Genomic DNA, 109,192 nt, shown 5'->3' with positions numbered 1-109,192 from the left:
GGTTACATTCCGAACCCGGAAGCTAAGCCTTACAGCGCCGATGGTACTGCAGGGGGGACCCTGTGGGAGAGTAGGACGCCGCCGAACAATCATTGTGGGAATGCCCCGTACTACAGTTACTGACTGTGGTACGGGGCATTTCTGCGTTCCAGAGCCGTTCAGGCAGGGAAAACGCGTTGCGGGCGGTGTTGTGTGCGCGGAGGATCGGCGCATGAACCACGTGATACGGGCGGTACGGCCCGACGAATGGGCCAGGGCCAAGGAACTCCGGCTCCTCGCGCTCCAGGATCCGGCCGCGCCGGTGGCCTTTCTGGAGACGTACGCGGAGGCCGTGGCGTACCCGGACAGCGTCTGGCAGGAGCGGGTGTCCGGGTTCTCGGCGCGGCACGGGGCCCGCGCCGCGCAGTTCGTCGCCGAGGCTCCGGACGGGAGTTGGTCGGGGACGGTGGTCCTGCTGATCGAGGAGGCCGGGCGGGAGGACTTCCTCGGGGGGTTCGTCGAGGCGGCGCAGGGGCATCTGGTCGCGGTCTTCGTACGGCCCGAGCACCGGGGCTGCGGGGTGGTGGGTGCGCTGTTCGCGGCGGCGCTCGACTGGGCCTGGGCGCTGGAGGAGCCCCGGCTGGCCCGCGTACGGCTGTATGTGCACGACGGGAACCCGAGGGCCCGGGCCGCTTACCGCAAGCTCGGCTTCGTACCGACCGGGCAGAGTGTTCCGGTGGAGGGTGATCCGGGGGCGCGCGAGCTGGAGTTGGCGGTCACGCGTCCTTGAGGCCCGGGGCGGCGTTCTCCTGGCGGGGCCGGTGTCTCCTCGGCTCCCGCTGGATGGCGGTCAGGACGCGTTCCATGCCGAAGTGCCAGGCCTGTTCGACATCGCCGCCCAGTTGGAAGGCGCCTGCCAGCTCCATGGTGATGAATCCGTTTGCCCAGGCCACCAGCGTGCGCGCGGCCGGGAGCGCGTCGTGCGGGCCTGCTACTTGGGCGACCAGGCGCAGGAGGGTGGCCGAGGCGCGCTCGGCCCGTTCGGTCGCGCCGGCGACCGCCTGCGGGGAGGTCAGCAGCGTATAGGCGACCGGGTTGGTGTGGGCGAAGCCGCGGTAGACGGCCATCAGGGCCCGGAGGTCCGCTGCCGCGCTGTGCGCCGTCGTCTCGTCCGTCGCCTCGTCCGTCGCTCTGACCGCCGCGTCGGTGGCGGCGGTCAGTTCGTCCGTCACGTCCTCCAGGATGAGGCGGACCAGGTCGGAGCGGTTGCGTACGCGCTTGTACAGCGAGGGCGTGCGCACCCCGACGGCGTCGGCCACATCGCGCATGATCAGCGCGTCCGTGCCGCGCTCTTCCAGCAGCCGCCGGCCGGCCGCCACGATGGCGGCGGTCGAGGTCTGTGCGGGGGCGGGCATCCCGGTCTCCTGTCGCCTGTCTCCTGTCGCCTCTCTCCTGGGCGGACCTCATCGTAGGGCGTGATTCCTTTTAAGGCTAATCACTGTAGCCTTCCGAAGGCTAATGTGTGTAGCCTTGGGTTCGCGGCTCCGGACTTCGGGCTCCGGGCCCGAGACCCGGCCTACTCGGCCCCAGGAGGCAGACCATGAAGATCGCGGAGGGGCTGTACCGAATCGGCTCCGACCTCGTCAACAGCTACCTCGTCGTCGACGGGGGCGGTGTGACGGTCGTCGACGCCGGGCTTCCCCGGTACTGGAAGCTGCTCCAGGCCGAGCTGGAGCGGATCGGGCTGACGCTCGACGACATCCGCGCGCTGATCCTGACGCACGGGGACACCGACCACATCGGCTTCGCCGCCCGGCTCTCCCGGGAGAAGGGCGTGCCCGTGCTCCTTCACCCGGCCGACGCGGACCGGGCGCGGCTGGAGGTGAAGAAGCCCGCCGGCGGCTGGGGGCCGATGAAGGCCGGGCCCGTGGCGGGGTTCCTGTGGTACTCGGCGCGGCACGGGGGGCTGCGGATCCGGCCGGCCGGTGCGCTGCTGCCGGTCGAGGACGGTCAGGTCCTCGATGTGCCGGGGGCGCCCAGGATCATCCATGTCCCCGGCCACACCCCGGGGAGTGTGGCGGTGCATGTGCCGGCCGTCGACGCGCTCTTCGTCGGCGATCACATGACGACCCGTAATGTCCTTACGGGGGCTACCGGCCCGGAGCCCGCGCCGTTCACGCTGGCACCCGGACAGGCCCTGGCGTCGATGGAGCGTATCGAGGCCGTGGACGCCACCTGGGTGCTGCCCGGTCACGGCCCCGCGTGGGACGGGGGTGTCCCCGAGGCCGTACGGCTGGTGCGGGAAGCGGCGGAGCATGCGGGGAGTACCGGGAGTACGGGCGGTACGGGGCGTACGGCGGCCTAGCGGGTGCGCTAGAGGGTGTCCGGGAGGCGCTGGTGGGGCCAGCGGTCCTTGCCCTGCTGGCGGGAGCGGAGGAGGGCCAGGGTGGGCATGCCCCGGTCCTGGCCGGTGGTCAGCAGCTCCGGGACGCGGGGGAACGGGGCCACCGCCGCGACATCGTCCAGGACGAGGGACATTGGTGGGTCGAGCCGACCGTCAGATGACCGTGCGGCCATGCGGCGGCCGTGCTCGACCACGCTTGAGGTGAGTGCGGTGAGCAGCGGCATCGCACCCGGGCGGGCGCGCGGATCTTCGATCGGCTCGCCCACCACATAGAGCGTGCCCCCCTCGGTCATAAAAGAATCCAGGGCGAGGGCATCGGTTCTGTTGGGTGTGCACGCGTCCCGGATATGGACCGAGGAGAGCGCCGAGAGCGTACGGGCCGTCAACTGCTGGGCGACCTCGCGCCGTTCGGGGTGGGCGGTGAGCGCGGACTCCAGCAGTCCGGCGAGGCCGGAGGCCGCCTTGGGGTGGGTGCGGAGGATCCGTACCGCCTCCTGCGCGCCGCCGCCCTGCGCCCAGCGCAGCACCTGCTTCACCGGCCGCCCGTCCACCGCCGCCGCATGGAGCCAGCAGCGCAGCAGCGTCTCCGCCGTATCGGCCATGGCGGCGTCGATCAGGGCGTGCGGGCGTACGGGGAAGAGCAGCGTGGCCGCGCGGGTGGCGGCGGTGGCCGGGTCCTCGCACCCGGCGGTGGGCGACCAGTGGAGCCGGTCGGGGGTGTCGCAGAGGTGGCCCGGGTCGTAGACGAGGACGGGGCCGAGCTTGGCCCGGGTGTCCTTGGTCTCGGCCCAGACGGCGGGCGCCGAGGTGACGACGAGGGCGGGTCCCTCGGCCTCCAGGACGGCCTGTACGGCGGTGGGGCGCCGGGCGGCCGGGTCGCCGTAGCGGACCGGGGGGAGGGGGACGGGGAGCGGAGAGGCGGTGGGGGGCGGGAGCGCCGGGGACTCGGGCTCGGCGGGGAGCGGGGGCGCGGCCTGGGGCGCGAGGGGCGCGAGGGGGGCTGGTACGTGCTCTCCGGGCGGTTCGGGGGCCGGGGAGCCCGCTTGGCGGGGGAGGGGCATCGTGGTCGTCGTGGTGTCCTGAGGGGCCGTCAGGGGGGCCGTGTGGGGCTCCTGGGGTGCTTCCTCGGACCGCTGGGGCTGCTGAGGGTATTGGGGGTGCCGGGGTGGGGCGTGGCGGGGTGCCGGGGTCATCGGCGGGTGGCTCTGCTCGTACGGGCGTTCCTGCTGCCCGTACGGTCCGGCCTGGTCCTCCTCCGCCCCGTACCGGCGCTCCCGCTGCTCCTTGCGTCTCGCCCGGACCGCCCGGTACCGCGCCGTCACCCCCAGGACGAAGACCGACAGCACGGTCAGCACCATCAACTGGCCGATCAGCAGGCCCCAGAAGAGCCCGTATCCGGAGAGTTCGCCCGGTGGGGTGTCCGGCCAGGCGGTGGGGAGGTCGTGCGGGGCCGCGGCCAGTTCGCGCATGGCCAGGGGGGTACGGGTGAAGGTGACGCCCTCGGGCCAGTGGCCGTGGGCGAAGAGGCCGGCCAGGCCGGTGGCCGTCCAGACCAGGAGGGTCAGGCCGAAGAGGAAGCCGAGCAGGCCCACCAGGAGGCCGTCGGGGATGCCGCCGGGTCTGCGCTGTTCCTCGGGGTGGCCCGGCATGTCATGCCACCGTCGACTCGGAGGACTCGGGCTCGGACTCGGCCGCCTCGGCGTGCTGGTTGAAGGTCCGTTGCCGTTCGAGGAGTTCCACCCGCTGTTCCGCCTCCCACTCGGCGTCCCGGAGGGCGTCGTTCGGGCCCCGCTCGTGCGGTGGCTCGGTGACGACGGGGGGCCGGGGGCCGGTGCGGCGGGCCCCGGCGGCGTGGGCCGTCTGCGGTGATGCCGAGGCCGACGAGGACTCGGAGGTCTCGGTCATCGCGCGGTCGGTGAAGACGAGCGGCCGTTCCGCCTCGGTGACCAGGTGTTTGACGACCTGCACATTGCCGTTGACGTCCCAGACCGCGATGCCGGGGGTGAGCGTCGGGATGATCTCCACGGCCCAGCGGGGCAGGCCGAGGACCCGGCCGGTGGCCCTCGCCTCGTCGGCTTTCTGGGCGTAGATCGTGCGGGTCGAGGCCATCTTGAGGATGGCCGCGGCCTCCCGGGCCGCCGCCCCGTCGACCACGTCGGAGAGGTGGTGGACCACCGCCACGAAGGAGAGGCCGAGCCGGCGGCCGAACTTCAGCAGCCGCTGGAAGAGCTGGGCGACGAAGGGCGAGTTGATGATGTGCCAGGCTTCCTCGACCAGGAAGATGCGCTTCTTGCGGTCGGGGCGGATCCAGGTGTGCTCCAGCCAGACGCCGACGATCGCCATCAGGATCGGCATCGCGATCGAGTTGCGGTCGATGTGCGAGAGGTCGAAGACGATGAGCGGGGCGTCCAGGTCGATGCCGATGGTCGTCGGGCCGTCGAACATGCCGCGCAGGTCACCGTCGACCAGCCGGTCCAGGACGAGGGCGACGTCCAGGCCCCAGGCCCGTACGTCGTCGAGGTCGACGTTCATCGCCTCGGCCGACTCGGTCTTGGGGTGGCGCAGTTGCTCGACGATGTCCATCAGCACGGGCTGGCGGTCGGTGATCGACTGGTTGACGTAGGCGTGCGCCACCTTGAGCGCGAAGCCGGAGCGTTCGTCCAGGCCATGGCCCATGGCGACTTCGATGATGGTGCGGAGCAGGGCGAGCTGCCCGGTCGTGGTGATCGACGGGTCGAGCGGGTTGAGGCGGATCCCGTCGTCCAGCGCCGCCATCGCGTCCAGCCGGATGGGGGTTATCCCCAGCTCCTGGGCGATGAGGTTCCACTCGCCCGCGCCGTCCTCGCCCTGGGCGTCGAGGACGACGACCTGCCGGTCGCGGAAGCGGAGCTGGCGCAGGACGTACGTCTTCTCCAGCGCCGACTTGCCGTTGCCGGACTCGCCGAGGACCAGCCAGTGCGGGGCGGGGAGCTGCTGACCGTAGAGCTGGAAGGGGTCGTAGATGTAGCCCTTGCCGCTGTAGACCTCCCGGCCGATGATCACACCGGAGTCGCCGAGGCCGGGGGCGGCGGTGGGCAGGTAGACCGCCTGGGCCTGCCCGGTCGACGTGCGGACGGGCAGCCGGGTCGTCTCCACCTTCCCGAAGAGGAAGCTGGTGAAGGCTTCCGTGAGGATGGTCAGCGGATCTCGCACCACAGGCCCCTTTCGACTCTTCGGTTGCGGCGGTAACGGCGGCTACGACGGCTATGACTGCTACGGCGGTGGTGACGGTTGCGGCGGTGGTGGCGGAGGGGGCGGGGGCCGGGCGGGTCAGCGGCGGATGCCGGTGGCGAACGGCAGGGTGTTCACAAAGGCCCGGTGGTGCTCCCGGTCGCACCACTCCAGTTTCAGGTACGACTTGCCGGCCGAGGCTCTGATCGTCCGCTTGTCCCTGGCCAGGGCCTCGGGGGTGCGGGACGACACCGTGATGTACCCGACGAGGTTGACCCCCGCAGCACCGCTGGCGAGATCTTCACCCCGCTGGTCCAGCCGGCCGTGCGCGGCGATGTCGCGGGGGTCGACCGTGCGGTTCATCTTGGCGGCGCGGCTCGCCTCCGCGTCGTCGTTCGTCTTCTCCGTCAGCATCCGCTCGATGGCGATCTCGGTCGGTTCGAGGTCCATGGCGACCGAGACGGTCCGGATGACGTCCGGGGTGTGGACGAGCAGCGGCGCCAGGAAGTTGACGCCGACCGGGGTCATGGGCCACTCCTTGACCCAGGCGGTGGAGTGGCACCAGGGTTCCCGGGTGGCCGACTCGCGCGTCTTGGCCTGGAGGTATGTCGGCTCCATGGCGTCCAGCTCGGCGGGCCAGGCGTTTCGTTTCGTCATGGCCTGGATGTGGTCGATCGGGTGGTCCGGGTCGTACATCGAGTGCACCAGGGAGGCGAGCCGGGCCTGGCCGAGGGGCTGCCGTACCCGGATGTCGGCCTCGGCGAGCCGGGCGCAGATGTCGGTGAGCTCGCGGGCCATGACGACGGCGAGGCCCGCGTCCCGGTCGAGCCGCTTCGTACCGGCGGCCTGGCGGGCGGCGCGGGCCATGGCCTGGCCCTCGGCGGCGAGTTCGCGGGTGTAGTGCATGCAGGCGACGAGGTACGCGCGGTGCTGCTCGCTGGAGGTGGAGACCATCGACTGGAGCTGGTCGTACGAGTCCTGGAGCCAGCCGGGGGACTTGGCGTCGCCGCGCTGGGCGACGTCCTTCTCGTGCGCGTCGGGGTCGGCGGGGAGCGTGCGGGCGAGCATCTGGAGGCGGGTGACGAAGCCGTCGCCGTTGGCCACGTGCTTGAGGAGGGTGCCGAAGCGGTCGACCAGGGCCTCCTGGTCCTCGCTGTCGCGCAGGCCGACGCCGGGGCCCTCGATCTCGATGGCGGCGGTGACGGTGCGGCGGTCGGCGTGGAGGAGGACGGCGATCTCGTCGGGGCCGAAGGGGGCGGCCAGCCAGTTGATCCGGCCGATGCCGGGGGGCGGGCCGACCTCGACCTCGCGGCCGTCGGCGCGGGTGCCGGCCTCCATGGCGGCGGAGCGGTAGACGGTGCCGCTGCGCAGGGTCCGCTTGTAGCTGCGGTTGATCTCGAACCACTTGTAGAAGGTGCGCTGCTTGTACGGCACGTAGACGGCGGCGAGGGCGAGCAGCGGGAAGCCCGCGAGCGTCACGATGCGCACGGGGAGGGAGGGCACCAGGAGGCCGCACATCATGCCGAGGAAGCCGCCGGCGACGATCAGGGCGATCTCGCCGGTCTCCCGGTTCTTGCCGACGATGGCGTTGGGCCTGGCGCGGCCGATGAGATACGTACGGCGGGGCGCGATGGGCTGGGCATGGGTGGTCAACGCCCTCCACCTCCTGTGCTGTTGTTGCCGTTACCGGTGGAGCGGGAGCCGCGGGCGCTGTGCGGGGTGGAGCTGGTGGGGCTGCTGGAGCGGGGTGGGGGCGTGACGGTGGGGAGGGGGGCGCTGATTCCGCCGCCTCCGCCGCCTGAGGAGCCGCCGGAGCTGCCCCGGGAGCTGTGGGCGGCGACGCCGCCGGAGACCGGGTTGGCGGGGCGGGCGCCCCCGCCGCCGCTCGCGCCGTCGCCCTGGCCGCCGCGCCCGCTGTGGGTCTTGATGCCCTGGGAGACGAGGGCGGCGGGGGAGCTGATGAGGGCGGCGGCCTGGGAACCGTCGGTGGCCTGCTTGCGGTTGGTGCGGGCGGCGGCGATCTCGTCGCCGAAGCCGGGCACGAAGCGGTAGATCATCGCCGAGGCGAAGATCGCGAGGATGATGATGGCGAGGCCGGAGACGACGGCGGAGAGCGCGTCGGGGCCGCTGTCGGCGGCGAGCGCGCCGGCCAGCGCGAGGACGATCACGATCACCGGTTTGACCATGATCACGGCGATCATGATCCCGGCCCAGCGGCGGACGTGGCCCCACATGTTCTTGTCGACGAGGCCGGCGTAGACGACGGTGCCGAGGAGCGCGCCGACGTAGAGGAGCGCGGCCCTGATGACCAGTTCGAGCCAGAGGACTCCGGCGGCGAGGATCGACACGAGCGAGACGACGATCAGCATGATCGGGCCGCCGCCCATGCCGTCGCCCTTCTTGAGGGCTTCGGAGAAGCCGCCGAAGAAGACGTCGGTCTGGCCGCCGCTGGAGGAGGAGATGACCTCGGTGACGCCGTCGGTCGCGGAGACGACGGTGTAGAGGACGAGCGGGGTGAAGGCGGAGGCGAGGACGGTCAGCCAGAGGAAGCCGATGGCCTCGGAGAGCGCGGTGGTGAGCGGGACGCCGCGGATGGCGCGCTTGGCGACGGCGAGGAGCCAGAGGACGAGGGTGAGGATGGTGGAGGCGGCGAAGACGATGGCGTACTGGCGGAGGAAGGCGGCGTTGGTGAAGTCGACGTTGGCCGTCTCCTTGACGGCCGCGCTGAGCTTCCCCACGATCCACGCGGCGGCGTCACCGCAGCCGCGGGCGAGGGAGGCTAGGGGGTCGAGGGCGTCGGTGACGCTGGGGGTGCCGCCGAGCCCCGGGGAGTCGGAGTCGCCGTTCTCGCAGTACTGCTTGGAGAGCCCGGTCAGCGCCGAGCAGTCGACCTTGTCGTCGCCCGACGAGCCGGAGGGGGTGGGGGACGGGGTCGGCTCCGCCACGGCACGGGCGGCGAAGAGCAGGAGCGTGGCCTGGAGGCCCGCCAGGACGGTGGCGACGGAGCGGACGCGGCGCGGCGCGCCGTCGCGGGCCCGGGTGGCGTTGGACCGGTCGGCTGTCGACCGGTTGGCTGTCCACCCGTCGGCGGTCGGTCGGCCGGCTGCCGGCCGGTGGCGGGCGGGGGCGACCGGGGCGCGGTCGTGGATCCGGGGGACCCCTGTGCCCGGACGGACCTGAGCGGCTGCGGGGGCACCGCCCCGGGGGGCGGGTGAGCGACCGTGGGCCGGGGCGCCCGTCGGGCCGTCGCCGGCCCGGGCGAGCGGGGAGCTACCTGGCATAGGTGAAGCCTCCGTACTGCTCGACAGCCTTGCTCATCTCGTCGGCCGTGGAGGCCGCGACATCGCCGGGGACCGGCGCCGGGCCGTCCTTCTGCGACTCCGAGACGATCTTCCAGTCGTCATCGAGCCACTTCAGTTCGAAGGTGCCCGTCTGCCAGGTCGTCCGTACCGGATCCGTCGAGTCGGGCCCCGACATCCCGATCAGCCCCGTGTACCAGACCGACACCTTCGCCGTCTCCCCCGACAGGCTCTCCACCTTTGTGCCGACCGGGATCGTCCGGGAGATGAAGTCGCTGCCCTGGGGTGGGGTGCCGTTGGCGTCCAGGCCTAGTTTCTGGAGGAATTCGGGGGAGTACGCCTTGTCCTGGGGGGGCTTCAGGCGGGCGGCGGCCTCGGGGGTGTAGAGGGTGTCGACGATGGTGTGCCGGGTGGACCGCTGGAACATGCCGTCCGAGCCGAGTACGACCGCGTAGTTCGCCGCCGCGCTGGCCGCGCCCTGTTCGTTCTTGGCGAAGCCGGTCGGGATGGTGCCGTTCCTGCCCGTCACCGGCTTCACGCCGGTCGCCGCCGTCGGGTCGGCGCCCGGGCCCGCCGTGCCCTTCGTACCGTCGCCGCCGGACTGGTCGCCGCCGCCCCGGTTCACGAACGCGATGGCGGCGATGAGCAGGACGACCACGCCCACCACGGTGACGAGGGAGCGCGAGGCACGCGGCGGGCGGCGCTGGCCGTCGCCGTACGGGTCGGTGCCTCTGGCCTCCGGCAGCCGGGTACGGGTCTGGCCCGTGCCGCCGAAGCCGTCGCCCTTGCGGCCGGAGTCGCCTCCGTAGCCGTGCTCGTCGCCGAAGCTCATGCCGGGTGCGCTCCCTCAGCCGTGTGCGATTCCGCGTAGTACGACGGTAGCCGTGCTGGTTCCCGCGCGGGCGCGGTGTGGTGACTCGACATCAGGGTGACGCAACCTCGACGGGTGGATGCGACGGACAGGTGGGGTTGAGGGACGGGCAAGGGGGAGGGGGAGGAGGGGGCGTCGGGGGTGCTAGACGGCCATGCCGTACACGATCGTGAAGAGTGTGCCCAGCGAGCCGATGATGAAGACGCCGGTCAGCCCGGCGACGATCAGGCCCTTGCCCTGCTCGGCGCTGAAGGTGTCCCGGAGCGCCGTCGCCCCGATGCGTTGCTTCGCCGCGCCCCAGATGGCGATACCGAGGCAGAGAAGGATGGCCACGGCCATCACGACCTCGATCATGACGCGGGCCTCGTTCCCCAGTGTCCCGAAGGGCCCCCAGTTGGGCGCGATGCCACCGATGATGGTGGTGATGTCGCCCTTTTCGGCCGCCAGGTACATGTAACTCACCGCCCCTGTTGGGTCATTCACGCCCGTACCCCATGGCACGGGTCACGCTCTATCTTCGCTGATGGAACCGGCCACGTACGCCGCTTGGCTGCTCTCTTTACCCGATCCCCGCACAGATGACCGACCCGGGGCGCTGACCTGCCACGGATCGGTGGATGCGGGTACGCGTATGGTTACTCTGTGTATCACGAGGCGTGACTCCGGGCAATGACTGTCGTTGTTACACCTTTATGGTCTCCCTCACTCCTTCTCTCACTCCTTCTCTCACGCCTTCCCTCGCTCCTTCCCTCGGTCTTTCCCTCGCGCGTCCCCCGCGCCTCCCCCGCTCCCTCCCTCGCGCGGAGTCCTCCGGGTGTGCGCCCCCTGTGTTCTCGTGAACTCGAAGTGCACCCCCTGATGCCCCCTGAATCCGGGGCCTCCCGCCTACACTGGCGAGTCGGCGGCGGCCCTGATACGGCCTGAGGCGGAGGGTGGGTGACGGTGCGTAAGGCGTGGCTGGTCGTGGCAGGCGCGGGCGGGCTCTCCCTGGCCTTCGTCGCCCTGCTCGTCGTGGGCACCTACTCCGCCGCCGCCGGGCTCCTCGGGGGCACGGCCGGGGCCGGCGGGGCCGTCGGGCTGGCCAAGGGTGCCGTGCCCGCCGCGTACCAGAACCTCGTCACGACCTGGGGCAACCTCTGTCCCGCGATCAACCCGGCCATCCTCGCCGCGCAGTTGTACCAGGAGAGCGGGTGGAACCCGAACGCGGAGTCCCCGGCCAACGCCAAGGGCATCGCGCAGTTCATCCCCGGTACCTGGGAGGCCCACGGGATCGACGGGAACAAGGACGGTGTCCGGGACATCTGGGACCCGGCCGACGCGATCCCCTCCGCCGCCTCGTACGACTGCGAACTCGCGAAGTACGTCAAGGACGTGCCCGGCGACCAGACCAGCAACATGCTGGCCGCGTACAACGCCGGGGCGTACGCCGTCATCAAGTACCAGGGCGTCCCGCCGTACGCGGAGACCCAGAACTACGTCAAGAACATCCGCACCCTGGAGCAGAGCTTCGCCCGCCCCATCGGGCGCGTGGAGCCCTCGAAGCAGGCCGCAGCGGCCATCTACTTCGCCCAGCAGAAGCTCGGCACGCCGTACCTCTGGGGCGGCAACGGAACGGCCGACCAGGGCGGGCGCTTCGACTGCTCGGGGCTCACCCAGGCCGCGTACCGGACCGTGGGGATCGAGTTGCCCCGGGTCGCCAACGACCAGTACAACGCGGGCAAGCACCCCTCGCGCCAGGAACTGCTGCCCGGGGACCTCGTCTTCTTCTCGGACGATCTCACCGACTCGCGCGCCATCAGACACGTCGGGATCTATGTGGGGGGCGGTTACATGATCAACGCGCCGTACACCGGTGCCGTGATCCGGTTCGACAAGATCGACACCCCGGACTACTTCGGGGCGACCAGAGTCACCGAGGACGGCGCGAAATCGCTGCCCAACGTCGAGGCCGCCGGCGCTTCCTAGCGGCGGGAGCGGGGGCTCGGGAGGGTGTTTCCGGTGCTGTCCTGGCCGGAACTGTCCGGCCCGTAACCCTGCTGAACTGCGACTATGTGTCACTCTTCGATAACGTCATGGTGATCGTTCGGTAGCGGCAGGAACGGGGGCGCGACGGGGGCCGTTCCAGGGGCGAGAGTTGTACACGCGAGTTGTACGGCAGGTTCCGTACCGACCACGGGGGTTGGCGGGAGCGGCGCGCGCGGAGAGGCGCGGGCCGCGGTGGGCTGACAGCAGTGGGCTGACAGAGGCAAGAGGCAAGGGGCCGCGGCAGATGGCTGGACTCGTACTGGACGGGGCGAACCCCGATGTCGGCCTGCTCTACGACATCAACGGGCTGGCCAAGGACGCCCCGTCCTGGTTCGACCGCGCCATGGCGTTCACCGGCGAGTACGGGATCCCCCTGGCGCTCGTCCTCCTCGTGCTCTGCGCCTGGTGGAGCCTGCGCGGGCGCGGCTCCGCCTCCGCCGGGGACGCGGTGGCCGGGGTCGCCGGGGTGGTCTGGGCGCCGCTCGCCGCCGGGATCGCGCTGCTCGTCAACATCCCGATCCGCGGCTTCGTCGAACGCCCCCGCCCCTTCGTCGACCACAAGGACCTCGACGTCCTCCTCCCCGGCAAGACCGACTACTCCTTCGTCAGCGACCACGCCACCCTCGCGATGGCCGTCGCCGTCGGTCTCTTCATCGCCCACCGGAAGTTCGGGCTCCTCGCCATCGGGCTCGCCCTCCTCGGCGGCTTCTCCCGCGTCTACCTGGGCGTTCACTACCCGACCGACGTGATCGGCGGCTTCGCCCTCGGTACGGCCGTCGCGCTGCTCCTCACCCCGCTCGCGCTCGCCCTGCTCACCCCGCTGCTCTCGGCGGTCGCCGGCTCCGCCCGGTTCGGCCTGCTCGTACGGTCCCGGCGCGCCCGCGCGGCCGACCGCGCGGCGGGCGGTGACGGCCACGGGAGCGGGGGTGTGGCGGGGGACGCCGGTGCGGCCGGTGCGGATGAGGGTGACGGCGGCGGCGGCGGTGCGGTCGGCGGTACGCGGCCTCTCGGCTCGCTCCCTGAGCCCCGTCCGGACGACAACAACCTGGCCGCCTGAGGGGGCTTAAGGGGTCGCTGTCGCGCTGACGACCACGTTCGCGTCCCAGTGGCCGTTCGCGTCGATGACCCCGCCGCAGGTGATCAGCCGGAGCTGCGGGTCCGGCACCGGGCCGTAGACCCGCTCGGTGGGGAAGGCGCTCGTCGGGTACGTGTCCACCGCCGTCACCCGGAACCGCCGCCGCGTGCCGTCCCCCGACTCCGTCTCGACGGTCTCGCCCCCGTGCAGCCGCCCCAGCTTGGCGAAGACGGCGTTCTTGATGTCGTCCCGGCCGTTGCGGACCGGGGCGCTCCCCGGGTTGGCCGGGGCGTCCCGGTGGCCGACCAGGATCGCGGGGCCCGGCTCGCCGGGGCGGGGGCCCGCTGCGTACCAGCCGACCTTCATCGCGTTCCGGAACCCCGGCGCGTCCAGCGCCCCGCCGGGGCCGAGCGCGAGCGGCTGGACGGCGGCGGAGACCCCGAGCGCCGGTATCCGGAGCCGTACGGGCGCGGAGTGCGGGTCGGCGACCCGGACGACCCGGGGCTCCCGGACGGCCTGCGGCGGGGGCGGCGGCTGCGGGGCCGTCAGACGCAGGAGTACGGCGCCGATCGCGCCCAGCGCGGCGAGGGCGAACAGGGCCCGTATCGCGCGCCCCGAGGACGGGGCGGGGGGTGCGGGGGCCTGCGCGGAGGGAGGGGCCGGGGGAGGGGCCGGGAGGGGCGTGTGCGGCGTTTCCCGGCCCCGCCGTCCGGTCAGGGCTCGCCGCCCGACTCGCGGCGCTGGAAGCGGCGTACGAGCAGCACCGTGCCCGCGGAGGCCGCGGCGGTGGCGCCGATGGCGAGGGCGAGTTCGGACGCCTTGGTGGTGGCCGTGCCGGAGCGGGCCGCCGCCGCTGCCGCCGGGTGGTCGGCCCCGCCGCGCGCCGCGCCGGACGGGGTGACCCGCAGGGCGCCCACGGAGGCGGTGGTGGCGGTGGTGGCGGAGGCGGGCAGGGGCTTGGGCTTCGGGGTGAGGCGCGGTCCGGTGGTCGGGGTGAGGTGCGGCCTGAGGGTCGGTCCGGGGGTCCGGGGCGCCGTGGGCCGGGTGACCGGGGGCCTGGTCGTGCGCCGGGGGGAGGGTTTGGCGGTGGGTTTGGCGGTGCGTTTGGTGGTCGGCTTCGCGGTCGGTTCGGCGGAGGGGCGGGGGGACGGCGGGGGTGGCGGGGGCGTTGTCGGGCGGGCCCTCGATGTGGCCGAGATGGTCTCCGAGACCGTCGGCTTCGGGGTGGGGGCCGGGGCGGGCTTCTGGGGGACCAGGCGGATGCCGGGCGCCTGCTGGCCCCAGGGGCGGTTCAGCCAGTTGTTCCAGTCGTAGTACGGCGCCGCCCCGCCCGGGTCGGTCGGCCGGTCCGCCGCGGGGGCCGGGGCGGCGCCCGGGGCGAGGAGGAGCAGGGTCGCTGCGGTGATGGGGACGGCTATCCGGAGTCCGGTTCCTGAGCGGTTTCCGAGGCGGTGCATGAGTACGCCCTTGCGGTCGGTGGCCTGGCGGTGCGGGGTGCTGCTACCAGGTCAGCGCCGCGCGGACGGTCCGGCCACCTCGGTGGGCCGTACGGTCTACGCTCCTGCCCCCGTGGGCGCGCCGCGCGTGCCGGACGGGGCCCGGAGCGCTAAAGCGCTCCAGCGCCGGGTCACTACAGCGCCGGGTCGCTACACGGCTGGAGCGCTAGAGCGCCTGCGGGAAGTCGAAGAGGCGGTCCGGGTCGTACCGGCGCTTCAGCCGGGTCAGCCGCTCCGCCCCGGTCCCGTAGTACGCCGAGCGCCAGTCGGCCAGGGTCGGGTCGGCGTAGTTCTGGTAGGCCGCGCCCGAGGCGTACCGGCGCATCGCGGCATGAGTGGTTTTCAGCCACTTCCGCTGCTCCGCGCCCGGGCTGCCCGCACCCCCGGCCCCCGCCGGGCGCCAGGCGCCGAGGTACTGCGCCAGCATCCGCGAGCGCCGGTGGACGAAGGCCGTCGCCGCCGGGTCGACCCGGTTGACCGCCCCGCCGAGCGCGGTGAGCGCGATCGAACCGGCGCCCCCGCCCGAGGCGGGCAGCCGCGTGAACGCCTCGACCGCCGAGAGCAGCGCGCGCCGCCCCGGGGCCGGGAGGGAGCGGTCGAAGAAGTCGGAGGCCGCCGCGTATGTCTCCCGCCCGAGCGCGCCCTCGGGGGAACGGCCCGGGGTCGTCCCGGGCAGCCGGCACTGTTCCGGGGTGAGGCCCGAGCAGCCCGCGTAGCCGAGCATCGCCTCGTGGTAGCCGCGGCTCCGTACCGAGACGGAGCGCGCCGGGCCGGGGCCGCCGGGGCCGTCGGCGAGCCGGTCGACCGCGTTCCTGAGACCGGACTCGGTGCCCAGGGAGAGGACCGAGAGGGAGACCTGGGGCGTACTGCCGCCCGGGTCGGCCGAGAAGTGCAGCGCCGACCAGATCTCGTCCGGCTGTCCGGGCCCCCACTCCTGCCAGGCGGCGAGTACGGTCTCCGCCTTCGACCAGGGCCAGCTCGCCCGCGCGACGGCGACGGTGGGCGCCGGGTGGGTGCGGAAGCGCAGTTCGGTGACGACGCCGAAGGTGCCGTTCCCGGCGCCGCGTAGTGCCCAGAAGAGGTCGGTGTTCCGCCGCGCGTCGGTGGTGAGCCGCCTGCCGTCGGCCGTGACGACGGTCGCGGAGAGGAGGTTGTCGCAGGTGAGCCCGTAGGCGCGGGAGGTGACCCCGTGGCCGCCGCCGAGGGTGAGCCCCGCGACGCCGACCGTGGGGCACGAGCCGGCCGGGACGGTACGGCCGTGGGCGGCGAGCGTCCGGTAGACGTCGGAGAGCCGGGCGCCCGCGCCGACCCTGGCCTCCTGGGCGCCGTACGAGACCGAGGCGAGCTTCGAGACGTCGATCACGAGCCGGCCGTCGCCGCTGGACCACCCCGCGTACGAGTGGCCGCCGCCCCGGATCGCGACCGGGGTGGCGTGCGCCCGTGCGAAGGCGAGGCACTCCGTGATGTCGTCCTCGCCCGCGACATAGGCGAGGGCGGCGGGCCTCAGGTGGTCGTACCGGGTGTTGTAGAGCTGGCGGGCGGTGGCGTACGCGGCGTCCCCGGGCCGTATGAGCTCGCCGTCCAGGGTGCGCGCGAGGGCGGTCCAGTCGGGGGCGGAGGGGGCGGAGGAGGGGGCGCCCGTGGCGGCGGTGGTGCGGGCCGGGGCCGGGCCGGTGGGCGGGCCCGCCGCTCCTGCCGTACGGTCCGCTCCGCTTCCCGGGTCCGCCCCGTTCCCCGCTCCGGAACAGGCCGTGAGCGTGGCGGTGGCCGCCGCTCCGGCGGCGGCGGTGAGCAGTGTGCGCCGTTCCATGTACGCCCTCCCCGTAGCGACATCCCGGTGTACGGGACGGTCCGCGTGGGGTGGCGGGTTCCATGGCGGCGCGCGACGGGGCGGGGCGGCGTACGGGGGGCGGCGCGCGGCGGGGCGGCGCGCGGCCCGGTCCGCGGGGGGCGGGGCCCGGTCGGGAGAGGTTCAGCCGGGGGGTTCGGCGGGGGGCGCGGCCGTGACATGGGCGGCGGCGTCGGCGCGGGCCAGGTCGCGGGCCCTGCGCGCCGGGCCCTTCCATCCGCAGGCGCAGCGGGCCAGGCAGAAGGAGCCGCGTTCGACGGTCGAGGTCGTATGCGCCACGGGGCCCGGCGAGCCGGGAGAGCCGGGCGAGCCGGGAGAGCCGGGCGAGCCGGGAGAGCCGGGCGAGCCGGGAGAGCCGGGGGCCGGCGCGGGTGACGCGGGTATCGGCGAGGTGGCGGTGGGGGGTTCGGAGACGTCGTGCTCGCTCACTTCTCCACCGTACCGGTGAGTCGGTCGGCGCGGCACCGGGCGTGGCGTGACGGGGAACGGCGGGCGTCGTTATCCGGAGCGGGCGGGCCTCGGACGGCCGGCGGTCATGCGATGGGGGTTGGCGGGCGATGGCGGTGCGGCAGCAGGGACACAGAGGGGCGGCGTTCGCCGCGCTCGCCGTGGCGGGGGTGGTCGCCGGCGGCGGGTGTTCCGCGCCGGGCGGCGCGGCGGCGGACGACCGTCCGGCCGGCGACCCGGGGGTGGTCCGGCGGGCCGCCGATGTGCTGCGGGACGCGGGCGGCGCGCGGGCCCGTACGTCGATGCAGATGGCGGCGGGCGGGACCCGGGTGACCATCCGGGGCGAGGGGGAGTACGACTTCGGCCGCGCCATGGGGCGGCTCCAGGTCCTGCTGCCGAAGGACCCGGCGGGCGCGGACGAGCACCGGCCGATCACCGAACTCCTCTCGCCGGGCGTCCTCTACATGAAGAACCGGGGCGCGGGGGTGCCCGCCGACAAGTGGGTCCGGGTGGACGCGACCACGCTGGAGGACGGGAATCTGGTCACCAACGGGGTGACGGACCCGCTCACCGCCGCCGAACTGCTGCGCGCCGCCCGGGATGTGGTCCTCGTCGGCGAGCGGGAGCTGGCGGGGGTACGGGTCTTCCACTACCGGGGGGTCACCGAGCTGGGCCGGGCCGCGAAGACGGCGTCGGCGGAGGTGCGCGGGGCGCTGGGCGCGGCGGTGAAAGGGTTCGGCGCGGACGTGGTGCCGTTCGACGCGTATCTGGACGAGGACGGCAGGCTGCGCAAGGTCAGCCACCGTTTCAGCTACCGGAACCAGGGGGGTCTGGTGGAGGTCGCCTCGACGACGCTGCTCTCCGGGTTCGGGGCGCGGGTCACGGTGACGCTGCCGCCGGAGGACTCCATCTTCACCGGCGAGATCAAGCCGTAAACCACCGAGGACCAAGCGGGAAATGGTCCGGACGTGCCATGCGCGGTGTGTATCACCCTCCCTACGCTAGGAAGCCGAGACCGGCGGGACCGGACGGACCGGCAGGAAGAGGTGAGGGCACGTGGCTCTGGTGCGTACGCCGCCCGTGCACGACCATGTGGCTCTCGCCGAGATCGAGTGGTGCGGCGAGCTGATGATCGCGGCGTCCGCGACGGACGGGGAGCGGCTCAGCCCGGACCGTATCGACGAGGTCCTGGACGTACGGGGCGACGGGCGGGGAGACGGACGGAACGACGTACGGAACGACGTACGGCGAGACGTACGAGGCGACGGGCGGGGCGAGCCGCGGGGTGAGGTCCTGGGCGTACGGGACGAGGTCCGTACCGTACGGGACGAGGCGCGGCCGGTCCGGGGCGAGGGGTGCACGGCGGCGCGCCACCCGCAGTCGTCCCGGGGCGCGCGCCGGCGCGAGACGCCCGGCGAGTGAGCCGGCTCAGGTGCGGAGGAGGCGGGCGATCGCCTTCGTGGCCTCCTCGACCTTCGCGTCGATCTCGTCGCCGCCCTTGACCGCGGCGTCCGCGACACAGTGCCGCAGATGCTCCTCCAGGAGCTGGAGCGCGAAGGACTGGAGCGCCTTGGTCGAGGCGGAGACCTGGGTGAGTATGTCGATGCAGTAGACGTCCTCGTCCACCAGCCGCTGGAGCCCGCGGATCTGGCCCTCGATCCGGCGGAGCCGTTTCAGGTGCTCGGCCTTCTGGTGGTGGTAGCCGTGCACCCCCCGCTCGTGGCCGGCCGGCTGGTGGTCCGTCGGCCGATGGCCGGTTTCGGTCGCCGGGGCCGCCGTGCCCCCGGTGTCCCCTGCCGCCGCTCCGGTCACGGAGGGCGCGCCGCCCGTCGCCGCGCCGGCCGCCTCTGTGGTCGTCATCGCGTCCTCCCGCTGGTGTTCCGCTGGTGTTCCGCACGTTCCGGGTGCGGTGCCCGAAAAGAGAGATATACCCCTCGTGGGTATATGGTACCCGTCTGTGAGCCTTGGGGCAGGGCCCTGTGCTCATCTCCTTGACCCATGAGTGACACTGGGGTGCCGGTTATTTGTGGCCGGATGGTGCGCCTAGTGTCGGCACCAGCATCACCCTGACCGCATCGATGTACCCGAGGACCCCACGTGCGATTTCGTCTGACCCCCAGGGAGACGAGCTTTTACGACATGTTCGCCGCGTCCGCGGACAACATCGTCACGGGCTCGAAACTCCTGATGGAACTGCTCGGCGCGGACTCCTCCGCCCGGGCCGAGATCGCGGAGCGGATGAGGGCAGCGGAGCACGCGGGCGACGACGCCACCCACGCGATCTTCCATCAGCTCAACTCCTCCTTCATCACACCGTTCGACCGCGAGGACATCTACAGCCTGGCGTCCCAGCTCGACGACATCATGGATTACATGGAGGAGGCCGTCGACCTGGTCGTCCTCTACAACATCGAAGAGCTGCCCAAGGGCGTCGAGCAGCAGATCGAGGTGCTGGCGCGCGCCGCCGAGCTGACCGCCGAGGCCATGCCCCACCTGCGCACGATGAACAACCTCACCGAGTACTGGATCGAGGTCAACCGGCTGGAGAACCAGGCCGACCAGATCCACCGGAAGCTGCTGGCCCACCTCTTCAACGGCAAGTACGACGCGATGGAGGTGCTGAAGCTCAAGCAGATCGTCGACGTGCTCGAAGAGGCCGCCGACGCGTTCGAGCACGTCGCGAACACGGTGGAGACCATCGCGGTCAAGGAGTCCTGAACCACGTGGACACCTTCGCGCTGATCGTGACCATCGGAGTCGCGCTCGGCTTCACGTACACCAACGGATTCCACGATTCCGCCAATGCGATCGCGACCTCCGTCTCCACCCGGGCGCTGACGCCCCGGGCCGCCCTCGCGATGGCCGCCGTCATGAACATGGCGGGCGCCTTCCTGGGGCAGGGCGTGGCCAAGACCGTCAGCGAGGGGCTGATCGCCACCCCGCACGGCGGGCGCGGGATGGGCATCCTCTTCGCCGCGCTGGTCGGGGCGGTCGTCTGGAACATGGTCACCTGGTACTACGGCCTGCCGTCCTCCTCCTCGCACGCGCTCTTCGGCGGCATGGTGGGCGCGGCGCTCGCCGGCGGTACGGAGGTCATCTGGTCCGGGGTCCTGGACAAGATCGTCATCCCGATGTTCCTCTCGCCGGTGATCGGCCTGATCGTGGGCTATCTGGTGATGGTCGGGATCATGTGGCTCTTCCGCCGGGCCAATCCGCACAAGGCGAAGCGCGGCTTCCGGATAGCCCAGACCGTCTCGGCGGCGGGCATGGCGCTCGGACACGGGCTCCAGGACGCGCAGAAGACGATGGGCATCGTGGTGATGGCGCTGGTCATCGCCGATGTCGAGGACTCCGGGGACGCGATCCCGGTCTGGGTGAAGATCGTCTGCGCTGTGATGCTCTCGCTCGGTACGTACGCGGGCGGCTGGCGCATCATGCGGACGCTCGGCCGGAAGATCATCGAGCTGGACCCGCCGCAGGGCTTCGCGGCCGAGACGACCGGGGCGTCGATCATGTTCGGCTCGGCGTTCCTCTTCCACGCGCCGATCTCGACGACGCATGTGATCACCTCGGCGATCATGGGGGTCGGGGCGACGAAGCGGGTGAACGCGGTCCGCTGGGGCGTCGCCAAGAACATCATCCTGGGCTGGTTCATCACCATGCCGGCGGCGGCGCTGGTGGCGGCGGTGAGCTTCTGGCTGGTCAACCTGGCCTTCGGCTGATCCGGCGATCCGGCGATCCGGCGCGTACGACCGGACCCGTACCGACCGGCTCCGTACGACCGGACCCGTACCGACCGGCTCCGTACGCCGGGAACGTAGGTAGGGCCCGCCCCCTGGGAGAGGGGGCGGGCCCTTCGTCTTGCGGTGTGGCACCGCCATGCACCACCGCAGGACGTCTGTGTCGCCCAGCCGGTCCGGCCGTCCGGTCCGGCCGCCGAAGCGCCCGGACCGGAGGCCGGCTGCCCGGCTATCCGAAGCGGCCGGAGATGTAGTCCTCCGTCGCCTGCACGGACGGGTTGGCGAAGATCCGCTCGGTCTCGTCGATCTCGATGAGCTTGCCGGGCTGGCCGACGGCCGCCAGGTTGAAGAAGGCCGTACGGTCCGAGACCCGCGCCGCCTGCTGCATGTTGTGCGTCACGATGACGATCGTGAAGCGCTCCTTCAGCTCCCCTATGAGGTCCTCGATGGCGAGCGTCGAGATCGGGTCGAGCGCCGAGCACGGCTCGTCCATCAGCAGCACCGCCGGCTCGACCGCGATCGCGCGGGCGATGCAGAGGCGCTGCTGCTGGCCGCCGGAGAGGCCCGAACCGGGCTTGTTCAGGCGGTCCTTGACCTCGTTCCAGAGGTTGGCGCCCTTGAGGGACTTCTCGACGATGTCCGACAGCTCGCTCTTGCGGGCGATGCCGTTGAGCCGGAGCCCCGCAGCGACATTGTCGAAGATCGACATGGTCGGGAACGGGTTGGGGCGCTGGAAGACCATGCCGACCGTACGGCGTACCGCGACCGGGTCGACGTTGGTGCCGTACAGGTTCTCGTCGTCCAGGAGCACCTTGCCCTCGACGCGGCCGCCCGGGGTGACCTCGTGCATCCGGTTCAGGGTGCGGAGGAAGGTGGACTTGCCGCAGCCGGACGGCCCGATGAAGGCCGTGACGGAGCGGGGCTCGACGGTCATCGAGATGTCGTCGATGGCTCGGTGGGAGCCGTAGAAGGCGGAGAGTCCGCTGACGTCGATGCGCTTGGCCATGACAACCACTGCTTCTTTCGTGGCTCCGCGGCGGCGGAGCCGGGTCTCGGGCCTCAGCGGCCGGTCTTCGGGGCCTTCCAGCGGGCGATGCCGCGCGCCACCAGGTTGAGGATCATCACGAACGCGATCAGCACCAGCGCTGCCGCCCAGGAACGGTCGATCGCGGCCACTTCACCGAGCTTGTACTGCTCGTAAATGTAGAAGGGGAGCGAGGACTGGGCACCTTCGAACGGGTTGTTGTTGATGAGCTGGCTGCCGAAGACGAGCAGCATGATCGGGGCCGTCTCGCCCGCGATACGCGCGATGGCGAGCATCACCCCGGTGGTGATACCGCCGATCGCGGTCGGCAGGACCACCTTCAGGATCATGCGCCACTTCGGTACGCCGAGGGCGAGCGCGGCCTCGCGCAGCTCGTTCGGGACGAGCTTGAGCATCTCCTCGGTGGAGCGGACGACGACCGGGAGCATCAGGATCGTCAGGGCGAGCGAGCCCATCAGACCGGACGGCGCGGTGTCGGTCATCAGCATCAGCGACAGGATGAAGAGACCGGCGACGATCGACGGGATGCCCGTCATGACGTCCACGAAGAACGTCACCGCGCGGGCGAGCGCGCCCTTGCCGTACTCCACCAGGTAGACGGCGGTCAGCAGGCCCAGCGGGGTCGCTATGACGGTGGCGATGCCGACCTGCTCCAGGGTGCCGATCAGCGCGTGGTAGACGCCGCCGTGCGGGTCGGAGCCGAGGACGCCGGCCATGGAGTGCGTCAGGAAGTTGACGTCGAGGACCTTCACGCCGCGCAGCACCGTCGTCCACAGGAGCGAGAAGAGCGGCACGACGGCGAGGAGGAAGCAGACCCAGACGATGCTGGTGGCCAGGCGGTCCTTGGCCTGGCGCTGGTTCTCGACGGCGCTCGTCACGACGTACGAGATGACCAGGAAGGAGATCCCGGCGATCAGACCCCACTGGACCTTGCTGTCCAGGCCCGCGCCGGCGCCGGCGGCGACGCCGATCAGCAGGCCGGCGGCGGCGAAGCCGGCCGGGGCCCAGCGCGGGAGGCTGCGCTGGCTGAGGGAGCCGGTGCGTCCGCCGGGCGGCGGGACGGGGGTCGGCGTGTCCTGTACGGCTGCGTGGCTCATGCGTTGGCCCCCGAGTACTCCTTGCGGCGCGCGATGATCAGTCGGGCCGCGCCGTTCACCAGCAGGGTGAGGATGAAGAGGACGAGGCCGGAGGCGATCAGGGCGTCCCGCCCCAGCTCGTTGGCCTCGTCGAACTTCGCCGCGATGTTCTGGGCGAACGTGCCGCCGCCCGGGTCGAGCAGATGGAGCGAGATCAGGTAGTTCGGGGAGAGGACCGTCGCGACGGCCATCGTCTCGCCGAGCGCGCGGCCCAGGCCGAGCATCGAGGCGGAGATGACCCCGGAGCGCCCGAAGGGGAGCACCGAGAGCCGGATGACCTCCCAGCGGGTGGCGCCGAGCGCGAGCGCGGCCTCCTCGTTCATCCGCGGCACCTGGAGGAAGACCTCCCGGCTGACGCTGGTGACGATCGGCAGGATCATGATCGCCAGCAGGATGCCGACGGTGAGCATGTTCCGGGCGACGCCGGGCTGCGTCTGGTCGAAGATGTACGTCCACGAGAAGTACTGGTCGAGCCAGACGTTGAGGCCGCCGAGGTACGGCACGAGGACGAGGGCGCCCCAGATGCCGTAGATGATGCTGGGCACGGCGGCGAGCAGGTCGATCACGTACGCGAGGGGCGCGGCCACCTTGCGGGGCGCGTAGTGCGAGATGAAGAGGGCGATGCCGACAGCGATCGGAACCGCGATGGCCATCGCGATGATCGAGCTGACGACCGTGCCGAAGAGGAGGACCGCGATCCCGAAGACCGGGGGGTTCCCGGACGGGTTCCAGTCGAGGGTGGTGAAGAAGTTGCCCTCGTCCGCGGAGATGGCGATGGCGGCGCGGTAGGTGAGGAACCCCGCGATCGACGCCATGATCACGAGCAGCAGGATGCCCGAGCCCTTGGAGAGGCCCGAGAAGATCCTGTCGCCCATGCGGCCGGTGGAGGAACGGGACGCGGAGCCGGCCGGACCGGCCGGCGGGAGGTCCGTCGGGTCTGCTGATGTAGTGGAAGCCATGTCTTTCCGGTCTGTGTGGGGGAGGTGTGGCTCCCCTGGCGGCGGTGCACCGGATGGGGGGATGGACGGCCGACGGCCCGGAGGGGTGCGCCGGGCCGGATGCCGCCACCGTTGGAGCGGGTGGGGCGGGGTGGTGTCGTACGGGTCGGAACGTGCCGTACGGGTCGGAACGTACGGACGACCCCCCTGCACGGGGGCCTGTACGGGGGGCAGGGACCGGATCGGAGACCCGTGGACCCGTACCCCCCGTACAGGAAGGCCCGTACAGGAAGGTCGGTCGTGACTAGGAGAGCGACGCGACGGTCTCGCGGACCTTGGCGTTGATCTCGGCCGGGATCGGCGCGTAGCCGGCCTCGGTGAGGAGCTTCTGGCCGTCCTCGCTGGAGGTGTAGTCGAGGAAGGACTTCACGGTGGGCAGCGTCTCGGGCTTGTTGCCCTTGTCGCAGACGATCTCGTACGTCACCAGGACGATCGGGTACGCGCCGTCGGCCTTGGTGGAGTAGTCGAGGCCGAGCGACAGGTCCTTGCCGGTGCCCTTGATCTTGGCGGCGGCGATGGCCTTGGAGGCGTTCTCCGGGGTGGCCTCGACCGGGGCGCTGGCGCCGGTGTCGATCTTGACCGTGGAGATCTTCTGCGAGGTGGCGTACGAGAGCTCGAAGTAACCGATCGAGCCGTCGACCTGCTTGACCTGCGTGGCGACACCGGAGGAGCCGGAGGCGGCCTGGCCACCGGGGGCCGGCCACTTCTTCTCGGCCTCGTACTTCCAGTCGGAAGCGGCGGTGGCGCCCAGGTACTTGCCGAGGTTCTGGGTGGTGCCGGAGTCCTCGGAGCGGTGGAAGGCCTGGATCGGCTTGTTCGGGAGCTTCGCGTCGGGGTTCAGCTTCTTGATCGCCGCGTCGTCCCAGTTCTTGATCTTGCTGTCGAAGATCTTCGCGAGGGTGGGCGCGTCGAGGACGAGGCTGTCGACGCCCTCCAGGTGGTAACCGATGGCGATGGGGCCGCCGACCATCGGCAGGTTGATGCCCTGGCCGCCGTCCTTGCACATCTTCTTCGAGTCGGCGACCTCTTCGGGCTTGAGCGCCGAGTCGGAGCCGGCGAAGCCGACGGTGCCCTGGTTGAACGCGACGATGCCCTCACCGGACGAGGAGGACTTGTAGTTGACCTCCACCCCCGAACAGGTCGCCATGTAGTTCTTGACCCAGAGGTCCATCGCGTTCTTCTGCGCGCTGGAGCCGGAGGCGAGGAGCTGCCCCTTGGCGTCCTTGCAGACCTCGCTGGAGGCGGCGGTGGCCTTGGCGCTGCTGCTGGCCGAGCCGCCCTCGTTGTTGTTGTCCGAGCCGCACGCCGTGAGAACCAGGGCGCTGGAGACGGCGAGGGCACCGAGCGCGGTGGCGCGCAGCCCGTTCTTGCGCTGAAGCTTCACTTTTTCGGGTGTTCCTTCCAGGAGCCGCCGATCAGACCTGTTGTACGGCGGCGTGCGTCGAGGTGGCCGGTGCCGGTGCTTGACCGTCACCGTGTAAGGCCGAAATTAGGCAGATCAGGTGAAGCCGCCGACGGAGGAGGGTGAACGGAAGGTGAACCTCGCCGGACACCCTGGGGTGCGGGTTCGGGGTGACCTGTGTGTACGGGGCCCTCCGGGAGGCGTGACGTCCGATTTCCGCCAGCGTGGCGGGGCGGGGTGCACGACGCTCGGTTCATGACCTCTCTCGTCTCCTACACACCCCTGCCCATAGCCCCCGCCGCGCTCCGGGAGCTCCGCGCGGCCGACGACTCCGGGCGCCCCGTGCGGCCGTTCACCGCGCGGGAGGCCGGCGACCCGGCCGGTGCCCCGGTCGACGCCGTGGGCAGCCCGCTGCGCTGCTGTCTGCGCGCGGTGGAACCGGGCGAGCGGATCGCCCTCGTCTCGTACGCGCCGCTGCGCCGCTGGGCGGCGGAGCACGGGGCCGAACCGGGGGCGTACGACGAGGCGGGCCCGGTCTTCGTGCACGCCGCGGAGTGCGCGGGCCCGGCGGCGTCGGCCGGGTACCCGTTCCTGCGCGCCGGGGCGCTCCGTACGGTACGGCGGTACGACGCCCGGGGCCGTATCGTCGGCGGCCGTCTGGTCGAACTGACCGGGACCCCGGACACCTCCCTCGACCAGGCCCTCGACGAGGCGTTCACGGACCCCCGGGTGCGGGTGGCGCACGTACGGGCCGTGGAGTACGGCTGCTTCCACTTCGAGGTGCGGCGGCCGTAGGGGCAGGGCGGATCAGGGTGGGCGCGCGCTGAAGCGTTCGCCGCAGATGAGGTAGGCGGTGCGGCCGGTGATCCACGCCTCGTGGGCGGAGTGGATCCGGTCGCGCTCGTTCGCGTGACAGAGGAAGGCGGTCTCGCAGAGGGTTGCCCACCGGGCGACGGTCACGGAGCGGCGGGCGGCGGTGAGGGGGCGGGCGTCGCGGGTGATCTCGCCGCCCTTGAAGACGACATCGATGCCCTCCGCCTCGGTCGCACCGCTCGGGATGTGGTCCACGACAAGGATCTCCTCGGGCGACGCGGGCGCCAAGCCGACCGGCTCGGTGACCTCGCGGATGTACGCCTCGTGCAGGAATTCCGCGTTCTGATACGTCGCCGCCGGGCAGCCGCCAGGCGGCGAGGCTTTGGGGGTGGTTCTGTCCGAGGGTGAGCAGGACCGTCGGCTCGTCGCCGGTGTGCCGGGTGAAGAATCCGGCGACGCCGGTACGGCGGCGGGGCGGCTCGGCCTGTCGAGTTCGACGTACATGTCACGGCACCTCGTGGGTGAGCAGTAGCGGTCGCACGCCGCGTTTATTCGTGCGCGGAGTGTGCTCGATTCAGTCTGGTGTTTACTCACGTGTGTACACAAAGGCCGGGGGTGGATTCACTCCATGGGGGAGGCGGCGTGACGTACTGTCGCGCTACGCTGACAGTGAGGGTCGGCAGGGTGCGGACCTGCATGGGGTCCCGACTCCAGGGAGTGAAGTGACGAGCGTCAACGTCAACGCTCTAACCATCCTTCGAGAACTCGGTGACGAGCTGCGGCGTCTGCGGATGCAGGCCGGCTTCAAGACTCAGGAGTCGGCTGCGAACAAGCTCAAGTGTTCGCAGAACAAGGTCAGTTACATTGAGACCGGTAAGCGATGGCCTGACGAAGACATCCTCAGGAAGATGTTCCGCGTCTACGGAACGGACGCACTCAAGCAGGCTGAGGTCAAGGCGACCATCAAAGCCGGACAGTCCATCGGCCGACCCTGGTGGGACACCGCGGAGTCCCGGGATGTCTTCTCCAGTGCCACGATGCAGTTGTTCGCGCTGGAAGAAGCCGCCGAAACCATCTGGGTTCACTCCGGCACCTATGTGCCGGGGCTCCTTCAGACGCAGAGGTATGCGGAAGCGCCCTGCGCATGCTCGGCAAGGATCCGAACTCTCCTGAGGGCAAGTCCGCGACGGTGTACTACGACGACGTGGCCGACAAGTACCTCGTGCAGGGGCTGAAGGTACTGGACGGGCGCTGGTGACGTATCTCCAGGCCCTGAGCGCGGACGAGACGGCCTGCACGGTGTGCCGGGCGGCCAGGCGGGAGCTGGAGCACCCGGCCTGAGACCTGGGTGGCGGCGGGGCGGGGCCGGGGGCGGGGGGCAGTGGGCGGCGGCCGACCGCGGCATGAGGAGGCCCCCTCCCGCACGCCATGGGGGACGGTGCGGGGAGGGGGCCGCTGCTGGGCATGGTGACTCGATCGGGGGTGCGGGTGGACGGGGAGTGGTCCGGGCCCGGAGCTCGGCCGGAGCGGGTGCGCGGACGCCGCGCCGACCAGGCGGTTCATTCCAGTGCCGTCACGCGGTGCGATCCGGCTCAGGCAATGGCGGCGATGTCGCCGTCGTCAAAGTAAATGGCCTGGTGAAGGCGTCCACCGAGTGCGATCGCGAACCGCGCGAGAACGTCCTGCCCCGAGATGTGGCCTCGCTCGATTTGTGACACTCGCCCCTTGGTGACGCCCATACGATCGGCCAAGTCCTGCTGCGTCAGTCCACGGGCCCGCCGCAGCTCCGCCAGGCGGCGCCCGGTCACTTCCGCGAGAAGTTCACTCTTGCCTTCCCGTACCGCCTCCTCGCCGCCGGCACGGGCCACATTCTCGGCGCGGATGTCCTGCCACCGTGTGTAGCCGCTCACGACCGCTCTCCTTCCTCTTGGGCTCGTTCCTTCACGTAGATCTCATAACGCTCTTCGGCCAGCGGGACAGCCTCCCGATACCACTCGTTCCACCGCCCCGCCTTGTCCCCCGCCACCAGGAGAACGGTGCAGCGCCATGGGTCGAAGGCGAACAGAATCCGCACCGTGCCGGGGCGTAATTCTTTCAGGTTCGCCATCGAGGAGCCGTGAATGGTGTCCACCAGCGGACGTCCCAGCCCCGGCCCGCCCTCTGCCAGCGCATCGAGCGCTTGGACCACTCTGGCGTGCGTTTGCCCTTCGAGGCCGTCGATCCATTCACGCACCTCGTCGACGAGGAAGATCTCCCATTCGGCATCCACCCGATGAAGTATAGCGAACGCTATACCTGACTCTGGGGTCCACAGGGTGCGGGTGGCGCACGTACGGGCCGTGGAGTACGGCTGCTTCCACTTCGAGGTACGGCGGACGTAGGGGCAGGGCGGTGGTCCGGCGGGGCGGAACCGCGGCCGACGATCGCCGGTCGGGCCGGGGGAACTGGCATGCTGCACAGGTCCCTCGGGCGGGGGCGATGCCGGGGCCGGGCCGGGCCGGAACGTGGCCGGGGCGGCCGGTCGTTCTCGCCGTGCAGTCACGATCACTCACTGATATCGGAGCCCACTACATGACTTCCTCAGAGGCGAGCACAGGACGCCGCTGTCACGGCGTCGTCAACCCCCTGCACTCGGCGGTGTACTTCGCGCCGGAGCCGGAGGAGGAGTTCGTGGCGGTCGGTCTTGAGCCGGGGGGCATGGCCTATCTCGCGGGGCGGGCGGCTCCGCTCGGGGCCGTCGGGGCCGGGGCCGTCACGGCGACGTTCTACAACTTCAGCCATGAGCTCGTACGGCGGTACATACCCGCAGCGTGGGCCCTCGCCGCACCGGAGCAGGTGCTCGCGGCGCGGCTGCGCGGCGCCGACCGTACGCTGCGGCGGCTGCTCGGGGAGGAGGTCATCGGCTCCGCGGAGATGGCCGAGGCGGCCGGGCTGGCGCTGCGCGCCGCCGAGGGGTGCGGTCGGGAGGGCCGGCCGCTGTACGCCGCCCATGCCGGCCTCCCCGTACCGGAGGAACCGCACCTGGCCCTCTGGCACGCCGCGACCCTGCTGCGCGAGCACCGGGGCGACGGTCACCTCGCCGCCCTGGCGGTCGCCGGGCTCTCCGGTGTCGAGGCGCTGGTGCTGCACAGCGCCACCGGCAAGGCACCTACCGCGGAGCTGTTCATGCGGACCCGTGGGTGGTCCGAGGACGAGTGGGGCGCTGCGCGGGGGCGGTTGCGGGAGCGTGGGCTCGTGGACGAGGCGGGGGGACTGACGGAGGCGGGGGCGGGCCTGCGGGAGGAGGCCGAGGCGCTGACCGACCGGCTCGACGCCGCCCCGTACGACCTCCTCGGGCCGGCCGGCACCGCGCGGCTCACCGAACTCGCGGGCGGGTTCACCAAGGCTCTCGTCGCGGCGGGTGCCTTCCCCGCCGCGCTCTTCGGCAAGGGCTGACTCTTCGGCACGGGCCGACTCTTCGGCACGGGCCGAGGGGTGCGCTAGGGGGTTCTGCGGGTTGTCAGCAGGGCGTCCAGCAGGTCGCGGTCGCGGGGCTGGGTCAGGCGGGGGCGGGCCTCTGCCGGGGGGAGCCAGAGGAGCTGGTCCACCTCGTGGTTGGGGACGAAGACGCCCGCCGTCGCCTCGGCCGCCCAGTAGGTGACCTCCTTGGGGCGGCCCTGGGCCAGGTAGTGGACGGTGTCCAGGCGGGCGCCGGGGGCGCAGTGGTGGCCCGTCTCCTCCAGGACCTCGCGCACCGCGCCCGCCAGGGTCTCCTCGCCGCGCTTGAGCTTGCCCTTCGGGTGCGACCAGTCGTCGTACTTGGGCCGGTGGACCAGGCAGATCTCGATGCCCTCGGGGGAGGAGGGGACGCGGCGCCACAGGACGCAGCCCGCCGCCCTTACGGTGCCGGTGTTCTTCGCGGCGCGTGTCGTCTCCGTCATCGCGCGGACGTCGCTTTCTGCCAGAGCTGCTGGAACGCGAAGCGGGCCGCCTCGACCTCGTGGCGCTGGTCGGCGTGGAGCACCCCCAGCGCGTACGCCGTCGTCGGGGCGATCCTGGGCGTACGGGCCGCGTTGGCCGCCGCCGCTGCCGCCTCCGCCGCGTCCCGGTGCCGGTCCAGGGCCTGCCCCGCCGCGTACAGCGCCGGGTCGGGGGAGCCCTCCGGGCACCAGACCTCCTGGGCGTAGCGGTGCAGCCGCAGCAGCCGCCGTACCTGGTGCCAGGGGGCGTCCTGGCACTCCCCGTCGGAGGCGGTGGCCAGGCCGGAGACGAGGGCCTCCGCGTTGTACGGGCGGGACGCGCGGCCCAGCGGGAGTACGGCCACGGCGTCCAGGAGGCGCGCCTCGGTCACCGCGCCGGGGCCCGGCAGGATCTCCCCCGCCGGGGCGTCGGCCGGGCCGGTCAGGGGCGCCTCGGAGGCGAGTACGGCCACGGCGTCCGCCACCGCGTGGAACCGGGACGAACCCAGCGCCTGGAGGGTGGAGGAGTGGGCCCGGGTCCGGGCCAGGGTGAGCTGGCGTTCCAGCAGCGCGCCCGCCCGGGAGGCGCCGACCGTGAGGGTGCCCGGGGTGAGGGTGCCCACGCCGCCGGAGCCGGGGTGGGCGGCGGCCGGCCCGGGGCCCCGCCCCGCCGTGCCGGAGCCCGTGCGCGAGCCGGGGACCGGGGAGTCCGTGCGCGAGCCCGGGACCGGGACCGCGCCCGAGAGCCGGGCCAGCGCGCCCAGCAGCCGGTGCAGCCGGGCCGTGCAGGCGTGCTCCTGGGCGAGGGTGCCGGAGAGCCAGCCCAGTTCCGTACGGAGCTGGTCGGCCGCCACCGGGTCGAGCAGCGGCCGGTACGTGTGGAGGGCGCCCCCGATGCGGCGCGCCGCGCCCCGCAGCGTACGGGCCGCCTCGTCGGCGGCGGCCGTGTCGGCGCCGCTCTCGCCGTACAGCCGCAGCCCGCGCAGGAAGTCCCCGGCCCGCGCGTGCAGATAGCCGGAGAGCACCTCGCCCGCCGTCACCGTCCCGATCCCGCCGGCGCCGCCCGCCCCGCCGGGGCCGGGCGAGGTGCCGGGGCCCGCCGTGCCGCCGGTGCCGAGCGCGGGGCCGGTGCCGCCCGCCCCGCCGGGGCCGCCGGGGCCGCCGGGGCGGCCGTCACCGACGCCGGCGGCCGGCTCGGGGCCGACGCCCGCCCCCTCGGGGGGCGCGTGTTCGTTCCGGCGCTCCAGGTCCCGGCCGTCCAGGTCCCGTCGCTCCAGGGCCCGCAGGTCCCGCGCGGTGTCCGTATCCGTTTCATGGTGCTGCACGCCGGCGCCTCCGGGCGTCTATGAGCATTTCCTGCACATGCCGCAGCGGCTGTCCCTCGGCATCGACCGCATGCCGGGTCCAGTTGCCGTCCGCGCCCAGGTGCCAGGAGGACGTCGTGTCGGACATCCCGGTCTCCAGGAGCCGGGTGATCGCCGCGCGGTGCGCCGGGTCCGTGATCCGGACCAGCGCCTCGATACGGCGGTCGAGGTTGCGGTGCATCATGTCGGCGCTGCCGAGCCAGACCTCGGGCTCGCCGCCGTTGCCGAAGGCGAAGATCCGGGAGTGCTCCAGGAAGCGCCCCAGGATCGACCGCACCCGGATGTTCTCGGACAGGCCCGCCACCCCGGGCCGTACCGCGCAGATCCCGCGCACCCAGATGTCCACCGGGACACCCGCCTGCGCCGCCCGGTAGCAGGCGTCGATGACCGCCTCGTCGACCATCGAGTTGACCTTGATACGGACATAGGCGGGCCGCCCCGCGCGGTGGTGGGCCACTTCCTTGGTGATCCGGGAGATCAGCCCGTCGCGCAGCGACTTCGGGGCGACCAGCAGCCGCCGGTAGGTCTCGCGGCGGCTGTAGCCGGAGAGCCGGTTGAAGAGGTCGGAGAGGTCGGCGCCGACCTGCGGGTCCGCCGTGAGCAGCCCCAGGTCCTCGTAGAGCCTGGCCGTCTTCGGGTGGTAGTTCCCGGTGCCGACATGGCTGTAGCGGCGCAGGGTGTCGCCCTCCTGCCGTACCACCAGCGAGAGCTTGCAGTGCGTCTTCAGCCCGACCAGCCCGTACACCACATGGCAGCCGGACTCCTCCAGCTTCCGCGCCCACTTGATGTTGGCCTGCTCGTCGAAGCGCGCCTTGATCTCGACCAGGACGAGGACCTGCTTGCCCGACTCGGCGGCGTCGATCAGCGCGTCCACGATCGGGGAGTCCCCGGACGTCCGGTAGAGCGTCTGCTTGATCGCCAGCACGTCCGGGTCGGCCGCCGCCTGCTCCAGGAAGGCCTGGACGGAGGTGGAGAACGAGTCGTACGGGTGGTGCAGGAGGACGTCGCGCTCGCGCAGCGCCGCGAAGATGTCCGGGGCCGACGCGGACTCCACCTCGGCGAGGTCCCGGTGGGTGCCCGCGATGAACTTCGGGAACTTCAGCTCGGGCCGGTCCAGCGAAGCGACCCGGAAGAGCGCCGTCAGGTCGAGCGGCCCGGGGAGCGGGTAGACCTCCGCGTCGGAGACCTTCAGCTCACGGACGAGCAGGTCGAGGACGTACGGGTCGATGGACTCCTCGACCTCCAGCCGCACCGGCGGCCCGAAGCGGCGCCGCATCAGCTCCTTCTCCAGCGCCTTGAGGAGGTTCTCGGCGTCGTCCTCCTCGACCTCCAGGTCCTCGTTGCGCGTGACCCGGAACATGTGGTGCGCCAGCACCTCCATCCCGGGGAAGAGCTCCTCCAGATGCGCCGCGATCACGTCTTCGAGCGGGACGTACCGCTGCGGCGACGCCTCCAGGAAGCGGGAGAGCAGCGGCGGCACCTTCACCCGGGCGAAGTGGCGGTGGCCGCTGACCGGGTTGCGGACGACGACCGCGAGGTTGAGGGAGAGCCCCGAGATGTACGGGAAGGGGTGGGCCGGGTCCACCGCGAGCGGGGTGAGCACCGGGAAGATCTGCTGGCGGAAGAGGGTGAAGAGGCGGGCCTGCTCCTTCTCCGTCAGCTCCGGCCAGCGGATGATGTGGATGCCCTCGTCGGCGAGGGCGGGCGCGACGTCCTGCTGGTAGCAGGCGGCGTGCCGCGCCATGAGCTCGCGCGAGCGGGTCCAGATCAGGTCCAGCACCTCGCGCGGCTGGAGCCCGGAGGCGGAGCGGGTGGCCACGCCGGTCGCGATGCGCCGCTTCAGCCCGGCGACCCGGACCATGAAGAACTCGTCCAGGTTCGACGCGAAGATCGCCAGGAAGTTCGCCCGTTCGAGGAGCGGCGTCGCCGGGTCCTCGGCCAGTTCGAGCACCCGCTCGTTGAACGCGAGCCAGCTCCGCTCCCGGTCCAGGAAGCGCCCCTGGGGCAGTTCGTCGCCGCCGTGGCCGCCCTCCTCCTCGTACGCCTCGTACGCGTCGAGGTCGGAGTCGAGATCGGGTTCGAGATCGCCCGCGGAGCCGGACCTGGCCGCGGCCGAGGCGACCGTACGGGGCCGGCGGGCGGCGAGGAAACCGACCGACGGCTGCTGAGGGGGCTGGGCCTGCCGGCCCGGCCGGTCCTGCTGATTCGGCTGACTCGGCTGGGACTGCTGACTCTGCTGACTCGGCTGGACCGGAACCTCGGCGGGCTGGTGGCTCATGTCCCCATTCTTCCGCGCGAGGGGTGCGACAGGCGCGTCGGAGAGAGCGGGGGAGAGGTGGATCCTGCCGTTCGGGGTGGGGGGTACAGCGGGCTCGGGCTGCATTCACCGAGGGTCGCAAGGGCTTCTGAATGTCCGGTAACGGGGACATGACATGCAGGGAAGCGGGGCGGGTCCCGCCGGGGGCGGCCGGGCGGCGGGTCTCCGGCGGGGGCGCGCTGACGACCGTACGGTACGCCCGTTCGAGTGCCGGATGCGGGGGTACGGGGGGTACGCCGTATCCGCGTACCCCCGTACGGAACGGAACCCCCGCCTCAGCTCTCCGTGCGGTACATCAGGTCGACCTCGTGGGTGGTGAAGCCCAGGCGTTCGTAGACCGTCACCGCCGCCGTGTTGTCCGCGTCCACGTACAGCATCGCCGTCGGCAGCGCCTGCGCCGCCAGATGGCGCAGCCCGACCGCGGTGAGCGCCTTGCCGAGGCCGCCGCCCTGCGCGTCGGGGCGGATGCCGAGGACGTACACCTCGCCGAGCTGCTCCTCGGCGTGCACCTTCGTCCAGTGGAACCCGATCAGCTCCCCGTCCCGCTCGGCGAGGAAGAAGCCCTTCGGGTCGAACCACGGCTCGGCGGTCCGGTCGTCCAGGTCACGCTGGGTGAGCGCGCCCTGCTCGGGGTGGTGGGCGAAGGCGGCGGCGTTGACCGCGAGCCAGGCGGCGTCGTCCTGGCCCGGGACGAAGGTACGGACGGTGACCCCGGGCGGCAGCACCGGCTCGGCGATGTCCAGCGGCGCGAGCGGGCGGCGGAGCTGGCGCAGTTCGCGGAAGAGGGTGAGGCCGAGGACCTGGGCGAGGTGCCGGGCCGCCGGCTTCCCGCCGTGCGCCCAGGCCCGCAGCCGCTTCCCGGAGGCGCCCAGCAGCGCGTTGCCCAGGGCGCGGCCGTGGCCCCGGCCGCGCCGTCCCGGCCGTACCACCAGCTCCACGGCGGGCGCCTCGACGGGGTCGGTGTCCTCCAACTGCCCGTATCCGACCAGCTCCTGCGCCGGGTTCCCGTCCTCCTCCTCGGCGCCCTCGCGCTCGGTGCCCTCGCGGTCGGCGGTGACCAGGAAGTGCCGTACGCCCGCGCGGTGCCCGCCGCGCAGTTGGAGCCGCCCCTGCTCGGAGACGGCCTGCACGCCGTCGGTGGCCGCGGCCTCCGCGAGCAGCCCCAGGACCTCCTCGGCCTGCTCCGGGGTGAGGGCGTCGAGGGTCTGGATCTGCCGGCCGGGCTCACGGGTCGCAACGTCAGTCATGCGACGAGGGTACGGCGACGGCGCGGCCCGCAGGGGGAACGCGGAGGGAGGCGGCTCTCCCCGGGGCCCGCCCGGATGCCGCCCGGGTGCCGGACGGGTCTCGGACGGGTCCCGCCCGGGATCCCGGACGACTCTCCTCAGGACGTACGCGTAACGGCAACCCAGTCGTAACCCCGCGACCCTGTATAGCTACGCGCGTTGACCTTAGGCTGCGCCTCGCAGCATCACCTTCAGACTTTTGAGCTCATTGCTCACAGTTCACCGTTCATGATTCACCGTTCATGATTCACAGTTCATCCTTCATAAGGGGAGCGATGTCAGCGACACCGCAGAAGAACCGCGCGGCGCGGCGGGTGGTCGCCGCTGCCGCCGGTCTGGCCGCCGTGGGCGGGCTGTTCGCCGCGGCGCCGGCCGGCGCCCAGACGCTGGGCTTCGGCTCCGCCGCGCACGGCCAGGGACAGGGCCAGGGACACGGCCAGGACCACGGTCACGGCCCCGGTCACGCCAAGCCGAAGCCGAAGCCGAAGACGGTCGACGTACAGCTCCTGTCCTTCAACGACCTGCACGGCAACCTGGAGCCGCCGGCCGGTTCCTCCGGGAACGTGGAGGAGCGCCAGCCCGACGGCACGACCAAGGCGATCCCCGCCGGTGGTGTCGAGTACCTGGCGACCTCGCTGCGCGACGCGCGCAAGAACCACCCGTACTCCATCACCGCCGCCGGCGGCGACATGGTCGGCGCGAGCCCGCTGCTCTCCGGGCTCTTCCACGACGAGCCCACCATCGAGGCGCTCAACAAGATCGACCTCGATGTGACGGCGGTCGGCAACCACGAGTTCGACGAGGGCGCGGTCGAGCTGGCCCGCCTCCAGAACGGCGGCTGCCACCCGACCGACGGGTGTTACGAGAAGGGCAAGAAGTTCAAGGGCGCGGACTTCCCGTACCTCGCCGCGAACGTGACGTCCGAGAAGACCGGGAAGCCGATCCTCAAGCCGTACACGGTGTGGAAGAAGAACGGCGTCAAGATCGGCTTCATCGGGGTGACCCTGGAGGGCACGCCGAACATCGTCACCGCCGAGGGCGTCAAGGGCCTGAAGTTCCACGACGAGATCGAGACGGTCAACAAGTACGCCGCCGAGCTGGACAAGCAGGGCGTCAAGTCGATCGTCGCGCTGATCCACGAGGGCGGCGCGCCGGCCTCCACCTCGTACAACTACGACTGCGACAGCCCCGGCGCCGGTGACGGCATCTCCGGGCCGATCGTGGACATCGCCAAGGGCATCTCGCCGAAGGTCGACGCGCTCGTCACGGGCCACACGCACCAGGCGTACGCGTGCACGATCCCGGACCCGGCGGGCAACCCGCGCCTGGTCACCTCGGCCGCGTCGTTCGGCAAGCTGTACACGGACACGACGCTGACGTACGACCTCCGTACGAACGACATCGTCCGCACCAGCGTCAAGTCGGCCAACCACGTGGTCACCCGTGACCAGCCCAAGGCCAAGGACATGACGGACCTGATCGCCCGCTGGAACAAGCTGGCCGCGCCGATCGCCAACGCCCCGCAGGGGTACATCTCGGCGGACATCAACGGGCGCGGCGCCACGACGCCCGAGTCCCCGCTCGGCGACCTGATCGCGGACGCGCAGCTCACGGGGACGGCCCCGGCGGAGAAGGGCGGCGCGCAGATCGCCTTCATGAACCCGGGCGGGATCCGCGCCGACCTGGTCTACAAGGCGTCCGGCAGTGAGGGCGACGGGGTCGTCACGTACGGCGAGGCGTTCACCGTCCAGCCGTTCACCAACATGATGAACGTCGTCGACCTGACCGGCGCGCAGGTCATCACCGCGCTCCAGCAGCAGGTCAGCGGCTCCAACGAGGCCTCGCCGAAGATCCTCCAGGTCTCCAAGGGCTTCACGTACACCCTGGACATGACGAAGTCGGGCGCCGCCCGGGTCGTCACGGACTCGGTGAAGCTGAACGGCGCCGCGCTCGACCCGGCGAAGACCTACCGCGTCGCGATGAACGAGTTCCTCGGCGGCGGCGGCGACGGCTTCGCGGTGCTGGGCCAGGGCAAGAACAAGCTGGTCGGCCCCTCGGACCTGGACCTGCTCAACGCCTACCTGGCCGCCAACTCCACCGCCCAGGCCCCGCTGGCGCCCCCGGCGGCGGACCGCATCACGATCGTCAAGTAGCAGTACGCAGCCGCGCGTAGCCGCACACTCCTGGAGGGCGGCGAGCCGAACCCGGCTCGCCGCCCTCTGCCGTGCCCGTGTCCGGGACCGGGTGTCAGACGCGGCCGAAGAAGAGGCTGCCCGGCGCCTCCGGGTCGTCCGAGAAGTAGTACTCGCGCATCGCCCGGATGAACTCCTGGCGTGAGATCACGCCGTCCCCGTCCGTGTCCAGCCGGTGGAACGCCTCCATCGTGCCGGGGGCCTCGCTCTTCCACACGTCCTTCACGAGGCGGCCGAACTCCTCCCCGCTGATCTCGTTGTCGCCGTCGGCGTCGATGACGTCGAAGATCGCGTGGCCGGAGCCCTCGGCGACGTTGAACCGGCTGGTGTCGAAGGACGCGAGCCGGGCCGCCTCCACGAACTGGTCCTTCGTGAGCCGCTCCGGGTCCCGGTCCCGGTGCGCGCCCTCGCTCGCGACCTCACCCTCGCTCGCGCCCTCACCCGCACCCGCGCTCGCGTGCCGCAGCAGTTCCGTCCAGTTCATCTGGAGCATCGCCTGGAGGCCCCTGGCGCGGTGGTCGTCCTTCGTGAGCCGGTAGGCCGTCAGATAGCGGTCGCAGAGACTCTGGTAGTCCGACCACTCCAGAGTTCCGTCCCGGTCGGCGTCCAGGGCGTCGAACTGGCGCTCAAGCTTGGTGGTGACGAGGGGCTGTGCGGCGGTCGTCATCTTTTCGGGCCTCCGAACGTCGAGTTGGTCGAGTCAGTCGAGTCATATGAGCGGAGAGATCATCCTGCGGGCGCCCGGGCCCGGATGAGATCAAGTCGCTCTCGCTTCACTCGTTCGGGTAGGTGGCGGGCCGTTCTGCCCGAGCGGATGCCCTACCGGTCCGTACGCGAGGGCCGGAAAGGCCATTCCCAGGGTGTTGTGTACTCGTCATAATCCGAGGGTTGATCTCCCCGCCCCTTCCGTTTCCTCACCCCGCTCTCTTCCTGCTCTTCATGGCCGACGGAGGCACCCCCACATGAGTTCAGCACGCTCCGCCCGTACGGGCACGGCGTCCCGCCGTACCTTCCTCACCGGCGCCCTCGCCCTCTCCGCCACCGCCCTCGTCGCCGGGACCGGCATCGGCACCGCCTTCGGCGCCGAGCGTCCGCGCGTCCTCGCGACCAACAACTGGATGGGCGGCTTCGCGGACTCCACCCCGCTGCGGACCCTGACCATCCCCGGCACGCACGACTCCGGCGCGACCGTCGGCGGGCTCTATGTGGCCTGCCAGAACACCTCCATAGCCCAGCAGTTGACCAGCGGCGTCCGCTTCCTGGACGTCCGCTGTCGGCTCTTCGACGGCGCGTTCTCCATCCACCACGGCGCCTTCTACCAGAACCTCAACTTCGACGACGTGCTCAACGCCTGCCGCGACTTCCTCCGGGACAACCCCACCGAGACCGTTCTCATGCGGGTGAAGCAGGAGTACTCCACCGAGAGCGACGCCGCTTTCGGCGCCATGTTCACCGCGTATCTGGACAAGGGCTGGCGCTCTCTCTTCCGTATCGACAACGGCCTGCCCACCCTCGGCGAGGCGCGCGGCAAGGTCGTCCTGATCGCGGACAACGCCGGGCTGCCCGGGCTGCGCTGGGGAGACGGCGCGTACTTCGACATCCAGGACGACTACCAGGCCGAGCCGGGCGCCAAGTACCCGAAGATCGAGGCGCACTTCCGGAAGGCGGTGGCGCAGCCGGGGAAGATGTACATCAACTTCGTCAGTACGGCGGCCCTGCTGCCGCCCCGCTGGAACTCCGACCGCCTCAACCCGCAGGTGCACACCCTCCTGGACGGGGCCGAGGGGAGCGGCTGGCGCGGGCTCGGGATCGTACCGCTGGACTTCCCCAACACCCGGGCCGGGCTGGTGGAGTCGCTGATACGGCACAACGGCTGACCTGAGGCCGGGCCCGGGTCCGATCCCCTGAGCCCGGTCCCGGGTCCGATCCCGTCAGCCGGGCGGGCCCGGCCCGATCCCGTCAGCCGGGCCGGACCCGGGACCGGTTCTCCGACCCCGGGCCCGTGCCCCCCCGGCCGCCCCCTACACCCGGTGCGCCCCGTCCAGCCCCTCCAGCCCCTCCGGGGGCGGGGTCGGGGCGCCCGGGATGCGGATCGCGGCGACCGTGCCGCCCCCCGCCGCCTGGCGCAGCGCGATCTCGCCGCCCGCCTGCTGGACCGTGCGCGCCACGATCGACAGGCCGAGCCCGGAACCGGGCAGGGCGCGGGCCGTCGGGGAGCGCCAGAAGCGTTCGAAGACATGCGGCAGGTCCTCGGCCGGGATGCCGGGCCCGTGGTCCCGTACCGTCAACTCCCCGCTGCCGCCGGGCCCCCCGTTCAGCGCGACCTCGATCGAGCCGCCGGAAGGGCTGAACTTCACCGCGTTGTCCAGCACGTTGACGAGCGCGCGCTCCAGGCCGGCCGGTTCGGCCCGTACGTACCAGGGGCGCAGCTCCGCGGTGATGGTCAGGTCGGGGCCGCGCAGCCGGGCCCGCTCCAGCGCGCTCCCCATGATGTCGTGGAGGGCGACGACCTGGAGGGGGCCGGGGTCGGCGGCGTCCGGGCGGGAGAGCTCCTGGAGGTCGCCGATGAGGGAGGCCAGCTCGGTCATCTGCGCCTTGACCGAGGCCATCAGCGCAGCGCGGTCGGCGGGCGGGATGGCGCGGCCGGTCTCCTCGCTGCGGGCGAGCAGTTCGACGTTGGTACGGAGCGAGGTGAGCGGTGTGCGCAGCTCGTGCCCCGCGTCCGCGATGAGCTGCGACTGCCGGTCCCGGGAGGAGGCGAGGGCGGCGGTCATGGAGTTGAAGGAGCGCGAGAGCCGGGCGATCTCGTCCTCGCCCTCGACGGGGATCCGGACGGTGAGGTCCTCGGTACGGGCGACGTGTTCGACGGCCCGGGTCAGCCCGTCCACCGGCCGCAGCCCCGACCGGGCGACCCAGAGCCCGGCGAGACCCGCGCCGATGACGCCGACGCCCGCGACGAGCGCGAGGAGCAGGGCGAGCTGGTTGAGGGAGGCGTCGATCTCGGCGAGCGGGCGCGACACGGAGACGGTGACCTGGGTGCCGGGCCGGTAGGGCGCGCGCTGGGTGTAGACGCGGACTTTGGCGCCGTTGTCCGTCACGCTGTCGTGGAGCGCGGTGCGGAGGGTGCCGTCGGCGACCTCGATGTCCTCCGGCTGGACCTTGACCGGCTCCGAGCTGGGCGCCACGCAGCGCTGCCCGTCGGGGAGGACGACCTGGATGTACGCGAAGCCGGTGGTGGCCGTGGACTCGGGGTTGGTGCCCGCGTTGCAGGCGGCGATGGCCTCCTGGACGGAGCTGGGCGGCGCGGAGGTGTTCTGGAGGGAGGAGTCCAGCTCGCTGGGGAGCTGGGTACGGGTGAGCAGCCAGCAGGCCACGGCGACGGCGGCGACGGCGATCGCGACGGCGGAGGCGACGAGGAGGGCGAGCCGGGAGCGGAGGGGAAGGTTACGGAGCCGGTGGAGGAGGTCCTTGGGTCCGGCGGGGCGGTCGGGGCCGGTGGGCCCGGTGGGGCCGGTGGGGCGGGGGTCGGCAGAGGGCCGGCCGGCGCTGGTCACGCGGCCCCGCCATGGGCACCCGTACCACCCGTACCGCCCGTACCGCTGCCGCCCGTACCCCCCGTACTGTCGCGCAGGGCGTACCCGACGCCCCGCACGGTGTGGACGAGGCGCGGCTCTCCGCCGCTCTCCGTCTTGCGGCGCAGATACATGACGTAGACGTCGAGCGAATTGGAGCTGGGCTCGAAGTCGAAGCCCCAGACCGCCTTGAGGATCTGCTCACGGGTGAGCACCTGGCGCGGGTGGGCGAGGAACATCTCCAGCAGGGTGAACTCGGTCCGGGTCAGCTCGACCCGCCGGCCGCCCCGGGTGACCTCGCGGGTCGTCAGGTCCATCCGCAGGTCGGCGAAGGAGAGCACGTCCTCGTCGACGGCCTCGCCGGGCTCCGCGGCCCCGTACGAGCTGCGCCGCAGCAGCGCCCGGATCCGGGCGAAGAGCTCGTCCAGCTCGAACGGCTTGACCAGGTAGTCGTCGGCGCCCGCGTCGAGGCCGGTGACGCGGTCGCCGACCGTGTCGCGGGCGGTCAGCATCAGGATCGGCACCTTCGAGCCGCCGCCGCGGAGCCGGCGGGCGGCGGTGAGCCCGTCCATGCGGGGCATCTGGATGTCGAGGACGATCAGGTCCGGCGCGTAGGCGGCGGCCTTGGCGAGGGCGTCGACCCCGTCGACGGCGACCTCGGTCCCGTATCCGTCGAAGGCGAGGCTCCGTTGCAGGGCCTCCCGTACGGCGGGCTCGTCGTCCACGATCAGGATGCGCTGCTGATCGCGATCGCCCTCGGCGGGACTCATGTCGCTGGTACCTCGTCGTCAGTAGCAGGGATGGGGTGGCCGGCCTTCAGCGTCGCACAGCCTTCGGTCGCCGACGGCGGGGACGGCGGCGGCGGGGACGGCGGGGACGGCGGTGGCGGGGACGGCGGCGGGGACAGTACGGCCCCCGTCCGCCCGTATCCCTTCCCCTTCCCCTCCCCCGCCCCTCACGAGCCGGTCCCCCCGCTCCGCAGGGTGGCGAGGTCGGCCTTGACGGTGTTGACGGGGATGGCGAAGCCGAGCCCCACACTGCCGGCACCGGAATCCCCGGAGGTGGCCGAACTGGGCGCGTACATGGCGGAGTTGATGCCGATGATCTCGCCGTTCATGTTGATGAGGGCGCCGCCGGAGTTACCCGGGTTGAGCGAGGCGTCGGTCTGGAGCGCCTTGTACGTGGTCTTCGAGGAGCCGGTGTCGCCGTTGAACTGCTGGCCGCCGAACTCGAAGGGCCAGTTCCCGCCGCCCTGGGGCTGCTGTTGCTGCTGCTGGTCCTGCTCCTTGGCGACGGTGACATCGCGGTTGAGGGCCGAGATGATCCCGCTGGTGACGGTGCCGGTCAGACCCTCGGGGGAGCCGATCGCGACGACCTGGTCGCCGACCTTCATCTGGTCGGAGTCGCCGAGCGAGGCCGTCTTGAGCCCGCTCGCGCCCTCCAGCTTGATCAGGGCGAGGTCCTTGTCCGGGTCGGTGCCGACGACCTTCGCGGTGTACGTCTTGCCCGTGCTGAGCTGCACCTTGATGGTGGAGGCGCCGGAGATGACGTGGTTGTTGGTGATGATCTCACCGTCGGAGGTGATGATCACACCGGAGCCGGTGGACTCGCCGCCGGTCGAGGAGGCGTTGATCTCGACGATGGTCGGCGAGGCGGACTGCGCGACCCCCGCGACGGTCCCGGCGCTGCTCTGCGAGACGGTGGTCCCGCGGATGGCGGTGTCCCCGGGGCCCAGCCCACTGTCGCCCCCGCCATACGCCCCGATCAGCGCCCCGGCCCCACCCCCGACGACCCCGGCGGCCAGCGCGACGGCGGCCAGCAGTGCCACAGGCCCCTTGGCCCGCCGCCGCCCACCGCCCCCATGAGCCCCGTGCCCCTGCCCCTGCCCGTGTCCCTGCCCCTGAGAACCCCCCGGAGCCACCCCCTGGGCACCCTGCCCGCTCCCGTACCCCGGCCCGTACGAGGGCGGCGGCGGATACCCCAGCCCAGAACGGCCCCCCTGCCCCTGACCCCCCTGCCCGAGGAACCCCTGGGCGGGGTGCTGCTGCGTGCTGTCTGCGTCGCCGCTGCCGCGGTAGTTGTCGGTCATGCCAACGACTCTCGGCCCCGTACATGAGAACCGGCTGAGGACCCCCTGAGAAGCCCAACAAAACCACGTATGCCCCATATAAAGGCGGCCCCGGCCTCCGGGGGGCCGTCCTGGTCGCCCTCTACGCGCAGCCGCAGGGCCTGCCCTACCCCGCACCGTCCAGGAGCAGTACGAGGCGCTCCACCTCCCCGGCGATCTGCCGGTGCTGCGGACGCTGCGGGTCGTGTACGACGCCGCGGAGCGCCCCGTCGAGGTGACGGTGATGGCCAAGGCGGGGCATCTGTACGAGCTGCGGTACGAGTCCACGCCGGGGCCCGGACCGGGGGACGCCCCGGGGTGATGCGGGACGGCCTCCGGGGAGGGGCTCTATGGCTTTACGCGCAGCCGCAGGAGCGGCGTACCACCAGGGCCGAGGGGAATTGCTTCACGCGTTCGCGGCGGGAGCCGGCCACGCGGAGGCCGTCGTCCAGGACCAGGTCGACCGCCGCGCGGGCCATGGCCGGGCGGTCGGAGGAGACCGTGGTCAGGGGCGGGTCCGTCAGGGCCGCCTCCTTGACGTCGTCGAAGCCCGCCACCGCCAGCTCGCCCGGGACGTCCAGGCGGAGTTCGCGGGCCGCTCGCAGGACGCCGATGGCCTGGTCGTCCGTGGAGCAGAAGATGGCGGGGGGACGGTCGGGGCCGGCGAGGAGGGTCAGGGCGAGCTGGTACGCGTCGTAGCGGTTGTACGGGGCCTGGAAGAGGCGGCCCTCCAGCGGGCGGTCCGCCTCGATCATCGCGCGGCGCCATCCCTCCACGTGGTCGGCGACCGGGTCGCCGACCGACGGGGTCGACTCGACGCCGCCCAGGCAGGCGACGTACGGGTGGCCGTGCTCCAGGAGGTGGCGGGTGGCCAGCTGCGCGCCGCCGATGTCGTCGGTGACGACCGCCACGTCGTCGATGTTCTCGGGGCGCTCGTGCAGCAGCACCACCCGCGCGTCCCACGCCTCGATCTCCGCCGCGGCGCGCTCGCTCGGGCCCTGGCTGACCAGGATCAGCCCGGAGACCCGCATCCCGAGGAAGGCCCGCAGATAGTGGACCTCGCGTTCGTCGCGGTAGTCCGAGTTGCCGACCAGCACCATCTTCCCGCGATCGGACGCCGCCTGTTCCACCGCGTGCGCCATCTCCGCGAAGAAGGGCTGCCGGGCGTCCGGCACGACCATCCCTATGAGGTCGGTCCGCCGTGACGCCATCGCCTGGGCGACCCGGTCGGGCCGGTACCCCAGTTCCTTGATGGCGTTGACCACCCGCTCGCGCGTGGCCGGGGCGACCGGCCGGGGTCCGTTGTTGATGACATAGCTGACGACGGCGGTCGACGTACCCGCCAGTCGTGCCACATCGTCCCGCGTCACCTTGGCCACGCGCGGCAGTCTACGCGGGGTGACCTACCGCTGGGCAGGCCGTACGGAGGCTTCTTCGGACGGCTCCCGTGCCGGCTCCCGTGCGCCGGTCCGCGCCGCGCCGGCTCCGACGGGGGTGCCGTGGGCCGATCCGGCGCCCCCGGGGGCGTCCTCGCCGGAGGCGTCCGCCTTCTCGTGCTCCGCCCGCCCGGCCTGTTCGGCCCGCTTCTGCTTCGCCTCGTCGCCGCCGCGCTCGGGCTTCTCGGGGGTGACGAAGCGGTAGCCGACGTTCCGTACGGTCCCGATGAGCGACTCGTGCTCGGGCCCCAGCTTCGCGCGCAGCCGCCGTACGTGGACGTCGACCGTGCGCGTACCGCCGAAGTAGTCGTACCCCCAGACCTCCTGGAGGAGCTGGGCGCGGGTGAAGACCCGGCCCGGGTGCTGCGCGAGGTACTTGAGCAGCTCGAACTCCTTGAAGGTCAGGTCCAGGACCCGCCCCTTGAGCTTCGCGCTGTACGTCGCCTCGTCCACCGACAGGTCACCGTTGCGGATCTCCATCGGGGAGTCGTCGGTCTGGATCTGCTGCCGGCCCATCGCCAGCCGCAGCCGCGCCTCGACCTCGGCGGGACCCGCGGTGTCGAGCAGGACGTCGTCGATGCCCCAGTCGGCGGTGACGGCGGCGAGTCCGCCCTCCGTCACGACCAGGAGCAGCGGGCACCCCGGCCCGGTGGAGCGCAGGAGCTGGCAGAGCGACCGCACCTGCGGGAGGTCGCGGCGGCCGTCGACCAGGATCACATCGGCACCGGGGGTGTCGACGAGCGCGGGGCCTTCGGCGGGGGCCACCCGTACGTTGTGGAGCAGGAGCCCGAGCGCCGGCAGCACCTCCGTGGAGGGCTGGAGGGCGTTGGTCAGGAGCAGCAGAGAACTCATCGCCGTTCACCTCCCTCGGCGGGCTCCGCGCCGGGATACTTGCCCGGCGTCTTCTTGCTCTTCTCGTTCACGGTTCGCTTGCCCATTACGTCGGTTCCTCCTCGGTCCCTGCGAGGACGTATGCGGCACTGCATCACTGCATTTACTGCTTTTACTGCATGTACTGCTTACTGCCGTTCGGGCCGTGCTGCCACTCGCCCCCGAGGAGCGCGGCCCGGATGTCCGTGTCTTCCGTCTCTTCCGTCTGTGACACCTGGCTGTAACAACGGACGGGAAACACAAAAGGACCCGGGGGCTGCTTTGCCCGGATCCTCTTCGGAGCACAATAACCCAGATTCGTTCCGCGTAGGGGTTCGCGGGGTGACTTGGACCGTAACCGGAACAGGCCCCGGGAGTGTGGATCGCACAGGGGGCGCACGGAGGCGTGCCCGCGCCCGCCATCATGGAGTCCGGCAGATGAGACCGGCTGACGGGCCGGTGACGAGACCGGTCACGAGACCGGCGGAGCAGCGGGAGAGGGGGTGCCCCCATGGCGGTCGGCACGATCCGTTACTGGGCGGCGGCCAAGGCGGCGGCGGGCGTCGCGGAGGAGCCGTACGCGGCGGAGAGCCTGGCCGAGGCGCTCGACGGCGCGCGGCTCAGGCATCCGGGCGAGCTGGCCCGGGTGCTCCGGCGGTGTTCCTTCCTCGTCGACGGTGACCCCGTGGGCATCCGTGGGCATGAGACCGTACGCCTTGCCGAGGGCGGCACGGTCGAGGTGCTTCCGCCGTTCGCAGGAGGGTGAACCCCAGCATCATGAGCAACGATCAGCACAACCCGTACAGCGGGCCGGACCGGTACGGGCGGCCGGAGGCCGGGTACGGGCAGCCGGCGCCGGGCCACTGGGCCGAGCCGGAGCAGGCCGGGCAGGGAGAGCAGGGCGGCGCCGCGCAGACCTGGGAGGGCCAGACCTGGGACACCCAGTACCAGCCGCTCGTCCAGCAGCAGCCGCCGCTCGTCCAGCCGCAGGGCCATGAGCCGCAGGGCCATCAGTCACAGGGCCACCAGTCACAGGGCCACCCGGGGCAGGGCTATCAGCAGCCGTATCAGCAGCAGGCCGTCGCCGCCGCGGATACCGCGTATCTGCCGCCCCAGACGGGCCACACCGGCCCGGGGGGCCACGAGGGCCAGGGGGGCTTCCCCGGCTCGGGCGGCCCCGGTGGCTCGGGCGGCCCCGGCGGCCCCGGCGGCCCCGGCGGAGCCGGAGACGGCGTCCCCGGCCCCGTCCCCGGCCCGGCGCCCGCGCCCGCGTCCACGCCCGCGCGAACGTCCCCACAGCCGTCCCCACACGCACCCCCGCACGCCCCCCGGCCGGAGTCGTCCGCCCCCGGTGCCCCCGCCTCGCCGCCGGGGGACCGGCTCGACACCGCCGGGTACAGCGCGCCCACCACCCTCGGCAACGCCCCCCGGATCACCGACGCCCAGCGGGCCCGCGCCGAGGGGCGGTCGCCGATCATCCCGCCCGGCATCCTGCCCGCCCTCCTGACGGCCGCCCTGGGGGTGCTGCTCGCCGGGGGCGCGGCGCTCGGCCCGTACGGACTGCTCCTCCCGCTCGTGCTGCTCCAGGCGGTCACGGCGGCGGGCTGGTTCCGGCTGAACGGGATGTGGCCGGCCCGTCAGGGCATCGCGCTCGCCTTCCTCGGCGGCGTCGTGGCCGACATCGCCGTGCTCGCCGCCGGCCGGGAGAACGCCCTCCTCGCGATCCTCGGCACCCTCGGCGTCTGGGTGCTCCTGGTCCTCGTCCTCCAGCTCCGCAGCCGCGCGAGCGCCGACGAGCGGATGACGAGCCTGATGGCCACCGTCGCCTCCGCCGCGCTCGCCATCCTCGCCACCGGCCACCTCGCCGCCGAGCCGAAGGCCGTGGCGGTCGGCGCCGTGGCGGTCGGCGCCGCGGCCGTGGCCCGCGCGCTGCCGCTGCCGGGCTTCGTCTCGCTCGGGGCGGCGCTGCTGACCGGCGTGGGCGCCGGGATCGTGGTCGGCGCGCTGACCGGCGGCTCCACCGAGGGTGCGGTGCTGGGGCTCGGCGCGGCGGTCTGCGCGCTGGTCGGGCTGCGCGTGGCGAGCTACGACTACCCGTCCCGTTTCGTGCACATGACGGCCGGGGTGGCCCTGCCCCTCACGGCCGCCGCGCCCGCCCTGCACCTGCTGGGGCGCGTACTGAGCTGACGGCAGGGCATACGGCTCTACGAGCACGCGGCGGGAGGGGGTCGCGGGAGGGGGAGGAAAGACGGCGGGAACGTCGGTACGGATCGGTACGGAACGGTGCGGAACCGGGAACCGGGAACCGTACGTTTCCGCCGTACGTCGATGACTTCCGCCGGCCACAGTGGGCAAGGGAGGGGACTCGGGACCATGCGCGTACTGCGGACACTGCTGATACTCGTCGTGCTCTTCGGCGGCCTGTTCATCGCCGCCGACCGGGTGGCGCTGTACTTCGCCGAGGACCAGGTGGCGAGCAGGATCAAGGCGAGCCAGGGCCTCACCTCCGACCCCGAGGTGACCATCAAGGGCTTCCCCTTCCTGACCCAGGTGGCCCGCACGACCCTGGACGATGTGGAGATCTCCCTCGACGGCGTGAGCGCCAGCGCGGGCGGCGAGGCCGTCCGGGTGACGGAGGTCAGGGCGGAGCTGAAGGACGTGACGTTCGACAGCACCTTCTCGAAGGCGACCGCCGGCAGCGCCACCGGCTCGGCCCGGATCTCGTACGCGGACCTGACGGCCTCGGCGCCGAAGGGGGCGACGGTCGGGTACGCGGGCACCGAGCGCGCCGCCGAGAACCAGGTCAAGCTCTCGGGCCCGATGGGTGAGGTGCTGGCCGGGGCGGGGATCTCGGTCCCCGGCCCGTTCAAGGCGCTGCTGGACGGCAAGACGCTCACCGCGTACAGCACGGTCTCGCTGGTCGACGGCGACACCGTACGGCTGCGGGCGGCCTCGCTGCCCACGCTGTACGTGCCGGGGGCGGAGGAGCGGATGCGGAAGGCGGTGGACTACGACCTGAAGATCGACGGGCTGCCGTCCTCCATCCAGCTCGACAAGGTCACCACGACGGACACGGGCCTGAGCTTCGCGGGCACGGGGACGGACGTCTCCCTTTCCGGCTGACTCCGCTCCCCTGCGCCCGGCCGGCCTCCGGGCCCGTCCGTCCTTCGGGCCCGTCCGTCCTTCGGGCCCGTCCGTCCTCCGGGCCCGGCCGTCCTCTGCGCCCGGCCTCCGGGCCCACCCCCTGCGCCCGCGGCCGGATACTGAGACGCCCGAGTCCGCTCCCCAGACCGGATCGGCGCCGCGCTCCACGCCTCCCGTCCGCCTCCCGCGCCCCCACCGCGTACGGCCGCGATCGCGCCGCCCCGGGTCCCACATAACGGATGATCGCATCTCGGAATATGACACACCGGTGACATGACCGCCCGGTCGTCCCTACGATCGGACCCATGCAGTGCTTCATCGGCGGCCTCTCCCAGGGGGGCCGGGCGGACCTCACGAAGCGGCGGGCAGTAGACCTGTGCCGCGTCGCCGCCATGCTCTGTCGCACTGTCTGAGCGGGGCGGGACGATTGCGTTCCGTATCTCCCGAACCCCGGCCTCCGGCCATCCGGGCCCTCCGAGTGCTCACTCGTGCCCGTTCGTGCCGGTCGGCTGCCCCCGGGCGACCTGAACCCCGTATACGCACCGCACGTACATGCGTACGCACGTACTGTACGAACGCGCGCACCACGTGTCCCGCACATCCCGCACGTACCGCATGCACCACGCGTTCCGCAGATGACGTACGTGGCGCACGCACCGCACGTGACGCACGCACCGCACCACACGCGCAACCGCAGCCCACTGCCCGCCGCACACTGCCCCGGAGGAGAAAAGCATGAGCCGCAGCGACGTCCTGGTCGACGCCGACTGGGTCGAGGCCCACATCGACGACCCGAAGGTCGTCATTGTCGAGGTCGACGAGGACACCTCGGCGTACGACAAGAACCACATCAAGAACGCCGTCAAGATCGACTGGAAGAGCGACCTCCAGGACCCGGTCCGCCGTGACTTCGTCGACCAGGAGGGCTTCGAGAAGCTCCTCTCGGCGAAGGGCATCGCCAACGACGACACCGTGATCCTCTACGGCGGCAACAACAACTGGTTCGCGTCGTACGCGTACTGGTACTTCAAGCTGTACGGCCACGACTCCGTCAAGCTCCTCGACGGTGGCCGCAAGAAGTGGGAGCTGGACTCCCGCGACCTGGTCGAGGCCGTTCCGTCCCGCGCCGCCACCACGTACACGGCGCAGGCCCAGGACACCTCGATCCGCGCCTTCCGTGACGACGCGGTCGCCGCGATCGGCACGAAGAACCTGGTCGACGTGCGCTCGCCCGACGAGTTCAGCGGCAAGCTGCTCGCCCCGGCGCACCTGCCCCAGGAGCAGTCGCAGCGTCCGGGTCACATCCCGACCGCGCGGAACATCCCCTGGTCGAAGAATGCCAACGACGACGGCACCTTCAAGTCGGACGACGAGCTGAAGGAGCTGTACGCCGAGGAGCAGATCGACCTGGCGAAGGACACCGTGGCCTACTGCCGCATCGGTGAGCGCTCCGCGCTCACCTGGTTCGTCCTGCACGAGCTGCTCGGTGTCGAGAACGTCAAGAACTACGACGGTTCGTGGACCGAGTACGGCTCGCTCGTGGGTGTGCCGATCGAACTCGGCGCCAACAAGTAATCACCCCCCGATCCCGGAGGACGGAACAGTATGTGTGGAGCACAGGCCGGCGGCCCCGACGCCTCGACGATCAAGCCCGGTGAGACCACCATCCAGGGCTCGGTGACCCGTGACGGCGAGCCCGTCACCGGTTACGTACGGCTGCTGGACTCGACCGGCGAGTTCACCGCCGAGGTCCCGACCTCGGCGACCGGACAGTTCCGCTTCTACGCGGCCGAGGGCACGTGGACGGTGCGCGCCCTCGTCCCCGGCGCCACGGCGGACCGTACGGTCGTCGCCCGGACCGGCGGCCTCTCCGAGGTCGCGATCGCGGTCTGAGCCTTCGCGCGAAAGGATGGGCCGCACCCCGGCCGACCGGGGTGCGGCCCATCCTTTTTGTCCGAGTCGTACCCTGAAGGTATGTACGCGCGACGCCGTCGCCGGTATTTCCTGCTGATGGGCGGATGCCTGATCCTCTTCGTCTCCGCCGGGGCCTTCGTGCGCATCTGGTCGGTGCAGGCGGCCATAGCGCTCTGCGTGATCGCCCTCCTGATCCCGCCGATCGCCGCGATCGTGGGCAACACGAGGGACAAGGACGACCGCTGGTGGGACGAGCCGCCCCCGGGCCACGAGAACGACGAGGCCGAACGGTGGCTCGACGAACTGGAACGGCGGAACCGGGGCTAGGCCGACGGGCCTGCGAGGGAGCCGTCGGCGTTGCGGGGGCCGGGCGCCGTCCGTATCAGTAGACGAGTGCCTGGACGCCCGGGGCCATGATCTCGCTGACGAAGACCTGGGCGCCCGCGATCCGTACCCCGTCCAGGACGTCCTCCTCCGTGATGTCGCGGCGGGCCGCGCACTGGGTGCAGAGGGTGATGCGGCCCGCCGCCTGGATCGACTCGATCAGGTCGGGGAGGGGCGCGGCGTGCGGGAGGTCGAAGTCGGCGGCGCGGCCCGGCAGGGCGAACCAGGCGGACTCGCCCGTCAGCCACAGGGAGACCTCCACGCCGCTGGCCACCGCCACCGCCGCGACCGTGAACGCCTGGGAGCAGCGTTCGGGGGCGTCGGTGCCCGCGGTCACCTTGATCACCAGCTTCTTCGCGGCGGAGGGCTGGGGGTTGGGGTGGGGGCGAGTGTTCTCTGGTGAGGGCATGTGCGGCATGGTAATCCCGGTCCCGGACACCTCGGCGAGTGCGCTCGCGCCCCACCCATTAGGCTGGGGGCGGCCGTACCGCGCCGTACCGTGCGCGCGTCATACCGTTCATCCGAGGAGCACCCCGTGCTTGAGGCTTTCTTCACTACCCTGCTGGTGCTCGTCTGCGTGGGCGTGCTCGCCTTCACCGGGCTGGCCGTGAAGAAGCTGTACCAGGGCCAGCGCTGATGATCGAGATCCCCTCCGACCTGAACCCGGAGCTCGTCCCGCTCGCCTTCCTCCTCGGCGACTGGGAGGGCGTCGGCGTCTTCGACTTCCCCGGCGAGGAGAAGGCCAACTTCGGCCAGGAGGTCTCCTTCCGCCACGACGGCCGTGACTTCCTCGAATACGTGTCGCACACCTGGGCGCTCGACGCCGAGGGCAAGAAGGTCCGGCCGATCGAGTCCGAGTCGGGGTACTGGCGTATCGACAAGGACCGCAAGGTCGAGGTAGTCATGGTCCGCGACCAGGGTGTCGTCGAGGTCTGGTACGGCGAGCTGGGCGAGCAGAAGCCGCAGATCGACCTGGTGACGGACGCGGTGGCCCGTACGGCGGCCTCGGGGCCGTACAGCGGGGGCAAGCGGCTCTACGGGTACGTCAAGGGCGACCTGATGTGGGTGGGCGAGAAGTCCACCCCGGACGTACCGCTCCGGCCGTACATGTCGGCGCACCTGAAGAAGGTCGTCAGCCCGGAACAGGTCGCCGAGTGGGCCAAGGAACTCGGTGACCTGCCGGACGACGGGATCGCGTTCTTCAAGTAGGCCTTTAGGCCTTTAGGCCTTAAGTAGGCCTTCAGACCTTCAAGCAGGCGTGCGGCCCGTCCGGTGCGCGCAGTTCCGGTCCGCCGTGCGCGTCGCTTCTTCGAGCGCCCGGTAGTACGCGGCGGGGCGGAGCGCGAAGTCCGTCCGGGCCGCGATCCCCTCGGGGTCGGGGTCGGCGCCGCGCAGCAGGTCGACCGAGGATTGCGCGAAGTCGCCGGCGAGGTGTTCCCGCCGGGCCCGGGTGAGGATGTCGCGGAGGGTACGGGCGGCGGCGCGGGCCTCGGGCTGTTCCCGGTCGCCGGCCTCCGGACCGCCGTGCCCGCCCCGGAGGGGATCCGCGGCGGCGTCGATCAGCTCGGGCGTGAGGCGGGCGCCGAGGTCACGGGCCCGTTCCACCGCCTGGGCCGTCTCCGGCCCCGCCGCCACCAGCACCCGCAGCGCGCAGAGCAGCGCGGTGGTGTCCGGGGCCGGGTGCTCCGGATCCGGGCGTACGGCGTCGAGGCGTACCGGATCCGGGCGTACGGAATCGAGACGTACGGAATCGAGGCGTACCGCATCCGGGCGTACGGCATCGAGGCGTACCGCTGCCCGGTCGCACGCCTGGGCGGTCGGGCGCACCAGGGCGGCGGTCACCTGCGCGGTCGCTGTACGCCCCAGGCCGGGCAGGCGTCCGGGGGTCCGGGCGGCGGCCTCGCGTACGGCGTCCACCGTGACCAGGCCCTCGCGCCGGAGCGCTGCCGCGTGGGGCAGCCCCTGGACGGGGAGGCGGCCGAGCGCGGCGCGTACCTCCGCCTCGTGGACGGGGGCCCAGGCGGCCACGACGGCCTCCGTCGCCCTGCGGTGGTCCGCGCGGACCCGCTCGGCGCTCTCCCGCAGCCGGTGCGCCTGCCGCAGGGTCGCGCGGCCCGCGCCCCGTTCCCTCGGCGGCCTGGCACGGACGCCTCCCGTGACCAGCCCGCCGAGGGTCACCAGCAGCCCGAGCAGCAGCAGGCCGTCGCTCGCGTCGATGAACGCGTCGTACCTGTCGTCGTCCTGGCCCAGTGAGTACAACTCGCCCCGGTGGGCGCCTTCCGCGAGCACCCAGCCGCTGTCCCAGCCGTGGCCGGTCTCCGGGTCGTAGTTCGCGCCCTTGAGAAGAGAGCTCCGGTCGGGGTCGCACTGATAGGTGCCTTCCCGCTCCCCGGAGGCGCTGGAGGTACCGGAGGTACCAGCGGTGGAGGTACCGGCGGTATCGGAGGCGTACGGGTCGCGCCAGCGCACCTCGCACCGGCCGTCCGGGCGCTCGTCGAGGACGGTCAGATCGACCTGGCGGAGTTCCGGGAGGCCGGGCGCCGCCGCGTACAGGCCCGCCGCCAGCGCGATCAGGGCGACCCCGGCCACCACGGCCCATCGGGGCCACCACACTCTGCCTGTTCCCACCGTCGTCCCCCGCTCCTTCGTCCTCGGGGCGGCCTGAGGGCCGCCCCGCCCGCCTAGACTGGGGGCGTGGTGAGCACCGACTGGAAGAGCGATCTGCGGCAGCGCGGCTACCGGCTGACCCCTCAGCGCCAGCTTGTCCTCGAAGCTGTCGACTCTCTCGAACACGCGACCCCGGACGATATTCTCTGCGAAGTCCGCAAGACCGCCTCCGGCGTCAACATCTCCACTGTCTACCGCACCCTGGAGCTGCTGGAGGAGCTGGGCCTCGTCTCGCACGCCCACCTCGGGCACGGTGCGCCCACGTACCACCTGGCCGACCGGCACCACCACATACACCTGGTCTGCCGGGACTGCGGCGAGGTCATCGAGGCGGACACCTCGGTCGCCGCCGACTTCACCGCCAAGCTGCGGGACGACTTCGGGTTCACGACCGACATGAAGCACTTCGCGATCTTCGGGCGCTGCCGGGAGTGCACCGCCCGCGCGGACGCCGGTGAGGGTGGCGCCGCCGCCGCTTCGTGAGCGGGGCGGGGCGAGGCGAGGCGGGGTGGAGCGGGGGCGGGGCGGGAGCGGGAGCCGGGGGCAGGACCCCGGTGGCCGCCGAGTCGTAGGCTTCTGGCTATGCAGCGACATTCGACCACCAGCCCTCTCCTCGCCCTGCCCGGAGCCGTCGCGGCCGAAGGCCAGGACGAAGGCGTCGCGGCGCACTACGGCGACCTCTTCCGCGAGCAGCGCGCCCTCGCCGACGGCACCGGTTTCGTCGACCTCTCGCACCGCGGCGTCCTCACCGTCACCGGCGAGGACCGGCTGAGCTGGCTGCACCTGCTGCTCACCCAGCACGTCACGGAGCTGCCCCCGAACCAGGCCACCGAGGCGCTGATCCTCTCCGCGAACGGGCATGTCGAACACGCCCTGTACCTCGTGGACGACGGCGCCACCGTCTGGGCCCATGTCGAGCCGGGCACCCAGGAGGCGCTGATCGGCTACCTGGACTCGATGAAGTTCTTCTACCGGGTCGAGGTCGCGGACCGTACCGACGACTACGCGGTCGTCCACCTCCCGGCCGGTTCCATCGCCCAGGCCCCCGAGGGCGCGCTGGCCAGGGAGACCCCGTACGGGCGCGATCTCTTCCTGCCGCGCGGAGAGCTCGCCGCGTACGCCGGGACGTACGGGCCGCCGGCCGGGATCCTGGCGTACGAGGCGCTGCGGGTCGAAGGACACCGGCCCCGGCTCGGCTTCGAGACCGACCACCGGACCATCCCGCACGAGGTCGGCTGGATCGGCGGCGCGGTCCATCTCACCAAGGGGTGCTACCGGGGCCAGGAGACCGTGGCCCGGGTCCAGAACCTGGGGAAGCCGCCGCGCCGGCTGGTCTTCCTGCACCTCGACGGCAGTGACGTCCATCTGCCGGCGCACGGTACGCCCGTACGGCTCGCGGCGGACGGCGCCGAGGGGCGGCAGCTCGGCTTCGTCACCACCTCGGCCCGCCACCACGAGCTGGGGCCGATCGCGCTGGCCCTGGTCAAGCGCAATGTGCCGGTGGACGCGCCGCTGCTGGCGGGGGAGACGGCGGCGGCTCAGGAGGTTGTCGTCGCGCCCTGACGCCACGGTCGCGCCCTGACGCCACGGTCGTGCCTTGTGGGTGCGTACGGCTAGAAGTCCAGCAGCACCGTGAACGGGCCGTGGTTCGTGAGCGAGACCCGCATCTCCGCTCCGAACCGGCCCGTCTCCACCTTCGCCCCCAGCTCGCGCAGGCGCGCCACCACCGCGTCGACCAGCGGTTCGGCCACCGGGCCCGGTGCCGCGGCGTTCCAGGTGGGGCGGCGGCCCTTCCTGGCGTCCCCGTAGAGAGTGAACTGCGAAATCACCAGGAGCGGGGCGTTCGTCTCCGAGCAGGACTTCTCGCCCGCCAGCATCCGTATCGACCAGAGCTTGTCGGCGAGCCTGCGCGCCTGCTCCTCCGTGTCCTCGTGGGTGACTCCCACCAGCGCACACAGCCCTTCGCCGACGATCTCGCCGACCGTCTCGGGGCCGGATTCCGTCACGGCGACGACGCTCGCGCCGTCCACTCTCTGCACCACTGCTCGCATACGGACCAACCTATAGGGGGCCGAACGGGTGCGGACCGCCCCCATCCACCGCGGCAGGAGTGGCACGATGCTCGGAGGCGGTGGCGTGGATCCATCCGCTGAGGGGGAGTGAGGGGAAAGACGCGCGATGAGCACATCGAGCACGCCGGACCTGCCGCATGTCCCGGACGCACCGGATGCGCGGGATGCGCGGGATGCGCGGGATGCGCCGGGGATGCCGGGTGCCTCCGGTACGCCGGGTACCCGCGGCGGCGGTGGCGGCGGTGGCGGGCCGTGGCCCGGGAGCGTACCCGCGCCGGCCCGTACGACCAGCGGGACCGGCAGCGGCGGACCGGGGGACGCGGGGGCGGGGGCCGCTCCCGGGGGGCTGCCCGTGCCCTTGCCGTACGACTTCCGTGTGCTGCGCCTCGCCGAACTGCGGGCGCTGCGCAGGGACTCGCACCGCGACGAGGGCGACCTGAGTTATCTGCGCAGGCTGCTCCAGGGCCGTATCGACATCCTGCGGGCCGAGCTGGCGCGCCGGACGGCGCCGGAGACCCCGGTGCCCGACCGGCTCCCGGAGGCCCCGGTGCTCGACCGGCTTCCGGAGATCCTGACCGACGCGCCGTCCCGCCACCGCACCTCCGCCCGGCATGTCACGCTCTCCACGCCGCGCAGCGCCGAGTACCGGGCGCTCGCCGCCGAGACCCTGGCGGAGGTCGGGCTCTCGGACCTGGCGGCGCGTACGGACGAGGAGCTGCACGCGGCGATGGGGCGGCTGGTCAGCAACGAGCGGCAGCTCTCGCGCCGCCGGCACCAGCTCCAGCGTACGGCGGACGATTGCAGCGCCGAGATCGCGCGCAGGTACCGTGAGGGTGAAGCCCAAGTGGACGATCTGCTCATGTAGTTGATCCGTTCCCGCCCCTTCCGGAAGGCCGAAGATGACCTCCAGCACCACGCCGTCCGCCGTTCCCGTGTCCCGGCGCCCCGCAGGCCGTGGGAACGGCGGCGTGCTCGGGCGGGAGCCCGCGCCGGGGCCCGTGCTCGCCGAGGTCGTACGGTCCGGGTTCGTGGAGGGCCGGCACCGGGGCGCGCTGGTGCTGCTCGCGGCGGACGGCACGGTCGAACTGGAGCTGGGCGATCCGCAGGCGCCGGTCTTCCCGCGCTCCAGCAACAAGCCGATGCAGGCGGCGGCCGTGCTCAGGGCCGGGCTCGAACTCTCCGGCGAGCGGCTGGCGCTGGCCGCAGCGAGCCACTCCGGGGAGCCGTTCCACCTCGACCTCGTCCGGACCATGCTCGCCGAGTACGGGCTGACCGCCGACGACCTCCAGACCCCGCCCGACCTGCCGCTCGACCCGGTCGAGGCGGAGGCGTACCTCGCCGCGGGCAAGGAGCGCGAGCGCATCACCATGAACTGTTCCGGCAAGCACACCGCCATGCTCGCCGTCTGCGCGCTCAACGGCTGGCCGAGGGAGAGCTATCTCGACCCGGGCCACCCGCTCCAGCAGCTCGTGCTCGCGGTGATCGAGGAGGCGGCCGGGGAGCACGTACCGACGGTCGGTACGGACGGCTGCGGCGCCCCGCTGATGGCCCTCAGCCTCACCGGCCTCGCCCGCGCCTTCCGCCACTTCGCCCTCGCGGCGCCGACGACGGCGGAGGGGCGGGTCGCGGAGGCGATGCGCGCGCACCCGGAGTACGTGGCGGGCACGCGCCGCCCCGACACCTGGCTGATGCGGGAGGTGCCGGGGACGCTCTCCAAGATGGGCGCCGAGGCGGTGCAGGCGGTGGCGCTGGCGGACGGCCGCGCCCTCGCCTTCAAGATCGAGGACGGCGCGACGCGCGCGCTCGGTCCGGTGCTGGCGCGGGCGCTCCAGCTCCTCGGCGTCGAGGCGGAGGTCCTGGGGCGCATCGGGCGGGCGCCGCTGCTGGGCGGTGGCGTCGAGGTGGGGGCGGTACGGGCGGCGTTCTGAGGCGGCCGGGGGGAAGCGGGGGAGAGGGCGCGGAGGGCGTCGTTCTGAGGCGGCCGGGGGAAGCGGGGGAGAGGGCGCGGAGGGCGTCGTTCCGGGAGGCTCCGGGTGCGGCGGAAATCCGGGTGCGGCGGGGGTGTGTCCGCGCATACCGTGCGCCGTATGAGTCTTGAGGTCCGTACCGTCGCCGAAGCCGAGTTCCCGGAGTGGGTGCGGGCCCTGAACGTCGGGTTCCTGCGCCCGCCGACCGACTCGGACGAGGCCGTGGAGTGGCGGCGCGGCGGGGGCGATCCGGCGCGTACGCGGGGGGCGTTCGAGAACGGGCGGTGCGTGGCGACGTTCCGTTCCTTCGAGCAGGAGCTGACGGTGCCCGGCGGTGCGGCCGTACGGGCCGACGCCGTCTCGAACGTCTCCGTCTCGCCCACCCACCGAAGGCGCGGGCTGCTCGGCCGGATGATGGCGGAGGACCTGGCGCGGGCGAAGGAGCGGGGGGACGTCCTCGCCACGCTGATCTCCGCCGAGTACCCGATCTACGGGCGGTACGGCTTCGGGCCCGCCACCTCCTTCGTGGAGTGGGCCGTCGACGTGCCCCGCACCGGGCTCGACCCGCGTCGGCACGCCCTCGACGGGGAGATCGAGGGGCGGATCGATCTGGCCGACGGTGCGGAGGTCCGTAAGCTCGGGCCCGCGTTGCACGGACGCTTCCGGGCGCGGCAGCCGGGCGCGGTCACCCGTGACGAGCGCTGGTGGGAGGTGTCGACGGGCTCCTCGCCCCGGGGCTGGATCTCCGGGGAGCCGTACTTCGCCGTGTACCGCTCGGGGGCGGGCGAGGTGGAGGGCCTGGCGGTGTACGCGGCGGACGACCGCTGGGACGACGCCAAGCAGCCGACGAACACCGCGACCGTACGGGACCTGATCGCGGTGACCCCGGCGGCCGAGCGCGCCCTGTGGCGGTTCGTCTGCTCGGTCGACTGGGTCACGACCGTACGGACGGGCCTGCGCGCCCCCGACGACCTGCTCCCGGACTTCCTCCCGGACCCGCGCGCGGCGCGCACCGTGACGGAGGCGGACTTCCTGTGGGTACGGGTGCTGGACACCGTACGGGCCTTGGAGGCGCGGACGTACGAGGTCCCCGGCACCCTGGTCCTGGAGGTCCACGACGCGGCGGGCCTGGCGGGCGGACGCTTCCGGCTGACGGCCTCGCCGGAGGGCGGCGCGAGCTGCGTACCGACCACGGACGGTGCCGATCTCGCCCTGGACGTAAGGGAGCTGGGCGCGCTCTGCCTGGGCGGGACCTCGGCGGTGCGGCTGGCGGCGCTGGGCGCGGTGACGGAGGAGCGGCCGGGGGCGGTGGCGGTGGCGGAGACGCTGTTCCGCACGGCGCGGCAGCCGTGGTGCCCGGACATCTTCTGAGCGATGGGGCGTCAGGGGCGCCGGACGTCGAGGGCATCGGACCAGGGACGCTGAACGTCGAGGGCATCGGACGTCATGGCGCCGGACGTCGAGGGCGCCGTACGTGAGGGGGCCGGACGTCGAGGGCGCCGGACGCCACGGGGCCGGTGGCTCAGCCGTCCAGCCGGATCAGGGACTTGAAGTCGGTCAGGGCGCCCATCTCGGGGGCGAGGTCGATGGCGCCGGTGACCTGGTGGCCGGCGAACGACAGGGTGCCGGTCGGGTGGTCGGTGCCGTCGCCGACGAAGGTCTGGTGGGTGATCTGGTACCCGGCGGCCGGCAGGGCGGTGCGGTAGAAGTCGAGGATCGCCTTCGGCTCGGGCCGGTCGAGTGCGAACTGCGGCCCGTCGCCGTCGTTCTCCTGGGCGAGCGTCACATGGGCGCCGGGCGGGAGCGGGAAGCCGCTGGGGAAGGCCGCGGGCAGCGCGTTGCCGCTGTCGTCCACGGTGACCGAGCCGCCGGAGGCGGTGGCGTCACCGGAGGCGGACGCGGGCGGGACACCCGCGGAGCCGTCCGTGCCTGCGGACATACCGGCGGACGTCCCGGCCGCCGTCGCCGCCGGGTCCTGGGCCGGGGACGACGGTGCGGGCTGCTCCGCCGCCGACTGGGCCGGGGCGGCGGCCGGCGGTACGGGGGACGTCGTACAGGCGGCCAGGCCGAGGCAGCCGAGGGCGAGCAGGACGGCGGCGGACGCGGCCCTTCTGCCCCTGTAGTCCTTGCTCTCCCTGCCGCTCTTGCCGTTCTTGAGGGGGATCCGGCTGCGGTGGTGACTCATCTCACGGGCTCCTCGCGCTGGGGTGTGGCCCCAGCCTCCCGGCCCGAACCGCCTTACGGCAGTCGGCTCTTGTGCTGTCGGCAGAACGTCCTACTTGCCGCCCCTCCCGTCGTGCCGGAAGGCTGACCTGGTTGTCCGGACACTGCTCGTCCATGCTGGGCGCGTGGCGGAGGAGACGAAGGTGACAGACCCGGCCATCGACGTACGAGCGGCCGATGCCGATGCGCATACGGACGCCGGTGTCGATGCGGCTGTCGGTGCGGATGCGGATGTACGGGCCGGCGACCGCGCCCGCCGGCGCACCCGGCGTCTGCTCGCGCGCTCGATGGCGCTGCTGCGGATCGTGCAGTTGCTGCCGTGGCCGGTGGCCGTGCTGCTCGGTGACCGGGTGGGGTACGCGAATGTGCCGATGGCGGCGGCGAGTTATGTGGTGCAGTGCGGCTGGGGGACGGTGTTCACCGTGGCCGCGCTGCGGCGTGGAGCCGTGGACCGACGGCTGACCGGGGTCGATGTCGCCGTGGCGGCGGTCTGCCTGGTCGCGGCGGGCCGTGCCTGCCAGCCGCTGTACGCGACGAGCTGGGCCAATTCGGCGGTCGCCCCGGCGATGGGCGCGGCGGCGGCCGGGGCCGTGGCGTTCCGGCTGCGGAGCGCGATCGGGGTGGGCGCGGTGCTCGCCGCCGCGTACGTGGCCGGGGTCGGCCCGGGGCTCACCGCCTCCTCGTCGGCGGGTGCCACGACCGTGGGCAATGTGCTGTCGCTCGCCGGGTTCGGGGCGATCGGCGGGCTGGTCGCGCGCCATCTGGCGCGGGAGGCGGAGAGCGTGGACGCGGCGGTGGTGGCGATTGCGGAGGCCCGGTCGCGTACCGCGGCCGAGCGCGCCCGCTACGACGAGCGCGGCCGGCAGTACCGGCTGCTGCACGACACCGTGCTCTCCACGCTGAGCGCCATCGCCCGGGGCGGGCTCGACCACCGTACGGAGCTGGTACGGCAGCGGTGCGCAGCCGACGCGGACTATCTGCGGGGGCTGATCTCCGGCAGCCCCGAGGAGCCGCCCTCGCCCCTGGCGGTGGCGCTGGCGGCGGTTGGGCGCGACCAGGCGGCGCTGGGGGTGCGGGTCCACCACATGAGCGACGACAGCACCGGGCCGCTGCCGGACGCGGTGGTCGAGGCGTTCACGGGCGCGGCCCGCGAGGCGCTGAACAACGTGGCCAAGCACTCCGGCGCCGGAGAGGCGTGGCTCACCGTGATGTCCGATGAGGGGACGGGTGAGTGGACGGACGAGCGGAAGAGTAAGCGGATGGATGAGCGGAAGGGGGGCCGGGGGGTGACCGTGACGGTGGTCGACCGGGGTGTCGGCTTCGATCCGGGCGCCGCGCACCAGGGCCTCGGCCTGGCCCGGTCGATCGTGCGGCGCATGGCGGAGGTGGGCGGCGTGGCCACCGTCGACAGCGGGGTGGGCGAAGGCACCAGCGTCGCACTGCGCTGGCCCGCGCCGGCACCGTTCGGGCCGGCCGAAGGGGCCGACGGGTCCGACCGGGCCCAAGGGGCCGACCGGGCCGAGGAGGCCGACAAGACGGCAGCGGCTGAGGAGTCGGAAGTGATCGGCGGGGCCGGATGGTCCGGGCGGGGGGAACGGTGAGCGGGCGGAAGATCCGGGTCGCGGCGATCGACGACGACAAGATGCTGCTGAGCGGGTTGTCCGCGTGGCTGACGCCGGTGGACGACATCGAGCTGGCTGCCGTCGCGACCAGCGTCGACGCGTACGAGGCGGACCCGCCCGACGCCCCCGTCGAGGTGATCCTGCTCGACCTCAACCTCCGTGACCTCAGCCGTCCCGCCGACAATGTGGCGCGGCTGCTGGGGTCGGGGGCCGCGGTGCTGGTGGTGTCCACCGTCGCCGACGCCGGCCATGTGATCGCCACCCTGGAGGCGGGCGCGGCGGGTTATGTGACCAAGGACAACGACCTGCCGGTCCTCATCGACGCGGTACGGAGGGTCGCCGCGGGCGAGTCCGTGGTCACCCCCGAACTCGCCTTCGTCCTGGCCAGGGACGAGCGGCCGGCCCGGCCCAGGCTGTCGGCGCAGGAGCGGGCAGTGCTGCTCTCCTATGCCACCGGCTCCACGCTGGAGGCCGCCGCGCGCCGGGCCGGGGTGGCGTACGGCACGGCGCGGGAGTACCTCCAGCGGGTCAAGCGCAAGTACACGGAGGCGGGGCGGCCCGCGTACACCAAGCTCGACCTGGCGCAGCGCGTACGCGAGGACCGCCTGGAACTGGACCGCCTCCCGGATCCCCATCCGGATCCGGAGGTGACTCCGGGGCCGTCGTGACGTTACTGGGGCTTGAAGGAGCGGATCTGGTAGTTGCCCTGGAGGTTGCCGCCCTTGCCGGACGCCGTGGAGCCCACGCGGTTCTTGTAGTTGGTCTGCGTGTAGTACTGCACGCGGTGCTTCGTCTTGTTGAACACGGACTTGACGTTCTTGCCCTTCTGGATGAAGGAGCAGTTGTCGGCGGTGTTCGCCAGCTTCTCCTGCGACCACTGGCACTTCGAGGACTTGCCCTCCTTCGTGCGCCCGCCGTTGTACTCGCTGTAGATGCAGAAGTAGCCCTTGTCGCAATCGTCGTACGGATTGGCCTGGGGGGCCGCGGGCGCGGGCCCGGCGGTCACTCCGGCCAGCAGGACGGCGGCTCCGGCGGTGGCGAGGAAGGTGCTGATCTTGCGCATGGTTGTTCCCCCTGGGTTCTCTGTACGGTGACGGGCCGATCCCGTTGAACCCGTCCCGTCTCAGGGTCACCCCGCCCGGCGGGGCGCGCGGCAGAGTGGACAAGGGGGCGCTCGAAGTACTCCATATAGTCATATGTGAGCCCACGGGGGCGGCGACGGCCGTCAGTGGCCGAGCTGGATCACTAGGAGGGCCAGCAGCGCCCCGCCGATCCCGGCGCAGGTGGCGTTTCTGGCCTTGACGCCGAAGGTGAACAGGAAGAGGGCGACGGTTCCTATGGTGCCGAACCGCCAGTGGACGAGCTGATCGAGCCCGATGCTGAGGGCCGCGGTCAGGAGCGCGGAGGTGGGCATGGCGGTCACTCCTCAAGGGCTGGAGGGCCGAGTTGGCTGCCAACTCCCCTCGTGGTGGGAACTTGGTGCCAACTAAGGTCGTTATCCCGCCAAGTTGTTCCCGGTAAACAAGTTCGGCGCGATAACTGCCACGAGATGGTCGGAAGTTGTAACGTAGGGTCATGGCTCCTGAACGCGCTGCCGCACCCGGTACGGGAACGCCCGCCCCCGAGGAGGTGGCGGAGGTGCTGCGGGCCCGGATCGAGTCGGGCGAACTCGCCGCCGGGCAGCCGCTGCCCACGCAGAAGCGGCTGATGGCCGAGTTCGGCGTCCAGCGCGGCGCCGTGCGCCAGGCCCTGCGTCGGCTCCAGGACGCGGGCCTGCTCACCGAGGTCACCCGGGGCGCCCCGCCCCGTATCGCCGACCTCGCGAGCCCCGGCCCCACCGGACGCCCGGGCTCCGCACCCGGCGCGGGGCCCGGCGCGGCCGGGGACGAACTGCCGCAGGAGACGATGGTCGCGCTGCGCCCCCGCATCATGGCCGCGTTCGAGGCCGAGCACGTACGGATCGACGCCCTCTGCCTGACCGCCGAGTCGCTGAGCGCCGCCCTCGGTGAGCAGCGCCTGCGCGTCCAGGACCGCGCCACCGCGCCGGGCGCGGGACCGCTCCCCGCCAGCGTGACGGTGCGGGTGCTGCTGCCCCACCGCGGTATCGACCTCGCGTTCCCGCGCTCCGTCGGCCCGACCGACACGCACCCGGACGAGAGCGGCCTCGTCCACCAGCGCTGGCTCCAGCAGCGCAACGCGCACGGCACGGTCCTGAGCGACCATCTGATGGGGATGCGCTCGGCGGGGATCGAGGTGGACGTACGGTTCAAGGCGCTGCCGTTCACGCCGCCGGTGAAGCTGTACGTGCTCAACGGGGCCGAGGCGCTCTTCGCGTACTACAAGGTCACGGTCCGCGCCGAGGAGATCCACCGGACCTCCGTCGAGATGTACGACGCGCGGGGCGACCGCTCGCCGCTCTTCTCGTTCGCGGCGGGGGCGCCGGGGGCCCAGCGGGACACCGCGTTCGTGGCGGAGTCGCAGGGGTGGTTCGACGCGCTGTGGGAGACGATCGCGACCGACCTCGTCCTGGGGTGAGCGCGTGACGGCGTGTCGTACCGTGTCCGTTCGGGGCAGGATGTGATCCGGAGGCGCCGAGGTTCCGCTCTCCGGCCCCCGAAGGACGGAGCGACGTGACCGACTCGTACGCGACGGATCCCCGCGCGGCCCGGCAGCCCCTGGGCACCGCGCCCTTCGACGGGGCCACCTTCGACGAGGCCCCTTTCGACCGGGCGGCCCCGGCCCCGGTCAACGCGCCGGCCCCGGTCACCGCCCCGGCCCGCGGTCCGCTGCCGGTGCGGTGCGTGCTCTTCGACTTCGACGGGCCCGTCTGCGCGCTCTTCCGCAACCACCCCGCCCCGGACGTGGCCGCCCGCCTCCTCGCCGCGCTCCCCGGTCCTGTCCGGGAGGCGGTGGCACCGGAGGGCGGCGTTCCGGTCACCGATCCGCAGGCCGTGCTGCGGGCGGTGGGCGCGCTCGCGCCGGGCTCCGCGCGGGTCGCCGAGGTGGAGGCGCGGCTGACGGAGGAGGAGATACGGGCGAGCGAGTCGGCCGTACCGACCAGGAACGCCGCCGAGCTGATCCGCGCGCTGGCCCAGGCCGGGGTCGCCCTCGCGGTGACCACCAACAACTCGCCCAGGGCGGTACGGCGCTACCTCGACCGGACCGGCCTCACCCCGTACTTCGGCGGCCATGTCTACGGCCGCCGCCCCGACCCGGGCCTCCTCAAGCCGGACCCGGACTGCCTGCGGCGGGCGCTGCGGTGGACGGGCGTACCGGCGGACGAGGCGGCGATGATAGGCGACGCCGAGGCCGACTTCCGGGCGGCGGACCGGCTCGGGGTGGGGTTCCTCGGCTACGCCGCCCGGGAGACGAAGAGCGAGGCGCTGTACGAGGCGGGGGCGCGGGTGGTCGTGGACGAACTTCCCGACAGCGTGCAAAAGTTGGCCGCACAACTCCGCCAACTTCAGCGGCAGAGGTAGCGCAAGCAGCAGCAGTAGAAGCAGCGGCCGTGGAAGCAGCTACAGAAGAAGTAGCTAAAGCAGAAGCAGCTACAGAAGAAGCAGCTATAGAAGAAGCGGCTACAGCAGAAGTAGCAGTAGTGACAGTGGTTACCGGGGCATAGGGCATAGGGCATCAGGAACAGTGCACAGGGCGATGACACCAGTGGGACAGGCGATCAAACGCGCGGCCGGCCGGGCGGCGGCATCCGACATCCGCAGGCAGGCCGGTGAGCTGAGCCCTGACGACCAGAAGGTCATCGGCCCGCTCAACGGCTATCACCATGAGACCTACGCCTTCCCCTTGCCCGCCGCTAGCGAGCTGAGCGCCCGCTTCGAGCGCGCCAAGCTCCGCGCCCCCCGCCCCGGACTGCTCTGGTTCGACCGGCGCTGCTTCGCCTCCGAGGACCTGCTGCTCACCGCGCTCCAGGGCCGTATCGACCGCATCCCGGAGATCACCGAGGTCGGCGAGGGCGTGTATCTCCAGGGCTTCATCGAGGGGCGGACGCTCGACGCCCGGCACGGGCCCGGCGGGCTCCAGGTGACCGGGCGGGGCCTCTCCGCGCGCCACGCCGAGCAACTCGGCCGCCTCTTCCACCAGTTGGTCTCCATCGACCCGAAGGAGCTGGCGGAGCAGAAGGTCACCCGGATCTGCGCCTCGGACGACCGGATCGCCGAGGGCGACGCGGCGGCGTTCCTGGAGCGGCTGATCCGGTTCACCGAGGAGCAGGTCTACCAGGGCCACGGCGCCCCGTACCGGACGCTCTTCGCCGAACTCGGCATCGACGCCGAACCGCTCGGGCGGCTGCGGAAGCGCACCGTCGAGCTGCGCTCGCGCCCCTTCGCGCTCCTCCACTGCGACCTGCACCGCAAGAACCTGATCGTCGACCGGAACGGCGACCTCTGGGTCATCGACTGGGAACTCGCCATGGTCGGCGACCCGCTCTACGACCTGGCGACCCACCTCCACCTCATGGCGTACCCGAAGCAGGAGGAGACCCGGGTCAGGGCCCTCTGGGCGGAGGCGGCGGAACGGGCGCGCCCCGGCAGCACCTACGGCTGGGAGGAGGACCTGCCGCTGCTCCTCGCGTACAAGCGCGTGCAGTCCGTCTACACCGACGTCATCCGCACCGCCCTGCTGCTGGGCCCCGACGCGGAGTCGAACTGGCGGGTGCTGCCCCGGGCGGCGTGGCGGGTCCAGCGTGTACTGGCGGCGGCGGAGCGGGAGTTGTACGACAGGGGGACGGCTCCGTCGGTACGGCAGGTGGTGACGGCGTACCGCAACTGGTTCCGCGTGGAACCGGCGTGAGACGGGCTGGTGTGACGGACGGGCGTGAGACGGGCTGGTGTGACGGACGGGCGTGAGGGACGGGCGTGACGGGCCGGTGTGACGACGGGTGTGACGGGCCGATGTGAACGGGCCGGTGTGAACGGGTCGGCTTCCGTCGAGAGGTGACAAGAGGGGGCCGGGTCGTGAGGGGATCGGGCGGACTGTACGTTGTGGCTCCACGTGAAGTGGAGAGCCTGATTCGTATGTGGTCGTACAGCGATATCCCGCCCATGTCCAGATGATCCGGACCCTGCGTTCCGGCGCAACCGGCGCACCCGGCGCACCAGCGAGGCACCTTTCACCATGAAGCTTCTGCACATCGACTCCAGCATCCTGGGCCCCGAGTCGGCGAGCCGGCAGATCTCGGCCGCCGTCGTCGCCCGCCTCCGGGACGGGCACCCCGGCCTTGAGGTCATGTACCGCGACCTCGCCGCCGAGCCGCTGCCGCACCAGTCGGTGGCCATCCACCGGATGAGGGAGGTCCCGGCGGCCCCGGACGACTCGTCCGCTCCGGCCGGGTCGTCGGCTCCGGCCGGTTCGTCGGAGAGGCCGTTCGGCGCGGCGGACCAGGACCTCGACGCCGGGGCCCGGGTGCTGTCCGATCTGAGCAGGCTCGACGCGGCGCTGGAGGAGTTCCTCGCGGCCGAAGTGGTCGTGATCGGCGCCCCGATGTACAACTTCGGGATCCCGAGCCAGCTCAAGACGTGGATCGACGCGCTGGCCGTCTTCGGCAAGACCTTCACCTACGACGAGCACGGCCCGGCGGGGCTGGCGGGCGCCAAGCGGGTCATCGTCGCCTCGTCGCGCGGCGGGGAGTACGGGGCGGACACCGCGACGGCGGGCTTCGACCACCAGGAGACCTATCTCAGCGCCTTCTTCTCCTTCATCGGGGTGCGGAAGCTCGAATTCGTCCGCGCCGAGGGCATCAACTACGGCCCTGAGCAGCGCAAGTCGGCCATCGAGGGCGCGCTGGCGCAGGCCGTCGCGCTCAGGGCCCAGGCGCGGTAGGGGCGCTGGCGGCGGGGTCGCCGGCGGTACGGGGCGCGTCGGCGGTACGGGGTGAGTCGGCGGGCGCTTCGGCGGTACGGGGTGAGTCGGCGGGCGCGCCGGCGGTACGGGGCGGGGCGAGCGCCGCGCAGGCCGCGACCGCCAGCACCTCGAACCCGGCGGCCGTCAGCAGCGCGCCCGCCGGCGACCAGGCGGCCACCGGGCCCGCGAGGGCGGCACCGACCGCGTAACCGGTGATCTTCAGGCTGGCTCCGGTGGTGAAGATCTGGCCGCGCAGTCCGTCCGGCGCCTCCCGGTGCCGTATCGCGAACACGGCGGTGAGCTGCGGGCCTTCCCCGATCCCCGCGAGCACCATCCCGGCCAGCACCAGGGCGGGCCGCCCCGTCGCCGCCAGCGGCAGCGCCGCCGCCATGGCGACGCTGCCGAGCCAGAGCACCGTGTCCGGCGGGAGGCGGGCGAGCCGGGCGAGGCGGGCAAGGCGGGCGAGGCAGGCGAGGCGGGTGCCGCGCAGGGGGTGGGTGCGGTGTGTGGTGTGGGTGCCGCGCAGGGGGTGGGTGCGGCGCGTGAGACGGGCGTACACGGCGTTCGCGGCCAGCGCGGCGGCGGCGGTGACGGAGAGCAGCAGCGCGCCGTGCCCGGCGCTCCCGAAGGCCCGTTCGCCGAGCAGGGGGCAGCAGGCGATCAGCATGCCCCGGCCCACGGACGCGACGACCGACGCCGCCGTCGCGCGGGCCAGCGGCCGGGAGCGTACGACGGCACGGAACCCGGCGGCGAGTTGACCCCGTACGGGCGCGAGCCGGCCCCCTGCCGGGGAGGGGGCCGCCGCATGCACCGGTGAGGGCTCCGTCCGTACCGGGGACGGCGCGGCCGGGAGCGTCAGGGCGGCCGGCAGGGCGGCGCAGATCAGGCCGATGGCGACGACGACCCCGGCGGGCGCGCCCAGCAGCGCCGCGACGAGCCCGGCCAGCGCGGGGCCGGCCAGGCTCGCCAGATGGAAGGTCATCGCGTCGAACACCCCGGCCCGCCGCAGTCCCTCCCCTCCGTCCCCCAACTGCCCCGCGTCGACGACGCGGGGCAGTTGGGAGGTCCAGCCGCCGGCCAGGGCGGGTCCCAGCAGCCCCGTGGCCACCGCGACGAGCAGGGCGAGGAGCACGGCCCCGCCGTCCGGGCCCGCCGGGCCCAGGTGGAGCAGGGCCAGGACGGCGCCGAGCCCCGCCGCGTACAGGGCGAGCGCGGCGCCCAGCAGCCGTCCGGGGGTGGTGGACCGGTCGAGGAGTACGCCGAACAGCGGGCCGCCGACGGCCGCCGAGACCATGATCCCGGCCAGCAGCGCGGAGGCGGTGGCCGCGGAGCCGGTTGCCGCGAGGGCGGCCAGGAGGAGGGCGGGGCCCGACATTTCGTCGCCGGTACGGGCGGCTGCGGCGCCGCCCAGGTAGGCCGTTACCGTTACGACGTAACGCTTCTTCATGTCGGGCACGTTACGCACGTAACTTAAATGTTCGCCAGGTGCGTTACATTCGCTGGATGGAGCACTCCCTTTCGGTACGGGCCTCGGCGGAACGGACCGTGGCCCTGGTCAACGCCCTCACCGGTCAAGGGGATACGGGTACGCGGCCCGCTTCCCCCGGCTCGGATCCGGCTTCCGTCCCGCACCCGGCTTCCGTCCCGGACCCTGACGCGATCGCCCGTGTGCTGCTCGCGCACGGCGAGCCCGCGCCGGTGGAACTCACCGTCGATGACGTGGCGGAGATGAACGCGGCGGCGGTGCGCCTGCGCGAGGTCTTCGCCGCGCCCGGTCTCGCCGCCGCCGCGACCGCGCTGAACCGCCTCCTCGGCGGCGGGGCGGGACCGTTGCGCCTCAGCTCGCACGGGGGCCGTACGGCCTGGCACCCGCACCTGGACAGCGACGACGAGGCGCCCTGGGGCGAGTGGCTGCTGGGCGCGTCGTGTCTCGCGCTGACCGTGCTGCTCTGGGACCACCAGCGCCCGCCGGGCGGCCTCTGCGCCTCGCCCGCCTGCCGGAACGTCTTCCTCACCCTGGGCGGCGGCCCGCCCCGCCGGTACTGCTCGCGGCGGTGCGCGACGCGGGAGCGGGTGGCGGCGCACCGCAGGGCGGCCCGTACGGCGTGACCGGGGGGCGCGGCTCAGCCCTCCCCGGGGGCCGCCTCCGGGGCAGCTTCCGGGGCCGCCTCCGGGGCCGAGTCGAGCACGCCCCCGACCACGGTGTGCGGCGTCCTCGCGAGGCGCGGCCCCTCGCCCCGTTCCGGCATCCGCAGCATCGGCGGGGCCTGGAGGATGCCCAGGATCCCGTAACCATCGCCACCCCGCCCGATGGCGGTTCAGACCCGGTAAAGGAGGGCCCCTCAGCGCGAAGTGGGCACTGCGGCGGGCTGGGTGACATCACCGTGGATGTCGGCGAGGAGGGTGGCGGAGCCGTGGGCGTCCGTCACGGTCACGCGGATGACCAGGGCTTTGGTACGGGAGTCATGACCGAAGTCGATACGCCAGGCCCCTTGTTGGCCCGAGCCGAGGCCGGAGGTGGCGCGTGCCTCGCGGACCAGGGCGGGGAGCCGGTCGTACGGAAGGGACGGCAGGACGATCGGCGGTTCCCCGGAGTCCGTTCCGGTGGCGCCGACGCCCTGGGCGGACATCAGGTGCTCCTCGATCCGGAACTCCGTGGCGGTGACCACGCCCGAGGTGAACAGGGCCTCGGCGGTGGCGCGCATCTGGCCGTCCTCCAGGAGCGAGGCGCTGGTGCGGGTGGTGCTGGTGGAGGTGGAGGTGGAGAAGACCGGCGAGGGCGTACTGACGGAAACCCCCGAGCGCCCGGCCCCCTGCGCGCTGTCGCCGCCCGGTTCGCCGCCCAACAGCTCCGCACGGAAGAGCAGGACGACGACGGCCGCGCCGACGAGGAAGGCGAGGAAGGAGGTGAGGCAGTACGCCCCGAGCGGGTGCGGGTTCTTGACCCGCGTGGACGCGGGCGCCGAGTCGATCGAGGCGTCGGCGGCCCGCCGGGCCCATTCGGGATCGGGCCGGGTGACGATCGCGCACGCCCAGGGTTCGTGCGCGGGGTACTCGACGACCACGACACGGCGGGGCGGAAAATCGGCCACGTCCACGAGGTTGACGGACTGGTGGAAGGTGACCCGGTAGGCGGGCCGGTCGTCCGGGGCGACCGTCACATCGAACTCGACCGGGATGTCGGCCATCTCCCCGCTGGTGGCCCGGCGGCTCTCGATCATGGCGAGAGCCATCCGCTTCGCTGGCTTCTCCGGCCTCCGGGCCCGTTCCCGCCGCCCCGAGACCACCCCGACGACCGTGATCAGCAGAAAGAACCCGGCGCCCGAACCCCACAGGCCGTTCTCCCCGATGATCACCCCGACCACGAGCGCGGCGAGCGCGGCACCGAGCAGGGTGCCGGTCACCAGGTTGCTCAGCAGGGTGGGGGCGGGCGCGGCCCCGGGGTCGCCCCCGGACGCGGCCCCGGGCGCGGACCCAGGGGCGGCGTCGCCCGGGCCGGGGGTGTCGGTGGTGGTCACAACGGTGATTGTTCCTGGCGTTTTCGGCCACGGGAAGCCTCCGCGCGCCCCGCCGCGGGACCCGTCACGCACGGGACGGCCGGACGACGGACCCCGTACACGCGGCGGTAAGGGACCGGGCGGTCAGTAGGTGCGCGGGTCCTGTTCTGTGAGGCGGTGCAGGGCCGCCGCGGCCTGGGATTCGGGTGGGGTGCCGTTGTCCGGCAGGTGCCAGAGGTGCTGGACAGGGTGGGGCTCCGGGGTTTCCGCCGTGCGGGCGGGGGTGTGCAGGAAGGTGATCACGGCGGTGTCCGGGTCCCGGAAGTCGGTGCCGGCCCAGCCCGCGCGGGCGCCCCAGCGGGCGAGCAGGTCGGGGCGTTCGCGCAGGCCCGCCCTGATGAGCCGGGCCGTGGTCCGGGCCGGCCAGGACCAGGGGCGGTCCGTCTCGGCCCGGGCGACCTCCGCGTCGTAGGCGGCGGCGTCGAAGCGGTGGGCGGGGAGTTCGGGGACCGGGCCCTGGGTGCCGGGCAGGGCGTACGGGCGCCGCCAGTTCTCCCACACCACCTCGTCGCCGTCGCGCCGGATCGTGACGTACAGCGCGCCGCAGCACGGCTCCGCGCAGGACGCCGTCGCGAGCCGTACCTCGTGGGGTACGGGGCCGGCCCGCAACCGCCCCTCGTCGAGGAGGACTTCGGGGGGTTCGGCGGGGCCGTGGCCGAAGTGTCCGGGGACCAGGGGGCGGCCGTCCAGCAGGATGCGGGTCTCCACCGGCTGCGGGTCGGCGGGGTCCGCTACGACCACCTCGATACGGAGGCGGGTGAAGGGCGTGGTGGTGGAGGACGGGGTGGTGGAGGACGGGGTGGTGGAGGTGGCTGGGGTGGTGGAGGTGAAGGGGCGTTGGGGGGTGGTGCGGTGGAGCCAGGCCGCACGCCGGCGGGGGAGGCGGTCGTCCGGGGTGGGCGCGAGACGGCCGGGGGAGTCCTGTGCGGGGGCGCCCGGGGGGTGTTCCGGGGGCGCCAGTACGTGGTCCAGCGTGGCCAGCAGCTCCTCGCGGCGGCCCGGCGGCCACTTCAGCAGCACGCTGGGGCCGCTGCTCAGTTCCTGGGCGAGGGTGAGCAGGGTCGCGTGGTGGTCCAGGGTGGGCGCCAGGAGGTGTGCGCGGGTCACGACGCGCTCGTACAGGCCGATCGCCTCGCCGTACGCGAAGAGGTCGATCTGGTCGTCCCGCGCGGAAACCGTCCGGGCCAAAAGCTTGGCCGCGCCCGCGAGCAGGGCCGGGTCGGCGGGGTAACGGTCGAGGAGTCCGGGGAGCCGGGCCGCCTCCGCGATCCTGCGGGCGACGGACGAGTTGAGCAGCCGGGTCGTGCGGGGGCGCGCGGTGGCCCCGGCCGGTCCCGTCAGTCGGACCAGAGCTGCGCGGATCGCTTCCTGGTTCCCGGCGTTCTCGGTGTTCCTGGTGTTCCTGGTGTTCCCGGTGTCTCCGGCGCCTTTGGTCCACAGGGTGTGGACGATCGGGCGCAGTTCGGCGGCGCGTGCGTGGACCGCGAGCCAGAGGGCCGCCGCGGCCCGGCGGTCCAGGGCGTCCAGGGCGCTGACGGCGGGGCGGGTGAACTCGGTGAGGACGCCGAGGGCGGAGAGGTACGGGATGTCCTCGGGCTCCCCGAGGCGGATGAGGAGAACGATGCCCGCGGTGACGGTGGGCACCGTGGTCCCCGTACGGGTGAGCTGCCGCGCCAGGAGCCGGGCGGCGTCCCGTTCCTCCGACCCCGGTGGCGGCAGCGGCAGCGCGGCCACGGCGGCGTGGACGCGGAGGGCGTGGCGGCGGTGCAGGACGCCGAGGCGCGCGAAGCGGCGGTGGAGGGTGGCGGCGGTGTTGGGGAGGAGCGGGGTCAGGGCCTCCTGGACGGCTTCCCGCACCTGGCCGGCGGAGGTGGCCGCCGGGCCGGCCGGCGGCGGGTTCTCAGGCGCCCGCCCGGCGGGGGCCCGGCCGGCAAGGGCCGGCCCCGGGCGGAGTGTCAGTCGGCCTCGGGGCGGGATCCCGTCCGGGAAGGTGCTCAGCAGGGCCAGCGCCTGGTCGTACAGGGCGGGCGGGGAGCCGGGGAGCGCGGGGCGCTCGGGGCGCGGGCTCACCGGGCGGGGCGGGGCTCGATTCCGTATCGCGTCGTCATACGGGCGAGCCTGCCACCCCGGTTCCCGAGCCGTCCACCGGATATGCGGGGGGGAGAGAGGGGACGATGGGGGGTGAGGAGGGGTGAGGAGGGGCCAGGAGGCGCCGGGGCCGGATCGCCTCAGCGCGCCGCTTCCGTGCCCGGACCCGGAGTACCCGTCGTACCCGGAGCGCCCGTCCTGCCCGTACCCGGCACGAACAGCCGTATCAGCCGGAACACCCGCCCCGCGGCGAACGGCAGCGCCAGCAGGTACGCCGCGTACGGTGCGCTGTGGAGCCAGGCGACGAACGCGCCGGCGCCGAGGGCCAGGGCGATCAGGTGGGTCGCGACGCTGCCCGGCGTGGAGCGCCACCAGGCCGGCTGCCGGACGGTCTCGGGCTCGGCGAGGTCCCGGGCGTACTCGTCGAGCGGGCCGAACTCCGCGCCGGGCGTCGTGCCAGCGACCCTCAGGTGCTCACGGGCCTCCCCGGCCAGCTCGCGGGCGCGCTGCGGCGGCAGGTCGTGCCGGCCGATCAGCAGGTTGACGAGGCGGTCCAGCCACGCGTCCGTGGACTCCGGGTCGGCCGCGCCGGGGCGCGGCGGCTTGCTGCCCCGGAGCTGGAAGAGGAGCGCGGCCACGCCCACGACGACGATCGCCCAGAGCGGGATGGTCACCAGGTGGTCCCGGGAGAGCTGGGTGAACGCGGCGGCGGAACCGGCCGCCAGGAGCGCCGCGAGGGCGAACGGCCAGGGGGCCAGCCGAAGATGCCCGGCGGAACGGAGCGCGTCGGCGGGGCCGCTGAGCGCCATCACGGCGAGCGCGAGGAGTACGGTCCCGGTCAGCGACGCGGCGGAGACGCCGAAGCTCAGGGTCCCGGCCAGCACGGCGTACAGGACCGAGGCGGCCAGCGTCCAGAGGGTGACGAGGAACGGCGCGCCGGTGAGGTGGTCGCGGGAGGTCAGGCCCTGGGTGTCGGCCGGCGGGACCGTGTCGGGCGGCAGTTCGAGGAGCGCCGCCTCGGCGAACTCCTCGGGGGTGCCGAAGAGTTCCTCGGGGGGCTGCCCGTTCTCGGCGCAGCTCGCCTTGACCTCTTCGAGGAGGGGGACGGCGGTGTAGTGGTGGACCCCGCGCTTGGCCAGCGCGAGCTGGGCCCGCGCCGCCCACCGGGTGAGTTCCTTGTTCTCGTCCTTCTTCTTTGTCGTCCCGGTCATCGGATTCCCTCCGTGGTCGTGGGGGCGGGTGTGGTCGTGGGGGTGGGTGTGGCGAGCGCCGTGGGTCCGTCCGGTGCGGGTGCGGACGCGGATGCGGGTGCGGACGCGGTCAGGAGGCGGTCCAGGTTTCCGGTGAACTCGCGCCACCGGGCGCGGTCCGCGTCGAGCCTCCGCAGGCCCGCCTCGGTCAGCGCGTACACCTTCCGTCCGGGGCCGCCTTCCCCGGCCTGCCAGAGCGACCGGACGGAGCCCTCGGTCTCCAGCCGCCCGAGCACGGGGTAGAGGGACCCGCCCCGGATCGGCCCGATCGCGTACTCGTCCAGGCGCTGGGCCAGCGCGTAACCGTGCCGGTCCCCTTCGGTGAGCACGGCCAGGACGGCGAGTTCGAGAGCGGCGCGGACCCAGGCGGTGGTGACGTCCGCGGATGCTTTGGAACCCACGAGTCCTCCCTTCACGCAGTAGTGACACTTCACGCAGTAGTGACACTTCGCGTAGTAGTCGCGTAGGTCAGCTAGTGGCTTGCATGACTAGTTTTATCTGAGACTAGTCGCGTTCCGCAACCCCCCGCCCCCACCCCCGCCCCCGCCGCACGCGAAAGCGCGGCCCCGCAGGGCCGATTGGCCTGCGGAGCCGCGCTCTGCTCGTACCGAACGTCCTTCTGTCGAACGTCCTTCTGTCGAACGTCCTTCTGTTGAGCGACCTTCTGTCGTGCGTCCTTCTATCGTGCGTTGCGGGCCTTGCGCGCCCTGGATATCCGCCCCGGCTCGAACGCGTCGGTGGCTCCGGCGCCCTGGCCGGGGTGTTCGCTCCAGCCGTTGATCCGGGCGACCAGCTTCCTGAGGCGCGCGTCGCCCGGCGGGACGTCGATCTGGAAGTGCGACTGCTTGAGCGGGCTCGTCTCGCCGCCCCAGGCGACCACGCCCTGGCACTCCGCGAGGATGTCCTCGATGACGGTGATCTGCTCCGCGCCCATGCCGTTGCCGGCCGGGGCGCCCAGCGGGTAGGCGACTTCCCTGATGGTGAGGGCGGTGCCGGAGAGCCGGTTGCTCTCCAGGTCGGCGCGTACCGCCCGGTCGGTGGTGTGCCCGGCCACGTCGTGCTGGGCGAGCATGTCGATCTCGTAGCAGTAGCGGCGCAGGACGTGCAGGAGGACGGTGGCGGCGTCGCCCTCGGCGAGGCGGACGGTGAGCGCGCCGGCGCCCTGGACCCGGTGGGCGGGGGCGCTCGCCAGGACGGGCCAGCCGTTGGCGCTGACGCGGCCCGGCCAGGTGGTCGCTCTTCTCCCGCCCTCGGCCCCGGCGGCGGGTGCGGCGGCCGGGGCGGCGGAGGCGGGGGTGGGCGCCCACAGGACGCTGGTCGCGGCGATGGCGGTGGAGACCGTCAGGACGCGGCGGCGGGTCGGCCGGGACGGAGGGGATGGGCGGGTGGCGCCACCGGCTTCGGTGGCGGTGGCGGTGGTGACGTCACCGGCTTCGGTGGCTGTGCGGGCGTCGGTGTCAGACATGGGCTTTCTTCCTTCCTCTGGTGTTCCCCCGGGCGTTTTCGCGCACGGTGAGGTGGACGGCCGCGTACAGGCAGCCGATGGAGAGGAGCAGGAGAAAGACGATCGCGGGGTTCACCCACGCGGGGACGAGATCCACGGCCGCGCCGCACTTCGCGTGCAGCGGAAAGAGGTTCTGCGATTCCTGGTAGTGCGTTCCGTTCCAGACGTCGTCGAATACGTGGCCGTCGCGCTCGCACGACTCTCTGAGGTCGAGACCGCCCCGGGAGAACCCCAGGAGCCAGACCGTCACGGCGTTCAGGAACGCGACAAAGGACAGCGCGGTCAGCGGCGACGGCCGGAGGAGACCCCGTATGCCCCGTACACCCGGTATTTCCCGCGCGCCGTGCGATGCGTCCCGCGTGCCCTGCCGTGTGTCCCGCGTGCCCTGCCGTGCGTCCCGCTTGCGCTGCCCGCGCACTGCCAGCGCCAGCACGCCCACACACACCACCGTCGTCGGAATCCAGAATTGGATCGCCCCGATGAGTGAAATCCCCATGAATCGCTTTCCTACTCTGTGCCGACCCGGGCGAGAATGGCGTCCGTGAATCCCTGGACGAAGCTGTCCAACTTGTCCGACCCGCCAGGCGTGTTGATGAGGATGTTAGGGTACAGCGCGCCTTCGAGCGTGATGAAGTACGAGCGCGCGAGATCGAAGATCGGGTCGGTCGCCGTCAGGTCGTTCCACGCCGCCTGCTTGCAGTTCTCCGCCGTGCCCCAGCGCTGCTGGAAGTAATCGGTGAACCGTCTGAGCGCCGTGCCGTTGTTGCTGTACCGCTCGCGTACGGCGGTGGCGATGTCCTTGCCGCCCCGTATGGCGCGCGCGATGAGATAGCCGTCCGCGTCCTCGATGAGGTCACCGAAGCCGAAGGACGACTGCACGCCCGGCTTGGCGAGTTTGGCGTCGCAGAACGCCTTTCCGGACGCGTACTTCTCCTCGGAGTTGCGCCAGTCCGTGTAGAACGTCATGAGGTCGCCGCCCCAGCCGGTGATGTCCCCGACATTGACGCTCTTCTGGTTTCCCGGCTGGTCGATGACGTAATGGCCGTCCGCCGTCGCCAGCAGATGTTCCGCGCTGATCCGGTATCCCGACACCGGGTCGGTGAATTCGTCGAGTACCGACAGGCCCTTTCCCTTCGCGTAACTCACGAATCCGTGGTCGTAATCCCCGATCAGGGCCTGCCACTGCACCCCGCCGTAACTCTTGTGCCGCATGAATTCCATGACGAGCTTCGACGCGCTCCGGTCCGAGCCCTGCGTCGACTTGTAGTCGACGGCCGCGTTGTACAGGCTCGCTATCCGGCTGATGAAATCGGTGGCCGGGGACGCGTCGATGTTGAGGGAAGAGGTCCCCGGGTCGGAATCCGGGCGCCAGACCGTGTTGTCGAGGTCGATCGTGGTGCCGCCGATCGGAATGCCCGAGGTCTCCTTGATCTGGTTGAACGACCAGTTGGCGGGCAGCGGGAAGCCGAGATTCCCCGAGAAACCCCAGGACATGCCGGAGACGAACGAATACCGGGCGTAGGTCTTGTTCGTGACGTTCGTGCACACGTTCCGCGAACCGTAGACGCCGTGCACGTACTTCTTGCCCTGGCTGGCCAGCCCCGCGGCCACCCCGTTGAAGTACTTGATGATGTGCCCGTCGATCTCCTCCTGTGTGGCGTCGTAGTCCACGGCGAAGTAGATGGTCGTGCCCCGGTTGAAGCCGAAGCCCTCCGCCTGCTCGTGCGCCTTCAGCGCGTGCTGGTAGCCGTTGGGGTAGCTGTACTCGTTCACGTCGCGGCCGTGGATCTGGAAGATCGGGAAGACGCGGAGGTTGTTGGCGAGGATGGTCTGCAGCTCGCCGGGGAGGATCTGCTTCTCGTAGCTCGGGTCCGGGTGGTACAGGTACCGGCCCACGATGCGGTAGCCGTTGTTGTAGAGCCACTTGGCGCGCGCGTCGTTGATGACGAAACGGGTGTCGGAGCCGGTCACCGGCCGGTCCGGGTCCCCCATGGAGACCAGGAGCTGGGCCCAGGTGGTGTAGTCGCCCCTGCCGGTCTCGGGGAGGTAGGAGAACTCCTGGAAGAGCTTGACGTACTCGGTGGTCTTGTCGTCGTACGTCGACTTGAAGGTGGTACGGACGCCGCCGCCGACCGGCACCGGCTCGTTGAAGACGCACGCCGCGGTGAAGAGGCTGACCAGCGTGCCCGAGGAGCCCTGGGAGAGCGTGGCGTTACGGAGCGCCGCCTGCGTGCCGGGGCCGAAGTTGCCGTTGGGCTCGGCGATCCCCAGCTCGTACTGGAGGGCGATCATCAGCGACTTCTGGACGTCGCGCGAGTAGATGCCGTCGCACGGGCCGATGCTGGCCGCACTCCTCGACCAGTAGTTCTGGTTGAGCCACTGCTGGATGGACCGGATCTTGTCGGTGCCGCCGGCGACCACCACATAGGCGTCCATGTTGAGGAGGGCCTTGGCTATCTTCGCGTTGATGACGCCCGAGCCGCCGATGCCCATGTTGGAGCGGAGCTTCTCGACCGCGTCCCGGGTGACCCCGGTGAACCACCCCTCGCTCTCCGGCTCGACGGCCCAGTAGCCCTTGCACCAGAGGCCGAACTGGAGAACAGCGACGAGATTGCGGTTGGTGTCCCAGTTGAAGCCGATGTCGCCCAGGGCCTCGAACTTCGCGTACGTGGTGGGGCCGAAGGACGCCACGACGGGGCTGATCCCGAGCTCGTGCTGCAACGCCATGATCAGGGAGTTCATGGTGCCCCAGCCGGTCTGGCCGTTCTCGGGGCAGGCCACGTAGCCGGCCACGCTGCGGTAGTTCGCGTTGACCCACTTCTGTGCTCGGAGTACCTGTTCGTCTGCCACGACGGATTCCTCTCGTGTGAGTGAGCGGTGTCAGTGGTGCGAGTGGCGCGAGTGGTGCCAATGGCGCGAGTAGTGCCAGTAGTGCGAGTAGTGCCGGTGGTGCGAGTGGTGCCGGTGGTGCGAGTGGTGCCGGTGGTGCGTGAGGGGAGGGACAGGGGGGGCGTCAGCGCCGTAGCGCCTCCACGGGCTGGATACGGCTCGCGCGCCACGACGGGTACGCGCCCGCCGCCAGCCCCGTGGCGAGCCCGAGGGCGGGCGCGGCGGCGAGGGTGAGGGGGTCGAGGACGGGCGTCCACGCGTGGTGGAGGGAGACACCGACGACGACCGTCGTCCCGAGCGAGGCCCCGGCCACCCCGCCGAGCAGGCCGAGCGCCCCCGATTCGGTCAGGAACTGCCAGGTGATATGGCGGGCGCGGGCCCCCAGCGCCCGCCGCAGCCCGATCTCGCCGACGCGCTCCATGACCGCGATCAGGGTGGTGTTGGCGATGCCGACCGCCCCGATGACCAGGCAGACGGCCGCCAGCAGGAGGAAGAGCCGGCCCAGGTCGCCGCTGACCGCGCCGCGCAGGGCCCTGGGGTCCGGCGGCGGTACGGCGCGGAAGTACTCCGGGTGGTCGGGGCGGAGCGCGAGCGCGGCCTCGCCCGCCACCTGGGTGGCGGCGCCCAGCTCCGTCGAGACGAGCATCCGCGCCCGTTCGTCCTGGGGCGGCCCCCAGATCCGTACGGCCGGGGTACGCGGCACGATGACGGAGAGCAACAGCTCCGGTCTGCGCTCGACGTCGTCGATGACGCCGATCACCGTGAAGGCGGTGTCCCCGACGAAGACGGCGGGGTGCGTACGGAGCGTGGTGATCCCCAGGCGCGCGGCCGTCGCTGCCCCGACCACGGCCACCCGCCGGTCCTGGGCGTCGTGGAAGGCGTCGTACGCCCGCCCCTGGACGAAGTGCGGCCGGGCGGCGGCGAGCACCCCGGGCGAGGCGGCTACGACGGGGGTACGGGAGACGGCCCCGTCGGGGCGGCCGACGGGGGAGGAGCGGACGGACTCCTCGGCCCCGAGCCGTACCTTCCAGTACACCCCGGCGGCCTCGACCCCGTTGACCCGGGCCATCCGGGCGTCGGCGTCCGCGGGGAAGGCGAGCGGGACGCGCGCGGCGTCGCGCCCCCCGGTGTCCTCGACGGTGACCTCGGTCGCGGTGAGCCGGTCGAAGCGGGTGTCGATCTGGGCCGCCGCCGTACCGGTGAGCCCGAGGACGGCGATGAAGGCACCGACGCCGAGGACGGTCCCGAGGGAGGTGAGGGCCGAACGGGCCGGGCGCTGGACGACACCGGCCACGGCTTCGGAGAGCAGATCGGGGAGGGCCAGACGCGAGGGGTCGGTGGGGTCGGTGGGGTCGGTTCCGGTGGTTCTTCGGCGCCGGAGCAGCCTCAGCACGGCGCCTCCACAGCGTCGGGTACGGCGTCGGATACGGCGCCAGGTACGGCTTCGGATACGGCGGTGCGGTGGCCCTCTTCGGGTACGGCGTCGGGTACGGCGCCGCGCCGGCCCTCTTCGGGTACGGCGCCGCGCCGGCCCGTTCCGTGACGGCCGGTCTCGGAGAGCACCCCGTCCCGGATGGTGAGGACGCGCTGCCCCCGGCGGGCGACCTGTTCGTCGTGGGTGATCACGAGCAGCGTCATGCCCTCGCCGTGCAGACGGTCGAGGAGGTCGAGGAGCGAGGCGGTGGTCTCGCTGTCGAGGTTGCCCGTCGGCTCGTCGCAGAGCAGGAGCGCGGGCCGGCCCACCAGGGCGCGCGCGATGGCCACGCGCTGGCGCTCGCCCCCGGAGAGCTGGGTGGGCAGCGCGCCGGCGCGCCGGGCGAGACCGACCCGCGCGAGCACCTCGGCGGAGTGCTCGCGCCGCAGCCGCCGGGGCAGCCGCCGGTAGACCAGGGCGAGTTCGACGTTCTCCTGGGCGGTGCGGTGCGGGAGGAGATGGAAGGACTGGAACACGAACCCGATCTGCCCGCCCCGCAGCGCCGCGCGCCGGGCGTCGCTCACCGCGGAGGTGTCGGTGCCGTTGAGGAGGTACGTGCCCCGGGTGGGCGTGTCGAGGAGGCCGAGGACATTGAGCAGGCTGGACTTGCCGGAGCCCGAGGGGCCCACGATGGTGACGAACTCGCCTCGTTCGACGCGGAGATCGCATGGATGGAGCGCGGTGACGGGCGGCGGACCGGGGTAGGTGAGGCCGAGGCCGTCCAGGGCGATGACCGTGGAACGGACGGAACCGTCCCGTACGGCTTCAGCGGCGCGTGTCATGACCGGCCGTCCCCCGTCACCGAACTCCGTTCTCCCGCCGCGCTCCGTTCTCCCGCCGTACTCCGCTCTCCCGCCGTACTCCGCTCTCCCTCCGCCGTACTCCGTTCTCCCTCCGCCGCAGGCCGCTCGTTCACCCCGACGATGACGGGGTCCCCGACGGCCAGCGCGCTCCCGGCCTCCGGGGCGACCTGGACGTAACCGTCCGCCGTCATCCCGGTGGTGACGACGACGCGCCGCTCCCGCTGCCCGCGCCACACCGTGACGGTGGTCCGCCCGTCCGCCCCGGCGGAGACCGCGGTGACGGGCACGGCGAGGACGGCCTGCCCGGAGGACGCGGCGGTGATGGTGAGCCGGACGTCCGCCCCGGTCAGGTCGGTGGAGAGGCGGCCCCGGGGCCTGATCTTCACCGCGTACGTGTCCGGCCCCGGCCGCGCGGCGTCCTTCGCCGGTACGGACGGTTTGTCGGCCACCGACTCGACGGTGCCCGTGGCGTGGGCGCCGCTCGCCTCGGAGGCGATGGACACGCTCTGCCCCGGCTTCACCAGGCCCTTGACCTCGGGCCCCACGGCGCCGTCGACGACCAGGGCACCGGCCGCGAGGGAGACCAGGGTGCCCGTGGCCTCGTCGCCGACCCGGGCGGAGACCCGCTCGGCGTAGGCGGGTTCGGCCCGTACGTAGGTGAACTCGGCCATCGGGACGGTGACATGAGGCACCGGGTCCGCCGCGCCGCCGTTCGCACCCGTCGCCGTCCCCCGGCCGGCCTGTTCACCCTGCCCCGTCGCCTCCGTCGCCCCTGTCTGCCCTGTCTGCCCCGTCACGGGTGCGCGCCCCCGGGCCTCGTAGAAGCGGCTGACGGCGCGCTCCGTTCCCGTACCGAAGGTTCCGGAACGGTCGCTCCCCGAGGCGTAACCGAGGTCGGCGAGGGCCCGTTGCAGTTGGGCGACGTCCTCGCCGGTGGAACCGGTCCCGAGGTCGCGGTACGAGGGGATGGCGCCCTTGAGGACGAAGACGGGCCGGCCCGAGACCTCGACCAGCAACTGCCCCATCCGGAGCGGCCTCCCCTCCGCCACGGCCACCTTGGTCACCACCGAGCGGCCCGCTTCCCTGCCGCCCACGCCCTCCCCGGAGACGTCGACGCGCTGCGCGGCGGAGACCGTGCCCCGGGTGATGACGGTTTCGGAGAGCACCTTCCTCTGCACGGTCGCGGTGAGGACGCTCGGGGGCGGCGGCCGGGTGTCGGCGGCGGCCTGGGCCGGTGACTTGATGAACCCGGCGGCGGTCACCCCGGCGCCGGTCAGCACCACCGAGCCCGCCACCAGGAGAACCAGCCCGCGCCGCCGACGCCCCAGCCCGCCCCGCTTCCCGGCGCCCGGACTCCCCGGCCGCTCCCGCCACCGCCGGTGCCGCTGCCGCTCGTCGGCCACGGGCTCCGTCCCGGGCTCCGGCACGGGTCCCGGCGCGGACTCCGGCGCGGACTCCGGCGCGGGCCCCGCCACCTGCCCCGTCACCGGCCCGCCCCATCGGCCCCGTCGGCCCCGTCGGCGCTGCCCGCCGTACCGGCCTCCGTCCCCGTGACGACCTGCGCGGCCTTCCGTACCGCGGCGTCGATCCTTCCCCGCTCGGCCGACAGGTCCTCCGCGTGCTCCTCCAGGGCGCGCTTCTGTAGCGCGTACTCCGCCTGGAACCAGATCCACGCCACCCGGGTCCTCTCACGGCAGGTGATATCCGCCGTGGCGGTGGCTATTTCCTCCGCAGTCACCTCCGGGGCGCTGAACTTGGAGTCGTCACTCGCGTCCAGCGGTGCTTTGTAGTGGTATCCGCTCCGTTTCATGCACGCCGACCATTCGGCGAACGCCTTCACGACCTCGGGCGTCTGCTGGGATTTCATGAACGCCGCATTGGCGAGTCCGAGCGCGCCCCGTGCCTGTACCGCGTCCGCGTCGATTCCCCGGTTCGCCTCGCCCACGCAGCCGCCTTCGGGAACCTTCTTCCCTTCGACTTCCCGGCTCCCGCCCTCAAGGGCCCGCACCTCGGGCCCGTCCGCCGCCCCCGTACCGTCGTCGACGCTTTTGGCGAACGCGGCGTCGTAGGCTTCCTGTTCCGCCGCGTCGACCTTGTAGCCCCGTTCTTTCGCCAGGGCCATGTCGTGGATTCCGTACCGCCAGTCGGTGAGTGTCTTCGGGCCGATACGGGGGAGTTCGGGCGCCGGGGTCCAGGAGAATCCGAACCCTTTCATGCAGTCGCCGACCAGAATCTTCTTCGCCTGCGAAAGCTGGCCCATTTCCTGGTCCGTCGGCAGGTACGCCTGGAGCGGGAGGACCCAGCTCCGCGGCTCCCCCGAGTCGAAGGAGGCGAGCCGCGGAACGTCGGGCGACGGTACGGCGGCGGCGGAGCACCCGGCGAGCGCGAGGGCGAGGCCGAGTGTGAGAGCGACGGTGGCGGATGCGGATGCGGATGCGGATGCGGATGCGGTGGCGGAGGCGGATGCGGAGGTGCGAGAACCAGAGGGAGACGGCATGCGGCGCTTTCCGTGTTCGGCGGGACCAGGACCGAGAGGAAGGTGAGGGGGAGGAGCTGAAGAAGAAGAGCGGTGCCCACAGGCCATACACGGGCCGCACACAGGCCACACGCACGGCCTGCGGGCACCTCGCGCCGTTTAGAGGTTCACCCACTGGAAGGAGGCGTTGTCGTTGTACGTCGCCTCCAGCCTGTTCACGGTGCCCCACACATAATCCGCGGCGCCCTTGTAGCCGCTGTTGTAGTAGATGACCCCGGTGTACGTGGAGTGCGTGTTGCGCGCGGAAGCCGCGTTGTTCTTCACTCTCTGTCCGCTGCCGCTGCTCCTGAAGCCGCAATAGCGGAGCGCGTCGTATGTCGTTCCGGTCGCCACCGAATCGAAGTCGTATACCGCATAGCCGATGTTCCGGTAATCACCGGCGAGGTCCGAGTTGTAGTGGATACGGAATTTGAACGTATTGGACGAGTCGTAATTGCACCCGAACCAGTAGTTGTCCGAGTCCGTGCTGGCCGACGCCGGGGTCGCCATTCCGATGCCGATCGCTGCCGCCGCGACGGCGACCGTCACGCTCTTTTTCAGCCGATGCATGAAACTCTCCTCGTGGGATTTTCGCGCATGCCGGAGGTGCGTGGACGAGTACATACAGAGCTTGAAAAGTTTTCAAGTGGTTTAAAACCGCGCCGGATTGGACGGGAGCGGCGCCGCCGAAGACCGTCTTCCGATCGTTACGCGATCCGCTACAACCTCCGCCGAAGAGGATGACGTGATTCCGCCCTGTCGCCCCGCCCCATCCACCGGAAGGCGGGTTCAATGCCTCCGGACCGGACATCGCGGGAATCGGGTCCTTTCCGGGGCAAGGCGGGGCGCCGCCGAAACATCTGAAGTGTTTCAAACGGCCCGCACGGGGAACGAGATTCCGCCCCTTCGGGGAGGGGCGGGGGAGGGGTGAGGGGCGGTAAAGATCAGGCAAAGAGCGGCGATGCGGGCGGAATCACAGATTCCGTCACGATCGCCCTTCCTGCCTGTGCTGAGATGGCCGGATGCGCACACTGCGAAGATTGATAATCGTGGTCCTCGTCCTCGGGGCCCTGGCCGTCGGAGCCGACCGGCTCGCCGTCCACCTCGCCGAGGGACAGGCCGCGGAGAAGCTCCAGTCCTCGGCCGGCCTCGCCACCACGCCCGAGGTGTCCATCAAGGGCTTCCCGTTCCTCACCCAGATCGCCACCGGCGAGGTCGAGGAGATCGACGCCTCCATCGGCAGCTACGAGGCCACCGTGCCCGGCGGCGGCACCGGCCGTATCGACCAGCTCGAACTCCAGCTCAAGAGCGTCGAGTTCACGAACAGCTTCACCTCCGCCACCGCCCGCTCCGCCACCGGCACCGCGCTCATCCCGTACAGCGAACTCCTCAAGGCGGCCCCGGACGGCGGACAGGGCGACGGCGCGGCACGTGCCCGGATCACCGGGCTCTCCGACGGCGGCAACGGCCGGATCAAGGCGGAGGTGTCCGCCGTACGGCCGGACACCGGCAAGGAGGAGACGTACACCGTGCTCAGCACCGTGGAGGTCTCCGGCGACACCATCCGGGTGCGCGCCGACGAACTCCCCAGCGAGGCCGCCGCCGTACCGGAGGACCAGCTCCGGCAGGTCACCGACTTCCAGCAGACGCTCACCCGCCTCCCCGGCGGCATCAGCGTCCAGCGCGCCGAACCGCTCCCGGACGGCCTCCGGATCACCGTCGGCGGCGCGAACGTCTCCCTGACCGGCTGACCCCACCACGTACAGCAGCAGCCACGTACAGCAGTAAGTCACGTACAGCCGTAGTCACGTACAGCCGCAGTCACGTACAGCCGCAGTCCACCCTCCCCCCCCGGGATACGACCCCTCCCGGGGCTACGCCCCGTTCGCCCGCTCCGCCGCCCCCTCCGTGAGGCCCAGGTGCGCGGCGGCCCGGATCGCGAGCCAGATCTCGGCGAAGGCGGCCGTCGAGGCCGGGTCGCGGCCGGTGATCTCGGTGAACCGGCGGAGCCGGTAGGCGAGGGTGTTGGGGTGGATGTGGAGAGCGGCCGCCGCGTCGTCGGTGCGGCGGTCCCGCTCCATCCAGGTACGGACGGAGGGCAGCATCTGCGTGCCGTGGGCGGCGTCGTACCGCAGCACCTCGCCCAGGACGTGTTCCACCAGGGCCGCCAGCACCGCCGGGTCGTCCGGGAGCCAGCGGCCGGTGCCGTCGTCGCCGTACCGGACGAGCGGGCGCCCCGACTCGGCCGCGTTGGACGCCGCCCAGAGCGCCTCGCGCTGGGGGACCCCCAGGGGCTCGCCGGGCGGGAAGGGGCGGCTCATGCCGGCCGCGACGCCGGGCATGGCGGCCACGGCGCCGCGCAGCTCCGGTGAACCGAGGACATACCGGTCCTCGCCCCGCCCCAGCAGCAGATACGGCTGCCCGTCCAGGCTCCGCAGCAGCGCCTCCTCGCTGACCCCCCGCACCACCAGCAGCGCCGTCTCGCCCTCGATCGCGTGGCGCTGGAGCCTGCGCCGCGCGGCGGCCGGGTCCAGTACGTCCTGCAACAGCTCGGCCAGCGTCTCCGCGCCCTCGCGCCGCAGCGTCTCCTGTTCGGTACGGACGATGGCGAGCTGGAGCGCGGCCACGGTGGCGATGTGCTGGACCACCGCGAGCCCGGCGGGCCGGGCGCCCTCCCGCGCGAACGCCACCAGGAACCCGGCGGGCCCGCCCGGCGCGAGCACCGGCAGCGCGAACCCCCCGGGGATGGTGGGCGGCGCGTCCACGGAGTCCGGGATCGCGCCGGGGTCCGGGGCGGGCACCCCCGGCAGCAGCGGCCGCCCCTGCGGGGTGCAGACGTAGACGTCGTACCCGGAGAGCCGTTCCAGGCGCCGGAAGAGGGTGGCGGTGTCCAGGTTCTCGGAGGCCAGCCAGCGCAGCGCGCCGAAGACCTGGAGCTGGGCGCCGAGCCGCTGCCGCGAGTCCTCCTGTACAGCGGCGGCGACCTCCTGCGCGACCGCGACGAACGGCACCGCGAGCGGGATCTCCAGCACCGGCATGCCGCGCTCCTCGGCCGCCGCGAAGAACGCCTTGGTCAGCGGGGGCATGTGGAGGTGGGCGGAGAGCGCGAGGGCGCAGACCCCGGCGTCGTCGAGGCGTTCCAGATAGGCGCGCTGGCGGGCGGCGGTACGGGGGATGGCGAGCCCGGTCGTCATGATCATCTCCGCGCCGAGAAGCCAGGGCGTGGGGTCGTCCAGCTCGCTCACATGCGCCCAGGACACCGCGCGCCGCAGCCCGCCGGCCCCGGCGAGGAGACGGAGCTGGAGGGCGGGGAAGGAGAGCAGGTCCTCGACGGTCAGCTCGTTGCGGGGCGCGGGTTCGGGTACGGCCTCGGGGGCGTCGGGTACGGCCTCGGGGGCGCCCTCCGATTCGGGCGTCGGCCCGGGGAACGGCCCGGGGGCCGGTTCGGGGAACGGTCCGGGGAACGGTCCGGGGGCCGGTTCGGGGGCCGGTCCGAAGGCCGCTTTGTTCCTGTCCACAAGGAACACCCTATCCATTCGGGATGTGGACAATTGCCGCCCTTGTTCCCGCCACCTCAGACTGACCGGATCCGGCGCCCGCCCGCGACCAGAGGGGACCCCCGACCGCATGACCACCACTCCCGACCCCACTCCCACCTCCACCCCCGCCCCCGGCTCCCCCCGGGGTCCGGTCGACTCCTCGCGGATCCCCCGGTTCGCGGGCCCGGCCACCTTCGCGCGGCTGCCGCGCCTCGACGAGGTGGGGGAGTGCGACATCGCGGTGGTCGGGGTGCCCTTCGACAGCGGGGTGTCGTACCGCCCGGGGGCCCGGTTCGGCCCCGCCGCGGTACGGGAGGCCAGCCGCCTCCTCCGGCCGTACCACCCCGGTCTGGACGTCTCCCCGTTCGCGGCGGCGCAGGTGGCCGACGCCGGGGACATCGCCTGCAACCCGTTCGACATCAACGAGGCCGTCGAGACGGTCGAGCACGCGGCGGGCGAGCTGATCGCGACCGGCGCGCGGCCGGTCACCATCGGCGGCGACCACACCATCGCCCTGCCGCTGCTGCGCGCCCTGCACCGCCGGCACGGCCCGATCGCGGTCCTCCACTTCGACGCCCATCTCGACACCTGGGACACGTACTTCGGCGCCGAGTACACCCACGGCACGCCGTTCCGCCGCGCGGTCGAGGAGGGGATCGTCGACACCGAGGCGCTGAGCCATGTCGGCACCCGGGGCCCGCTCTACGGCAAGAAGGACCTGGAGGAGGACCGGCGGCTCGGCTTCGGCATCGTCACCTCGGCCGATGTCATGCGGCGCGGCGTGGACGAGACGGTGGACGCGCTGCGGCAGCGGATCGGCGACCGCCCGCTCTACGTCTCCGTCGACATCGACGTCCTCGACCCGGCGCACGCCCCCGGCACCGGCACCCCCGAGGCCGGCGGCCTGACCAGCAGGGAACTGCTGGAGATCCTGCGCGGGCTGGCCGGTACGCGGCTGGTCGGCGCCGATGTGGTCGAGGTCGCGCCCGCGTACGACCACGCGGAGATCACCTCGGTCGCCGCCTCGCATGTCGCGTACGACCTGATCAGCCTGCTGGCGCTGACGGGCCCGACCGGCGCGACCGGCCCGACTGCCTGACCCCCGCCCCCGCCCCGCCCCCTGTGTCCCAGGAGCCCCCATGCCAGACCCTTCAGCCCCAGCCGATACCTCCGCCCCAACCGGGAACGGGACCACCCCCGGCACCGGCCACACCACCCTCCGCGCGAGGCCCACCACCATCGAGCCGTACGGTGTCGCCCCCATCCCGCCCGAGGAGCAGACCTCCCGCCCCCTCGACCTCTTCCGGCTGGTCTTCGGCGGGACCAACACCTTCGCGACGATCATCCTGGGCACCCTCCCGGTCGCGTACGGCCTCGGCTTCTGGGCCGCCGCCTCCGCCGTCGTCGCCGGGGTGGTCGTCGGCGCGCTGATCCTGATGCCGATGGCGCTCTTCGGCCCCCGTAACCGCACCAACAACGCGGTCTCCTCCGGGGCGCACTTCGGGGTGGTCGGGCGGTGCGTGGGGTCGTTCCTGTCGCTGCTGACCGCGATCGCGTTCTTCTCCATCTCCGTATGGGTGAGCGGGGACGCGATCGTCGGCGCCGCCGGCCGGCTCTTCGGCATCGACGGCGGGGACGTGCTGCGCGCGGGGGCGTACGGGGTGATCGCCGTCGCCGTTCTCGTCGTCTGTATCTACGGCTACGAGTTCATGCTCCTGATCAACAAGATCGCGGTGGTCGCGGGCAGCGCGATCATGCTGCTCGGCATCGTCGCGTTCGGCGGCTCCTTCCACGCCTCCTTCCCCGGCACCGGCGATTACGCGCTCGGCGCCTTCTGGCCCACCTGGACGCTGGCCGCGCTCACCGCGCTGGCCAACCCCGTCTCGTTCGGGGCCTTCCTGGGCGACTGGTCGCGCTACATCCCCGACCGCCACCCCGTGCCGAGGCTGCTGGCGGCGCCCTTCCTCGCCCAGGTCGCGAGCCTGCTGCCGTTCCTCTTCGGCGTGGCCACCGCGACCCTGGTCGCCGACCCGAACAACTACGTGACCGGGCTGGCCGCCATCTCGCCGCTCTGGTACGCGGTACCGCTGATCGGGATCGCGCTGATCGGCGGCCTCTCCACCGGCACCACCGCGCTCTACGGCACCGGTCTGGACTTCTCCTCGATCTTCCCGGGCCTGAGCCGGGTCCGGGCCACCGCGCTGATCGGCTCGCTCTCGGTCGCGTTCATCTTCGTCGGGAACTTCGTCCTCGACATGGTCTCCAGCATCAACGCGTTCGCGGTCCTGATCGTGCTCTGCACCTCGCCGTGGATGGCCGTGATGATGATCGGCTATTTCGTGCGCCGGGGCTTCTACCTCACCGACGACATCCAGGTGTTCAACCGGGGCCAGAAGGGCGGCGCGTACTGGTTCACCAACGGGGTGAACTGGCGCGGCATGGCCGCCTGGCTCCCGGCCACCACCGTGGGACTCCTGATGGCCAACACCCCGCTGATCGCGGGCCCGTGGCGGGACATCGCGGGCGGCATCGACCTCAGCCTCATCGCCACGCTGGCCGTAGCGGCGGTGCTCTACACGGCCCTGCTCTTCCTCTTCCCCGAACCCCGCGCGGTCTTCGGCCCGGCGGGCCCCCGCCTCGTACCGGCGAAGGACACCCCGACGGCGCCGGTCACGGCGGAATGACCCATGTCACCGACCCGAAGGAGCCAGAGATGACAGAGCCGGAGCCGACCACCCGGCCCGAGAACGCCCAAGCGGCCGAGGAGGTACGAGCGGCGCCCGAGGAGGTACGGACGGCACCCGAGGAGGTACGGACGGCGGCGCCCGAGCAGGTACGGACGACGGCTGACGAAGTACGGACGGCGGCGGCAGCGCTCGTGGCGGCGTTCGCCGAGGGCCGCCTGGACGACTACTTCGCCGCGTTCGCCCCCGAGGCGACCTTCCTCTTCCCCACCAGCGCGCGGCGCCTCGCCTCCACCCAGGAGTACCGGGAGCTGTGGCAGCGGTGGGTGGCGGAGGACGGCTTCCGGGTACTGGCCTGCGACTCCACCGAGCAGGCGGTCCAGGTGTACGGCGACACCGCGGTCTTCACCCACAGCGTCACCACCCGGGTCGCCACGCACGCGGGCGAGGAGACGCACCGCGAGCGCGAGACGATCGTCTTCACCCGCCATGGCACCCCGGACGCCCCGAGCGCCCCGGACGCCCCGAGCGTCCCGGACGCCCCGAGCGTCCCGGACGCCCCGAGCGTCCCGGACGCCCCGCGCGCCCCGGGCGCGGCCGGATGGCACGCCGTACACGAGCACCTGTCCCCAGCGGCCTGACCCGAGCACCCTCCTCCCCTCTCTCCCAAGCACCCTCCTCCCTTCTCCTCCCCTCTCTCCCAAGGGCCCTCCTCCCCTTCCTCTCTCCCAAGGAACGACCGACCGATGATGCCCAAGAACCCGAACCCCCCGGCAACCGGTGTGCCCAGGGTGCGCAACTACATAGCCGGCGAGTACGCGGACGCCGCCGACGGCCGCACCCTGGACGTCACCGACCCCGCCACCGGCGACGTGTACACGACCTCGCCGCTCTCCGGCCCGGCCGACGTGGACGCCGCGATGACGGCCGCCGCCTCCGCCTTCCCCCGCTGGCGCGACGCCACCCCGGCGACCCGGCAGCGGCTGCTCCTCCGGATCGCGGACGCGTTCGAGGCGCGCGCCGAGGAGATCGTGGCCGCGGAGTGCCGTAACACCGGGAAGCCGTACGGGCTGACGCTCGCCGAGGAGTTCGGCCCGATGGTGGACCAGATACGGTTCTTCGCCGGGGCCGCGCGGATGCTCGAAGGGCGTTCCGCCGGGGAGTACGCGGCCGGGCTGACCTCGATCGTACGGCGCGAGCCGGTCGGGGTCTGCGCGCAGGTCGCGCCGTGGAACTACCCGATGATGATGGCGGTGTGGAAGTTCGCCCCGGCGCTGGCGGCAGGCAACACGGTGGTCCTCAAGCCGTCGGACACGACCCCCGTCTCCACGGCGCTGCTGGCCGGGATCATAGGCGAAGTCGTACGCGAAATGGCCCTGCCCCCCGGCATCTTCAACGTGATCTGCGGGGACCGGGACACCGGCCGGGCGATGGTCGAGCACCCGGTGCCGGCGATGGCCGCGATCACCGGTTCGGTCCGCGCGGGCATCGCGGTCGCGGAGTCGGCGGCGAAGGACGTCAAGCGCGTCCACCTCGAACTGGGCGGCAAGGCCCCGGCGTTGGTCTTCCCGGACGCGGACATCGCGGAGGCGGCGGAGGGCATAGCACTGGCCGGTTTCTTCAACGCGGGCCAGGACTGTACGGCGGCGACGCGCGTCCTGGTCCACGAGTCGGTCCACGACACGTTCGTCAGGGCACTCACAAACGCCGCCGCCGCGACAAGAACAGGCGCGCCGGCCGACAAGAACGCCCTGTACGGCCCCCTGAACAACGCCAACCAGCTCCACCAGGTCTCGGGCTACATCGCCCGCCTCCCCTCCCACGCCCGCGTCGAGACGGGCGGCCACCAGGTAGGAGAGACCGGCTACTTCTACGCCCCGACGGTGGTCTCGGGCCTCCGCCAGGACGACGAGATCGTCCAGAACGAGGTCTTCGGCCCCGTCATCACCGTCCAGCCCTTCACCGACGAGGACCAGGCGGTCACGTACGCCAACGACGTCCCGTACGCCCTGGCCTCCTCGGTCTGGACGAAGGACCACGCCCGCGCGATGCGCATGTCGCGCCGCCTGGACTTCGGCTGCGTCTGGATCAACACCCACATGGCCCTGGTCGCGGAGATGCCCCACGGCGGCTACAAGCACTCCGGCTACGGCAAGGACCTCTCGGCGTACGGCTTCGAGGACTACACCCGCGTCAAGCACGTAATGACCGCACTCTGACCGAAGGGGGCGCGGCTGAGGCGAACTCACCGGATGCCGCAACGAGCGCATACCACGCCGGATGTCCGGAATAGTGCGCGCTTCTGACCGCCCCGCTCCGTCTCAGTGGTTCTCTCGGCGTTTTCTCAGGCGTGCGCCGAGGCCGACCACTGCTGCGGTGGTGCCGGTCACGAGGACGCCCAGTACCATGGCGACCGGGTGCCTGGGCTCCGGGTCACCGTGTTGGCCGTCCGGGGCGCCCGTCGGATCGCTCCGCGGGGTGTCGACGGTCAGCGTGCCTGGTGAAGGGGGCGGGGAGCGGGGCGGTGCGGGTCCGGTCGTGGTGGGTGAAGGATACGGTGTGGCGGTCGCGCTCGATGACGAACCGGTGGCCCCCGCCGTCGGCCGCGCCCCTGCGGCTGCCCCTCCTGCGGTTGATTCGCGGATGGTTGCCCCCCAGCGGTTGACCCGTCTGCGGTCGACCTGTCCGCAGTTGACCTGCCGGTAGATCTGGAACCGCTCCTGCCGGGCCCTGTTCTAGGTTCAGGCCCTTTCGCTTTCACAGGTTTTGTGGTGTCGAGTGAATGCAGGACCACGTCCTGCTCAGGATTCACCGTGCAGAGCGCGTTCATCGTGCCCATTCTGGTGACGTTGCCGTACCCGTCTCTCGGGGTGAGGCGCAGGTCGAAGTCGCCGACGAGGATCTTCGTCGGGCCCGCCCGGGCGAAGGTGACGGTGGGTGCGGTGCCCTTGGCGGACAACTCGAACGAGCCGGCGGCCGGGATGGGGGTCAGGGGGGACTGTCATGTGCACGGACAGACGGCGGTCGCCTTCCGGCCGGGACACGGCGGCGGTCCCCTCCAGGGTTCTCGCGCCGACGAGCGGGGCCAGCGCCGTGAAGTTCGCGTCCACGACCGCCGTGCCGTTCACAGCGGAACCCGGGGTGGAGCCGCCGGCTTCGAGTGAACCAGGGAGGTCTGTGCTGAGCCTCAGAGGTCACCCACGTGCTGCCGATCCCTGTGAACGCGCAGGCGTAGGCCAGCTTGATCGACACCGGCTCGGCGGAGGCGGGCGAGGCGCCCCATGCGCCCACGATTCCCAGCGCGGCCGTCATCGCTCCGGCGACTCACAGGGCCGTCGCTCTGGTGCCGTGCGTCCCCGTCCGCCGCTGGCCGTGCCGCGCCCCGCGCTCACCGGCGCCCGTCTGCCGACGGCTGGTCGTTTTGTCGGTAGGTCTCGGCAAGGCGGTCCCGCAGCTGTGCGTGGCGGAACTGATAGACCGCGCCGGCCTGGCGCAGTACGCCCCGCTCACGGGCGTCGTTGAGGAAGGCGTTCATCCGCCAGGGGAGACGTCGTGACAGGGGCAGCCAGAGGCGGACCAGGACCACCCATCGGCCCCAGGGGGTCAGCGTGCTGACTCCGATGGCAATCGCGAGGCTGGCCGCGATCCCGACCGGGAGGCCGAGGGCCAGGCCGTTGAAATACGTGACAGCGGCCCCGTATCCGAAGCCGAGAACCAGTCCCGCGGCCGTCGCATGGACGAGCGCGATGGCGCGATTCGTACGCAACAGGTCCGTCGGGCTGACTGATTCCTCCGCCTTGGCATCCGTGAGGAGCCATGCCGTCAACGCCAGGACGATTCCGGCCGCCAGCCCGAGGAGGAGCCCGACGGCGAGCCAGTTCCCGAAGACCACGAAGACCGGGAACCAGGGGGATGAGCCGAGCATCGCATTGACCGCGAATCCGCCACCGTAGACGATCCCGAAGACGAATCCGCAGGCCAGCCCGCCGCTGACGCGGGGAAGGAAGCACTCCCGCACCCTCCTCAACCTCACCCCCCTCGACTCGCCGCGTATCCGGATCGTCATGCGGGATGGCTTGAACGCTTCGCCGGCCTTGATTTTCGAGGCGAATCCATGCGCGAGCCCGAAGGCCAGCCCGATTCCCAGCACGTTCAGGATTATGGAGAGAACTCCCAACGCGGGATCGCTGGTGAGAGGGGCATGAATGACCGCGACCGTCGCCCCCGACACCAGCCCGCAGAGGGATCCGGAGATGAGCATGCGCGCGGGCAGGCTCAGGGTCGTGCCCAGTTGCCACCATTCGATGTCCTGCGAGTCGCTCTCCAGTGCGTCGGGTTTCTCCTTGTTCTTTTTCTCCCTGTCCTTCTGCGGTTTCTTCAAGTGCGTGGCGAGGTAGCCGAGCCAGTGGCCCGCGCGCTCGGAGCTCCAGCGTCGGTGTTTGGAGACGGACAAGTTGAGGACGGGGTCGTAGGACCGAGGGACGAAGGCATCCAGAAGACGGTTCTCCAGCGCTTCCCGGGAGTCGAACTCCAGGAGTTCCAGTAAGCATTCAGGATCGTCGCGGGAGGGATGGAACGCCTTGGCCATGGTGAACATCAGGGGAGTGGTCAGTACGGCGGTGAGGATTTTGGCCGGCTCGCCGGAGTCACGGCTCAACCGGTCCAGGACGGGTGCCCATCGGGTCGAGAGGCCGTCGGAGCAGTCCTTGAGTTCGAGGGGCTTCAGGCTGATCCCTGGGAAGAGCCCGTCCTCTGGCATGACATTCGCGACCTTGTCGTGCCTGTCGCATTTGTCGTGACGGATCGTCAGCAGCAAGGGGAGATTGACGGCCCCGAGCTGCCGCAGCGCAGAGCCGTAATGGTCCTTCGCCATCTCGTCGAACCCGTCCAGGATCACCAGCACGTGACCCATGTCGATCAGTTCAGTGGCCCATGTCCCCTTGTACGGGCGCCATCTGCCCAGGAAGGGATGATCCCGCTCCAGGCGGTCGATCAGCCAGTCCCTCAGGGACATGTTGTTGGGGTTCCATTGCCCCGGGCTGAAGATCACCGGCACCGGCCTTTTCCCGGTCCAGCGCGTGTCCTCCAGCCAGGCCTGCGCGAAACGCCGGACCAGGACGGACTTCCCCGAGCCGGCCCCGCCCAGGACCAGCAGTTGGCTGCGCTCCTTCTTCTCATAGACCGCCGCGATGTTCTGCAGCGGACCTGCCAGGTCCAGCGGGGAAGCGGCTGCCAGTGCCGCCGAGATCTCCTGGGCACCCTTCCTCCGGCCGGTGAACTTCTCCGGTGCCGCTTCACAGTGCACGGGCAGCGGATGCCCGCTCCTCAATTGCTGCTGAACCTGGTCTTTCTCCAAGTCGCCGAGGATCCGTTGGGCGAGGGTGCGAAGTTTTCTGGCCAGCGCCGGGTGGTGGCTCGGTCCGTCATCGACGCTTACGTAGGTGGTGATGGTCCCGCTGTTGTCCCCGGCTACGGCCACGGAGCCGGGGCCGCTCGCTCGCACACCGCCCGGGTCGTTCACCAGCGGGGGGTGTCTCTCGTGCCGTCGCCGGTGGTGATGGACCCGTTGTTGTTTCCGCCCACCGCGACGGAGCGGTCGCCCTCGGCGTGGACATTGGGGGAAGTCTGAGGCGCCTGAAAGAGGGACGCGAGCTCGTCGGCGAGGCGCGGTGTGTCCCTGAGTGCCGTGCCCAGAGCCTCCCTCAGCTCTCCGCGGCGCCGGGTGAGCATGCCCGGGTCCGCGCCCGCTTCCGCGAGGTGTACGACCGCCGTGTACACGGGGGAGGTTTGCACGGGGGCGGTCTGCGCGGAGGCGGAGCCGGGGGCCGTGCCGGTTTCGCGGTTCAGGAACTTGCGGAGGAGGCGCTGTCCCAGCCCGACGGTCGCATCGGCGGCCTGGTCCTGGGTTCTGGTCAGCACGCTCGCGCCATAGGCGATGGCCGCGGCTTCGGCGGCCGGCAGGATCTGGTCGAGCAGCGTTGAGGTGTCAGACACAGGCAATCCCCCTGTGGCGCAGGCGAGTCGGAAACCTAATGTTAGCCACCGAGACGCCCATATCGAGTGGTTCGCCAGATTCCATCGAAAAATATGCAATTTACGATATTTATTCGGTGATCGAGCCCGAATGTGTCTGTCGTGTGATCACTCTGGGTCCCGCTCCCTCCACCTCCTGGGTGAACGCGGGGTTCGCGAGGGCCGCCACCCCCGCCGGGCGTTCATCGCGTACGTCACCCTCACCATCGCCGACCCGCTCCCACGCCCCGGCTTCCTGCGCTCGCACCTCACCTCGTGACGGCCTCCGCGATCCGCAGAGCGGCCTGACCGGGTGTGAGATGCGTGGTGTCGACGACCTCGGCCTCACGGTGCAGCCACGTACGGGCCGCCTCGGCATAGGGCTCAAGGTAGTGGAGCCGGAACGGCGAATCGGGTCCGAGAACGGTGTCCCCCGCGATGCGCTCACGGATGGTGTCCTGGTCGGCATGGAGGACGAAGTGCCGCACCGGAATGGAATATCCGGCGAGGCCCGCGGCGATCTCCCGCCAGTACTCCTCGACCAGGACCGTCATGGGCATCACCAGAGTGCCGCCGGCGTAGTCGAGAACGCGCCGAGCGGTCTCGACCACAAGCGGCCGCCACGGCGCCCAGTCCTGGAAATTGCCCGTCCAGGGCAGCCCCGGCTTGATGTCCATGAGCGTCTCACCGACCTTCTCGGCATCGAACACCCGAGAATCCGGGATCAGCCGCTGCGCAAGCGCACTGGTCGTCGTCTTGCCCACCCCGTGGGTCCCATTGAGCCATACGATCATGCGCCCCCACGCTAGCGTCGTAAGGGCCCACGGGCCGCGAGAACGCCCAGAAGCCGACAGCACCACCTCACAGCAGAACCACCCTCTAGCAGAACCACCCCGTAGGAACTCAGAAGAACTCGTACCCGGTGAAATCGGCGACGTGGACATATCCGATGCGCTGGTAGAGGGCGTTGCTGGTGGGGTTGGCCGGGTCCGCGAACAGGACGACGTCCGTGGCACCCGCGGCCAGCGCGGCCCTGCTCACCGCGTCCGTCACCGCACCCGCGTAACCGCGCCCCCGGAAGCGGGCCGGCGTGTAGACGGGGTCCACCCGGATCAAGCCGCCGACGATCGAGGTCACGGCCGCCATGGAGACGGGGGTGCCGTCGGGGGTCTCCCAGAACGTGAAGTGCCGGTCGCCGAAGCGCGACTCGGCCCAGCAGCCGGAGTCGATCAGGTCGATGGAGTACTGCTCCCCGACTCCGACGCAGAACTCCCGGCACCAGCGCACGACGTGCCCACGGTCCGCATGGCCCGCGCCACGCCCCCGTCCCGCCGCCCGCCGCCCCGGCGGCGTGAGTGCCCCAAGACGGTAAAGACGCGCCCGCCAGAAAGGTGCCGCCGCGGCACCGCTGTGCCGCCGCCACGACTCGGCGAAGGCACGGGCGGTGTCGTGGTCCGCGACGACATTTGACGGGGCACGGCCGAGGTCGGCCAGCCGCGCGGCGAGCGCGTCGGTCTGCTCGCCGGAGAGGGAGGTGAGCCCCAGGCGGCCGCGCGGAGTGAGATAGAAGATCGCCCTGACCTCGCCCCCCGACTCCAACCGGCCGAATACGGCGTCTTCGGCGTATTCGGCGCCGTCGGCGCCGTCGGCGCCGTGTCCGCCCGCACCGCGTAGCCGCAGCTTCTCGATGTCCGTCAGCGCCGTGTTGTGCGAAGCGGCCCGCGAGCACAGAAAGCCCCCGGCCCGGGCGAGGAAGGCATCGACATCGTCGGTGAGTGACCAGTCATCCGAGCGCATGCTTCATAATCCCGGATCCCCTTCCACATAATCCCGGATCCCCTTCCACAGGCCACCCCCTCACTCGACGCTGACCAGGACAGCGCCGCCGGGGTAAGCGACGCCGGAAGGCGGCGGCCGCCCGTGCCGCTGCGGGGAACACTTTTGCAAGCGAGTGCTTGCAAAAGTTAGCGGTGCGGTGCATCATGGAGGCATGGCATCACTCAACGTCGGCAATCTCGGTGAGTACCTGCGGGAGCAGCGGCGCAACGCGCGGCTCTCGTTGCGGCAGCTCGCCGATGCCGCCGGGGTGTCGAATCCGTATCTGAGTCAGATCGAGCGCGGGCTGCGGAAGCCCAGCGCGGATATCTTGCAGCAGCTCGCCAAGGCGCTGCGGATCTCCGCGGAGACGCTGTATGTGCAGGCCGGGATGTTGGACGAGCGGGAGCGGGAGGCGTTGGAGACGCGGAGCGTCATCCTCGCCGACCCCTCGATCAACGAGCGGCAGAAGCAGGTGCTGCTCCAGATCTACGACTCGTTCCGCAAGGAGAACGGCCTCGATACGGACGCCCCGGAAGCGGCGCCGGAGGGCGCGGCGGCGGAGCCCGCGGCGGGCGCGGGGCCTGGGGAGGACCCGGGGCCCGGCGGGCGCGCGGGGGGCGGCAGTGGTGCCCCGCCAGACTCACACTGAACTGATCCGGGAGGACCCAGTCATGGCCATCACCGATGACCTGCGCAAGACCTTCAGCGACCCCAAGCCCCTCTACTTCGCGGCCGGCACCGCCGATCTCGCCGTCGAGCAGGCCAAGAAGGTGCCCGGGCTGATCGAGCAGATCAAGGCCGAGGCCCCCGGCCGTATCGAGGCCGTACGGAACTCGGACCCCAAGGCCGTCCAGGAGAAGGTCACCGTGCAGGCCAAGTCGGCGCAGGCGACCGTGCAGGCCAAGGTCACCGAGGTGATCGGCTCCATCGACACCGACCTGCGGAAGCTCGGCGAGACCGCCCAGGACCTGGCGCTGCGCGGCGTGGGCGTGGCCGCGGAGTACGCCGTCAAGGCGCGCGAGACGTACGAGAAGGTCGCCGAGCGCGGCGAGCAGAGCGTACGGACCTGGCGCGGCGAGCGGGCGGAGGAGCCGGAGATCGTCGAGGTCCCCGTGGCCGTCGAGCCCGCGCCCGCCGTGGAGAAGAAGGCGGCGGACAAGGCGGAGCAGAAGGCGGAGGGCGCGTCCTAGGAGGGGGAGGGTGGGGGCTGCCTCCTTCTGGGCGGGTGGGGGCGGCGAGATCGGCGTCGCGTCCGCTCGGGCGGGTGGGCCGGGCACCTCCGGGGTGTCCGGTCCGTTGTCCGGGTACCTTCGATGTACGTACGGAACGGAACGGCGCGAGGAACCGCAAGGAACCGCAAGGGCCGTACAGGCGTCCCCCCCGTTTTCTCTGTTAGGCGGTGCTCACCATGTTGATGTCGGCATTCGACTCTGTTCTGGGACTGTTCAGTCTGGCGATGCTCGTCTTCGCCGTCGTGGCGCTCTTCTTCGCCGCTGCCGCGCGCGAGGACGCTTTCCGGGCCGCGGACAAGCAGACCAAGAAGTTCTGGGTGATCATCCTCGGCGTCACGGTCGCCATAAACCTCTTCCTGGGCATGCTCTTCCTCCAGATTGCCGGGCTCGTCGCCACGATCGTCTTCATGGTCGACGTGCGCCCCGCCCTCCAGCGGGTCTCCGGTGGCGGCGGACGGCGCGGCGGCTCCAGCAGCGACGGGCCTTACGGGCCGTACAACGGGGGACGTTAGGAGCGGGGGCGGCCGCTACACGTACGTACGTGTACGTACGTCAGTACGTCAGTACGGCCGTTACGTGTCCGTGCGGTCGCGTTGCGTGTCCGTGCGGCCGTTACGTGTCCGTACGGTCGTCGCGCGTCGTACGGCCCTTGCGCGTGCGTACGCCGTCACCCGCCCCGCCCCAGGAGCAGCACCGCCACGTCGTCCGTCAGCTCGCCGCCGTTCAGTTCCCGTACCCGCGCCACGGCCGCCGCCAGCAGGTCGTCGCCGCGCAGCCCCGCTTCGAGCTGGGCGTTGATCATCTCGACCATGCCCTCCTCGCCGAGGCGCTGCCGGGTATCCGGGCCGGCGCGGCCCTCTATCAAGCCGTCCGTGTACATCATCAGACTCCACGAGCCGCCCAGCTCCACCTCCCGGCGCGGCCAGCGCGCCCGGGGCAGCAGGCCCAGCGCCGGGCCGCCCTCCTGGTACGGGAGGAGCCGGGCCGCCCGGCCGCCCCGGGTGATCAGGGGTGAGGGGTGGCCGGCCAGGCAGATGCCGGCGCGCCGGCCGTCCGGTGTGATGTCGACGGTGCAGAGCGTCGCGAAGATCTCCTCGCTCTCCCGCTCGTGCTCCAGTACCTGCTGGAGCGTCGAGAGCAGCCGGTCCCCGCAGAGCCCCGCCAGCGTCAGCGCCCGCCACGCGATCCGCAGCTCCACGCCGAGCGCGGCCTCGTCCGGGCCGTGGCCGCAGACGTCGCCGATCATCGCGTGCACCGTGCCGTCCGGCGTCCGTACGGTGTCGTAGAAGTCGCCGCCCAGCAGCGCCCGCGACCGACCGGGCCGGTACCGCGCCGAGAAGCGCAGGTCGGAGCCTTCGAGCAGGGGAGTGGGGAGCAGCCCGCGTTCCAGCCGGGCGTTCTCCTGGGCGCGCAGCCGGGACTCGGTGAGCTGGCGCTGCGCGATGTCCGCGCGCTTGCGCTCGACCGCGTACCGGATGGCGCGGCTCAGCAGCCGTCCGTCCAGCTCGTCCCGGTGGAGGTAGTCCTGCGCGCCGACCCGTACGGCCGCCGCCGCCCGCTCGCCGTCGCCCTCGGCCGCCAGCGCGAGCACGGCGTGGCGCGGGGCGAGCCGCAGGACGTGTCTGAGGGGGCCGAGCCCTTCGTCGTCCGCCGCGCCGGGGAGCGCGAGGTCGACCAGGATGCAGTCGATGTCGTCCGTGAGCAGCCGCTCGGCCTCGGTGAGGTTCCGTGCGGTACGGATACGGACGCGTGACCCCGCCCCTTCCGCGCCCTCCGGGAGCTCCGGGGTCGCGAAGGTGGTGCCCGCCGGGTCGTCCTCGATCACCAGCAGGGTCAGGCCGCCGCCCGGGCCCGGGGCGCCCTCCGCCGCGGCCTCGGGGCCGGCGGTCACGGGGGCACACGTCTCCGGCCCGGCGGCGGCTGACGAATCAGTGCGCTGCCGCGGTACGGGTACAGGAGCGGGTACGGACATCGGTCTGGGTTTCCTTCCCTCCCCCCGAGGGCATGATGGAGCGCCGAACTGCGCCCATCCAGACGGGGACCATAGCGTTAGCCGCCGCCCCAGTGGAATGCCGTACGGACCGGACCAGGGCGTCATATGCCGCTTCCCGTAACGCATCCGGCGCTGTTCCGGGCCTGACGCCCATGACAAACATCACGTACGTATGCGCGTGTCATTCCGGATATGGGCGGAATTCGGCAGTGCTTGTCCGGGCGGGGCGCGGTGTTACTTGTCCGGGCGGACCACGCCCAGGATCACCATCGACCCCGCACCCGTGACCGTCACGTTCCGCCCCGGGCGTGGCGCGTGCACGATCTTGCCGTCGCCTATGTACATCCCCACATGGCTCGCGTCCCGGTGGTAGATGATCAGGTCGCCGGGGCGCATGTCCTTGATGTCGATACGCGGCAGCAGCCGCCACTGCTCCTGCGAGGTGCGCGGGATGGGCCGGGCGGCCGCCGCCCACGCCTGCGAGGTCAGCCCCGAGCAGTCGTACGAGGACGGGCCCGTCGCGCCCCAGACGTACGGCTTGCCGATCTGCGCCGTGGCGAAGGCGACCGCCTCCTTGCCCCGCGCGCTCGCCGTCCGGTTGATCTCCTGGAGGGCGCCTGAGCCGAGCCACGCCTGCTGCGCCTTGAGCGCGGCGTCCCGCTCCAGCCCCGCCAGCCGGGCGCGGTCCTGCTCCGCCAGCCCCGACTCCAGCTTCTCGGCGGCGGCGATCTGGCGCGTGATCTCCTTCTTCGCCTTCTCCTTCTTGGCGCGGTTGGCCTCCAGGCGCTGCGCCCAGGAGCCCGCGTCCGAGGTGTACGTCTTGAGGTCCTCCTGGGCCCTGGTCAGCGCGCCGATGAGGTCCCGGGTGGCCTTCTGGCTCTCGCGGGCCCGCCCGACACCGGCCAGGAAGAGCCCGGGATCGCCGCTGAGCATCAGCTCGGCCGAGGGCGGCAGCCCGCCGCCCCGGTACTGCGCCCGCGCGGTGGCACCGGCCTGCTTCTTGAGGGCGTCCAGGCGCACCTGCCCGTTGACGATGTCCTCCGTCAGCCCGACCAGCTCCGCCGACTGCTTCTTCGCCTGCTCGTCGGCGAGGTTGTACGCGTCGGTGGCCGAGGCGGCCTTCTGGTACAGCGCCTCGATCTTCTTCCGCACCTCGTCCAGGGAGTCCGAGTCCGTGGCCCCGCCGGAGGCGGAGGACGAGACGGCGGAGGACGAGGCGGCGATGTCCGACTCCGTGACCCCCGGCGGCAGTTCGACGGGGGGCGGCGCGACGGCGGGCGGCGAGGTGGTCGGGCCCGGCTCGGGGGCGTTCGGGGCGGCGGGGGCGGCGGGGGCGACCGGGGCCTTCGGGGCCAGGGGAGCCGCGTACGCCTTGCCCAGCAGGCCCGCCCCCGGGGTGGAGAGCACGGCGAACGTGCAGGCCAGAGCGATCGCGGCAGCGACACAGCGACGTCGGTTCACAAGCGCCCCCTCCAGGCCGACCCACGGCACGCCCACCACGCGGCACCTACCACGCGGCACCGCCGAGCAGAACCCGCCACACGGCACCCACCACGCAGCACCCACCACACGGCACGTCTATTCGATTTCGATCTCCCCGGAGCTAGACGAAGGGAAACGCACATTCGTTCCCCGCCGCCCCACCCCTTTCGCCGCGCACCCGCCCCCTGGGGCTCGCCCGCCCCCTGGGGCTCGCCCGCCCCCTGGGGCTCGCCCGCCCCCTAGGGCTCGCCCGCCCCCTAGGGCTCACCCGCCCCCTAGGGCTCACCCGCGCCCCGAGGCCGGCGCCCCCCGACTCACCCGCCCCCCGACTCACCCGCCCCCCGACTCACCCGCCCCCCGGCGCCAGCGCCCCCCACTCCACCGTCACCTCGCCCTGCCGCCACCGCCGTACGCCGTCCACCACCGGCCAGTCGCCCGCCAGTTCCCGTACCGTCCGGATCCACCGCTGCCGCGCCCCCAGCGAGGCGTACGGGGCCGCCGCCGCCCACGCCCGGTCGAAGTCGCGGAGGAACGCGTGGACCGGCTCGCCCGGGACGTTCCGGTGGATCAGCGCCTTGGGCAGCCGCTCCGCCAGATCCGAGGGGCGGTCCAGCGAGCCGAGCCGGGTCGCGAACGTCACCGTGCGGGGTCCCTCCGCGCCCAGCGCGACCCACACATGGCGCCGCCCGATCTCGTCGCAGGTCCCCTCCACCAGCAGCCCGCCCGGCGCGAGCCGTCCGCGGAGCCGCGCCCAGACCCCGGCGACCTCGGCCTCGTCGTACTGGCGCAGCACGTTCGCGGCCCGGATCAGCACGGGCGCGCGCCCGTCGGGGAGCGGCACCTCGAAGCCGCCGTGCCGGAAGCGGAGCCCGTCCCGCTCGTACGGGAGCGCCGCGGCCACCCGGGCCGGCTCGATCTCGATGCCGACGACCTCGGTGCGCGGCTCCGCCGTCCGCAGCCGCCGCAGCAGCTCGACCGCCGTCCACGGGGCCGCCCCGTACCCCAGGTCGACCACCACCGGGTCGCTCGAACGGCGGAGGGCGGGGCCGTGGGTCGCCGTGATCCAGCGGTCCATGCGGCGCAGCCGGTTCTGGTGGGTGGTGCCCCGGGTCACCGTGCCCTCGGGCCGCGCGCCCCCGCTCCGGCGCCGCGCACCCCCGCTCTGAGGGCGGTAGGAACGGTAGGAACGGTGAGAACGGTAAGAAGGGGGCGGGTGCTGCTCCATACGGGTGAGCGTATCCAGACCGGGCGCCTCGGGCCGGGTTGAGCCGTTGTCGGTAATGATTTGGCAAAGCGGAAATGAAGGGGGTGGCTCCGCTGTTGACCGCCTTCGGAAGGGGTCCCGGGCCCGCACTTCGTCATGCCTCCGACATGTCTCCCGACATGTTCTTCCGCGAGAGGACCGTGGTCTTGAGCCAGTACGTGTCCCGTATCGCCGGCACTTTCGCAGGCCCGGCCAGGCCGCCCCGGCTCCGGCGCGGCTCAGGCCCACGCCGGCCGCGCCGTACGGCCATGCTCAGCGTCCACACCTCCCCGCTCCACCAGCCGGGGACGGGCGACGCGGGCGGGATGAACGTGTACATCGTCGAGCTGGCCAAGCGCCTCGCCGCCATCGACATCGAGGTGGAGATCTTCACCCGGGCCTCCGCCGGCGGGCTGCCCCCGGCCGTGGAGCTGGCGCCCGGTGTGCTCGTACGCCATGTGGACGCCGGTCCTTACGAGGGCCTGGCCAAGGAGGAGCTGCCCGCACAGCTCTGCGCCTTCACCCATGGCGTGATGCAGGCCTGGGCGGGCCAGCGCCCCGGCTACTACGACCTGGTCCACTCGCACTACTGGCTCTCCGGGCAGGTCGGCTGGCTCGCCTCCGAGCGCTGGGGCGTCCCGCTGGTCCACGCCATGCACACGATGGCGAAGGTGAAGAACGCCGCGCTGGCGGCGGGCGACCGCCCGGAGCCCGCCGCCCGGGTCATCGGTGAGACACAGATCGTGCGCGCCGCCGACCGGCTCATAGCCAACACCGCCGAGGAGGCCGACGACCTGGTCCGCTTCTACGAGGCGGAGCCGGAGAAGACCGCGATCGTCCACCCCGGGGTCAACCTGGAGTGTTTCTCGCCGGCCGACGGGCGCGCCGCCGCCCGCGACCGGCTGGACCTGCCCCAGGACGCGTTCATCCCGCTCTTCGCCGGCCGTATCCAGCCGCTGAAGGCCCCCGACATACTTCTGCGCGCCGTCGCCGTCCTCCTCGACCGGGACCCCTCGCTCCGCCGCAGGATGGTCGTCCCGGTCGTCGGCGGCCCGAGCGGCAGCGGCCTGGCCAAGCCGGAGGGGCTCCAGAAGCTCGCGGCGCGGCTGGGCATCGCCGATGTCGTACGGTTCCGGCCCCCGGTCGGGCAGGAACGGCTCGCCGACTGGTTCCGGGCCGCCTCGGTGCTGGTGATGCCCTCGTACAACGAGTCCTTCGGCCTGGTCGCCATAGAGGCCCAGGCGGCGGGCACCCCCGTCGTCGCCGCGGCGGTGGGCGGGCTCCCGGTGGCGGTACGGGACGGGGAGACCGGCTTCCTGGTCCCCGGCCACGACCCGGCGGCGTACGCGACGGCCCTGCGGCGCTTCCTCGACCACCCCGAACTGGTCGACCGCATGGGCGGGGCCGCCGCCCGGCACGCGCAGTCCTTCGGCTGGGACACGGCGGCGTCGGCGACGGCGGACGTCTACGCGGCGGCCGTCCAGGACCACCGCCGCACCGGCCACGCCCCGCACCACGGCTGACCCCGTAGGCTCCCCCCATGGCTGACGTCGACGTCGTACAGCGGACCGCGCGGGCGGCGCACACCATCGAGCAGACGCTGCGCGGCGCCGGGCTGGAATGGGAGAGCCCGGAGCCGGCCACGTACGTCGTCACTCTTCCCGGCACCCGCAAGCTCGCCACCACCTGCTCGCTCCGCGTCGGCCGGCACGCGCTCTCCGTCAACGCGTTCGTGATCCGCCACCCGGACGAGAACGAGGAGGGCGTCCACCGCTGGCTGCTGGAGCGCAACCTCAAGCTGTACGGGGTGAGTTACGCGGTCGACGCCCTCGGCGACATCTACCTCGCCGGCCGGCTCCCGCTCGCCGCCGTCACCGAGGACGAGATCGACCGGCTCCTCGGCTCGGTGCTGGAAGCGGCGGACGGCGCCTTCAACACCCTCCTGGAACTCGGCTTCGCCACCGCCATCCGCAAGGAGTACGCGTGGCGCGTCTCCCGTGGCGAGTCCACCAGGAACCTGGCGGCCTTCACCCACCTGACCCGCCCCGAGGAGCCCGCACCCGAGGAGCCCGCACCCGAGGAGCCAGGCCCCGAGGAGCCCGGCCCCCGATAGGCCCGGCCCGAGGAGCCCGGCCCCCGGAGCGCCGGGTCGATTAGGCTTTGGCCCATGGCCGACGCACCGTACAAGCTGATCCTGCTCCGCCACGGCGAGAGCGAATGGAACGCCAAGAACCTGTTCACCGGCTGGGTGGACGTCAACCTCACCGACAAGGGTGAGAAGGAAGCCGTCCGCGGCGGTGAACTCCTCAAGGACGCCGGCCTGCTCCCCGACGTGCTGCACACCTCCCTCCAGAAGCGCGCCATCCGCACCGCGCAGCTCGCCCTGGAGTCCGCCGACCGCCACTGGATCCCCGTCAAGCGCTCCTGGCGCCTGAACGAGCGCCACTACGGCGCCCTCCAGGGCAAGGACAAGGCGCAGACGCTCGCCGAGTTCGGCGAGGAGCAGTTCATGCTCTGGCGCCGCTCGTACGACACCCCGCCGCCCGCGCTGGAGGACGGCACCGAGTTCTCCCAGAGCGACGACCCCCGCTACGCCACGATCCCGGCCGAGCTGCGCCCCCGCACGGAGTGCCTCAAGGACGTCGTGACGCGGATGCTCCCGTACTGGTACGACGCGATCGTCCCCGACCTGCTCACCGGCCGCACGGTCCTGGTCGCCGCCCACGGCAACAGCCTCCGCGCGCTGGTCAAGCACCTCGACGGCATCTCGGACGCCGACATCGCGAGCCTGAACATCCCGACCGGCATCCCCCTCGTCTACGAACTGGACGCCGACTTCCACCCGGTCACCCCGGGCGGCACCTACCTGGACGCGGACGCGGCTGCCGCCGCCATCGAGGCCGTCAAGAACCAGGGCAAGAAGTAAGCGCGAGCAGTAAGCACGAGAAGCGCGGGCGCGAGAAGCAGGCCGGCGGAAAGCGGAGGGCCCCATACCGGGGGCGTGGTGACACGTCCTTCGGATGGGGCCCTCCGGCTCTCCGGCGTCAGCCGCAGTTGCCGCCGCACTGGCAGGTGCCGCCCGACTGGCAGCCGCAGCCGCAGCCCGAGCCGCAGCCGCAGGCGCCGAGCAGGGGCAGGCGGACGGTGGCGGCGGGGGCCGCGGGGGGCTCCTGGCGGGGGGCGGTGGTAGGGGAGTCGGCCATGGGGTCCTCCTCAGGGAGTGCCGGGAGTGCACGGATCGTGCAGAGGCGTGCGACGGCATGGATCAGGCACGGATCGGGCATGGACGTCGCCTCGCCATTGCATGCCTGCCGGGGCCGGCCGCTCTACGGCGCATTCGGGGCGCATCCGCGCAAGCGCGGCGGAAAGCGCCCCTCCCGCGCTCCCCTGTCTCAGCTCTCCGCTTCCACGCGCCCCGTCCCCCTCGCCCCGGTCACGCGCCCTCGACCGGGGTCTCCGCCGGCTGGATCTCGTCCGCGTGCTCGCCCGTCACCAGGTAGACGACGCGCTTGGCGACCGACACCGCGTGGTCCGCGAACCGCTCGTAGTAGCGGCCCAGCAGCGTCACGTCCACCGCCGTCTCGATGCCGTGCTTCCAGCGGTCGTCCATCAGGTGCTGGAAGAGCGTGCGGTGCAGCAGGTCCATCTCGTCGTCGTCCTGTTCGAGCTGGAGCGCCAGGTCGACGTCCTTGCTCACGATGACCTCGGCGGCCTTCGCCATCAGGCGCTGCGCGAGCTGCCCCATCTCCAGCAGCGTGGCGTGCAGGTCGTGCGGTACGGGCGACTCCGGGAAGCGGAGCCGGGCCTGCTTGGCCACATGCTGGGCCAGGTCGCCGGCGCGCTCCAGGTCGGCGCTCATCCGCAGCGACGTGACCACGATGCGCAGGTCCGTCGCGACCGGCTGCTGCCGCGCCAGCAGCGCGATCGCCCGCGCCTCCAGGTCGTGCTGGAGCTGGTCGACCTTCTCGTCCGCGGCGATCACACTCTCGGCGAGCCGCAGATCGGCGTCGAGCATGGCGGTGGTGGCACGCCCTATGGCGGAACCGACCAGCCGGGCCATCTCGACCAGGTCATCGCCTATCGAGTCAAGTTCCTCGTGGTACGCGTCCCGCATGGGGTTTGTCCCTCTCTTGCCGTTCATGTGACGTCCTTGCCGGGAAGGGCAGGGCCCTACGCTCCCACGTTCTGGCCGTAACGCGTCCGGCTCCACCCTCCCAAGTGAACCGGCACTTTCCCCTCAGTGAACTCTGGGCGACGAGTGTTCGAGGAGACACCCTCTTGGCTGGGACCATGTCCGTGCCCGCGCATAACCTGGGACGCATGGACGTGAACGCGGCAGTCGCCGCATTGGCAGCGATCGCCGGGGTCTGTACCGGCGTGATCGCCATGCTGGCGTTTCGCTGGAGCGAACGCGACCAGGCACGGCCCACCCGTACCTCCCTGCACACGGACGCCGTGCTGCCCCCGGGTGTGGACACCGTACTCTCGGTGCTCCGCTCCTCGGCCGTCGTGCTCGACGAGAGCGACTCCGTCGTCAAGGCCAGCTCGGCCGCGTATGCGCTCGGCCTGGTCAGAGGCGGGAAACTGACCGTGGAGGCCATGCTCGCCATGGCCCGCGACACCCGCAGGGACGGCGAGATACGGCAGGTGGAGCTGGACCTCCCGAGGAGGGGCACGGGCCGGGGCGAAGCCCTCGCCGTCTCCGCCCGGGTCGCCCCGCTCGGCTCCCGTCTCGTCCTCCTCCTGGTGGAGGACCTGACGGAGGCGCGCCGCATCGAGGCGGTGCGCCGTGACTTCGTGGCCAACGTCAGCCATGAGCTCAAGACCCCGACCGGGGCGCTCTCGCTGCTCTCCGAGGCGGTCATGGACGCGTCGGACGACCCGGAGGCGGTCACGCGCTTCGCGGGCCGGATGCAGATCGAGGCGACGCGCCTCACCAACCTGGTCCAGGAGCTGATCGACCTCTCCCGGGTGCAGAACGACGACCCGCTGGAGGACTCGGAGTCCGTACGGGTGGACGAGCTGGTCGACGAGGCCATCGACCGGTCCCGGCAGCCCGCGTCCACCAAGCAGATCACCATGGCCTCGGGCGGTACGGCCGATCTGCGGGTCTGGGGAAACCGGGGCCAGCTCGCCGCCGCCCTCGGCAACCTCGTCGAGAACGCGGTCAACTACTCACCGGCGCGTACCCGGGTCGGCATCGCCGTGCACCGGGTCTCCGCCAGCGGCGGGAACCTGATCGAAATAGCCGTGACCGATCAGGGCATAGGTATCTCCGAGAAGGACCGCGAGCGGATCTTCGAGCGTTTCTACCGCGTCGACCCGGCCCGCTCCCGGGCCACCGGTGGTACGGGCCTCGGCCTGGCCATCGTCAAGCATGTGGCCGCCTCGCACGGCGGGGAGGTCACGGTGTGGAGTTCGGAAGGCCAGGGCTCCACCTTCACCCTGAGGCTGCCTGAGGCGGGCGCCGGACGGGACCGCACACCCATCACCGGGCAGGACGAAGACGACCACGCCCCCTACGACACCGCCACAGACACCAGCCGCAGTCTTCGGCTGGATTCCCCGACCGTGATACCTGCCCCGGAGGTCCTTCCGTGACCCGAGTGCTTGTCGTCGAGGATGAGGAATCCTTCAGCGACGCCCTGTCCTACATGCTCCGCAAGGAAGGCTTCGAGGTCGCCATCGCGACCACCGGGCCCGCGGGGCTCGACGAGTTCGAACGCAACGGCGCCGACCTCGTCCTCCTCGACCTGATGCTGCCCGGCCTGCCGGGCACCGAGGTCTGCCGCCAGCTCCGCGGCAGATCCAATGTCCCGGTGATCATGGTCACCGCCAAGGACAGCGAGATCGACAAGGTCGTCGGCCTGGAGATAGGGGCCGACGACTATGTGACCAAGCCGTTCTCCTCGCGGGAGCTGGTCGCGCGCATCCGCGCCGTCCTGCGCCGCAGGGGGGAGCCGGAGGAGGTCGCCCCGGCGGCCCTGGAGGCCGGCCCGGTCCGGATGGACGTCGACCGCCATGTCGTCACCGTCTCCGGCGGCAAGGTCGACCTTCCGCTCAAGGAGTTCGACCTCCTGGAGATGCTGCTCCGCAACGCGGGCCGGGTGCTGACCCGTATGCAGCTCATCGACCGGGTCTGGGGCGCCGACTACGTGGGCGACACCAAGACCCTCGACGTCCATGTCAAGCGCCTCCGGGCCAAGATCGAGCCGGACCCGGGCGCCCCGCGCTACCTGGTGACGGTGCGCGGCCTCGGCTACAAGTTCGAGCCGTAGAGCCGGGCCGATACGGCGTTGGCGCGGCCCCCGGGCCCCCCCCGCGCCCCGCCCCCCCCCCAGGACGAGAGCGGCCGAGCAGCGGGGGGGCCCACCCCCGCACCGCCCCGC

At 72.1% G+C, this 109,192-nt stretch carries 101 protein-coding genes, 1 rRNA gene and 5 pseudogenes; 48 read left to right on the top strand and 59 right to left on the bottom strand.

Annotated features, from left to right (window positions below):
- A 5S ribosomal RNA gene (gene rrf / locus AB0O07_RS18735) occupies nt 1-87 on the top strand; the annotation flags it as partial.
- A 124-nt stretch (nt 88-211) separates the two neighbouring features.
- Nucleotides 212-769 (top strand): GNAT family N-acetyltransferase, encoded by a 558-nt coding sequence (locus AB0O07_RS18730; RefSeq protein ID WP_365634222.1) that lies wholly within the window; start codon nt 212-214, stop codon nt 767-769.
- Here AB0O07_RS18730 and AB0O07_RS18725 read toward each other — a convergent pair.
- Nucleotides 756-1,394: a TetR/AcrR family transcriptional regulator gene (locus AB0O07_RS18725; protein ID WP_365634220.1), complete on the bottom strand. Its 639-nt coding sequence runs from the start codon at nt 1,392-1,394 to the stop codon at nt 756-758. The genes AB0O07_RS18730 and AB0O07_RS18725 overlap by 14 nt on opposite strands.
- Nucleotides 1,395-1,579: 185 nt before the next feature.
- Between AB0O07_RS18725 and AB0O07_RS18720 the strand changes: the two genes are divergently transcribed.
- Nucleotides 1,580-2,344, top strand: coding sequence for an MBL fold metallo-hydrolase (locus AB0O07_RS18720; RefSeq protein WP_365634217.1), 765 nt, complete (start codon nt 1,580-1,582; stop codon nt 2,342-2,344).
- Between the two features lie 8 nt (nt 2,345-2,352).
- Here the strand turns inward: AB0O07_RS18720 and AB0O07_RS18715 are convergent, their stop codons facing one another.
- The 6 genes from AB0O07_RS18715 to AB0O07_RS18690 all read right to left on the bottom strand — a co-directional run bounded on the left by AB0O07_RS18715 (nt 2,353) and on the right by AB0O07_RS18690 (nt 10,216).
- Nucleotides 2,353-4,032, bottom strand: a complete 1,680-nt coding sequence (locus tag AB0O07_RS18715; protein WP_365634214.1) for a type VI secretion protein — start codon at nt 4,030-4,032, stop codon at nt 2,353-2,355.
- A 1-nt stretch (nt 4,033) separates the two neighbouring features.
- Nucleotides 4,034-5,575, bottom strand: a complete 1,542-nt coding sequence (locus AB0O07_RS18710; protein ID WP_365634211.1) for an ATP-binding protein — start codon at nt 5,573-5,575, stop codon at nt 4,034-4,036.
- Between the two features lie 117 nt (nt 5,576-5,692).
- The gene (locus tag AB0O07_RS18705; protein ID WP_365634208.1) at nt 5,693-7,246 is read right to left on the bottom strand and encodes an SCO6880 family protein; all 1,554 of its coding nucleotides are present in this window, start codon (nt 7,244-7,246) and stop codon (nt 5,693-5,695) included.
- A complete protein-coding gene (locus AB0O07_RS18700; protein ID WP_365634313.1) occupies nt 7,243-8,583 on the bottom strand; it encodes a hypothetical protein in 1,341 nt (446 codons plus the stop codon). Before AB0O07_RS18700 ends, AB0O07_RS18705 begins: the two co-directional genes overlap by 4 nt.
- Nucleotides 8,584-8,863: 280 nt before the next feature.
- On the bottom strand, nt 8,864-9,724 hold the full coding sequence (locus tag AB0O07_RS18695) for a hypothetical protein (protein ID WP_365634205.1): 861 nt from the start codon (nt 9,722-9,724) through the stop codon (nt 8,864-8,866).
- A gap of 183 nt (nt 9,725-9,907) precedes the next feature.
- The gene (locus AB0O07_RS18690; RefSeq protein WP_003985768.1) at nt 9,908-10,216 is read right to left on the bottom strand and encodes a hypothetical protein; all 309 of its coding nucleotides are present in this window, start codon (nt 10,214-10,216) and stop codon (nt 9,908-9,910) included.
- Between the two features lie 489 nt (nt 10,217-10,705).
- On the opposite strand from AB0O07_RS18690, the gene AB0O07_RS18685 reads away from it, so the two are divergent.
- Entirely contained in the window at nt 10,706-11,728 is a 1,023-nt protein-coding gene (locus tag AB0O07_RS18685; protein WP_365634310.1) for a bifunctional lytic transglycosylase/C40 family peptidase, read from the top strand.
- A gap of 304 nt (nt 11,729-12,032) precedes the next feature.
- Nucleotides 12,033-12,668: pseudogene (locus AB0O07_RS18680) on the top strand (phosphatase PAP2 family protein); the annotation flags it as partial.
- Nucleotides 12,669-12,851: 183 nt separating this feature from the next.
- On the opposite strand, the gene AB0O07_RS18675 reads toward AB0O07_RS18680, so the two are convergent.
- The 4 genes from AB0O07_RS18675 to AB0O07_RS18660 all read right to left on the bottom strand — a co-directional run bounded on the left by AB0O07_RS18675 (nt 12,852) and on the right by AB0O07_RS18660 (nt 16,637).
- On the bottom strand, nt 12,852-13,316 hold the full coding sequence (locus AB0O07_RS18675) for a sortase (RefSeq protein WP_365634308.1): 465 nt from the start codon (nt 13,314-13,316) through the stop codon (nt 12,852-12,854).
- Nucleotides 13,317-13,576: 260 nt separating this feature from the next.
- Entirely contained in the window at nt 13,577-14,320 is a 744-nt protein-coding gene (locus AB0O07_RS18670) for a hypothetical protein (protein ID WP_365634202.1), read from the bottom strand.
- A 205-nt stretch (nt 14,321-14,525) separates the two neighbouring features.
- The gene (locus AB0O07_RS18665; RefSeq protein WP_365634199.1) at nt 14,526-16,169 is read right to left on the bottom strand and encodes an FAD-binding oxidoreductase; all 1,644 of its coding nucleotides are present in this window, start codon (nt 16,167-16,169) and stop codon (nt 14,526-14,528) included.
- 162 nt (nt 16,170-16,331) lie between these two features.
- A complete protein-coding gene (locus tag AB0O07_RS18660) occupies nt 16,332-16,637 on the bottom strand; it encodes a hypothetical protein (RefSeq protein ID WP_365634337.1) in 306 nt (101 codons plus the stop codon).
- 128 nt (nt 16,638-16,765) lie between these two features.
- Between AB0O07_RS18660 and AB0O07_RS18655 the strand changes: the two genes are divergently transcribed.
- Together AB0O07_RS18655 and AB0O07_RS18650 are read left to right on the top strand one after the other, a co-directional pair.
- A complete protein-coding gene (locus AB0O07_RS18655; RefSeq protein WP_365634196.1) occupies nt 16,766-17,590 on the top strand; it encodes a hypothetical protein in 825 nt (274 codons plus the stop codon).
- Nucleotides 17,591-17,711: 121 nt separating this feature from the next.
- Complete coding sequence (locus tag AB0O07_RS18650; RefSeq protein ID WP_365634334.1) at nt 17,712-18,077, top strand: hypothetical protein; 366 nt, start codon at nt 17,712-17,714, stop codon at nt 18,075-18,077.
- Nucleotides 18,078-18,083: 6 nt separating this feature from the next.
- On the opposite strand, the gene AB0O07_RS18645 is transcribed toward AB0O07_RS18650, so the two are convergent.
- Nucleotides 18,084-18,515, bottom strand: a complete 432-nt coding sequence (locus AB0O07_RS18645) for a metal-sensitive transcriptional regulator (RefSeq protein ID WP_365634193.1) — start codon at nt 18,513-18,515, stop codon at nt 18,084-18,086.
- A gap of 237 nt (nt 18,516-18,752) precedes the next feature.
- On the opposite strand from AB0O07_RS18645, the gene AB0O07_RS18640 reads away from it, so the two are divergent.
- Nucleotides 18,753-19,373, top strand: coding sequence for a DUF47 family protein (locus AB0O07_RS18640; protein ID WP_365634190.1), 621 nt, complete (start codon nt 18,753-18,755; stop codon nt 19,371-19,373).
- A 5-nt stretch (nt 19,374-19,378) separates the two neighbouring features.
- The gene (locus tag AB0O07_RS18635; protein WP_365634187.1) at nt 19,379-20,377 is read left to right on the top strand and encodes an inorganic phosphate transporter; all 999 of its coding nucleotides are present in this window, start codon (nt 19,379-19,381) and stop codon (nt 20,375-20,377) included.
- A 247-nt stretch (nt 20,378-20,624) separates the two neighbouring features.
- On the opposite strand, the gene pstB is transcribed toward AB0O07_RS18635, so the two are convergent.
- The 4 genes from pstB to pstS all read right to left on the bottom strand — a co-directional run bounded on the left by pstB (nt 20,625) and on the right by pstS (nt 24,958).
- Entirely contained in the window at nt 20,625-21,401 is a 777-nt protein-coding gene (gene pstB, locus AB0O07_RS18630) for a phosphate ABC transporter ATP-binding protein PstB (RefSeq protein ID WP_365634184.1), read from the bottom strand.
- A 53-nt stretch (nt 21,402-21,454) separates the two neighbouring features.
- The gene (gene pstA / locus AB0O07_RS18625; protein WP_365634181.1) at nt 21,455-22,537 is read right to left on the bottom strand and encodes a phosphate ABC transporter permease PstA; all 1,083 of its coding nucleotides are present in this window, start codon (nt 22,535-22,537) and stop codon (nt 21,455-21,457) included.
- On the bottom strand, nt 22,534-23,535 hold the full coding sequence (gene pstC, locus AB0O07_RS18620; protein ID WP_365634178.1) for a phosphate ABC transporter permease subunit PstC: 1,002 nt from the start codon (nt 23,533-23,535) through the stop codon (nt 22,534-22,536). The genes pstA and pstC overlap by 4 nt, the downstream gene beginning before the upstream one ends.
- Nucleotides 23,536-23,818: 283 nt before the next feature.
- Nucleotides 23,819-24,958 (bottom strand): phosphate ABC transporter substrate-binding protein PstS, encoded by a 1,140-nt coding sequence (gene pstS, locus AB0O07_RS18615; RefSeq protein WP_365634175.1) that lies wholly within the window; start codon nt 24,956-24,958, stop codon nt 23,819-23,821.
- Between the two features lie 273 nt (nt 24,959-25,231).
- Between pstS and AB0O07_RS18610 the strand changes: the two genes are divergently transcribed.
- Nucleotides 25,232-25,771 (top strand): DUF1203 domain-containing protein, encoded by a 540-nt coding sequence (locus AB0O07_RS18610; protein WP_365634172.1) that lies wholly within the window; start codon nt 25,232-25,234, stop codon nt 25,769-25,771.
- 12 nt (nt 25,772-25,783) lie between these two features.
- Here AB0O07_RS18610 and AB0O07_RS18605 read toward each other — a convergent pair whose 3' ends face one another.
- Nucleotides 25,784-26,293 carry a hypothetical protein gene (locus AB0O07_RS18605; protein WP_365634331.1) on the bottom strand — a complete coding sequence of 170 codons (510 nt, stop codon included), beginning with the start codon at nt 26,291-26,293 and terminating at the stop codon, nt 25,784-25,786.
- On the opposite strand from AB0O07_RS18605, the pseudogene AB0O07_RS18600 reads away from it, so the two are divergent.
- A pseudogene (locus AB0O07_RS18600) lies at nt 26,194-26,889 on the top strand (helix-turn-helix transcriptional regulator); the annotation flags it as partial. The gene AB0O07_RS18605 and the pseudogene AB0O07_RS18600 overlap by 100 nt on opposite strands.
- Before the next feature lie 492 nt (nt 26,890-27,381).
- Here the strand turns inward: AB0O07_RS18600 and AB0O07_RS18595 are convergent.
- Both AB0O07_RS18595 and AB0O07_RS18590 read right to left on the bottom strand, forming a co-directional pair.
- On the bottom strand, nt 27,382-27,699 hold the full coding sequence (locus AB0O07_RS18595; RefSeq protein WP_365634169.1) for a helix-turn-helix transcriptional regulator: 318 nt from the start codon (nt 27,697-27,699) through the stop codon (nt 27,382-27,384).
- Nucleotides 27,696-28,058 carry a type II toxin-antitoxin system RelE/ParE family toxin gene (locus tag AB0O07_RS18590; protein ID WP_365634167.1) on the bottom strand — a complete coding sequence of 121 codons (363 nt, stop codon included), beginning with the start codon at nt 28,056-28,058 and terminating at the stop codon, nt 27,696-27,698. Before AB0O07_RS18590 ends, AB0O07_RS18595 begins: the two co-directional genes overlap by 4 nt.
- Nucleotides 28,059-28,360: 302 nt before the next feature.
- Here AB0O07_RS18590 and AB0O07_RS18585 point away from each other — a divergent pair, with 302 nt between their 5' ends.
- Nucleotides 28,361-29,224, top strand: coding sequence for a hypothetical protein (locus tag AB0O07_RS18585; protein ID WP_365634164.1), 864 nt, complete (start codon nt 28,361-28,363; stop codon nt 29,222-29,224).
- A gap of 44 nt (nt 29,225-29,268) precedes the next feature.
- Here AB0O07_RS18585 and AB0O07_RS18580 read toward each other — a convergent pair whose 3' ends face one another.
- The 4 genes from AB0O07_RS18580 to mshD all read right to left on the bottom strand — a co-directional run bounded on the left by AB0O07_RS18580 (nt 29,269) and on the right by mshD (nt 34,655).
- Nucleotides 29,269-29,709, bottom strand: coding sequence for an NUDIX hydrolase (locus AB0O07_RS18580; RefSeq protein WP_365634161.1), 441 nt, complete (start codon nt 29,707-29,709; stop codon nt 29,269-29,271).
- Complete coding sequence (locus AB0O07_RS18575) at nt 29,706-30,776, bottom strand: CHAD domain-containing protein (RefSeq protein WP_365634305.1); 1,071 nt, start codon at nt 30,774-30,776, stop codon at nt 29,706-29,708. The genes AB0O07_RS18580 and AB0O07_RS18575 overlap by 4 nt, the downstream gene beginning before the upstream one ends.
- 262 nt (nt 30,777-31,038) lie before the next feature.
- The gene (locus AB0O07_RS18570) at nt 31,039-33,369 is read right to left on the bottom strand and encodes an RNA degradosome polyphosphate kinase (RefSeq protein WP_365634158.1); all 2,331 of its coding nucleotides are present in this window, start codon (nt 33,367-33,369) and stop codon (nt 31,039-31,041) included.
- A gap of 314 nt (nt 33,370-33,683) precedes the next feature.
- Nucleotides 33,684-34,655 (bottom strand): mycothiol synthase, encoded by a 972-nt coding sequence (gene mshD / locus AB0O07_RS18565; protein WP_365634155.1) that lies wholly within the window; start codon nt 34,653-34,655, stop codon nt 33,684-33,686.
- 314 nt (nt 34,656-34,969) lie between these two features.
- Here mshD and AB0O07_RS18560 point away from each other — a divergent pair, with 314 nt between their 5' ends.
- On the top strand, nt 34,970-36,847 hold the full coding sequence (locus tag AB0O07_RS18560; RefSeq protein ID WP_365634152.1) for a bifunctional metallophosphatase/5'-nucleotidase: 1,878 nt from the start codon (nt 34,970-34,972) through the stop codon (nt 36,845-36,847).
- 94 nt (nt 36,848-36,941) lie between these two features.
- Here AB0O07_RS18560 and AB0O07_RS18555 read toward each other — a convergent pair whose 3' ends face one another.
- The gene (locus AB0O07_RS18555) at nt 36,942-37,553 is read right to left on the bottom strand and encodes an EF-hand domain-containing protein (protein WP_365634149.1); all 612 of its coding nucleotides are present in this window, start codon (nt 37,551-37,553) and stop codon (nt 36,942-36,944) included.
- Between the two features lie 295 nt (nt 37,554-37,848).
- Here AB0O07_RS18555 and AB0O07_RS18550 point away from each other — a divergent pair, with 295 nt between their 5' ends.
- Nucleotides 37,849-38,763 (top strand): phosphatidylinositol-specific phospholipase C, encoded by a 915-nt coding sequence (locus AB0O07_RS18550; RefSeq protein ID WP_365634146.1) that lies wholly within the window; start codon nt 37,849-37,851, stop codon nt 38,761-38,763.
- Nucleotides 38,764-38,907: 144 nt separating this feature from the next.
- Here AB0O07_RS18550 and AB0O07_RS18545 read toward each other — a convergent pair whose 3' ends face one another.
- From AB0O07_RS18545 to AB0O07_RS18535, 3 genes are all read right to left on the bottom strand, one after another.
- Nucleotides 38,908-40,440 carry a HAMP domain-containing sensor histidine kinase gene (locus AB0O07_RS18545; RefSeq protein WP_365634143.1) on the bottom strand — a complete coding sequence of 511 codons (1,533 nt, stop codon included), beginning with the start codon at nt 40,438-40,440 and terminating at the stop codon, nt 38,908-38,910.
- Nucleotides 40,437-41,228 carry a response regulator transcription factor gene (locus AB0O07_RS18540; protein ID WP_365634140.1) on the bottom strand — a complete coding sequence of 264 codons (792 nt, stop codon included), beginning with the start codon at nt 41,226-41,228 and terminating at the stop codon, nt 40,437-40,439. Before AB0O07_RS18540 ends, AB0O07_RS18545 begins: the two co-directional genes overlap by 4 nt.
- Nucleotides 41,229-41,413: 185 nt before the next feature.
- Nucleotides 41,414-42,547, bottom strand: coding sequence for a trypsin-like peptidase domain-containing protein (locus AB0O07_RS18535; protein WP_365634137.1), 1,134 nt, complete (start codon nt 42,545-42,547; stop codon nt 41,414-41,416).
- Between the two features lie 160 nt (nt 42,548-42,707).
- Here AB0O07_RS18535 and AB0O07_RS18530 point away from each other — a divergent pair.
- Nucleotides 42,708-42,887, top strand: a pseudogene (locus AB0O07_RS18530) (hypothetical protein); the annotation flags it as partial.
- 34 nt (nt 42,888-42,921) lie between these two features.
- Here AB0O07_RS18530 and AB0O07_RS18525 read toward each other — a convergent pair.
- Both AB0O07_RS18525 and AB0O07_RS18520 read right to left on the bottom strand, forming a co-directional pair.
- Nucleotides 42,922-43,944 carry a LacI family DNA-binding transcriptional regulator gene (locus AB0O07_RS18525; RefSeq protein ID WP_365634134.1) on the bottom strand — a complete coding sequence of 341 codons (1,023 nt, stop codon included), beginning with the start codon at nt 43,942-43,944 and terminating at the stop codon, nt 42,922-42,924.
- Between the two features lie 24 nt (nt 43,945-43,968).
- The gene (locus tag AB0O07_RS18520; RefSeq protein ID WP_365634131.1) at nt 43,969-44,853 is read right to left on the bottom strand and encodes a response regulator transcription factor; all 885 of its coding nucleotides are present in this window, start codon (nt 44,851-44,853) and stop codon (nt 43,969-43,971) included.
- A gap of 529 nt (nt 44,854-45,382) precedes the next feature.
- On the opposite strand from AB0O07_RS18520, the gene AB0O07_RS18515 reads away from it, so the two are divergent.
- The 7 genes from AB0O07_RS18515 to AB0O07_RS18485 all read left to right on the top strand — a co-directional run bounded on the left by AB0O07_RS18515 (nt 45,383) and on the right by AB0O07_RS18485 (nt 50,256).
- The gene (locus AB0O07_RS18515; RefSeq protein ID WP_365634128.1) at nt 45,383-45,637 is read left to right on the top strand and encodes a MoaD/ThiS family protein; all 255 of its coding nucleotides are present in this window, start codon (nt 45,383-45,385) and stop codon (nt 45,635-45,637) included.
- Between the two features lie 11 nt (nt 45,638-45,648).
- Nucleotides 45,649-47,058, top strand: coding sequence for a hypothetical protein (locus tag AB0O07_RS18510; protein WP_365634125.1), 1,410 nt, complete (start codon nt 45,649-45,651; stop codon nt 47,056-47,058).
- Between the two features lie 186 nt (nt 47,059-47,244).
- On the top strand, nt 47,245-47,994 hold the full coding sequence (locus AB0O07_RS18505) for a DUF2993 domain-containing protein (protein WP_365634122.1): 750 nt from the start codon (nt 47,245-47,247) through the stop codon (nt 47,992-47,994).
- A 326-nt stretch (nt 47,995-48,320) separates the two neighbouring features.
- Nucleotides 48,321-48,428 (top strand): putative leader peptide, encoded by a 108-nt coding sequence (locus tag AB0O07_RS18500; protein ID WP_365634119.1) that lies wholly within the window; start codon nt 48,321-48,323, stop codon nt 48,426-48,428.
- Between the two features lie 322 nt (nt 48,429-48,750).
- The gene (locus tag AB0O07_RS18495; protein WP_365634116.1) at nt 48,751-49,590 is read left to right on the top strand and encodes a sulfurtransferase; all 840 of its coding nucleotides are present in this window, start codon (nt 48,751-48,753) and stop codon (nt 49,588-49,590) included.
- A 30-nt stretch (nt 49,591-49,620) separates the two neighbouring features.
- Entirely contained in the window at nt 49,621-49,908 is a 288-nt protein-coding gene (locus AB0O07_RS18490) for a DUF1416 domain-containing protein (protein ID WP_066946191.1), read from the top strand.
- A gap of 81 nt (nt 49,909-49,989) precedes the next feature.
- A complete protein-coding gene (locus AB0O07_RS18485) occupies nt 49,990-50,256 on the top strand; it encodes a DUF3099 domain-containing protein (RefSeq protein ID WP_365634112.1) in 267 nt (88 codons plus the stop codon).
- Nucleotides 50,257-50,311: 55 nt separating this feature from the next.
- Here the strand turns inward: AB0O07_RS18485 and AB0O07_RS18480 are convergent, their stop codons facing one another.
- Nucleotides 50,312-50,722: a DsrE family protein gene (locus AB0O07_RS18480; RefSeq protein ID WP_365634109.1), complete on the bottom strand. Its 411-nt coding sequence runs from the start codon at nt 50,720-50,722 to the stop codon at nt 50,312-50,314.
- Between the two features lie 227 nt (nt 50,723-50,949).
- On the opposite strand from AB0O07_RS18480, the gene AB0O07_RS18475 reads away from it, so the two are divergent.
- Nucleotides 50,950-51,522: an FABP family protein gene (locus tag AB0O07_RS18475; protein ID WP_365634107.1), complete on the top strand. Its 573-nt coding sequence runs from the start codon at nt 50,950-50,952 to the stop codon at nt 51,520-51,522.
- 39 nt (nt 51,523-51,561) lie between these two features.
- On the opposite strand, the gene AB0O07_RS18470 is transcribed toward AB0O07_RS18475, so the two are convergent.
- The gene (locus AB0O07_RS18470) at nt 51,562-52,941 is read right to left on the bottom strand and encodes a hypothetical protein (RefSeq protein WP_365634104.1); all 1,380 of its coding nucleotides are present in this window, start codon (nt 52,939-52,941) and stop codon (nt 51,562-51,564) included.
- Between the two features lie 66 nt (nt 52,942-53,007).
- Between AB0O07_RS18470 and AB0O07_RS18465 the strand changes: the two genes are divergently transcribed.
- Nucleotides 53,008-53,463 carry a transcriptional repressor gene (locus tag AB0O07_RS18465; protein WP_365634101.1) on the top strand — a complete coding sequence of 152 codons (456 nt, stop codon included), beginning with the start codon at nt 53,008-53,010 and terminating at the stop codon, nt 53,461-53,463.
- A gap of 99 nt (nt 53,464-53,562) precedes the next feature.
- Complete coding sequence (locus AB0O07_RS18460; protein ID WP_365634098.1) at nt 53,563-54,543, top strand: folate-binding protein; 981 nt, start codon at nt 53,563-53,565, stop codon at nt 54,541-54,543.
- A gap of 50 nt (nt 54,544-54,593) precedes the next feature.
- Here the strand turns inward: AB0O07_RS18460 and dtd are convergent, their stop codons facing one another.
- On the bottom strand, nt 54,594-55,031 hold the full coding sequence (gene dtd / locus AB0O07_RS18455) for a D-aminoacyl-tRNA deacylase (RefSeq protein WP_365634095.1): 438 nt from the start codon (nt 55,029-55,031) through the stop codon (nt 54,594-54,596).
- A gap of 214 nt (nt 55,032-55,245) precedes the next feature.
- Between dtd and AB0O07_RS18450 the strand changes: the two genes are divergently transcribed.
- The 3 genes from AB0O07_RS18450 (at nt 55,246) to AB0O07_RS18440 (ending at nt 58,390) form a co-directional block, all read left to right on the top strand.
- Nucleotides 55,246-55,917 (top strand): ABC transporter substrate-binding protein, encoded by a 672-nt coding sequence (locus AB0O07_RS18450; protein ID WP_365634302.1) that lies wholly within the window; start codon nt 55,246-55,248, stop codon nt 55,915-55,917.
- A 34-nt stretch (nt 55,918-55,951) separates the two neighbouring features.
- Nucleotides 55,952-56,980 (top strand): asparaginase, encoded by a 1,029-nt coding sequence (locus AB0O07_RS18445; RefSeq protein WP_365634093.1) that lies wholly within the window; start codon nt 55,952-55,954, stop codon nt 56,978-56,980.
- A gap of 159 nt (nt 56,981-57,139) precedes the next feature.
- The gene (locus AB0O07_RS18440) at nt 57,140-58,390 is read left to right on the top strand and encodes a GNAT family N-acetyltransferase (protein ID WP_365634090.1); all 1,251 of its coding nucleotides are present in this window, start codon (nt 57,140-57,142) and stop codon (nt 58,388-58,390) included.
- Nucleotides 58,391-58,541: 151 nt separating this feature from the next.
- Here the strand turns inward: AB0O07_RS18440 and AB0O07_RS18435 are convergent, their stop codons facing one another.
- Nucleotides 58,542-59,204, bottom strand: a complete 663-nt coding sequence (locus AB0O07_RS18435; protein WP_365634087.1) for a hypothetical protein — start codon at nt 59,202-59,204, stop codon at nt 58,542-58,544.
- A 181-nt stretch (nt 59,205-59,385) separates the two neighbouring features.
- Here AB0O07_RS18435 and AB0O07_RS18430 point away from each other — a divergent pair, with 181 nt between their 5' ends.
- Together AB0O07_RS18430 and AB0O07_RS18425 are read left to right on the top strand one after the other, a co-directional pair.
- Nucleotides 59,386-60,843 (top strand): ATP-binding protein, encoded by a 1,458-nt coding sequence (locus tag AB0O07_RS18430; RefSeq protein ID WP_365634084.1) that lies wholly within the window; start codon nt 59,386-59,388, stop codon nt 60,841-60,843.
- Nucleotides 60,840-61,532, top strand: a complete 693-nt coding sequence (locus tag AB0O07_RS18425) for a response regulator transcription factor (RefSeq protein ID WP_365634081.1) — start codon at nt 60,840-60,842, stop codon at nt 61,530-61,532. The genes AB0O07_RS18430 and AB0O07_RS18425 overlap by 4 nt, the downstream gene beginning before the upstream one ends.
- Nucleotides 61,533-61,534: 2 nt before the next feature.
- Here the strand turns inward: AB0O07_RS18425 and AB0O07_RS18420 are convergent, their stop codons facing one another.
- Both AB0O07_RS18420 and AB0O07_RS18415 read right to left on the bottom strand, forming a co-directional pair.
- Nucleotides 61,535-61,927 carry a peptidase inhibitor family I36 protein gene (locus AB0O07_RS18420; protein ID WP_365634078.1) on the bottom strand — a complete coding sequence of 131 codons (393 nt, stop codon included), beginning with the start codon at nt 61,925-61,927 and terminating at the stop codon, nt 61,535-61,537.
- 162 nt (nt 61,928-62,089) lie between these two features.
- The gene (locus AB0O07_RS18415; protein ID WP_365634076.1) at nt 62,090-62,278 is read right to left on the bottom strand and encodes a hypothetical protein; all 189 of its coding nucleotides are present in this window, start codon (nt 62,276-62,278) and stop codon (nt 62,090-62,092) included.
- Between the two features lie 161 nt (nt 62,279-62,439).
- Between AB0O07_RS18415 and AB0O07_RS18410 the strand changes: the two genes are divergently transcribed.
- The 4 genes from AB0O07_RS18410 to AB0O07_RS18395 all read left to right on the top strand — a co-directional run bounded on the left by AB0O07_RS18410 (nt 62,440) and on the right by AB0O07_RS18395 (nt 66,699).
- On the top strand, nt 62,440-63,399 hold the full coding sequence (locus tag AB0O07_RS18410) for a winged helix-turn-helix domain-containing protein (RefSeq protein WP_365634073.1): 960 nt from the start codon (nt 62,440-62,442) through the stop codon (nt 63,397-63,399).
- Nucleotides 63,400-63,494: 95 nt separating this feature from the next.
- Nucleotides 63,495-64,343 carry an HAD-IA family hydrolase gene (locus AB0O07_RS18405; RefSeq protein ID WP_365634071.1) on the top strand — a complete coding sequence of 283 codons (849 nt, stop codon included), beginning with the start codon at nt 63,495-63,497 and terminating at the stop codon, nt 64,341-64,343.
- A gap of 175 nt (nt 64,344-64,518) precedes the next feature.
- Nucleotides 64,519-65,670: a phosphotransferase gene (locus tag AB0O07_RS18400; protein WP_365634068.1), complete on the top strand. Its 1,152-nt coding sequence runs from the start codon at nt 64,519-64,521 to the stop codon at nt 65,668-65,670.
- 324 nt (nt 65,671-65,994) lie between these two features.
- Nucleotides 65,995-66,699, top strand: coding sequence for an NAD(P)H-dependent oxidoreductase (locus AB0O07_RS18395; protein WP_365634065.1), 705 nt, complete (start codon nt 65,995-65,997; stop codon nt 66,697-66,699).
- Here AB0O07_RS18395 and AB0O07_RS18390 read toward each other — a convergent pair.
- Entirely contained in the window at nt 66,680-68,167 is a 1,488-nt protein-coding gene (locus tag AB0O07_RS18390; protein WP_365634062.1) for an MFS transporter, read from the bottom strand. The two genes, AB0O07_RS18395 and AB0O07_RS18390, sit on opposite strands and share 20 nt — an antisense overlap.
- A gap of 56 nt (nt 68,168-68,223) precedes the next feature.
- On the opposite strand from AB0O07_RS18390, the gene AB0O07_RS18385 reads away from it, so the two are divergent.
- Nucleotides 68,224-68,829 (top strand): CGNR zinc finger domain-containing protein, encoded by a 606-nt coding sequence (locus AB0O07_RS18385; protein WP_365634060.1) that lies wholly within the window; start codon nt 68,224-68,226, stop codon nt 68,827-68,829.
- A gap of 233 nt (nt 68,830-69,062) precedes the next feature.
- Here AB0O07_RS18385 and AB0O07_RS18380 read toward each other — a convergent pair whose 3' ends face one another.
- The 12 genes and pseudogenes from AB0O07_RS18380 to AB0O07_RS18325 all read right to left on the bottom strand — a co-directional run bounded on the left by AB0O07_RS18380 (nt 69,063) and on the right by AB0O07_RS18325 (nt 83,370).
- Nucleotides 69,063-70,238, bottom strand: coding sequence for a hypothetical protein (locus AB0O07_RS18380; RefSeq protein WP_365634056.1), 1,176 nt, complete (start codon nt 70,236-70,238; stop codon nt 69,063-69,065).
- Nucleotides 70,239-70,361: 123 nt separating this feature from the next.
- Nucleotides 70,362-72,347 (bottom strand): hypothetical protein, encoded by a 1,986-nt coding sequence (locus tag AB0O07_RS18375; protein ID WP_365634053.1) that lies wholly within the window; start codon nt 72,345-72,347, stop codon nt 70,362-70,364.
- A 158-nt stretch (nt 72,348-72,505) separates the two neighbouring features.
- The gene (locus AB0O07_RS18370) at nt 72,506-73,576 is read right to left on the bottom strand and encodes a hypothetical protein (protein ID WP_365634050.1); all 1,071 of its coding nucleotides are present in this window, start codon (nt 73,574-73,576) and stop codon (nt 72,506-72,508) included.
- On the bottom strand, nt 73,573-74,016 hold the full coding sequence (locus AB0O07_RS18365; protein WP_365634047.1) for a PadR family transcriptional regulator: 444 nt from the start codon (nt 74,014-74,016) through the stop codon (nt 73,573-73,575). The genes AB0O07_RS18370 and AB0O07_RS18365 overlap by 4 nt, the downstream gene beginning before the upstream one ends.
- Nucleotides 74,017-74,294: 278 nt before the next feature.
- A complete protein-coding gene (locus AB0O07_RS18360) occupies nt 74,295-75,080 on the bottom strand; it encodes a hypothetical protein (RefSeq protein ID WP_365634044.1) in 786 nt (261 codons plus the stop codon).
- Entirely contained in the window at nt 75,073-75,558 is a 486-nt protein-coding gene (locus tag AB0O07_RS18355) for a hypothetical protein (RefSeq protein ID WP_365634042.1), read from the bottom strand. The genes AB0O07_RS18360 and AB0O07_RS18355 overlap by 8 nt, the downstream gene beginning before the upstream one ends.
- Nucleotides 75,559-75,626: 68 nt before the next feature.
- Nucleotides 75,627-77,969, bottom strand: a complete 2,343-nt coding sequence (locus AB0O07_RS18350) for a glycoside hydrolase domain-containing protein (protein WP_365634039.1) — start codon at nt 77,967-77,969, stop codon at nt 75,627-75,629.
- 163 nt (nt 77,970-78,132) lie between these two features.
- Nucleotides 78,133-79,332, bottom strand: a complete 1,200-nt coding sequence (locus AB0O07_RS18345) for an ABC transporter permease (protein WP_365634299.1) — start codon at nt 79,330-79,332, stop codon at nt 78,133-78,135.
- Nucleotides 79,333-79,556: 224 nt separating this feature from the next.
- A pseudogene (locus AB0O07_RS18340) lies at nt 79,557-80,264 on the bottom strand (ABC transporter ATP-binding protein); the annotation flags it as partial.
- A complete protein-coding gene (locus AB0O07_RS18335) occupies nt 80,261-81,772 on the bottom strand; it encodes a peptidoglycan-binding domain-containing protein (RefSeq protein WP_365634036.1) in 1,512 nt (503 codons plus the stop codon). The pseudogene AB0O07_RS18340 and the gene AB0O07_RS18335, both read right to left, overlap by 4 nt.
- On the bottom strand, nt 81,769-82,782 hold the full coding sequence (locus AB0O07_RS18330) for a hypothetical protein (protein WP_365634033.1): 1,014 nt from the start codon (nt 82,780-82,782) through the stop codon (nt 81,769-81,771). Before AB0O07_RS18330 ends, AB0O07_RS18335 begins: the two co-directional genes overlap by 4 nt.
- A gap of 138 nt (nt 82,783-82,920) precedes the next feature.
- Nucleotides 82,921-83,370 carry a hypothetical protein gene (locus AB0O07_RS18325; RefSeq protein ID WP_365634030.1) on the bottom strand — a complete coding sequence of 150 codons (450 nt, stop codon included), beginning with the start codon at nt 83,368-83,370 and terminating at the stop codon, nt 82,921-82,923.
- Nucleotides 83,371-83,849: 479 nt separating this feature from the next.
- Here AB0O07_RS18325 and AB0O07_RS18320 point away from each other — a divergent pair, with 479 nt between their 5' ends.
- Complete coding sequence (locus tag AB0O07_RS18320) at nt 83,850-84,551, top strand: DUF2993 domain-containing protein (RefSeq protein WP_365634297.1); 702 nt, start codon at nt 83,850-83,852, stop codon at nt 84,549-84,551.
- Between the two features lie 123 nt (nt 84,552-84,674).
- On the opposite strand, the gene AB0O07_RS18315 is transcribed toward AB0O07_RS18320, so the two are convergent.
- On the bottom strand, nt 84,675-86,318 hold the full coding sequence (locus AB0O07_RS18315) for a PucR family transcriptional regulator (RefSeq protein ID WP_365634027.1): 1,644 nt from the start codon (nt 86,316-86,318) through the stop codon (nt 84,675-84,677).
- 109 nt (nt 86,319-86,427) lie between these two features.
- Here AB0O07_RS18315 and speB point away from each other — a divergent pair, with 109 nt between their 5' ends.
- The 4 genes from speB (at nt 86,428) to AB0O07_RS18295 (ending at nt 91,242) form a co-directional block, all read left to right on the top strand.
- Nucleotides 86,428-87,438, top strand: coding sequence for an agmatinase (speB, locus tag AB0O07_RS18310; protein WP_365634024.1), 1,011 nt, complete (start codon nt 86,428-86,430; stop codon nt 87,436-87,438).
- A gap of 40 nt (nt 87,439-87,478) precedes the next feature.
- Nucleotides 87,479-89,023 (top strand): cytosine permease, encoded by a 1,545-nt coding sequence (locus AB0O07_RS18305; RefSeq protein ID WP_365634021.1) that lies wholly within the window; start codon nt 87,479-87,481, stop codon nt 89,021-89,023.
- Nucleotides 89,024-89,052: 29 nt separating this feature from the next.
- Nucleotides 89,053-89,664 carry a nuclear transport factor 2 family protein gene (locus AB0O07_RS18300; protein ID WP_365634018.1) on the top strand — a complete coding sequence of 204 codons (612 nt, stop codon included), beginning with the start codon at nt 89,053-89,055 and terminating at the stop codon, nt 89,662-89,664.
- Between the two features lie 108 nt (nt 89,665-89,772).
- Nucleotides 89,773-91,242 (top strand): gamma-aminobutyraldehyde dehydrogenase, encoded by a 1,470-nt coding sequence (locus tag AB0O07_RS18295; protein ID WP_365634294.1) that lies wholly within the window; start codon nt 89,773-89,775, stop codon nt 91,240-91,242.
- 269 nt (nt 91,243-91,511) lie between these two features.
- Here the strand turns inward: AB0O07_RS18295 and AB0O07_RS18290 are convergent, their stop codons facing one another.
- From AB0O07_RS18290 to AB0O07_RS18270, 5 genes are all read right to left on the bottom strand, one after another.
- Nucleotides 91,512-92,015, bottom strand: a complete 504-nt coding sequence (locus AB0O07_RS18290; protein ID WP_365634291.1) for a DUF6801 domain-containing protein — start codon at nt 92,013-92,015, stop codon at nt 91,512-91,514.
- A gap of 396 nt (nt 92,016-92,411) precedes the next feature.
- Nucleotides 92,412-94,544, bottom strand: a complete 2,133-nt coding sequence (locus AB0O07_RS18285) for an NACHT domain-containing protein (RefSeq protein ID WP_365634015.1) — start codon at nt 94,542-94,544, stop codon at nt 92,412-92,414.
- Nucleotides 94,541-95,017, bottom strand: a complete 477-nt coding sequence (locus AB0O07_RS18280; RefSeq protein WP_365634013.1) for a hypothetical protein — start codon at nt 95,015-95,017, stop codon at nt 94,541-94,543. Before AB0O07_RS18280 ends, AB0O07_RS18285 begins: the two co-directional genes overlap by 4 nt.
- A 287-nt stretch (nt 95,018-95,304) precedes the next feature.
- Nucleotides 95,305-95,829, bottom strand: coding sequence for an AAA family ATPase (locus AB0O07_RS18275; protein ID WP_365634010.1), 525 nt, complete (start codon nt 95,827-95,829; stop codon nt 95,305-95,307).
- 109 nt (nt 95,830-95,938) lie between these two features.
- On the bottom strand, nt 95,939-96,832 hold the full coding sequence (locus AB0O07_RS18270) for a GNAT family N-acetyltransferase (RefSeq protein ID WP_365634007.1): 894 nt from the start codon (nt 96,830-96,832) through the stop codon (nt 95,939-95,941).
- Nucleotides 96,833-97,025: 193 nt separating this feature from the next.
- Between AB0O07_RS18270 and AB0O07_RS18265 the strand changes: the two genes are divergently transcribed.
- The 3 genes and pseudogenes from AB0O07_RS18265 to AB0O07_RS18255 all read left to right on the top strand — a co-directional run bounded on the left by AB0O07_RS18265 (nt 97,026) and on the right by AB0O07_RS18255 (nt 98,597).
- Nucleotides 97,026-97,502 carry a helix-turn-helix transcriptional regulator gene (locus AB0O07_RS18265; protein ID WP_365634004.1) on the top strand — a complete coding sequence of 159 codons (477 nt, stop codon included), beginning with the start codon at nt 97,026-97,028 and terminating at the stop codon, nt 97,500-97,502.
- A gap of 22 nt (nt 97,503-97,524) precedes the next feature.
- Nucleotides 97,525-97,980: pseudogene (locus tag AB0O07_RS18260) on the top strand (hypothetical protein); the annotation flags it as partial.
- A gap of 281 nt (nt 97,981-98,261) precedes the next feature.
- Nucleotides 98,262-98,597: a DUF2516 family protein gene (locus tag AB0O07_RS18255; protein ID WP_365634002.1), complete on the top strand. Its 336-nt coding sequence runs from the start codon at nt 98,262-98,264 to the stop codon at nt 98,595-98,597.
- Between the two features lie 155 nt (nt 98,598-98,752).
- Here AB0O07_RS18255 and AB0O07_RS18250 read toward each other — a convergent pair whose 3' ends face one another.
- From AB0O07_RS18250 to AB0O07_RS18240, 3 genes are all read right to left on the bottom strand, one after another.
- Nucleotides 98,753-100,057, bottom strand: a complete 1,305-nt coding sequence (locus AB0O07_RS18250) for a fused response regulator/phosphatase (RefSeq protein ID WP_365633999.1) — start codon at nt 100,055-100,057, stop codon at nt 98,753-98,755.
- A gap of 255 nt (nt 100,058-100,312) precedes the next feature.
- Nucleotides 100,313-101,539 carry an NlpC/P60 family protein gene (locus AB0O07_RS18245; protein WP_365633996.1) on the bottom strand — a complete coding sequence of 409 codons (1,227 nt, stop codon included), beginning with the start codon at nt 101,537-101,539 and terminating at the stop codon, nt 100,313-100,315.
- A gap of 367 nt (nt 101,540-101,906) precedes the next feature.
- Nucleotides 101,907-102,635, bottom strand: a complete 729-nt coding sequence (locus AB0O07_RS18240) for a class I SAM-dependent methyltransferase (RefSeq protein WP_365634288.1) — start codon at nt 102,633-102,635, stop codon at nt 101,907-101,909.
- Between the two features lie 335 nt (nt 102,636-102,970).
- Between AB0O07_RS18240 and mshA the strand changes: the two genes are divergently transcribed.
- Genes mshA through AB0O07_RS18225 form a run of 3 tightly spaced genes read left to right on the top strand, consistent with a single transcriptional unit; the run spans nt 102,971 to nt 105,729 of the window.
- Entirely contained in the window at nt 102,971-104,326 is a 1,356-nt protein-coding gene (mshA, locus tag AB0O07_RS18235; RefSeq protein ID WP_365633993.1) for a D-inositol-3-phosphate glycosyltransferase, read from the top strand.
- Nucleotides 104,327-104,343: 17 nt separating this feature from the next.
- Nucleotides 104,344-104,916: a YbjN domain-containing protein gene (locus AB0O07_RS18230; protein ID WP_365633990.1), complete on the top strand. Its 573-nt coding sequence runs from the start codon at nt 104,344-104,346 to the stop codon at nt 104,914-104,916.
- A gap of 54 nt (nt 104,917-104,970) precedes the next feature.
- Nucleotides 104,971-105,729: a phosphoglyceromutase gene (locus AB0O07_RS18225; RefSeq protein WP_365633987.1), complete on the top strand. Its 759-nt coding sequence runs from the start codon at nt 104,971-104,973 to the stop codon at nt 105,727-105,729.
- A 118-nt stretch (nt 105,730-105,847) separates the two neighbouring features.
- Here AB0O07_RS18225 and AB0O07_RS18220 read toward each other — a convergent pair whose 3' ends face one another.
- Nucleotides 105,848-106,006, bottom strand: coding sequence for a hypothetical protein (locus AB0O07_RS18220; RefSeq protein WP_365633984.1), 159 nt, complete (start codon nt 106,004-106,006; stop codon nt 105,848-105,850).
- A gap of 230 nt (nt 106,007-106,236) precedes the next feature.
- Nucleotides 106,237-106,917, bottom strand: coding sequence for a phosphate signaling complex protein PhoU (gene phoU, locus AB0O07_RS18215; RefSeq protein ID WP_365634285.1), 681 nt, complete (start codon nt 106,915-106,917; stop codon nt 106,237-106,239).
- A gap of 206 nt (nt 106,918-107,123) precedes the next feature.
- Here phoU and AB0O07_RS18210 point away from each other — a divergent pair, with 206 nt between their 5' ends.
- Both AB0O07_RS18210 and AB0O07_RS18205 read left to right on the top strand, forming a co-directional pair.
- Nucleotides 107,124-108,404, top strand: a complete 1,281-nt coding sequence (locus AB0O07_RS18210) for an ATP-binding protein (RefSeq protein ID WP_365633981.1) — start codon at nt 107,124-107,126, stop codon at nt 108,402-108,404.
- Nucleotides 108,401-109,081 carry a response regulator transcription factor gene (locus AB0O07_RS18205; protein ID WP_365633978.1) on the top strand — a complete coding sequence of 227 codons (681 nt, stop codon included), beginning with the start codon at nt 108,401-108,403 and terminating at the stop codon, nt 109,079-109,081. The genes AB0O07_RS18210 and AB0O07_RS18205 overlap by 4 nt, the downstream gene beginning before the upstream one ends.
- Nucleotides 109,082-109,192: the final 111 nt, after the last annotated feature.

This window comes from Streptomyces sp. NPDC093085 (assembly GCF_040683935.1).
Taxonomy (GTDB): Bacteria; Actinomycetota; Actinomycetes; order Streptomycetales; family Streptomycetaceae; genus Streptomyces.
Note: the sequence above shows the minus strand (reverse complement) of the source record. Positions and strands in the feature narration are given on the sequence as shown.

Bases quoted from the DNA above. Each gene is read 5' to 3' on its own strand.
- AB0O07_RS18415 (WP_365634076.1), bottom strand. From the start codon at position 62,278: ATGCCCACCTCCGCGCTCCTGACCGCGGCCCTCAGCATCGGGCTCGAT.
- AB0O07_RS18225 (WP_365633987.1), top strand. From the start codon at position 104,971: ATGGCCGACGCACCGTACAAGCTGATCCTGCTCCGCCACGGCGAGAGC.
- AB0O07_RS18370 (WP_365634050.1), bottom strand. From the start codon at position 73,576: ATGACCGGGACGACAAAGAAGAAGGACGAGAACAAGGAACTCACCCGG.
- AB0O07_RS18520 (WP_365634131.1), bottom strand. From the start codon at position 44,853: ATGAGTTCTCTGCTGCTCCTGACCAACGCCCTCCAGCCCTCCACGGAG.
- AB0O07_RS18515 (WP_365634128.1), top strand. From the start codon at position 45,383: ATGGCGGTCGGCACGATCCGTTACTGGGCGGCGGCCAAGGCGGCGGCG.
- AB0O07_RS18445 (WP_365634093.1), top strand. From the start codon at position 55,952: ATGACCTCCAGCACCACGCCGTCCGCCGTTCCCGTGTCCCGGCGCCCC.
- AB0O07_RS18460 (WP_365634098.1), top strand. From the start codon at position 53,563: ATGCAGCGACATTCGACCACCAGCCCTCTCCTCGCCCTGCCCGGAGCC.
- AB0O07_RS18510 (WP_365634125.1), top strand. From the start codon at position 45,649: ATGAGCAACGATCAGCACAACCCGTACAGCGGGCCGGACCGGTACGGG.
- AB0O07_RS18395 (WP_365634065.1), top strand. From the start codon at position 65,995: ATGAAGCTTCTGCACATCGACTCCAGCATCCTGGGCCCCGAGTCGGCG.
- AB0O07_RS18725 (WP_365634220.1), bottom strand. From the start codon at position 1,394: ATGCCCGCCCCCGCACAGACCTCGACCGCCGCCATCGTGGCGGCCGGC.
- AB0O07_RS18485 (WP_365634112.1), top strand. From the start codon at position 49,990: ATGTACGCGCGACGCCGTCGCCGGTATTTCCTGCTGATGGGCGGATGC.
- AB0O07_RS18580 (WP_365634161.1), bottom strand. From the start codon at position 29,709: ATGACGGAGACGACACGCGCCGCGAAGAACACCGGCACCGTAAGGGCG.
- AB0O07_RS18505 (WP_365634122.1), top strand. From the start codon at position 47,245: ATGCGCGTACTGCGGACACTGCTGATACTCGTCGTGCTCTTCGGCGGC.
- AB0O07_RS18560 (WP_365634152.1), top strand. From the start codon at position 34,970: ATGTCAGCGACACCGCAGAAGAACCGCGCGGCGCGGCGGGTGGTCGCC.
- AB0O07_RS18655 (WP_365634196.1), top strand. From the start codon at position 16,766: ATGGCGGTGCGGCAGCAGGGACACAGAGGGGCGGCGTTCGCCGCGCTC.
- AB0O07_RS18300 (WP_365634018.1), top strand. From the start codon at position 89,053: ATGACAGAGCCGGAGCCGACCACCCGGCCCGAGAACGCCCAAGCGGCC.
- AB0O07_RS18275 (WP_365634010.1), bottom strand. From the start codon at position 95,829: ATGATCGTATGGCTCAATGGGACCCACGGGGTGGGCAAGACGACGACC.
- AB0O07_RS18495 (WP_365634116.1), top strand. From the start codon at position 48,751: ATGAGCCGCAGCGACGTCCTGGTCGACGCCGACTGGGTCGAGGCCCAC.
- AB0O07_RS18720 (WP_365634217.1), top strand. From the start codon at position 1,580: ATGAAGATCGCGGAGGGGCTGTACCGAATCGGCTCCGACCTCGTCAAC.
- AB0O07_RS18400 (WP_365634068.1), top strand. From the start codon at position 64,519: ATGACACCAGTGGGACAGGCGATCAAACGCGCGGCCGGCCGGGCGGCG.
- AB0O07_RS18690 (WP_003985768.1), bottom strand. From the start codon at position 10,216: ATGTACCTGGCGGCCGAAAAGGGCGACATCACCACCATCATCGGTGGC.
- pstC (WP_365634178.1), bottom strand. From the start codon at position 23,535: ATGGCTTCCACTACATCAGCAGACCCGACGGACCTCCCGCCGGCCGGT.
- AB0O07_RS18210 (WP_365633981.1), top strand. From the start codon at position 107,124: ATGGACGTGAACGCGGCAGTCGCCGCATTGGCAGCGATCGCCGGGGTC.
- pstA (WP_365634181.1), bottom strand. From the start codon at position 22,537: ATGAGCCACGCAGCCGTACAGGACACGCCGACCCCCGTCCCGCCGCCC.
- AB0O07_RS18695 (WP_365634205.1), bottom strand. From the start codon at position 9,724: ATGAGCTTCGGCGACGAGCACGGCTACGGAGGCGACTCCGGCCGCAAG.
- AB0O07_RS18230 (WP_365633990.1), top strand. From the start codon at position 104,344: ATGGCTGACGTCGACGTCGTACAGCGGACCGCGCGGGCGGCGCACACC.
- AB0O07_RS18360 (WP_365634044.1), bottom strand. From the start codon at position 75,080: ATGTCTGACACCGACGCCCGCACAGCCACCGAAGCCGGTGACGTCACC.
- dtd (WP_365634095.1), bottom strand. From the start codon at position 55,031: ATGCGAGCAGTGGTGCAGAGAGTGGACGGCGCGAGCGTCGTCGCCGTG.
- AB0O07_RS18435 (WP_365634087.1), bottom strand. From the start codon at position 59,204: ATGAGTCACCACCGCAGCCGGATCCCCCTCAAGAACGGCAAGAGCGGC.
- speB (WP_365634024.1), top strand. From the start codon at position 86,428: ATGACCACCACTCCCGACCCCACTCCCACCTCCACCCCCGCCCCCGGC.
- AB0O07_RS18305 (WP_365634021.1), top strand. From the start codon at position 87,479: ATGCCAGACCCTTCAGCCCCAGCCGATACCTCCGCCCCAACCGGGAAC.
- AB0O07_RS18255 (WP_365634002.1), top strand. From the start codon at position 98,262: ATGTTGATGTCGGCATTCGACTCTGTTCTGGGACTGTTCAGTCTGGCG.
- AB0O07_RS18390 (WP_365634062.1), bottom strand. From the start codon at position 68,167: ATGAAGAAGCGTTACGTCGTAACGGTAACGGCCTACCTGGGCGGCGCC.
- mshD (WP_365634155.1), bottom strand. From the start codon at position 34,655: ATGACTGACGTTGCGACCCGTGAGCCCGGCCGGCAGATCCAGACCCTC.
- AB0O07_RS18385 (WP_365634060.1), top strand. From the start codon at position 68,224: ATGGAGCACTCCCTTTCGGTACGGGCCTCGGCGGAACGGACCGTGGCC.
- AB0O07_RS18480 (WP_365634109.1), bottom strand. From the start codon at position 50,722: ATGCCCTCACCAGAGAACACTCGCCCCCACCCCAACCCCCAGCCCTCC.
- AB0O07_RS18295 (WP_365634294.1), top strand. From the start codon at position 89,773: ATGCCCAAGAACCCGAACCCCCCGGCAACCGGTGTGCCCAGGGTGCGC.
- AB0O07_RS18540 (WP_365634140.1), bottom strand. From the start codon at position 41,228: ATGAGTCCCGCCGAGGGCGATCGCGATCAGCAGCGCATCCTGATCGTG.
- AB0O07_RS18450 (WP_365634302.1), top strand. From the start codon at position 55,246: ATGCCGGGTGCCTCCGGTACGCCGGGTACCCGCGGCGGCGGTGGCGGC.
- AB0O07_RS18410 (WP_365634073.1), top strand. From the start codon at position 62,440: ATGGCTCCTGAACGCGCTGCCGCACCCGGTACGGGAACGCCCGCCCCC.
- AB0O07_RS18270 (WP_365634007.1), bottom strand. From the start codon at position 96,832: ATGCGCTCGGATGACTGGTCACTCACCGACGATGTCGATGCCTTCCTC.
- AB0O07_RS18330 (WP_365634033.1), bottom strand. From the start codon at position 82,782: ATGCCGTCTCCCTCTGGTTCTCGCACCTCCGCATCCGCCTCCGCCACC.
- pstB (WP_365634184.1), bottom strand. From the start codon at position 21,401: ATGGCCAAGCGCATCGACGTCAGCGGACTCTCCGCCTTCTACGGCTCC.
- AB0O07_RS18570 (WP_365634158.1), bottom strand. From the start codon at position 33,369: ATGAGCCACCAGCCCGCCGAGGTTCCGGTCCAGCCGAGTCAGCAGAGT.
- AB0O07_RS18220 (WP_365633984.1), bottom strand. From the start codon at position 106,006: ATGGCCGACTCCCCTACCACCGCCCCCCGCCAGGAGCCCCCCGCGGCC.
- AB0O07_RS18325 (WP_365634030.1), bottom strand. From the start codon at position 83,370: ATGCATCGGCTGAAAAAGAGCGTGACGGTCGCCGTCGCGGCGGCAGCG.
- AB0O07_RS18420 (WP_365634078.1), bottom strand. From the start codon at position 61,927: ATGCGCAAGATCAGCACCTTCCTCGCCACCGCCGGAGCCGCCGTCCTG.
- AB0O07_RS18550 (WP_365634146.1), top strand. From the start codon at position 37,849: ATGAGTTCAGCACGCTCCGCCCGTACGGGCACGGCGTCCCGCCGTACC.
- AB0O07_RS18490 (WP_066946191.1), top strand. From the start codon at position 49,621: ATGTGTGGAGCACAGGCCGGCGGCCCCGACGCCTCGACGATCAAGCCC.
- AB0O07_RS18605 (WP_365634331.1), bottom strand. From the start codon at position 26,293: ATGTACGTCGAACTCGACAGGCCGAGCCGCCCCGCCGCCGTACCGGCG.
- AB0O07_RS18500 (WP_365634119.1), top strand. From the start codon at position 48,321: ATGCAGTGCTTCATCGGCGGCCTCTCCCAGGGGGGCCGGGCGGACCTC.
- AB0O07_RS18645 (WP_365634193.1), bottom strand. From the start codon at position 18,515: ATGACGACCACAGAGGCGGCCGGCGCGGCGACGGGCGGCGCGCCCTCC.
- AB0O07_RS18730 (WP_365634222.1), top strand. From the start codon at position 212: ATGAACCACGTGATACGGGCGGTACGGCCCGACGAATGGGCCAGGGCC.
- AB0O07_RS18715 (WP_365634214.1), bottom strand. From the start codon at position 4,032: ATGCCGGGCCACCCCGAGGAACAGCGCAGACCCGGCGGCATCCCCGAC.
- AB0O07_RS18240 (WP_365634288.1), bottom strand. From the start codon at position 102,635: ATGGACCGCTGGATCACGGCGACCCACGGCCCCGCCCTCCGCCGTTCG.
- phoU (WP_365634285.1), bottom strand. From the start codon at position 106,917: ATGCGGGACGCGTACCACGAGGAACTTGACTCGATAGGCGATGACCTG.
- AB0O07_RS18665 (WP_365634199.1), bottom strand. From the start codon at position 16,169: ATGGAACGGCGCACACTGCTCACCGCCGCCGCCGGAGCGGCGGCCACC.
- AB0O07_RS18475 (WP_365634107.1), top strand. From the start codon at position 50,950: ATGATCGAGATCCCCTCCGACCTGAACCCGGAGCTCGTCCCGCTCGCC.
- AB0O07_RS18555 (WP_365634149.1), bottom strand. From the start codon at position 37,553: ATGACGACCGCCGCACAGCCCCTCGTCACCACCAAGCTTGAGCGCCAG.
- AB0O07_RS18610 (WP_365634172.1), top strand. From the start codon at position 25,232: ATGACCTCTCTCGTCTCCTACACACCCCTGCCCATAGCCCCCGCCGCG.
- AB0O07_RS18250 (WP_365633999.1), bottom strand. From the start codon at position 100,057: ATGTCCGTACCCGCTCCTGTACCCGTACCGCGGCAGCGCACTGATTCG.
- AB0O07_RS18670 (WP_365634202.1), bottom strand. From the start codon at position 14,320: ATGCACCGCCTCGGAAACCGCTCAGGAACCGGACTCCGGATAGCCGTC.
- AB0O07_RS18440 (WP_365634090.1), top strand. From the start codon at position 57,140: ATGAGTCTTGAGGTCCGTACCGTCGCCGAAGCCGAGTTCCCGGAGTGG.
- AB0O07_RS18585 (WP_365634164.1), top strand. From the start codon at position 28,361: ATGACTTCCTCAGAGGCGAGCACAGGACGCCGCTGTCACGGCGTCGTC.
- AB0O07_RS18265 (WP_365634004.1), top strand. From the start codon at position 97,026: ATGGCATCACTCAACGTCGGCAATCTCGGTGAGTACCTGCGGGAGCAG.
- AB0O07_RS18535 (WP_365634137.1), bottom strand. From the start codon at position 42,547: ATGACCGACAACTACCGCGGCAGCGGCGACGCAGACAGCACGCAGCAG.